This window comes from Maribellus maritimus (genome assembly GCF_022267315.1).
Classification (GTDB): domain Bacteria; phylum Bacteroidota; class Bacteroidia; order Bacteroidales; family Prolixibacteraceae; genus Draconibacterium; species Draconibacterium maritimum.
Genome location: NZ_JAIKLE010000023.1, coordinates 1 through 115,343, shown reverse-complemented (window position 1 = coordinate 115,343; position 115,343 = coordinate 1). Strand labels below are relative to the sequence as shown.

Sequence of the window (115,343 nt, the reverse complement as noted above, 5' to 3'; positions counted from 1 at the left end):
GCCCCCGTTGGCTGGTGAAAATCGGGAAAAACGATGAGGCCCGTGAAGTGATCAGACGGGTGAATCCGGAAGAAGATGCAGATTTACTTATGGCTTCCATAAAAGATTCCCTAAAAGAAGAGGCCGTAAATAAAAGAGTATCGCTAATGAAAAAGCCTTATTTACGGCTTGCAATAATTGGTATTGCTGTAGGGATGTTTAACCAGCTGGCAGGAATCAATGTGATTATGTATTATTCAACCGATATTTTTCGGCAGGCAGGTTTTTCAGGCGAAGCAGCTTTGTTCCAGTCTGTGTTGATTGGTTTGACCAATTTGATATTTACCATTATTGCCATGTCAATTATCGATCGCTTCGGACGTAAATTTTTGCTTTATGTCGGAGCTTCGGGAATGTCAGTTTTTCTGGGTTTGTTCAGCTGGGCGTTTATAACCGATACCAAATCGGGATTTATTCTCTTATCATTGTTAATCGGATACATTGCCTTTTTTGCTTTTTCGCAGGGAGCGGTTATCTGGGTTATTCTTTCAGAAATGTTTCCAAACAGTGTCCGTGCAAAAGGAACTGCAATGGGCTCATTTTCTCACTGGATATTTAACTTTGCAATTGCCTTGGCGTTTCCGGTTGTTTCTTCCATGATTGGAGTTGGCTACGTATTTGTTTTCTTTACTGTTGCGACATTGTTGAGCCTTCTGTTTTACCGCTTTGCATTAATTGAAACCAAAGGTAAATCGCTGGAGGAAATAGAAAAATTGATATTAAAAAAATAGATTTGTTTATTAATGCATTTGTTTCAAATGAGTATAAATTTTTAGTTAAAACAATAATTATGAAAAGATATATTTTATTTACTGTATTTATTGTTGGATTTATTGTCGTACAGGCACAGCAGGCAGAAGAGTTAAACCTTTGTATGGGGCATTATTTTACCCAGCCGGAAGCCCAAACGTTTATTGACCAGTTAAAAAGGCAGTACACTACAAAAGAAGAGTGGTTAAAACGGGCTGAGGTAATCCGTCAGGGAATTCTGGAAGGAGCAGATTTGAGCCCTTTACCGGAGAAAACACCCCTGAAACCCCGGTATTCAAAAGAAAGAAAATACGATGGATATACGGTTCGGAATGTCGCTATTGAAAGTTTGCCCGGTGTTTTTGTAACCGGTAGTTTATATCTTCCGGAGAAAATGGATGGAAAAACAGCGGGTATTCTTTCTCCGCACGGACATTTTGGCGATCGGATGCAGTCGGCGCGGGTTAGCTCCGATATTCAAAACCGCTGTATTTCTTTTGCAAAAATGGGCGCTGTTGTTTTTGTTTACGATATGGTTGGTTATGGAGAAATGGCTGCCTATGGTTGGGAACACAATCACTCCAAAGCATTAAAACAACAAATATGGAACAGCATTCGTGCGCTCGATTTTTTATTGTCGCTGGATAATATCGACCCCGAACGAATTGCGGTGACAGGCGCTTCCGGCGGAGGCACCCAAACATTTATGTTAACAGCCATTGATAAGCGTGTAAAAGTTTCGGCGCCAGTGGTTCAGGTGTCAGCGCATTTTTTTGGAGGTTGTGTGTGCGAAAGCGGAATGCCTGTGCACAAAAGCGACCATCACCAGACCAACAATGTGGAAATAGCTGCATTAACTGCCCCGCGGCCTTTATTACTCGTATCCGATGGAGGCGACTGGACATTAAATACACCCAAAGTTGAGTTTCCGCATATTCAATACATATATAAACTGATGGGCGTTAAAGAACGGGTAGAGAATGTTCATTTTCCGGATGAAGGACATGGTTACCAGTTCTCAAAACGTAAAGCCGTTTATCCCTTTTTAGCAAAATATTTAAACCTTAACCTAAATGCGGTTCTCGACGATAAGGGGGAAATAAGTGAAGAGGGAAATGTAATTGAACCGTACGAAACATTAAAAATATTTACCACCTCCAATCCGCTTCCCGACTATGCCGTGCGCACAAACGATGAGGTGGTTTGGTAGCGTTTAAGGAGAGGCATTATTCAGACACTTTGAGGTCTTCCGGACGCTCAAAGGTCGCAGAATTTTGTATTCTTAACCTCTCTGTTGGATGTTTATTCTTTTATGTTTTTTCATGTTATTTGCTAAACTGCCGGATATGTCCTCTTTTTGCACCCCTCCTTTGGAGGGGCCGAAGGAGGCTTCCCTACAAATAAAAACTCCCACCGAGGCGGGAGTATAGGAATTTTTTCCTTCGGCATATAGCCTTATTGTGATAAGATATAAAATTGAAAAGAGATCCAACAATGAAAGTTACATTCTGGGATGGCGTTAGTTGTGGTTTGATGTAAAATTGAAAAGAGATCCAACCAAACAGGGAAGTCGTAAGTACTTATAGGTATCTGAATGGAAATTTCAATTTACGTTTAAACTTTGCGTTTAAAAGAGGAGTGGAGCATACCGGTGTGCCAATTATTGCTATTTTCACAACGCAAAAAAGGAGGTGTCCTTTTGCCAAAAATTACAAAAATCAAATTATAACCTTTACATGATGAAATTAGCCGTTGTTATTCTCCTGTCGTTTTTATTTTTTGTTTCCTGTTCGCAGCAAACTTCAGTTCCGGAACCTGATTACACAAAATATGTCGATCCCTTTATCGGCGCTGCCGAGTACGGGCACTGTTTTCCGGGGGCCTGTGTGCCTTTCGGATTAATTCAGGTTGGTTCTGAAACCGGAAACGGCGGATGGGAATATTGCAGTGGTTACCAGTCGACCGATTCAACAATTAACGGATTTACACAAGACCGGCTGAACGGAACCGGTTGCCCCGATTTGGGTGACTTGTTGATCTTGCCGTTTAGCGGAGAAAAACCGGAGGTATTTAAAAGTACCATCAACAAAAAAACAGAAACTGCCAGCCCCGGATATTATGCTGTTCAGTTAACCGATTTTGATATTGATGCTGAAATGACCGCTACTCCGCATGTGGCACTGCATCGCTACAAATATCCTGAAGGTAAGACAACCAACCTGCTTGTCGACTTCCAGAGTTCGCAGTGTTCAAGTCAGAATCAATTGCATGCACATGTGCAGGACGCAGAAGTAAATTTCGAAGGAGATAAAATGATTACGGGTTACTCCAATACCAGCGTGTGGTTAAACCGTACTTATTACTATGTTATTGAATTCAATAAACCAATCATAAAAAAGGAGTTGCTTCCCAATCGCTCTGAAAATGAAAAAGCACCTCGTTATGTGCTTGAGTTTGATTTAGGTTCAGATGAGGAACTGATGATAAAAGTGGCTTTGTCGTCAACCGGAGTGGAAGGAGCAAAAGCAAATCTGGCAAAAGAAAAAAGCGACTGGAATTTTGAGACTACGGTAGAAAAAGCGAAACAAAGCTGGAACGAGTTGCTGGCCAGAGTAGATGTTCAGGGCGACAACGATAAAAAAACAATGTTTTATACGTCGATGTATCGTTTGTTTATTCAGCCCAATAACATTGCCGACGTTGATCAGGCCCCGTTTTATTCCACACTTTCGTTGTGGGATACCTATCGTGCAGCACATCCTTTGTATACGATTTTGGCTCCCGGGAAAGTAGATGATTTTGTGCATTCCATGTTGCATCAATACGATAACCAGGGATTTTTACCCATCTGGGCACTTTGGGGAAAGGAAACATTCTGTATGATTGGAAATCACGCTGTGCCCGTAATTGTTGATGCGTATCTGAAAGGATTTAAAGGTTTTGATGCAGAACGTGCGTTCGAAGCGGTAAAAACTTCATTAACAAGCGATCATCAAAAATCTTCATGGGCAGTGTACGATAAATATGGCTATTATCCATTTGATGTGGTTAAGGAAGAATCGGTTTCACGCACAATGGAGTCGGCTTACGACGATTATTGCGCCGCTCAGTTTGCCAAAGTCCTGGGAAAAGAAGATGATTATATGTTTTTTTTAGAACGTTCAAATTACTGGAAAAATCTTATTGATCCGGAAACAAAACTCGCAAGAGGAAAAAATTCTGATGGGAACTGGCGCACACCCTTTAACAGTTTTTCATTGTCGCATGCCGGAACCTCGGGTGGCGATTATACCGAAGGAAATGCATGGCAATACACCTGGCATGTGCAACACGATGTTGACGGTTTAATTGATTTGTTAGGAGGAAAAGAAAATTTTACAACAAAGCTGGATTCTCTCTTTGAGATGGAAGAATCGAGTGAAGGAACCGGTTTTGTTTTGGATGTTACCGGTTTAATCGGGCAATATGCACATGGAAACGAACCCAGTCATCATGTGGCATATTTATACACATTGGCAGGAAAACCGTGGCGTACACAAGAATTGCTGAATGAAATCGTAAAAACAAAATACATCAATAAAATTGACGGACTGTGTGGCAACGACGACTGCGGTCAGATGTCGGCCTGGTATATTTTTACGAATCTCGGTTTTTATCCTTTAAATCCTTGTGGAGGAGAATATATTTTGGGTGCTCCTCAATTACCCAAAGCTGTTGTGAATTTACCCAACGGGAAAACTTTTACAGTGGAAGCAAAGAATTTCTCAGACGAAAATATATATGTGAAATCTGTAGAATTAAACGACAAACCCTACAACAAACTGTCCATTTCTCACGAGGAGGTGATGAATGGCGGAACGTTGATATTTGAAATGGGAAATGTAAAATAAAAACCTAGACCGACTCCTGTTAATCGACAGGAGTTTTTTTTTGAACTATCTTCCTGTTAATTTTTATTATAGACGATATTAACGGGAATATCTTGTCGGATTAGTATGAACTTTTTTGCGCGGCAGCTATTTTTTTTACAGCTTTTTTTCTATGAAAAATTACATTATGTTATTTGCGGTGTGACTCCAGCCCCCTTATTTTTAAATAATTGGTAGTTTTTGAATCTATATTTTGCCTAATCTTGTTTTTTTTGGACGAATCAATATCTTTGCTCACGAACAATTTTGAGATTCTTGGGAAAAGGGAAATCGAATACAGAACTTGTAAGGCTTTTGAAGGAAGGGGATATGATGGCATTTGATGCTATTTATGATACGTATTGTCATAAATTGCACCAGTTTGTATTGACCTATTTGAAGCAGGAAGAAGATGCAGAGGAGATTGTCCAGGAAGTTTTTATAAAGATTTGGAAATCGAGGGATAAAATTAATATCTATTCCTCTTTTGAATCCTTTCTGTTTACAATTGCATATAACGCTACCATGAGTCTGTTGCGTAAACGGGTGAGTGAATCAAAATCGAGGGAATATTTACGGTCCATTCAACAAGTTAATACAGCAGAACCGGTAATCAGTGAAATTCAGTTTAAAGAGCTTGAACATAAAGTACAGTCGTTACTGGAACAGTTAACCCCCCGCCAGAAGGAGATTTATAATTTAAGCAGAGAAGAGGGATTAACACATCACGAAATCGCCATAAAATTAGGTATTTCAGAAAGTACCGTAAATAATCACCTGGTTGCCATTATTAAATTTTTTAAATCTCATATTGATAGTAGTCTGGCTGTCAATGTTTTATTTCTTTGTCTGTTTTTTAGTTAAAAAAAAAGCAATTTTATTTAGTTACCGTTTTTAGTTTGCGCGTAATACTATACACCTGATTGAATTTAAAGTTTAAGATTCATCAGTTTAGTTTAGTTTGTTGAAGTACCTCCCGGATTTAGGGAGGTACAAAACTTAAAATGATTATGAACAAAGATATCCTGATAAAATATTTAAAAAATAGTTGTACCGACGAGGAATTTGAAAAACTTGTTGTGTGGGTTCAGGAGGAAGCTCAGAACAGCGAGGGGAAAAGTTGGGGTATCGAACATTGGGAATCGTTTGAACCCGATTTAAGCAAAGAGGATAAAAAAAAGTACAGTGCCTTGCTTGATAAAATACACCATCAAATAAACCTGGAACACAGAGACCGTAAGCCTGTAAAAATGATTTTTTCTTCAAATATTACAAAATGGTTGAGCCGGGCGGCAGCAATTCTTTTTATCCCTTTACTTGGAGTTGTGTTTTATTTGTTGTCAAACGGTAATTTTAAGACAACAGAGTTTGCTGACCTGGCTGTTGACTCTCTTGAGGTTATTGCACCAATCGGTTCACGGACAGTCGTTCAACTATCCGACGGAACGGAGGTAAATCTTAATTATGGAAGTAAAATAAAGTATCCCCGGAATTTTAACGGAGAGCGCAGAGAAATTGTGTTGTCGGGAGAAGCCTTCTTTGATGTGGCTCATAATAAGGAAAAACCATTTGTTGTAAAAACCGGCCAATTACAGGTGAAGGTACTGGGAACAGAATTTAATATAAATGCATATCCCGATGATGATTTTATTTCAACTACCCTGGTTAAAGGCAAGGTAGCGGTTGAGAAAGTAGTGGGCCGGGAACAAGTTGAACAGATTAAACTAATGAAACCGGGTGAGAATATGACCTATAACAAGAATTCAGAGACAGTTACATCTCATGAAGGAAGTATTGATAAATATATTGCATGGAAGGATGGTAAGCTGATTTTTGACGATGAACCCATTACCAAAGTAGCAGAGAAACTGGGACGGATGTTTAATGTTGAAATTGAAGTAGCAAATGATGTAAAGGATTTATCATATACCGTTACTTTTTTTAACGACCCTCTTTATCTCATTCTTGATTTAATGACGGAAACTACTCCTATAAAATATGAAGTTTTACCAAGAAAGAGACAAGCAGACGGAACCTTCTCAAAACAAAAAATTCGGATAGAGAGGAGATAAAATATTTTTACCATAACCTAATTTAAAAGAAGTATAGCCTATGATATAAACGAAAATAAAGTTACAAAGGATGGTATAAGCAACAAGGAAGTGCGCCAACACTTCCCTGATAGTTAAATAAATTATCCCGGTAGTAAGGAACCGGGCAAATTCTAATCTTAACAATACAAAAGTATGAAAAAAACTTACAGTTTTCTTTGGGAATCTGAAATTCCTGGGGTACAAAGATTATTGAGAGCGATGAAATTAACCTTTTTATTATTACTGGTATCTGTAGTCAGTGTTTTTGCCAGTAAAACGTATTCGCAAACCAAAGTACTGAACCTTGATATGAAGAATAGCACGGTAAAGGAGGTACTTCAAAACATTGAGGCGCAAAGCGAGTTCTATTTTATGTACAGCGAAAAGCTTGTAGATGTAAAACGTGAGGTGTCGGTAGATGTTAAAAACAAGAAAATAGACGAAGTTCTTGATGAACTATTTGAAGGAACAGAAGTGAATTACAAGGTAAAAGACCGTTTCATTCTGTTAACAACACCTGAAGCTTTTGGAAGTGAGTTAACCGTTCAGCAACAGTTAACGATTTCAGGAAGGGTAACAGACACCGATGAACAGCCTCTTCCCGGAGTGAGTGTGCTTGTTAAAGGTACTACCAACGGAACAGTTACCGATATTGATGGTTTCTACACAATTTCCAATTTACCGGAAAATGCAGTGATTCTGTATTCGTTTATTGGGATGAAAAACCAGGAAATTGCGGTAAATGGCCGGTCTGCAATAAATATTGTAATGGAAACAGATGCAATTGGTATTGGCGAAGTGGTTGCTATTGGATATGGTACACAGCGTAAAGCCGATTTAACCGGAGCTGTTGCATCGGTTAAAAGTGATAAACTGGCCGACATCCCATCCACTTCTGTTGCAGATGTAATGAGAGGTCGTGTTGCAGGGGTAAACGTAACAGCAGTAAACGGAAAACCCGGCGCCGGTAGTGATATTAAGATACGTGGTATTACCACCATCAATAATTCAAATCCGTTGATTGTTATTGATGGAGTTCCTGTTGAAGGAGCCGGAATGGAGTCATTGAATCCAAGTGATATTGAAAGTATTGATGTATTAAAAGATGCGTCCTCGGCTGCTATTTATGGTTCTCGCGGTGCTAACGGTGTTATTCTGGTCACTACTAAAAGAGGAAAAGAAGGAAAAGGTATTATAGAATTTAATTCCTATTATGGCTGGCAGACATTAGCTACTGATATAGGGGTAACTAACGCAGAGCAATTTGTTACATTGCAAAATGAAGCAAGGACAAATTCCGGTCTCCCTGTACTCTTCGACCAGAGTCCTTCCGCTTACGGGAAAGGAACAAACTGGGTGGATGAGTTCTTTATTGACGGTGCACCTCAGCAAAATTACAGTCTTAGCTTCAGAGGGGGAAACGAGCATGTAAATTATTTCATTTCAGGGGCTTATTTAGATCAGGAAGGTATTGCACCGAATACAGGTTTCAAAAAATTTAACCTGAGATCGAACATTGATGCTAAAGTTACGGATAAACTGAAGGTTGGGAATAGTATCAGCTTAACCCGTTCAAATGCTTATGGAAAAGCTGACGGTGCATCAACTGTTTTTTTAATGCCGCCTACCGTTCCTGTTTGGGATGAAAATGGAGAGCCTGTTCAGGGAAAACATGCAGGAGAAGGTACAAACCTGGTTCATCCCATAAGAAATCAGGAACTTGATAATATTTTTACCTCACAATACAGGTTACTGGGGAACGTATATGCAGAGTATCAGCTAAACGATGAAATTAAAATAAAAGCCAGTGCCGGAGGTGATTTTATTAATACAAGAGATTTTAAATTTAATGAAGTATTTGAATATGTCGGTTGGGAAAATACGGTTGCATCCCTTTCTGACAGAAGGGAAGAACTTGTAAACTGGAATACGGATGTCCTGGCTTATTATAACAATACGTTTAATGAAGCACATACTTTAAATGCAATGGTCGGATGGACTGTTCAGGAGATTAGCGGTGATTGGTTATCTGGTGCCCGAAATAATTTTGTAAGTAACGGTCCATCTCAACAGGTTTTAAGTGCCGGGTTAAATGATCAGACAAATGGCGGAAATAAAACAGTACAAAGCCTTACTTCATTCCTTGGGCGTGTCAATTACAATTACAAAAACAAATATTTGTTTACTGCCAATTTCAGAGCTGACGGGTCTTCAAAATTCGGTTCCAGCAACAGATGGGGCTATTTCCCTTCATTCTCCGGAGCATGGCGTGTGTCGGAGGAAAGTTTCTTTAATGTTGGAATTATTGATGATTTGAAATTACGCGGAGGCTGGGGAACACTCGGTAATGATAAAATTACAAACTATGCTTATTCATCATTGCTTTCTTTGAGCGATTATTGGTTTGTATTGGGAACAGATGAAACAAGAACAACGGGCGCCGGTGCAACAAAACTGAGCAATTCCGATTTGAAATGGGAGACAACAATCAAAACAAACCTTGGGGTTGATGTCGTTTTATTTGATAATAAATTGACGGTGAATGCGGAAGTTTATAACCATAAAACCAAGGATATGTTATTTGAGCTTCCTATTCCGCAAACAGTAGGGTTGGAACCGGCCGTTACAAATGCTCTGGAAATGAAAACAAGAGGTCTGGAGTTAATTTTGAATTACAACGATAGAATCGGAGAATTGTCATACAATATTGGTTTTAATATTGGTACATCAAAAAATGAGGTTACCGATTTGGGAGGAGAAGAGTATTTTGCAGAAACGTTGGAATGGAACGGACAGTATCGCCATGCTATCGGACACCCTGCGTTCTCTTATTACGGATATAAAATGGAAGGTATATTCCAGTCAGAAGCCGACGTAGCATCATCTCCTGCTCAGGACGGTGCAGTGCCCGGTTCAATCAAATTTAAAGATATTGACGGGGATGGAGAAATAACATCAGAGGATAGAACTTATTTGGGAAGCCCGGTACCTGATTACAATTATGGATTTAACCTGGACATGAAATGGAAAAACTTTGATTTTTCAATGTTCTGGCAAGGGGAAGTAGGAAAGAAACAATATACCCCTGTAATCAGGTGGGGACAATCTTCACTTGACTGGTGGTATGATAACAGATGGCATGGTGAAGGAACCAGTAATTCTGTTCCGGCTATGTTCTGGGGGTCTGCTCCATGGCAAATAATGAGTGATTTCTTACTACAGGATGTAAGCTATTTGCGTTTGAAAAATTTGTCGGTGGGATATACGTTCAAAATTGCAAATGTATGCAAGGTCAGAACCTATATCGCAGGACAAAACCTGCTCACCTTTGCTGAAAGTTATGTGGGTTTAGATCCGGAAATGGCTGGTGTTGCCCAATATAACCACTGGGATTATGAATATCCTTCGGCTAAAATTTATACGCTGGGATTAAACGTAACTTTCTAATTTAAAAATTGCTGAACAATGAAAAAAATATTAGATAAATTATTTATAGGTGTGTTAACCTTGTTTTTAATAAGTGGATGTGAAGATTTTTTGGAAGTTGAACCATATGGTAATGTTACTCCTGAAACTTTTTTTACGAATGAGAGTGAAGCTATTTTGGCTGTAAATTCAGCCTATTCGGCGCAAAGAGCAGCCGTCGGCTGGTGGGCGAGCGGTTTCGACCTTTATGGAGAATGGCAAAGCGATGATTTGGCTCCCATTGGTTGGAGTGACGGAATTTTATTGTATCAGTATGGAAGTACTGGCGATGACCAGGGAGTATCTTCAGGTATTTGGGGAGCAGCTTTTAGAGGAATTGCCCAATGCAACGCAGCTATTGAAGGAATTGAAGGGATGACAGAGGAACAAATAGGCGCAGATATAAAAAACCGCGCTATAAGCGAAGCAAAATTCCTGCGCGGCTGGTGGAATCTGAGATTAGCTCAAATATACGGAAATGCACCGCTTGTATTAAAAACCCCTGAAACAGAAGAAGAAAAATTCCCCTCCAGTGTATCTAAAGAGCGGTTGATTGAAGCTGCTGTTAACGATTTTGAAGATGCAGCCCAATATCTGCCAGCCTCTTATTCAGATAACAATGTAGGACGAATAACCAAAGGATGTGCTCTGGCTCATGAGGCATGGGCAAATATGTACCTCGAAAACTGGAGTGAAGCCCTGACTGCGCTTAACGCCTGTATGGATTTGGAGGTGTATGATTTAGTTGATTATTTGGATATATGCAACGAAAACAGTAAACACAACAAAGAGTCTGTTTTTGAAACAGGTTTTAACAGTAATGCTACAGGTGAGTTAAACTGGAGGCCTTATTATTGTGGTGTGGGAGCCAGTGATCAATTGCATTCTAATCATTCAACCTGGAATCTTATGGCACCATCATTCAGCTTAATAGAAGAGTATGAAGAAGGAGACCCCAGGCTTGATTATACATTTTGGGTAGAAGGTGAAGTTTCACCGGCAACCGGCAATCCCTTTATCCCATTAAATGATCCAAGTCGTCCTTATCAGGAAATTCAAAAAGGTACCGTATATTACCCATCTACATACACTGATCCTTCGGTGAATATTACGTGGATGAGATATGCTGACGTACTTTTAATGACTGCTGAATGTTTAAACGAAACAAACAATACCGTTGACGCCAATCAATATGTGAATATGGTTAGACAAAGACCAGGTGTTGATATGCCACCAATTGATATCTCAGACCAGGCAGAAATGAGGACTGCAATTATCCACGAACGTCGGATTGAGTTTGCAATGGAAGGAAGACGTTCATATGATATCAGAAGATGGGGGATTGAAGAGGAAACATTGGGACAGATGGACGGAACATCTTATTCGGAAAGAAATAAATATTTCCCGGTTCCTGTAAACGAACTTGATGTAAATCCGAATTTGTCAAATGCTCCGGGCTGGTAATATGTATTAAATTTACAATGAAAATAAAATAAGCATCATCCGGTAATTGGATGGTGCTTATTTCTCCTGATATTGATGGAATTTTGACGGGTACACACATTCGATTGCCGCAGGAGGCTTAAGTATTTGATACCTGACAGAGATTCCGGAGATAGTACTCATTCATTATAATTTTTGTTCCCTGATAATTTGTTGTAATTTCCATTTTTGGAAATATTTCATGCATTTTCCGGTTTAAAATTGAAAAATAGTAAAAGCTAAAAATCCTATGGAACAGAATAAAACAACTATTTTCTTATCTATTATTATTGTTCTGACATTTTTATTTTCAGGTTGCACCAAAACGAACAATTACGAAGCTTATTTATTTACCTATTTTACAGGGAATGGACAGGGAGAAGAAGCGATTCGTTTTGCAGTTAGCGAGGACGGTTACCACTACCGGGCATTAAACAACAATCAGCCGGTTCTCAGTACTACCAGTATTAGCTCAACAGGAGGTGTGCGCGATCCGCATATTCTGCGCGGAGAAGATGGCAAAACTTTTTATATGGTAGCTACTGATTTATATGTTACCGACATGGGATGGAGAAATTATGCGATGGTACTTTTAAAATCAGATGATTTAATAAACTGGAAATCAACTGTGGTAAATATTCCTGAATCTTTTCCTGATGAGTTTGGTGATGTATGGCGTGTATGGGCTCCGCAAACTATATACGATGAGGAAACAGGTAAATACATGATATATTTCTCAATGAAACAGGGAGAAAAACCTGATAAAATTTATTATGCCTATGCCAACAATGATTTTACTGCCCTGGAAACAGTTCCGAAACAATTGTTGTATAATCCGACAAACAATGCCTGTATCGATGGTGATATCATAAAAAAGGACGGAAAATTTTATCTTTTCCATAAATCAGAAAGTGGAGATCCCGGGATAAAACTGGCCATTTCTGATGAACTTACTACAGGTTATGAGTATCCAAACCTTGACCGGATTGACAAAGAAAAGGACAATGTAGAAGGTTCTGCTGTTTTTAAACTCAATAATACAAATGAATGGATTCTGATGTATGATGTATACGGAACCGGGAGATATCAGTTCACCAAAAGCACGGATCTACAGAATTTCACTGTAATTGATGAAGATATTTCGATGAACTTTTTGCCCCGGCATGGAACGGTAATGCCCATAACGAATTCCGAGCTGAAAAGATTGATTGGCAAATGGGGAACGTTTGAAGATCCACTCGTTGAAACTACTTCAGAGCAATTAAGAAAGCAAAATGTGGTAATAAACAGTGAGAAAGGGATAATACGGTTTCCTGTAAAAAAAGGAGTAGATTTTTCGGGGTTCGATCCTCTTTTTACTTCCTTTTCTGGTGTTACAGTCAAACCGCTGGGCAAACAGGATTTTTCCGGCGGTCCGGTCAAATATACTATTTCAATAGAAGGAGTGGGAGAGCAAAGTTATAGTGCAACCGTTGCAGAAGACCATAATCCTGTATTAACCGGGTTTTATGCTGATCCCGACATTTTATATTCCAAAAAAACCGGGAAGTATTACCTGTACCCAACAACGGATGGTTTTTATATGTGGGGAGGTTATTATTTTAAAACATTCTCATCAGAAAATTTGGTTGACTGGAAAGATGAAGGAGTAATTCTGAATCTGCGTGAGGACGTAAGTTGGGCCAATCAAAATGCCTGGGCGCCATGCATTATTGAGAAAAAAATAAATGGTGACTATAAATATTTTTTCTATTTCTGCGGGAAACAAAAAATTGGCGTAGCGGTTGCCGATAATCCGGAAGGCCCTTTTGTTGACATTGGTCAGCCATTAATAAACTGGAAACCGAAAGGAATTACAAATGGTCAGGAAATTGATCCTGATGTTTTCACCGATCCTGAAACAGGCAAAAGTTATCTATACTGGGGCAATGGTTATATGGCCGGCGCCGAGTTGAATGATGATATGGTATCCCTTAAAATGGAAACCATGAAGGTGATGACACCCGATGAAACTTTTCGGGAAGGAGTCTATGTAATCTATCGCAACGGAACCTATTATTTTATGTGGTCGGAAGATGACACGCGGAGTCCGAATTACAAGGTACGTTATGCCACATCCGATTCGCCTTTGGGAGATTTAACCATTCCTGAAAATAATATTGTAATCAGAAGAGATGATGCAAAAGAAATTTTAGGTACCGGGCATAATTCGGCTCTGCAAATTCCGGGTAAAGATGAGTGGGTTCTGGTTTATCACCGGTTTACATATCCCAAAGGTAAAAATATGGGATATCTGGCAGGTTTTCATCGTGAGGTTTGTATTGATAAATTAGAATTTGATGAAGACGGAAATATTATTGAAGTAAAACCTACGTTAGAAGGAATTTCAAGGAGTCTCGAATAACTTTGAAATCAGTTTAATGGCCTCTGTAAAATGACCGGTCATAAATAAGGAACAACTAAATTCATTTAGAGAAGAGTTGTTATAAAATTACTGTTTTGTGAAAAATAGGAGAGAATAATTCTGACCGGAAAATGACGTAAGTTTCTAAAGGGGCTGTCCGCCCAACGATATGAGCCACTGTTATGAGTGGGAAAAGGTCGGATTGAATATTTTTTTCAAAGAGTTCTCCAATACCTTAAAAATAGTAACAGACAAAAGTGTGGTTTTAAATTTCACACAGGGATTGTAATGATTCACTGAACTTATTATAAAAATTATAAGGCCAGGTGCTTGTGGTATATCCTTGTATGTGGTTGATAAAATGTGAACTATAAAAATTAAAAATTATGATAAAAGATAAATTCGGAATTATCATTTTGGTTTTGTTGTTTTCGCTATGCAGTTGTACGAAAAACAGTTTGCATATAGAAGGAAAGAATGATTACCAGATTGTTGTTCCGGCAAATGCAAATACAATTGAAAAAAAATCAGCACAGCAACTTCAACATTATTTTTTCGAAATGTCGGCAACAAATCTTCCTGTTGTCGTTGAGGATGATTACAGAGGAGTGAATGGAATATTCATTGGGAAAACAAATTATGCAAAAGCATTGGGAATTAATTTTTCGTTGTTGGAAGAGAATGGATATTTGTATAAACGTGAAGGGAGTAACTTACTTATTGCAGGAGGTTCAGAAAAAGGGGTGTTGTATGGCGTATACGATTTGCTTGAATTTTTAGGATTTAGAAAGTATACTTCTGATTATACTTATATTCCCAAAAAGAATTCGATTACGTTTCCGCCTAAAGATACTACTGTAATACCAAAGATAAAGTACAGAACTACACTGTACCGGGATACAGAGGATCCTGAGTATATGGACTGGCATAAACTTTCAACAAACGAAAGCTGGGGAGCGTTTGTTCATACTATTTTCAGCCTGGTGCCCCCTGATAAATATTTTGCATCACATCCAGAATATTATGCTTTGCGCAACGGGAAGCGCCTGCCTACGCAATTATGCCTGTCCAATCCGGAGGTCGTTGACACATTAATTGCAAATTTGGGGAAAAAGATAAAAGAAAATCCGGAAGCAAAATACTGGTCGGTTAGCCAGGCAGATAATGATAAGTATTGTCTATGTGATAATTGTGTGCAGCTGGACAAGAAATATGGCGGAGATAAAAGTATACATAGCGGCTCTATGATTTATTTTGTAAATCAAGTAGCGAAAGCTTTTCCCGACAAAATTATTTCTACTCTTGCTTATTGGTATACACGTGAAGCCCCCCTGAATATTAAGCCCGAACCCAATGTTAATATTATGCTCTGTAATATTGAAAGTGCGCGACATAAACCAGTATTTGAGACAGACCCGGCATTTGCCAGTGATTTAAAAAATTGGGGGCAAATTGCCAACGACATATTAATCTGGGATTATGATGTTCAATTTGCAAACCTGGTAAGTCCTTTTCCCAACCTGCATACAATAAAGCCCAACCTTAAATTTTTTACGGATAATAATGTGAATGCATTTTTTATGCAGGCAAATGGCCAAACAGGTGGCGAAATGTCGGAGTTAAGGGCCTACTTGATTTGCAAACTTTTATGGAATCCTGATGCTGACGACCAGGCTATTATGAGTGATTTTCTAAACGGTTATTACGGAAAAGCAGCTCCTTATATTCAACAATATATTGATACGATACAATATGCTTTACAAAAAAGCGGTCAGCAACTGGAAATTTTTGGCAGCCCGGAAGAGGCAAAAGATACATACTTGTCAGAAAATAGGATGAACCTGTATAACCAGTTATTTGACAAAGCGGAAAATGCTGTAGCTGAAGATGCTGAATTGCTCCGAAGGGTTCAAATAGCCCGCTTGCCAATTATGTATGCTCGAATTCAAATTAGCAAATCAGAAACAGATACGCCCCGAAGTCTGTTTCAACACGATAACAATGGAAAGGTAGTTGCAACTACTGAAATAAAAACGATTGTAAATCAATTTGTTGAGAGAACAAAGAAACAGGGAGTTAATTTGTTGAGAGAACGAAGTATTTCTCCTGATGAGTATTTGAAATCATATAACAGAATTTTCAGGAAGATAGATGAAAACAACTCTGCATTGTCGGTTAATAAAAAAGTTATTCCGGTAACACAAGCCAGCAGTAAATATAGAAATCCGGAGTGCTTAACAGACGGTATTTTTGGTTCATATGAAAGCTGGCGAGATGTAAGATTTGATAACTGGATTGGTTATGAAGGAGGCCACATGGATTTTATTCTTGATTTGGGCACCATTATGCCACTGAAATCTGTAAATATGGATTTTTACGATGCAAAAGATACCTGGTACCAGATATTTCTGCCCGAATATGTCACATATGCCGTTTCAGCTGATGGTATTAATTACCAAGAAGATGTTAAGATTTTAAATCCGGTCGATCCCAATATACCTGTCAGAGATTCTTTCCCAAGGGAAGTATATGTGCAATCTTTTCAAGCTAACATGAAAGATTGTAAAGCAAGATATATAAAAGTACATGCGCATAGCATCTTGAATTGCCCCACATGGCATGTAAGGTCGGGAGATCCGGTTACAATTTTTTCCGACGAAATAGTGGTAAAGTAATTTTATGATTTTTCTAAAAAGCAAAAACAAATTATATTATGAAAAGAACAGTTTTTATTTTTTTGTTAAGCCTGATTATGACTCAGAATACTTTTTCCCAGAAAAAGATTTGGGACGAATCAGAAACCGGAAAAGAAGAGCGGCTTGAATGGTGGACAGATGCCCGGTTCGGCATGTTTATACATTGGGGATTGTACGCTCAGGCAGCACGTCACGAATGGGTGAAAAGTACCGAACATCTGACAAATGAAGAATACGATAAATATTTTGAAATTTTTAATCCAGACCTGTTTAACCCTTATGAATGGGCCAAAAAAGCAAAAGCAGCAGGCATGAAATACGCGGTGATCACAAGCAAACATCACGAAGGGTTTTGTATGTTTGATTCAGAATATACTGATTACAAAGTTACCAATACACCCTACGGAAAAGATATTATTAAAGAATGGGTAGATGCATTCAGAGCGGAAGGATTGAGAATTGGTTTTTATTATTCTCTTCTCGATTGGCATCATCCGGATTATACCATTGACGTTAGTCATCCGCAAACCCCGGAAAAACAGACAAAAGAAGAATATGCGAAACTAAATAAAAATCGCGATATGGCTGTTTATCGTGAATATCTGAAAAATCAGGTTCGTGAAATTCTTAGCAATTACGGGAAGATTGATATTTTGTGGCTCGATTATTCTTTTCCAATGGAATTTGGAAAAGATCGCGATGACTGGGGCTCTGTTGAGCTGTTAAAAATGGTACGCGAACTTCAGCCGGGAATTATTGTAAACGATCGCCTCGATTTAAAAGAATATGAAGGTGGATGGGATTTTACAGGAGCAGAGCAGTATAAAGTACAAAAATGGCCCGAGATTGATGGGAAAAAAGTGCCGTGGGAAACTTGTCAAACCCTTGCTGATTCATGGGGGTATTACCGTGATGAATATACCTGGAAAGATAACAGACAATTGCTGGGATTGCTGATTGAGTCGGTTAGTAAAGGAGGAAATGTGCTGTTAAATGTAGGACCAACGGCAAGGGGATATATTGATTATCGTGCAAATTCAGCACTGGATAAGGTAGGAGAGTGGATGAAGTACAACAGCCGTTCGATTTATGGCTGTACAGAAGCCCCTGAAGACTTTGATGCTCCTGCAAATACTGTGCTTACATACAATCCAGAAACAAAGCGTCTTTATATTCATCTAATTGATTATCCAACACGACATCTTGTTTTGCATGGGTATAAAGACAAACTAAAGTATGTACAGTTTCTCCATGATGCTTCCGAAATATCTATTTTGGAACCCTCCGGTCATTTTCAACCTAAAACAGAACAAAATGATATAACACTCCTCTTGCCGGTAGTTAAACCTAACGTTGAAATACCGGTAATAGAAGTTTTTCTAAAATAGGATTTTAGTTTTCATTTTTTTACTTCGCACAATTTGATAGATTTTAAAAGTTATAGTGGTTTCTGCCCGCTCTTCACAGAAAAGCGAGGTGGAAACTGCTATTTTAGGCTGTAAATGCAATTCGGCTGCAGAATGAAATTCAGCTTATTAAGCTGAATCAAAATCCAGCCAATCATCAATTCTTTTGCATCCGATTGTCAACTTTTAAACTGATAATTTTAGCTATTTGTAGTTGTCCGTCAGGAGTTAAATGAATCCCGTCGGAAGTAATATTTTTGAAAGTGTCTTTTATTTCAGAATAGATATCTATAAAAACACAATTTTCTTTGCGGGCTGTTTTTTTGAATTTTCTTTGTAAATACTTAATTCTTTTGGCGCCACCTTTGTATTTTGCTATCAGCATTTCGGGAGGGCCGAACGGCGGAGGTGAAACGATAAAAATTTGGGGTCGGTATTGCCTGTAAATACTGTGTTGTTTTATTTTTAAAATCAGTCTTTCCATGTTTAGTGGAACTTGTTTTAAACTATCGGAAAAAACCGCTTTGCAGTCGTTGGTCCCAAGCATTATTAGAATAACATCCATTCCGCCTAACTCAGTATCTCCTTTGTTCAGGTAGGAATTTACATTCCGAAGGCTATTTAATTCCTTTCTGTCTAAATTATCAAAACCAATTGTATTCCCCGAAATGGCTGTGTTTACAATTCTATCGTTTAAACGGATTTTTTTTAACTGCGCCACCCAGCCAAAATTAAACTCACCGTTGGAATCGCCGATGGCAAGTATTTTTAATTGAGAATTTTGAGCAAAAGTAAATGCTCCCCAAAAAACAAGAATACAAAGGGCGAATACTTTTTTCATGCTTAAAAGTGTTGATTCTGAAAGATAAAAGTAGTAAACATTGGCGGGCAAACCTTGATTTTCGCGAAAATGCGCTAAATTTAATCCATTCATTCATTTTACTTATGAAGGAAGTGAAGCCAAATATTGTTGATAGCCATACATCTGTTATCCGATCTTCCAAATTTCGGTTTTATGAGGAACTCAATGATTTTTTACCCAAAGAATGGAAAAAAACAATCTTTTCTTTTTCATTTACAGGAACACCTTCTATAAAAAATGTTGTAGAAACAATTGGAGTTCCTCATGCTGAAATTGATTTGATTCTTGTGAATGGAGAATCGGTTCCATTTGGATTTTTATTAAAAGGCAATGAAAAAGTTTCGGTTTACCCGGCTTTCGAAACATTTGATATTTCTTCTGTGATTCGCCTCCGGCCGGAGCCACTTCGAAAAACGCAATTTGTTATAGATGTGAACCTTGGTAAACTCGCAAGAAAGTTAAGGCTATTAGGTTTCGATTCTGTATTTAGAAATAATTTGGAAGATGATGAAATAGTTGAGATTGCTGTAAATGAGAAACGAATTATTTTAACCCGCGACAAAGGAGTGCTGAAACACAGTAAAGTTACTCATGGGTATTGGCTACGAAACGACAATCCTAAAATTCAGCTAAAAGAAATAATCGAAAGGTTTCAACTTCAAAATCAGTTTCGCCCTTTTTCGCGTTGTTCCAATTGCAACGGTAGCTTGCGGGCGATTCAAAAAGCTGAAGCTACAGGCAGAGTTCCTCAGGATACACTTCAAATATTCGATTCCTTCTGGGAGTGCACAGGATGTAGTAATGTTTACTGGGAAGGTTCACATTTCGAACGTATAAACAAATGGCTGGAAAGATTAAAAGCAAAATAGTTTTTTATTTAGCGTTTTATTTTTTCAAGAAATACAATGGTAAGTTTTTCATTTTCTTTGTGCCTTTTAAATTCTCTGTACCCCAGTTTGTGGTATAAATTCAGATTTTTTACACTTTTGAAACCGGTAAAAAGTTCATAACGGTAACAATCAGAAAATACTGCTTCAATAGCTTTTATCATTTTTCTCCCAATTCCTCTATTTTGAAAATCTTCTTTTACAATTAAGCGGCCAATAAAACAGGTTCCGTTTTCCCTGAATGCACGGACCGATGCCACTGGTTTTCCTCCCAATTCGGCTTTTAAGATAGTTTGCCTGTTAAAGTCTTCTTCAAGTGATTTCAAACTTTGGGTGAGGGGAGGAATGTCGAAATTGGCATAAATTTTTGCTTCGCTTTGGTAGCAGTCATTTTGCAGCTGCAAAATTTGTTTTAAGTCGTCTATTAAAGCTGGTTGAATTTTGATTTCCATAACGAGGCAAAAATATGTTTTACAAAGGTATTAAAGTTGTTTATTTCGCGGTTGCGGATACTCAACTTCGCTAATCTTTCCGTTAACTTCAAACTTGATTTTTGTATAGTGTTTTTTGCCCCGTTGGTTTGTTGGAAACCAAATACGATTATTTAATCCCAGTATTAATAGTCCGTTGTCGTCGCCAATAACGGCAAAATCTTCCCTGGGTTTTTGTTTCTGAAAATAGTCCAGCTTATATTCTTTTATAATTTTTTGCCCTTCAGTATGAACATCGTCAACATTAATTCCAATCTCGCTGATGGATTGAATGTCGGTGTTTTTAAAAGGGTGATTAATCTGGTTGTTTAAATCAAAACGTGCAATACATTCAAGAATATTGTTGTTGTTATCGTGAAAATAGAAAGATTTTGCATTCCAATTGGCGAACTCAAAAATCCTTGCTCCGTCTTCAACTGAGGTGAAAACACCAATGGAATTATCAATGATTTTGAAAGCTTCCTCGTATTTGTTATTCGGAATGTTAAATGTAAAATGATAAACAGGATTGTCGTGATCTGTTTTTTTGAAAATTAATTTTGTACTTCCTGCTTTAAACGACACTTCGCTTGTGTTTTTATCTGCAACTTCAAAACCCAGCAGGTTATGATAAAAGTGTGTTGTTTCTGAAATATTGTTGGTCAAGAGGGTGAGTTCTGTAATATGCATCGTTCTGATTTTAAATTATATATATATGATTTTAAACCTTCCGATTTATTTGGTTTAAAAATCGTAACTAACTCCCTGAGGTAAAGCTTCAGTGGCGATTTTTCTCCATTCTCCTTCAATTTTTATAACAACAATGTTATTGTCTTTATCATAAAAAATTGTTCCGTCTTCGCTGTTTTTTAGTGCTTTATAATTCACATACATGGCACTTTCCTCTGAATTTTTTTCGTCGTCACCTTCGGGGGCTTGCGACCTTATGTTATCATATCCTATTCTTCCCAGTGTTAAAGCATTTGAGAGTTTGAGCGAACCATAAAAAATAGCTTTGTCGCGACTAAATAAAAAAGAATGTTGTTTGACATCGGAGCCAATTCGAAGCCAGTTGTATGCGCTTTCAGAATGGTTGTAGACCGTTCCGTAATAGTACATTTCTGCAACCGGCTTGTCAACCTCAACATGTTTATTAACAAGCATTGTAATTCTGGATTTATCGTCTTTGGCATAGCCTTCAAAAACATGGTATCCCCACCTTTTTTTGCCCCATTCGTTTTCGTTTCCTCTAACCTGGATCATGTAGTTTGTACTTAATATTCCATTTACATTGGTATACATTGGCGTTATGTTTTTGTCGAAACCAAAGTTGTATCCATCATTGGACCACTTATTCCAGGTGGAATCAATGTCTGAACTTAACTCAACTCTGTACTTACCTGAATTTTCAGAACCTTCATAAAGTTGATAATATTTGTTTTTTCCTGCTTCGTTTTCTCCGGTTTGTGCAAACGCTTCAATACCAATGAAGACAGTAATGATTACGCTAAAAATTTTGTTTTTCATAAGTTGAAATTTCATTATTATTAATTTGAATGATTGATTTGTTTTATTTTCGTTTATTCAGGGGAATAACAAATTTTAGTCCCGACCATATTTCGCTAACTGCACATACTTTTATATCGACGAATCCGTTTTTAATTCCGGTTTCACGAACAATGTTTCCGTTAAGGTCGCTTCCGGTTTTTGCCGATTTTTTTGGCCACGAAATCCAAAGCATTCCGTTTTGTGTCAACTCTTTTTTTATTTGGGCTATGCTACTTTCTAACTCCAACTGACTGCGAACAAAAAGATGGATAAAATTTTTTTTAATTTCTGTATCGTTTATTTCTTTGATATCGGTTGGCAGATCAGCAAACAATGAGAAATAATTGTTTGGCGCACTAACAATTTTTATTTTGAATCCATTTTTGATGCCCAGCTTTTTTGCCAATGTTGTTCCTGAGTAGCCTGCAGTTTTCATAAAAGCCTTTTGCTTTAAATTCGATTATTTTGAGAGCTTTTCTAACAAGCAACAAATTACACAAAGGGTTTGTTTTAAAGGTATACAAGTTGAAAATAATTTATCTCGATACTTTATTATTTTTAAAGTATTGGTTCATAAATGATTGTGTTTTGGAAGTGCGCACGGTTATAAAATACGGATTCAATAATTTTTGAGTAGAGTCCAGCTACCGGCTAATTTATGGTTTCTGATTAGCAGTAATTCGCCAAATTGCAGAAAAACAAATTCGCTTTGCTGAGGGCGTAAAAATACAAAGTCATCAATCTCTAAAATGCTTGTTTCTGACGCATTTATCATCGTTTGGTTTGACGAGGCACCAAAAATTTTATTTTGACTAATTTTTGCAGGATAGTAAAAGTCAGCTTTCCAATTGCCTCCGTAAATAAAAAACGACTGTCGCTTGCCGGGATATACAAAATTTAGCAGTGGTTTTAATTTTTCCAAACCAGGTAAATTGGTTCCGCTAAACTTTTTGAGTACAGGTGTGGCTATAAAACAAGCCGGACTGTATGCTTCTAATGATGGGATATCAAATGTAGTTGGCATCACCAAACATGAGCCGGCTGCAATATCGTTTAGAGGTGAAACTATTTTGCTGTGAAAATTGATTGTTGGACTTCCTGCTCCGTTGAATGTTAAAGTTTTGTTCCAAAGTTCCGGAAACTCTTCTTCTACGATTGATTTACACTGCCTATAAAAATTACTGCTTATTTCCAGTGATCTTTTCTTTGAGCGAATAAATGAAGGTATTTTAACAATGTGAGGGTCGTAACCCATAAAACCACTAAACTCTACTTTTTCGGCATGGATTTTCAATAATTCCAATGCTTGTCTTAATTGTTTGAAGTCGCTAAAACCTCCTCTGTGCAGACCAACATCAATTTCAAGGTTTAAACGAAGGCGTTTGCCCAGTCTTTCAGCCAAGGCAATATACTGCAGAATTCGCGATTCGGTGTCTGCCAACCATTGGATTTGTCTGTAAGGATCAAAATTTTTCAATTGTTTGGGGAGATTATCATAATAATATTGCGCTGTTTTTACAGGCATTGGTTTTCCCCACAGGATATCCGCTCTTCTATCCAGTTTCAGAGATAAGTCGGTTAAAAATGGTTGATGAAAGACCATGAGCTTATGGGTATTCATTTTCTTCATCACATAAGAAATCAGTTCAAAGGAAGGTAGCGATTTAACCACTACCCGAAATGTTGTATCGGGGTTTAAGTCTGATTTTAATATTTTTATGTTTTTATCCAGCTTGTCAAGATCAACCAGCAAGCATGGAATCGCTCTTTGGTGATTTTTTAAAGCCGAGTTTATGGTTTTGAAATATTTTTCAGTGTTAGTCATTATCAAAGCTGATTTAAACAATTATGATTTTCTCAACCTAAAATTTTCTTTAGATAAGCATTTGTAAATATTCCGTCCGGATCTTGTTCTTTGCGAATTTTATTAAACCTGGAAAATTCAGGGTAAATATTTTCAGCTGTTTTAGCGTCCAAACGATTTACCTTTCCCCAATGTGGCCGGCCACCATAAGATTTGAAGACAGATTCAATCGCTTCAAAGTATTTTGTATTGTCCTTTTTGTGGTAAACGTGGCAGGCGATGTAAGCAGAATCACGTTTGTAGGCCGGGCTCATAAAAATATCATCTGCTTTGACCCAACGGTTTTCAATTGGAAAATGAATCGGGAAATTTCCGGAATTTACCTTTTTTATTATTTCCTTCATTACATCCCCATAGGCATCGGCCGGAATACTGTATTCCATTTCAGTAAATTTTACCAGTCTCATTGTGGTATAAACCCTGTGACTATAGTTCAATTTGTTGAGTGTTGGAACAGACTGAGCTGCAATTTTAGATACAATTCTATTTTGCGAAGGAAAATATCTGGCATACTCGCAAAGCGCTTTAAAGGAATAATTTTCTATCAATAGTTCCAAAAGGTAATTTATAAAATTATCCTTGTCCGGTTCTCCATCTTGCGCAATATTGGAGGATTTTGTCCAGGTTGTATTTGTGTATGGAAACCAATAATACTCGAAATTACGATTCTCACTTTTTCGTTCTTCTATTGTGGACAATACATCATTAAGCGATTCTTTCCGGTTTTGAAGCAAAAGTTTGTATGCCGGTACACATTGTAATGTCACTTCGGTAATGACTCCCAGAGCGCCCAGTGAAACCTGTGCAGCCCTGAACAATTCAGCGTTTTGTGTTAAAGAACAGTTTATAATTTCACCTTTTCCGTTGATAAATTTTAGTGCAATGACCTGGGTACTTATGGTACCAAAAGAAATTCCTGTGCCATGGGTCCCTGTGCTAATTGTCCCTGCAATGGATTGCTCGTCAATATCACCCAGGTTTTGCATCGCAAGCCCTTCCTTAAACAGAAGCTCTCCCAGTAACTTTAGTTTGGTTCCTGCTTTCACCGTTGCCTTACAGCTGTTTTTATCCACAGAAATCAGACCCTGGTATTTGTCAAGGCTTAATAAAAAATGCGCTGTCTGGCATAATTCTGTAAATGAATGTCCGGAACCGATTACCCTGATTTTTTTTCCTGTATTTCCAGCTTTTAACACCAACTTTTGAATATCCGCTTCAGTTTCAGGATATTCAATTGAATTTGATGTTACAATTACATTACCAGCCCAGTTTTTGATTTTCATTATTTTACAAGTTGATTTATTCTGTTCTATCTGATTAATGTTTGGTATGACTCTCCTGAAATGCCTTTCTTTCCTGCGGAGAGCAAATTCTTTTCCACTCTTTCATCTTCTAATATATCATCCCGTTTGCAGGGGGAATAATTAAGAATTCAAGTGTCTTTACAGGTTTATAACATTTCAAAATGCGTTAACGTTCTGCCAAATGGGATAAAAATTAGCCTGTCCATATAAATTACAAAAAGATACCAGACCTAAGTCAGCCGGATAAAAAATAAATACACAAATTTATTCCCTGAAGAAATTAGCTTATTTTTGAAAAAATTGAACTACAATGAAAAATTTAAAACGTTACTACATCCTAAAAGCGGAGCCTAAGGATGTGTATAATGCGCTTACCAATCAAAAGATGTTGGAAATATGGACAGGCGAAGAAGCTCAAATGGAGCCTGTACCTAACAGTGAGTTTTCTCTTTGGGAAGGAAGCATTTCAGGATTAAACCTTGAGTTTGAAGAAAATAAAAAAATTGTTCAACAGTGGTATTTTGAAGGACAGGAAGAGAAATCGATTGTAACCATTAAATTACATCCTGACAAAAAAGGGACAAGTGCGCAACTGGAACATATAAATATTCCGGATGAGGCATTTGAGAATATTTCTGAAGGCTGGGACGACGACTATTTTGGTGCTTTAAATGAATTGTTTATCTGATTCTGTTCCAATTTTGAAGTAGAATGAAATATACAGCCCATTATTTTATAAATAAATTACAATTGCAAAAACATCCTGAAGGTGGATGGTTTAGAGAAATTTATCGCTCAGAGGAAGTGGCTGAAAAAGTATCTTTACCCGATAGTTTTTCTGGTGAACGAAACTTTTCCACATCCATCTATTATTTGCTTGAGGGAAATGATTTTTCGGCTTTTCACCGCATTAAATCTGACGAGATTTGGCATTTTTACGCCGGGACTTCGGCTGTTGAAATCTGGATGCTCATAAATGGTGAACTCGTTAAACAAAGGGTTGGTAACCAACTTGAAGCGGGGGACGTATTTCAGTTTGTTGTCCCCAAAAATACATGGTTTGCAGCCCGGTTATTGAATGCGGAAGGGTTTGCCCTTGTGGGGTGTACGGTTTCCCCTGGTTTCTACTTTGGAGATTTTGAATTGGCTGATAAAAAACTGGTAACGGAATTTTCCGATCTGGCTGAAGAAATCAGGTTTTTGATCAAACAATAAAAAGTAAAAATGAGTGGCCTGATTACAAATTCAAACCACTCACTATTCTCTTTTTTATCCGGCTATCTCTTGTTGTGCTAACCCAGTTGTTTTATTTCTCACCAGCCTCTTCTTTTGCAGCGTTAATCATATCCTCATTTGCAGTAATGGTAAACTCCACTCTCCGGTTTTGCGCCTTTCCTTCTTTTGTATCGTTTGACGCCCTTGGCTCCGATTCACCCATTCCGACAGATCTTAGGCGAGAATTGACTATCCCATTCGATGTTAAAAAGCTAAGAACCGAAGCCGCTCTTTTTTCCGACAATGTTTGATTATAAGTTTCACTTCCATCGCTGTCGGTATGCCCGATTACCAAAATATCGGTGTCCTGATATTTGTTGAAAATATCAACCAGTTTGTCGAGGTTGGTCTGAGCTGCGTTTGTTAAATCAGAGCTGTTAAATTCAAAACGCACATCGGCATTTTCATCTAATATTAATTGGATTCCTTCCTCACTGCGCACAACTTCTGCTCCCGGCATAACGGTTTCGATTTCTTCTGCCTGTTTATCCATTTGACGACCGATTACCGCTCCGGCTCCACCGCCAACTGCTGCGCCAATCAGTGCTCCTGCAGCTCTGTTGTCTTTTCCGCCTATTAATGCTCCCAACGCAGCACCTGCGGCAACTCCTATTCCAGCTCCTTTCTGTGAACTGTTCGCATTTTGTATGGTTTTACAACCATTCAAAAAAATGCCTGAAATAAAAAGACTGAGAATCAAAATTGTTATATTTTTCATTCGCTTATATTTTAATTTTTTTTGTAATTCCTGTTAATCATTTTATATAAAGTTTTTTTATTACCGATATCATACCCGTGTTATATGTTTAGTATTGGCTTTTGACAAATTGATAATAAATTGTCATCATGTTTCCTTCAAATGAAGCATCCTGTGCCAGAACAAATTCTGTCTCTGATTCTGAGAGTAATTTCAGTTTATAACCTGCGGTTACATCTTTAGGTTTCATACCTTCCGGAATAAATTTCCAGAGAAAGAAAACTTCATCATCATTTTCTTCCATAAACCATTTGATTGAATGCGTTGAATTGTCGCAATTTGCTCCCTCAAAGTTATAAGTTCCGGAATTGTTATTGCTTACAAAACTCCAGCTACTGCCTTCGAAACAATCGGGAGATGCTTGATTAAACAAAGTTTTAATAGAAACAATATTGCCCTTGTCAGTCGTGACTGAAGACAAAGTCCAGTCTCCTTTAAGTCCTTTCTGTGCTGTTCTTACTTGTTTTGTTGTACTGCACGCCACAAATAAAAGAGAAAGACATAGAAAAAATAAGTTTCGTTTCATTCTGTAAATATCTTGATTATTAATTTTTTGCTTTGGTTATTTCGTTAACAAACGGAAGCTACATTGAAATAGCCAAAATACATTTCTGATGACAAAGATATCCGAAATTTATATATGCAGGTAGATAAATTTATTAAAGCATATGATAATTTGACCTTTCTTTCAAAACTGTAAGCGGTCACCGTTCTTGATTTAATTCTTCTTTCAAAATATCACTTACAGCCAGAAAATTTTCTTCCAGCAGTAACATATTTTCTATAAAAAAATTAAAAATATCGGGCCACTGGTTTTGACGGTGCAAATCAACATTTTCCAGCAGGACATATATACGGCAAATTTCCTGCCCGCTGTCTTCCCGCTGATGGTAAAATTCCCAAGTCAATCCTTTTTCAAAACCATTTTCAATGATGGTCTTGTAGCGTTCTAAAATTTCGTAAGCCTGCAAACGTTTGTCTTCGCTACGATGGCCCAGTTCAAGTATAACTTTAGCATCTTTCCGGCCGATTTCAAAACGTAAAGCAACACCCTTTATTTTTGTGCGGTGTAACAACCACTTTTTTTGCTTCCCCTTTAAGCGCGGATGAATCTCACAACGTTTTCCAAATTTTTCCCAGAAATCGAGTCGTAATTTTTTTGCCTCTTCAATCGAATACATATTCAAAATAAATTAAAAAAACGGATGGAAGCCAAACTGATTTTGAGAATCCTGTTGATTTTAACATGAAATTTTGTTTTCTTCGAAAAAAATCGTTTAATATGCAAAAAGGAACCTTTCTTTTTTTATTCAATATTTTAGTTTATTTTTCAGTTGCTCAGCCTGTTGAAGTAAGAGCTGATTACAACGCTGTTGGAGATGTAGATTTTGTGGCGTATAACAACACAAAAGCGCCTCTTTTTGTACACCTTATTTTAGGTGATTTGGAAAATACTTATTACCGCGAAACTTTGCCGATTGTGAAAGAGGTTGAGCCTGGATTTAATGCCCTTTTTACACTTGAACGAAATTTGGGGGGAGAAGGGAGCATTCGGTTTCATCACGAAATAAAATATTATCGATCAAATCCTGTGGCTGATGTTCAGCTTGATTTTTCATACTTAATTCCTTTTGAACCAGGCAAAAAGGTGCAGTCTGTTTTGGTTGAGGATATTAATGGTTTTATGGGGATGAAAGTTCCAAAATCCTGGACCGCAACTGGTTTTAAGGCCAAGTCGGGCGATAAGGTTTTTGCGGCCAGGAATGGAATTATTACTGAAATTTCAAGTGCATCGCGCAATGCAGATGTTGCCGTAAATTATAACGGATGGAAATATGCGGTTACCGTTTTGCAAAACGATGGCACACTGGCCTGCTACCGAAATGTTGCCGTTCCTGAAAAGAAATGGAAAGTAGGTGATAAGATTTTTGCAGGTCAATTGCTTGGGCTAGTTTCCCCGGGGGCGAAAGAACTGATATTTCTGATTTATCACGAAAAGCTACAATCAAACGGCTTAACTTTTATCGTTCCCCAATTTGTTCTTTCTGAAAACAAGACCGATTTAATTCTTTCTGAAAGTGAGTTCACCGTTATTCATCCCATTGAAATCAGGGGCATTGAAATGGATAAAAAGGAAAAAAGAAAGTTTCTGAAGTAAGTTTTGCAGGAATTCAACTATTTTTGGATTTAATATAAACCTGAAGAGTAAACCATGTGTAAACTGAGCCAACTAATTATAATTTTTTTTATTTCGCTTTTTCTGATCAGCAATGTACTGTTTGCCGGTAATTCCAATCCGGAAAGATTACCCAATATTGTTTTTATTTTGGCCGATGATTTGGGGTGGGCTGATTTGCCTTGTTATGGAAATACATTTAATGAAGCTCCGAATATCGACAAACTTGCTGAGGCGGGAATGCGCTTTACCAACGCATATGCAGCTTGTCCGGTTTGTTCTCCAACGCGCGCAAGTATTCAAAGCGGGCAATACCCTGCCAGGGTAGGAGTAATTGATTTTATTACCGGTCACTGGCGCCCATACGAAGAGGTTATTGTTCCCAAAAACCGAACACAGTTTTTGCCTCCCGATATTGTTACGTTGGCTGAATCGGTGCAAAAAGCAGGGTATAAAACCGGATATTTTGGCAAGTGGCATCTGGGATATGAAGAAGAACAGCTTCCCGGAGCACAAGGGTACGAAGAATATCATGTATATACAGGAGGTGGCTTTTATTCACCCAGATTTATTCCGCCTTTACAATCGAAAAATGAAAAACGTTTAAGCGAAGTTTTGACAGATTTGGGTGTTGATTTTATTGAACAAAATCAGCAAAATCCGTTCTTTTTATTTTTGGCGCATTACGATGTTCATGTTCAATTGGATGCGGATAAAGATTTGATTGAGAAATACCTGCAAAAGGATAAAACGGACACTTACCCGGGAAATGCGGTTTATGCTTCGATGATTGAGCATGTGGACAGAAGTGTGGGACGTGTTACACAAAAGTTGTCAGAGTTGGGTTTGGATGATAATACCATTGTAATTTTTTATTCTGATAACGGAGGATTAATTGGCCGTTTTGATCGTATTCCCTTACTTGCAGAGGGAAGTCTTGAAACATATACAAATAGCCCCTTGAAATATGTTGCTACTTCAAATGCACCACTTCGGGCAGAAAAAGGTACGGTTTACGAAGGTGGTATAAGGGAACCGTTGATAGTGAAATGGCCCGGAAAAATTGAATCAGGCGTTGTAAGTGAAGCCATTGTTTCGAGCGTCGATTTTTATCCCACATTTTTGGAATTGGCTGGAATTGAAAAGCCTGAACAAAAGCTGGATGGAGTTTCCCTGCTTTCAGCCTTGCTCAAAAATAAGTTTGATCCTGAACGTGCTGTTTTTTGGCATTACCCCGTTTATCACCATGACGAACCTGCCGGAGCTGTGCGAAAAGGAGACTGGAAGCTGGTACAGAATTTTGTGTCAGGGAAGCTAAGTTTATACAATTTAAAAGCCAATATCAGCGAGTCGATGGATTTATCCGAATTATATCCGGAGAAAACCCAGGAGTTGAAATCTCTTCTGGAGAACTGGCAAGAGACAGTGCATGCTGAATTTCCTGTTCCAAATCCAAATTTCGATAAAGAAAAAAGGTTTGAATGGGGTATTCATCCCGACAGGCAATAAAAAAGCTGCGTAAATAAAAATTAAGCAGCTTCTTTGATTATTTAAAAAAATCTTTTGTTACCAGAGATCTTCCCCATATTCCCAACCAGACCTCACGGGTTCTTTGATATAAACGTCGAGTTCAGGATGATTGGTTACTTTCATGTTTTCAGCGTCGTATTCTATTCGCGTGTTAAATCGTTGCGCCAGAACGCCAATCAAGGCCATTTCTGTTAAATCCGGAGCGTAGTCAAAGTTGGAGCCAGGCATTGGTCCGTTTCCTTTTATAGCATCCAGGAATTCTTTCTGCGGTCCGCCATCAATTCTCGGTATTGTGGGTTCAGGCATTTTGTTTGTCTTCCAGTCTTCCCATTCATCTTTCGACATCATTAGCTGAGCATTGTTGGGTCTTCCGCCTGTCATAATATTTTGTTTTTTACCCAGCATAAACATTCCCGAATCAGGAAGCTCACTCAGGTTCCATTCCGGCCTGATTTCCGGTTTTAGCCCACCTTCGTACCAGGTTAAAGTAACCGGCGGTTTACTTCCACGGGCAGGAAACTCAAATTTTATAATTGATTTATCTGGCAGAAAACCTTGTGGTGCCCCACTGTTAAAGATAGCTTCAGTTGCAGTTGGCATTCCCAGATTAAGCGACCAGAAAGGTGCATCGAGTGTATGACACGCCCAATCGCCCAGTTCACCATTTCCAAAATCATAAAATCCTCTCCACGTTTTTGGCGCGTAAACATGGTTATAAGGTCTCTTTTCTGCACCTCCAATCCAAAGATCCCAATGTAAGCCTTCCGGAATTGGTTCTTCAAGCGGTGGAAATTGAGAAGGTTTGTTAAAATATTTGTCTTCGCCAAACTCAGGTCCGTTGAACCATGCGAGTATTTCAGTTACATCACCGGTTATACCAGCATCGACCCATTCTTTCACTCTTCTTATACCATCAGTTGCATGCCCCTGGTTTCCCATTTGGGTTATCACATTGTATTCATGGGCTGCTTTTTTTAGGGTACGCAACTGCCACACATTGTGCGCCAGAGGCTTTTCCACATAAACATGCTTTCCCAGTTGCATGGCTGCCATCGCCGCTGCAAAGTGCATATGGTCCGGAGTTGAAACCAATACAGCGTCTATTTCAGATGCCATTTCGTCAAACATCTTTCTAAAATCGTTGTACCGTTTTGCATTTGGAAAGGTACTGAACCCTTCGGCTGCGCGGTTTTCGTCCACATCACACAAAGCAACAACATTTTCATTCATACATTCGCTCCAGTTGGCTTTTCCCCGGCCTCCAACGCCAATTACTGCGATATTAATTTTTTGAGAAGGAGAACAGCCGATCATGTTTGGAATAAAAACTGCACCTGTTGTTACTACTGAAGTCGTTTTTAAAAAGCTTCTTCTTGAAAAATTCTTCATAATATATAAGTTGGTTTGTTGTTGCTGCTAAATTATAAATGATTCCCCGAATATTGCAGTATTTTTTTTGAAAATATATTTTTGAAACTATTTTGATATCCAGGCTTCAATTCCTTTGAAGGCATTTCCTTCCCGATCAAACAAACTGCGCCCAAGGTAAGGAGATTTAGATTCTGGTATGTCCAGTCCGTCCGGTTTCCAGTAGTAAACCGCTTTCATTTTAGGGTATTTCTTTAAAATATCGAGCAGTTTTACCATAAAATCATATTGTCCCTGTTCTGTTGGAGGGAAAGGTTGGACGTCCAAAACCCATTCTGCAGGTTTGGGGTAAAATCCATTTGAATAATACGCTGTTTCCACTAAAACCAAATCCTGTTTGTAATTGGCAGATAAAAATTTGAGGTTCTCTTCAAGTTGTTCAAATGTTCCATGCCACCACGGATAGTAACTTAATCCAATAAATTCAAATTCAACTCCCCTCCGGATAATATTTTTGTAAAAAGTATCTGACTCTTTAAGGCTTCCTCCGGTTGCTGCATGAATAAGTATTGGAATATTTTTTCCGTTTTTTGCTTCCTTCGCCCCTTTAATACCTGCTTTTAAGAGTTGTGTAAAAGCATCCCAATTTGCTGAACTGTCATCATTCCATAATTTTCCTGCCGGCCACATCATCCCATTGTTTATTTCGTTTCCTATCTGAATCATATCAGGTAAAACACCCTCCTTATCCATCTTTTCAACCACCATTTTTGTATAACTGTAAACACTGTCAGACAACGTTTGGAGGTTAAGATCTTTCCAGATAGCAGGAACAATCTGATGGCTGGGGTCGGCCCATGTATCCGAGTAATGAAAATTCAACAAGATCTTAAAGCCATAATTTTTTGCCTTTTGTGCCAGTTGTATTGTATATGTTAAATCATTACAAACAGGTCCCCGATGGTTGGGCGAATGAAACAAACGAAGACGAGCCCATGTGTAACCGTTTTCGCGAAAAATCCGGAATCCTTCTTTTTCTTTTCCATTTATTTTATATGTACCACCATAATCTTCCATTTTTTTCATAATTGAAAAATCTCCCCCGATTTCGGGTGTTTGTTTTTTTCTGTCATGCAGAAAATTTGACGTGCTAAATGACGTGAAAAAGAAGAGGGCTAAAAAGATGAATTGAGTCGTTTTCATGCGGAATTTTTCTGAAATATAAAAAAAAGACCGGTTTTTCCGGTCTTTATATTTAAATCTTATTCTCTAGAAATGTCTTGTGAGTGCAGAACGCCACCAACTGTAATACTTTGACTCCAACTCTCTAACCTTCGGAAAAGGGAAATAAAGATATCGTTCTTTTTCCCCTACAAAAAATCCACTTTTTATGGTTCTGTAATTCAGATCTCCCTGCATAAAACGTAATACGGTTTTTGTTAATTTGCTTTTGGTTTCATTCAATTTTACCAAACATTCACGAAGATGATCCGGATTTGGATAAGGTAGATTATCCAACGATGCGTGAGGATCAATGGCCAATTCATTTAAAAGCAATTCAACAAAAAATATTTTGGGAGTAGAAACAGGTTTATTTGTGTCGGTGAGGAAACCAATAAACTCATTTGGGAGGAGTTTGCTGGCTACTCTTGTCGTTATCGGATTAAATTGCTGATAAAGATGAATCTCATCCGATTCAATTTCTTCATAATCCGATGAATAAAGCTCAAGTACTTTGCCGTCGTCAGTAGAGAGGTAGAGATTTTTTAGCGCTGCGAGCGGAGTTCTTTCCAATGCTCTGTATATACTTGCAAATACTGAACGTTTAGGTTCTCCGTTTGGATATGGAATTAATTGTTTGTTGAGGTACTCAAATGGCAAATCCTTCATTTTTTCAGGATTTACTTCAAAGAAAATGTTTTGACCGTGAATACGTTTTTGTGTTCCAACCGACAAGTAATTCCCAAAATCAAACGGTGCAAGATGCGACGCAATCAATGATTCCGGGGTTAAAACTAAATAATAATATTTTTCCATGGCTGCTATTTTATATTAAAGTTACTGAAAAAAAGCATGTTAGTCAATGGGGTTTTTGGTAGAGTTCGGTGATTGATATTCATTTTTTACTTCACAAACTATTTGTTATTTGTCGCCACTACTACCGGTGATAGTTCTGAGTTAGCCATTTTACATCCAATTACACGGGCCATACTGTTGACTGGTTTTGCTGCATTATTATCTGGCGCTGGAATCCGACTGAAATTGTGAGTCAATTTTTGTATCTTTAAAACTAATCAGGAAAACTTAAAAAAATGAACCGAACGGTATTTTTGCTTGGAACTCTCATTTCCATTGCTTTGGTTTCGTGCAAAACAAAAGTTGTAACACTCGAATCCCTACTTGATGAAATGACGGACAAAACTGTTTTAACCCGCTTCCCTGAAGAAAAATACGCGCTAAAACAGTTTAGTAGTTATGACCGGAAATCAGTATCTCCCGATGATAATAACTGGTGGGCCAATGCTGATTATACTCAGTTTATACGAGAAGAGGAAAATAATGGACGCCGTGAGTTTGTTCTGTTTGATGCGGAAGGGCCGGGGGCTGTTGTCCGGTATTGGATGACTTTTGCCGGCGACGGAGCAAGCGCCGGAATACTTAGGATATACATTGATGGTAGCGAGATGCCCGAAGTGGAAGGGAATGTTCTCGAAATTCTAAGTGGCACTCAACTTGCACCCGAACCTTTGGCAGCCTCTGTTTCGCCCGAAACAGAATATGAACGTCGCGGGCACAATTTATACCTGCCAATTCCTTACGCAAAACATTGTAAAATTACCTACGAGTGTGATGCAGTGAGGCTCGAGGATGAACGCTGGAGACCAAGTATTTACTACAACATTTGTTACAGAGTATATGCTCAGGATGTCGATGTAGAAAGTTTTTCAAAGAAAGTGCTGGCGAGGGCAAAAAATAAGATTGAGGGTACAGCACAAAAATTATTGATTCCTGATAGTGTTAAAGGCGAAATGATTAATGACACAAAAATTCTCCAGCCAGGTGATGAGTTTTTACTTGGTGTCAGCGAAGACGGAAAAGCAATTTCAAAGATGACGCTGAAATTGAAGACGGAAGATCTTAATCAGGCTTTACGTTCAACTGTACTCTCAATGTCGTTTGACGGAATACAAAGTGTTTGGACTCCGGTGGGCGACTTTTGGGGAACGGGTTACCAGGTTTATTCTTCAAAAACATGGTATTCCCAGGTGGAAAGTGGCGGAGAAATGGTATCGTTTTGGATAATGCCTTTTCAGAAAAATGCAGAAGTAAGATTTGTAAATTATGGAGAACAGTCGGTAGAAGTTGAGGCCGGAATTACAATTTCTGATTACAATTGGACTCGTGAAAGTATGTATTTTGGGGCGTCGTGGCACGAACTTAACCGGATTCATACAGCAAAGGATTCAATACTTGAAAATCACGAATGGCATTTTGATGTTAATTACATAGATATAAACGGACAAGGTGTTTATGCCGGAGATGCACTTACAATCTTTAATACAGCAGATGCATGGTGGGGTGAGGGGGACGAAAAGATTTTTGTTGATGGAGAAAGTTTTCCCTCCTTTATAGGAACGGGAACAGAGGATTATTATGGCTATGCATGGTGTCGGCCGGAAAAATTTACACATCCGTTTATTGCCCAGCCAACCGGTGCAGGTAATTTTCATTCCGGAATGACAGTGAACATGCGATACCGTGCACTAGATGCTATCCCTTTTAATAAGAAAATAAGCTCAAACATAGAATTGTGGCATTGGGTAAAAACAAGGATTAATTATGCTATGACGGCATATTGGTACGCAAAACCCGGCTTTACAATTAATATTAAGCCCAATATCGAAAGTGTGAAAATACCTGTCGCCTTGAAACGTTCTGATATCTATAAACCGATTGTTGATTCGGAAGGAAAAATAGAGGGTGAAAATCTGGAAATTGTAAATATCACTTCGGGCGAGGTTGGTGCTCAAACAGGAGATTATGGATGGAGTGGAAACAGCCAGCTTTGGTGGAGAAACGCAGAAAAAGGGGCTGAACTAACAACAAAATTTATTGTCAGTGAAACAGCAAAGTATAAAGTAAAAATACAGCTTACAAAGGCCGTTGATTACGGAATTATTCAACTTTATTTAAACGGGGTTGTTTTACACCATAAAATAAATGTTTTTAACCGGGATAAAGTTGTTCCTTTTGAAATAGATTTAGGAATGCATGTTTTAAGTGAAGGAGAAAATATTTTTTCGCTAAAGATTTTAGGAGCTGACAAAAATGCAAAACCTGGAAATATGGCAGGAATCGATTTTATCCGTTTTCAAAAAATATGATTCTTAATTTTAAAAAGTATAATATGAAAAAGATTATTTTTTATTTTTTTACAGCATCTTTCCTTCTGCTGGCAGCAGCACCGCAACTCTGGGCAAATGAAGATGCAAAAAATTCCAAAACAGAAACAGCAGTTTCCGAAATGGCAGAGGTTAACGAAATGGTTAACCGGTTAAACGAAATCAAAAAAATGGATTTTAAAGAGATGACTTCTGTTGAAAAAAAAGAATTAAGAAAAGAGGTACGTTCCATTCGTCGTGACTTGAAAACAATTGCAAAAAGCGATTCAGCTTCCGAGGCTCAAAGTGCCGCTGAAGCAGCCGCTGCTGAGAGAGGAGGGTTTTATATTTCAACAGGGGCTGCCATAATAATTGTATTGTTACTTATTTTACTTTTATAATTTGAAATAATCATTTGCTAAGGCATGGAGCCTGCAAAATAGGATTTCCATGCTTTATTTATCCTAAATTCATATTTTTGGTGATTTTTAGTGCCTTTTGGAAGGTTGCTGCCGTTGCTATTATACGCGGAAATTCACTTTTTTATCGCCTCAACGTATTCAATGATATCGTTAATTTGTTGGAAAAACAACAACAATTTTTGCTTTTTTTTAGTCTATCTTTTACTTGTTTTTAAAAATGATCGGGGATTTACACCGATATGTTTGGAAAAAATCCTGGAAAAATAACAAGGATCGTTGTATCCCAAATTATAAGCTACTTCTTTTATTCTCATTGATCGATTGGTTAGTAATCGAATGGCTTCCTGCATTTTTAGATTGATAAAATAATCGAGCGGCGATGAACCGGTTTTGTTTTTGAATAGTTTTGAATAATGTGATTCAGAAAGATTAACATGAGCTGACATGTCTTTTATTTTTAAATCCTGTTCAATATTTTTTTGCATAAAGAGTATAGACTTATCTACAGGGTCTGAACTTTTAATCCCCTTTACAGCCCTGTAAGTATCCCAATAAAAGAATGATGCCAGCAGGCTGTTCAGGCACAAATTGGCATACTCAATATTATTTTTTGAAAAACCAGATTCAAGTGAAGTGAGAATTTCATTAAAAAGATTGATCCGATCGTTAATACGCGAGTTTATCGAACGATCAATGGAGATCGTTTTAAGAAAATATTGCCTGAATTCCAAGCTGCGTTTGCCTCCAAAGTGCAGCCAGTATATCGACCAGGGATCTTCCTTTGACGCCCAGTAAGAATGTGCTTCATCCGAATTAATTATAAAAAACGTATTAGGATTAAGTTCATAAATATTATCCCTGACATGGATGACTCCGTTTCCGTCGATACAGTATATCAGGATATGTTCTTTAATTCCTTTTTTTCTTTTGCGGAAATGATTCCTTGCATTTGGATAAAACCCAATGTCGCTAATATAGAGTTGCCCAAATAAAGAATTCTTTTTTATAGCCGTTAGTTGTTTCTTCGATAAAACTACACTGCGGTCGCCATAAAAACTATCGGATTTTCCAACATTTGGTTCTTTTACAGAGCTGTTCATTTATTAAACGATATACAGTTAATACTAAATAGAATTGTTATATATTTTGTTCTTTATTTTTACCTGATAGATTTGGTTGTATTAAAAAATGCTACAAATGTGACTTTAATCTTATCTAAACAAAACTACACTTATTGTATTTTAGTGTTGTAAATCAGATACCTATTTGTGAAAATTATTATGAGGCTTCGAAAATAGAAAATAGTTTCAGAATAAAAAAAATGTAAATCACAAATTGGTAAAACTTTAATTAAGCAACAGAATAGTCCAATTTATAGTTTTATTGTCTATTTATCTCACCGCATTTTATTCTGTTCTTTGTAGTGCAATCAAAAATTGTCTATAAATAAACTTTAACTTAGATAATGAAATTTGTATACTCCAATTCTTAAACTAGAATTGGAAAACAGTCCACGCATGACTCAGAATGAGCTTTGGGAATCAGACTTTGTTAATCAGATAACAAGGAGCAGTCATTATGGGCTTTTATTGGTAACAAACTTGAAATTATTTTTGCAACTTTTTAAATTTTTCTAATGAAACCAACATTATTATTTATCCTAATTTTATTTGTCACGATACTATCGTCGTGTTCTTCGAATGATTTATTAAAAATTGATCTTTCCGGTGAATGGCAATTTCGAATGGACCCTAAAGATCAGGGTATAGATGAACACTGGTTTGAAAAAGAACTTTCTGAGACTGTTCTCTTACCCGGTTCAATGGTTGAAAACGGCAAAGGCTACGATATAACACTGGAAACGGAGTGGATAGGTGGAGTGCAAAATCCGGACTGGATCAAGGATCCGAATTATGCTCCTTATGTTGATCAGGATGATATCCGTTTTCCATATTGGCTCCAACCGGAAAAAAAATTCACAGGAGCCGCATGGTACATTAAAAAAGTTACCATTCCTGATACGTGGGAAGGTAAAACAGCGAAGCTGAAGCTGGAGCGTCCACATTGGGAATCTCAAGTTTGGATTAATGGTCAATGGGTAGAAATGCAAAATAGTCTGGCTGTGCCACATGTCTTTGATATTTCCGGCTTTTTTAAAACTGGCGAAAATACAATAGCCATCCGGATCGACAACAGGATAAAAGAAATTGATCCAGGACAAAATTCCCACAGTATTTCGGACCATACTCAATCAAATTGGAATGGGATTGTAGGCAATATTTTGCTGGAAGCTAAGGGAAATATTATTATCGAAAACGTTGAGGTTTTTCCCGATGTAGCTTCAAAAACAACAGAAATAAAGGCTACTGTAAACAATAGAACTACCGAGATACAAAAGGTCGACATAAATGCATTTGCAATCTTGAAAAGTTCTGGCAAAAAGTTGGAAACAGAAGAAGCGGAGTTTACACTTTCGCCTGGGAAAAATATTGTTTCTATGAACTACTTGTTAGGGGATGACGCCCTGCTTTGGGACGAATTTAACCCGAATGTTTACCGGCTTGATTTGGCATTGAAATCGGGAGAAGAAAGCGACCAGGCTTCTGTTGATTTTGGCCTTCGTGAATTCGGAGTTGACGGAACTCGCTTTGCCATTAACGGCCGGCCTGTTTTTTTGCGGGGAACCCTGGAGTGTGCCATTTTTCCTTTAACCGGTTATCCGTCGACTGATACGGATTACTGGAGGAAAATTTATACGGCCGTAAAAGATCACGGGTTGAATCATGTTCGTTTTCACTCGTGGTGTCCGCCGGAAGCTGCCTTCGAAGTTGCCGACGAAATGGGAGTTTATCTGCAAGTGGAATGTTCATCGTGGGCCAATGAAAGCACTCAATTAGGCAGCGGCTTTCCTATCGATCAGTATATTTGGGATGAGAGTAAACGAATTGTTGAAAAATATGGAAATCACCCTTCGTTTGTGATGATGGCTTACGGGAATGAACCGGGTGGTCCGAATCACATAAAATTTTTAACAGATTTTGTAAGTTATTGGAAAGAGGAGGATAATCGTCGGGTTTACACCAGCGCTGCGGGCTGGCCGGCTATAGAAGTCAACCAATATCATGATATTCCACATCCCCGTATTCAGGGTTGGGGAGAAGAACTTAACAGCATTATCAATTCTGAAGCACCCACAACCAGCTATGATTGGTCTGATAAAGTTACCAAAGACGGAACACCAGTTGTAAGTCACGAAATTGGACAGTGGTGTGTCTATCCCAATTTCAAAGAGATCGAAAAATATTCCGGGGTACTAAAACCGAAGAATTTTGAGATTTTTCGCGAAAGTTTGGAAGCTCACCATATGGGGCAACTGGCCGATAGTTTTCTTCTGGCCTCCGGAAAGTTACAGGCGCTTTGTTATAAAGCAGATATTGAGGCGGCTCTACGAACACCCGGATTTGCCGGATTTCAACTTCTCGATTTACACGATTTCCCCGGTCAAGGTACTGCACTGGTGGGGGTACTCGATCCCTTCTGGGAAGAAAAAGGTTATATTTCTCCAGAAGAATACCGCCGATTCTGCAACACAACAGTTCCACTGGCGCGGCTTGAAAAACGTATTTTTAATGAAGGCGAAACAATGACTGCAAAAATAGAAGTTGCTCACTTTGGAGAGCATCTGTTAAACGCGGCAACTCCTTCCTGGCATATTACCCGGGATAGTGAGATCGTTGCAAGAGGAACGTTGGAGCAGCGCGATATTCCTGTCGGTAATGGCATTTTGTTGGGTAAAGTCGTCTATGAATTTCAAAGAGAAAATACGCCGCGTAAACTGACCTTGAAAGTGGAAGTCGGGGGCTATGAAAATTCATGGGATATTTGGGTCTATCCAGAAAATGAGGCAAAGGAGACAGAGACAATTAGAATTGTAGAAAAATTAAATACTTCTACTATTGATTACCTGGAAAATGGAGGGAAAGTCCTGCTTAATCTGGGAAAGGGAAAAGTAACTCACGAGATGGGAGGAGAGGTAGGTGTCGGCTTTTCCAGTATTTTCTGGAATACAGCCTGGACATTAGGACAAAAACCACATACTCTGGGAATCCTCTGTAATCCCGATCATCCGGCACTACATCTGTTTCCAACGGAATATCACTCCAACTGGCAGTGGTGGGATGCCATGAGTCATGCCGACGCAATACAGCTTGATTCATTCCCAACAGAATTGAAACCCATTGTGCAAATTGTCGATGATTGGGTGACCAACCGGAGGCTGGCTTTGCTTTTTGAAGCAAAAGTGGGGAAAGGAAAATTACTTATCTCGGGAATAGACTTGCATTCAGAGTTGGAAACCCGACCAGAAGCACGTCAGCTTCTTTTCAGTTTAAAAAATTATATGTTAGGAGATGATTTTAATCCAACGGTTTCTGTAACCAGCAATAAAATTAATAATATAATAAAGTAACCAGCTGGAAATAAATATAATTGGTGTGACAAGTAAAAGGAGTTCCGATATCCTATTGATATTTTTAGAACTTTATTGGTATATTTTAACGACTTGAAAGAAACTCAACGTAATTGTTTATTTGACTAAATGGGCAGGAAAAGGTGGCTTAAAAAACGCACTGGCGAAGCACGATTTTTAGAATTTTCGGTATCATACGAAGATAATAACGACGGTAGACTGTCATCGAACCCTCCGGCTTCTTCCAGTCTAATTTTCATGATAACAAAGTGGTACTGATAAATGAAAGAAAGATTCCCGGAAACAAAAAACGATTATTAAAAGAATAAAAATAAAAGAATGAATGGGCTCAATGTAAAGTATATATTCACTATCTCAATGGTTTCGGCCATGGGAGGTCTGTTGTTTGGTTACGACTGGGTAGTAATCGGAGGAGCAAAACCCTTTTACGAACAGTTCTTTCATATTAGCAAAAGTCCTTTTTTGCAGGGCTGGGCAATGAGTTGTGCATTACTAGGATGTTTGCTTGGAGCTATAACCTCAGGTGCATTTAGCGACAGGCTGGGAAGAAAAAAGTTGTTGATATTTTCGGCCTTTTTGTTTACACTATCGGCCATTGGAACGGGAGCTACTTCTAACTTTAATTCATTTATTTTTTACAGGATACTCGGTGGAATTGGCATTGGATTAGCTTCCAATTTATCGCCAATGTACATAGCTGAAGTTTCACCAGCATCGATGCGGGGAAAGTTTGTTTCGTTAAATCAGCTAACTATTGTAATTGGCATTCTGTTAGCTCAGATTGCCAATTGGCAAATTGCACAGCCTGTTCCTGCAGGCTCAACCGATGCGGAGATTCTGGCGTCGTGGAATGGACAAATGGCTTGGCGCTGGATGTTTTGGGCAGAGACTTTGCCGGCAGGATTGTTTTTTCTTTTAATGTTTTTTGTGCCGGAAAGTCCGAGGTGGCTGGCAAAGAATGGTAATGCAAACAAGGTACTGAGTATTCTTGGAAAAATTGGAGGTGAAGAATATGCTCAAAAAGAATATCATAGTATTCACAAAAATTTGGCCCATGATGAAGGGAAGGTAAATTTTAAATTTTTAAAAGCACCAGGCATGAGAAAGATACTGATAATAGGTATTGTTATCGCAGCTTTTCAGCAATGGTGCGGAATAAACGTAATATTTAATTATGCACAGGAAGTTTTTGCTGCGGCGGGCTATGGCGTTTCCGATACACTTTTTAATATTGTGGTTACCGGAAGCGTAAACCTGGTTTTTACTTTTGTTGCAATTTATACTGTTGATAAACTGGGACGCAGGGTTTTAATGATAATTGGCTCAGCGGGACTGGCTGGTATTTATGCTTTAATTGGAGCCGGATATTATTTTCATGTTACAGGGTGGCCTTTATTACTGTTAGTTGTGTTGGGCATTGCCTGTTATGCTATGTCTTTGGCACCTGTTACATGGGTCGTTCTTTCCGAAATATTTCCAAATCGTATACGCGGTGCAGCCATGTCTTTTGCAACCGCGTCGCTTTGGATCGCAAGTTTTCTTTTAACATACACTTTCCCAATACTAAATTCTGCTTTTGGTGCCTCTGGCACATTCTGGCTGTATGGTCTTATTTGTGTTGTAGGATTGTTATTTATATATAAACAATTACCAGAAACAAAAGGTAAATCTTTAGAGGAAATCGAAGTAGAAATATTGGAATGAGTGACGAATATGATTTCAATATTTTTTAGGAGAATAAGATGAAGCAAGTAAAAGCATATAAACAAAATCTGGTAATTCCTACTTACGTATTGGGAAAATCAGAAATTAACCCCGTGTTTTTTGAAAAACGAGTATATCAGGGATCTTCGGGCAAAGTGTATCCTGTTCCTTTTATTGATAAGGTTCATGATTATAAGATAGACCAGAATTATGAAGCTGCCATTCTTGAAAACGAATTTGTGAGGCTGGTAATGCTGCCGGAAATTGGTGGCAGAATATTTGAAGCGCAAGACAAAACCAACAACAACTATAACTTTTTTTACCAGCAAAAGGTAATAAAACCAGCCCTGGTTGGTTTAGCCGGTCCATGGATTAGTGGAGGTGTAGAGTTTAACTGGCCGCAACACCACCGCCCGGGAACATATTTGCCTGCCGACGTTTATATTGAAGAAGAAGCCGATGGAGCCAAAACTGTCTGGATGTCGGAATACGACCCAATGTATCGCTTAAAAGGAATGCACGGAATACGTATTCGTCCCGGTAGCGCATTGATTGAACTGCGTGGACGTTTATTTAACCGTACGCCGTTAACACAAACATTTTTATGGTGGACAAATGTAGCTGTGGAGGTACATAAAGACTACCAGAGCTTTTTTCCACCTGATGTACATTATGTAGCCGATCACGCTGTACGTGCCATGAGTAGTTTTCCTTATGCTGAAAACCACTATTATGGTATTCCATATCATGAAAGAGCGGGAAAAAATGATTTACGGATTTACGACAATATTCCGGTACCAACCAGTTATATGGTTTGCGATACCAGATACGATTTTTTTGGAGGGTATGATTTTAAAGCAGAAGGAGGTTTTATTCATGTTGCTAACCGCCACATTTCTCCCGGCAAAAAACAATGGACATGGGGAAGTGAAGCATTTGGCCGTGCATGGGATCGGGAATTAACGGATGAAGGAGGACCTTATTTTGAATTAATGGCGGGGGTTTATACCGATAATCAACCTGATTTTACATATTTACTTCCATATGAAACGAAAACTTTTTCTCAGTACTGGTGGAGTTTTAAAAAACTTGGACCGGTACAAAATGCAAACAAGGATTTAGCTGTAAGACTTGAAATAAAGCAGGGCAATAAATTGGATTTGGGCGTTGCTGCCAGCCGTAAATTTGAAAACCTTCAGTTTATATTGCTTAAAGGAAAAGATAAGAGTGCGTTTGAAAAACAGACAGTTTCGCCTGAAAATCCATGGAAAGATAGTACCATCCGTATTGAAGCCGGTCAGGAAAATTCAATTTCGTTTGTCGTACTTGATGAACAAGGAAAAGAATTAATCGCGTACCATCATCGAGAAATTTCGGGAGAAAGAAACAGAAAACTTGCATTTGAGCCGGAACAACCCAATGAAATTGACAGCGCCAACGAGTTGGAATTAATCGGAGAACACCTGGAGTTGTATCGCCATCCAACACGTTATCCGGAACCGTATTGGCGGGAAGCTATTAAACGTGATCCGAAAAGTTACAGATCATATATTGCATTAGGTAAGGTAGCGCTCAAAAACGGCAAGTTTGCAGAGGCTGAAAAAAAATTTCGGGCTGCTATTGGCATCATGACCACCTATCATCCGAATCCTGCATCGGGTGAAGCGCATTATTTCTGTGGGTTGGCGTGTTCCTTCCAAGATAAAAAAGAAGAAGCATACGGATTGTTTTATAAATCAACGTGGAACTTCGAGTGGCGCTCTGCAGCCTATTATCAATTAGCTACACTTGATTGTTTGAAATCGGATTACGAAACTGCATTGGAACATCTGGAGGCGTCAATAGATACCAATCGCCAGCATAGTAAGGCATACATTTTAAAAGCTGTAATTTTAAAAAATCAGGGAAGTACAGCAGCCGCCCGAAGTATATTGGATAAATTTTTGAAAGTGGATTCGCTCGACCAATGGGCAAAATTTGAATTAGCAACATTAACAGGAGACTACGCCGGTTTTATCCAATCATCACGTAATGATGCACAAACGGTCATCGATATTACTTTTGATTATGCCGAAGCTGGTTTTTATCAGGAAGCAATTGCTATTACTGAGCTGCATCTCAAAAATGAAATTCCTGATTGTGCGGTACCAAATCCAATGGCTAAAGCAACAATAACTGAATTTATTTTAGCATGGTTATACGAATTAAAAGGAGATAACACAAAAGCGATAGAAATCCTGGAAAATACGAAATCGGCTTCTTATGATTATGTTTTTCCATCGCGTACCTACGAACAACTGGTTTTGGAATGGGTGTTGCGCATCGATCCTGAAAATAAGGTGGCTGCTTTTGGATTGGGAAATTATTTTTTCAATTTAAAAAGGCACGAAGACGCTATACATGTGTGGCAACAAGCAGCAGACGCGGATAGTAATTATAGCACTTTGTACCGCAATCTGGGTATTGCTTACTGGAATACTTTTGAAGATGGGAAAAAAGCAAGACAAGCTTTCCTTAAAGCGGTTGAATTGGCTCCAAACGATATGCGTATTCGTTTTGAATTCGACCAGTTACGAAAAAAACTAAATGACGATCCGAAGGACAGACTGGAAAATCTGATGCCCATTAAAGAGCAGATAACAACCCGCGATGATTTTTCGGTAGAATTGGCTGCCTTGTATAATTTTAACGGGGACTACAATTATGCGTTACACTTGTTGGAAAATCGGAATTTTCATCCATGGGAAGGGGGGGAAGGTCTGGTTTTGAGGCAGTTTACCTATGCATGTTTAAGAATGGGGCAACTCGCATTAAAACACAGAGATGCCAAAACTGCTCTTGCATTTTTCCAAAAATCGGTGGACACTCCTGATAATTTGGGTGAAAAATATCACCCGCTGCAAGCTGTAGCACACATTAATTACTGGAAAGGAATGGCATTTAAAACTATTGGAAAAAAAGAGGAAGCCAACGCGTACTTTCTTAAAAGTACAAAAGAGGAAGGTGATTTTATCGACATGGCTGTGAGTGTCTATTCTGAATTGTCATATTACAAGGCGCTTGCACTGGACGAGTTGGGAAAAAAGGACGAAGCCAGGGAATTATTAGCTGATATTTTAAAATTTGGAGAAGCTAAATTAAAAGAGAAAGCAGAGATAGATTATTTTGCTACTTCTTTACCATTGTTGTTGGTATTCGAAGATGATATTCAAAAAAGAAATACCATTGACGCAAAATATTTAATAGCGCTCGCACAAACTGGATTGGGAGATAATAAAAATGCTGTAAAAAATTTACAAGAAGTATTGCTGTTAAATTCAATGCACGTGGGGGCAAAAGATTTGTTAGAAAGTATCTCTGCGGGATTTAGAGATTGATAATTATTACTGGTATTGCTGGACTATTACTAATAAAGGGTATACAAAAAGAAAAATATCCCAATTAACACCACATGGAAACGCCAAAGATTAAAACTGTCGGAAAATTCATTTATTTTTAAAAATTAGAATTTAAAACAATTTTATAAGTTTGCATTACAACCTAACATTTGAGGGGTGCGAAAACTTAATCTGAGCAAGGAAATAACTGAGTTAACCCAAAGTAATGAATCATCGTTGGAAGTATTGTTTAATTATTACTATCCGAGATTATATCATTTTTCCAAATCATTTTTAAAAATTGAAACAGGTATCGACGATATTCTTCAGGAAGTTTTTTTGAAGGTATGGCAAAATCGAAAAAAAATTACTTCGGTTTCTACTTTTAATGCATACATTTTTACTATTACAAAAAACCTGCTTCTAAACGAAATCAGAAGACGCCTTAATGATGAAAAAATAAAAAATAATATACAAAAATACTCAATTGCAGAAGAATACAGGTTTTTTGATGATGTGGAATATAATGACTTGACAGAAAAAATAAAAAACATTGTTGATGAATTACCAGAACGACAAAAAGAGGTTTATAATCTCAGTCGGGAGGAAGGTTTAACTCATAAAGAAATTGCAGATAAACTGGGCATCTCTCCAAAAACAGTTGAATATCACATTACTCAATCGATCAGTTTTTTAAAGAAAAAAATTAAGGAACTTGGGGTTGTAGCTTTACTTTATTTTTATCTTTTTTTATAATTTTTTTATTTCTCACCAGGGATCATCCTTTTTGTTGTGTATTACTAATACGAAAGCACAATAATGAAAAATCTATTTGCTAAATATTTTAATTCTACCTTACGTCCTGATGAATTTCAAAAGATCACAAAATTTATAGGTAATAAAGAAAATGAAAATGCAGTATTTAAAGAAATAAAACCTTTTTGGGAAAAAAGTTTGCAAAAAAACACAGATTTAATTGAGCCCAATAAGCTATTATTTCAAAATATAAATAAAGTTATACGGGTAGAGGAACGTAATTTATTTCAGCGAAAAATAAGGCTCTATTCCTGGGGACTAAGAATTGCTGCTATCTTGGTTTTAGGATTAATTACCAGCACAGTTTTCTTTTCATTAGAAGGTGTTAAAAACCGGGCGAAGCTGAATGAAAATATCCAAACAGTTTCGAGTCCTTACGGAGCAAGAACAAATATTACACTACCCGATGGTTCAATAGTTTGGTTAAATTCCGGGACGACACTTTCATTTCCCTCGGGTTTCGGCAAAATTAGGCCAGTGAAACTTGTGGGAGAAGCATACTTTAAGGTGGCAAAAAGTAACCAACCTTTTATTGTTTCAACTCAATATGGAGAAGTGGAAGTAAAGGGTACTTCATTTAATGTTAAAGCTTTTTCTGATGACAATTCTTTTGTTGTAACTCTGGAAGAAGGAATTGTATCCTTAAAAGGGTATTATACAGAAGATGAAGTTACCCTAAGTCCCGGACAACAGGCTGAACAAACAACTAAGGGCTTTTCCGTTGCAGATGTTGAGCCCAAGTTTTATACCTCATGGAAAGAAGGAAAACTTATCTTTTCAAAAGAACCGTTTCCTTCTTTGATAAAGAAACTGGAACGCTGGTATAATGTAAAAATAGAATATAATGATCCTAAACTTGATCAAATATGGTACACGGGGACTATTGAAATGGAAAGCATAAGCGAAGTAATGGAGATGATTAGTAAAGCCTCTCCGGTAAGTTACAGCTTCAATAATAAAACAAGAGTATTTACTATTAAACCGAAATAAAAAGTAAGTCTAATTTTAATTATTTTATATGAAATAAACGAATTAACCTGTTTTTACTACTCAGGAAAAAAGAAGCAGAAAATGGCACTTTCCGCTTCTCTTTAAAAGTAGTTGATAAATAATTATAGTTACTTATTCAAACCAATTCAAAATTATGGAAAAAAACCGAAGTATCCATAGGGTAAACCTGTGTGTATTCAAAATGTTAAGAATTATGAAACTAACATTTTCGTTGATCTTGATCTCTTTTATCGGAGTGTTTGCGTCGGAAAGTTATTCTCAAACAACCCGTCTGACGCTCTCGTCAGAAAATCTGAGTCTGGAAGACTTTTTAATTAAAATCGAGAATCAGAGCGAATTTCGTTTTTTTTATACGGGTAAAATTGATGTTGATCAACAGATAAGTGGTGATTTTCACAAACGGACAATAACCGAAATCCTGGATGAGATAGCCAAAGAGGTCAGCATTAAGTACGAAGTAATGGGCAGACAGATAATTCTTTCGCCTGCAGACAGGGTGAAGGAATTGACAGCTCAGCAACCAAAGTCAGTTTCCGGAAAAGTTACTGATCCTCAGAAGCAACCTTTACCTGGAGTTACTGTAATTGTAAAGGGAACAACACAAGGTACAGTTACAAATGCGGACGGGGAATACTCATTATCCAATGTTACTGAAAACGTTACGTTACAATTTTCTTTTGTGGGTATGAGTACACAGGAAATAGAAGTGGGAAACCGGAATATTATTAATGTAATAATGGTTGAAGAAGCTATAGGCCTGGAAGAAGTTGTGGCTGTTGGTTACGGAGTTCAGAAAAAAATAAATTTAACAGGAGCGGTAGAATCTGTTAGTAGTGAAAAAATCGATTGGAAACCAGTTGGGCAAACTTCTATGGCGCTTCAAGGAGTTGCACCAGGTGTTACTATTACTCAAAATTCGGGGCAACCAGGCAAAGACGGGGGGACAATTCGTATTCGGGGAATTGGGACATTGGGAACAGCTGGGCAGGACCCGTTAGTTCTAATCGATGGTGTCGAAGGAAAAATTAATACAGTTGACCCCAATGACATCGAGGACATTTCCATATTAAAAGATGCTTCATCTGCAGCAATTTACGGGTCCAGAGCTGCTAATGGAGTAATTATTATTACAACTAAAAGAGCTGAAAATAAGAAAATATCGGTCAATTATAACGGATATGTCGGCTGGCAATCTCCGACTGATTTACCTAAACAAGTTAGCGGGCTAGATCATATGTTATTATTGAATGAAGCAAACACAAATTTAGGGCAAACACCAACGTTCCTTGATAGTTATATTGAAGCATACAAACAAAATGCTCCAAGTGATCTTTATCCAGACACCAACTGGCAAAAGCTAACTTTAACAAATAATGGATTAATTCAGAACCATTCCCTTGATGTTTCCGGAGGCAATGATTTAATAAAGATTCGCGGTTCAGTAATTCATTTCGAGCAAAATGGTTTAATCCCAAATACTGGATACAGCAGAAACTCAGTAAGATTAAATACTGACTTGGTTACTTCAAAAAAATTGAATTTCAAATTCGACCTAAGAGTAAGCGACGAATTGCAGTATGAGCCATCTGTTGGTGTAAATACAGTGTTTTTTCATATGAATGGACGTATACCTGCAAACCAGGAAGGACTTTTATCTGATGGGAGATATGGTCAGGGATGGCTTGGTGCAAATCCAATTTCATATGCAAACGATTCAGGAAAGGCTAACAACCGAATGTTTACAACCATTTTGAACATGCAAGGAGAATGGAAACCCATCGAAGGAATGAATTTGAGTTTTATGTATGCACCAGAATTTTATTATAGTAATTTGAAAGAATTCACACATACCATAAACACATATTATGGCGATGGATCGTTAGCTTATGTAAATCCAAACAAAAGTTCATTATTACAAAGATCAATCCGCACAAAAACAGATAATATTAGAGCTTTGTTAAATTATACAAAAAAAATTAAACACAATAGTTTTGCAATTCTTGCAGGTTTTGAACAGATTGAATACATCTATGAATCGTTCCAGGGATATAGAGAAAATTTTCCTCTGGAAAATTATCAGTTATTAAGTTTAGGTTCGGAAGTAAATCAACAAGCTGATGGTTCGGCCAATGAATATGCATTACGTTCGTATTTTGGTAGGTTTAACTACAATTTTAAAGAAAAGTATTTGTTTGAGGCCAATTTGAGATATGACGGTTCTTCCCGATTTGCTTCTGGTAATAAATACGGTTGGTTCCCTTCTTTTTCTGCCGGATGGCGAATCTCAGAGGAGAATTTTTTAAGTAATTATGAAACTTTAGATAATTTGAAACTTCGTGTATCATGGGGTGAATTGGGAAACCAAAATATAGGGAATTATCCTTTTGCTTCTTCAGTCGATCTAACAAAAGGATATATTTTAGATGAAGTTGCTGTAGCCGGTGCATCTTTGACTGAATTGGGAAATACAGACATATCCTGGGAAACTACCCAAATGTTTGATGTTGGTTTAAATATTGGTATTCTTAATAAATTTGCTGCTACTGCTGATTTTTATGTAAAAAATACTAATAACATTCTGCTTCAATTACCTATTCCTATGACTGTAGGACTCAGTGCACCATACCAGAATGCTGGTAAAGTCCGGAATACAGGATGGGATATTAGTATTTCTCATTTCAATAGGCTGCATGATTTTAAATATGAAGTTAGCTTCACATTATCGGATGTAAAGAATGAAATAATAGACCTTAAAGGAACAGGTCCTTATATTTCATCTAGAACAATAAGAATGGAAGGACAGCCTATTGATGCTTTTTATGGTTATAAAACGGATGGATTGTTTCAAACTCAAGAAGAGGTTTTGGAGCATGCAGTTCAATTTGGTGGATTGGTTGCACCCGGAGATATTAAGTATATCGATCAGCCATCAATTGATAGTGATGGTGATGGAAAACCTGACATGGAGGATGGCGTAATTACTCCGGACGGAGACCGTGTAATTCTAGGTTCTTCAATTCCAAGATATACATACAGTTTGAATCTCAGCGCTTCTTATAAAGGATTTGATTTGAATGCTTTTCTTCAGGGAGTTGGTAAAGCAAACGGTTATTTGGATCACTCAGGAGTTTGGGCTTTTTATGTTGGAAGTACTGCTATGGAAAGGCATTTGGACAGGTGGACACCTCAAAATACTGATGCATCTTACCCAAGACTCACATTCAATTATCCTAATAATGAGCAAGTGTCAGATTACTGGATGCTGGATGCATCTTATCTCAGAATGAAAAATATTCAGATAGGATATTCATTTCCGCAAAAAATACTGGAAAAAACGTTTATGGACAGTTTTCGCTTGTACGTAAGTGGACAGAACTTATTCACTATTGATAATTTTCTGGATGGCTTTGATGTTGAATCTCCTGTTGGTAATAGTGGGTTTTACCCAGTGGTTAAAACTTTCACATTTGGAATTAACGCTAAATTTTAATTATCATGAAAAATAAAATATTCAACTTATTAATAGTTACTTTCCTTATATTAGTTGGCTCTTGTACAGATTATTTAGATAAAACACCTCTTGACGGGCCATCAGATGTATCATTTCTTAAAACTGAAGAGGAGTTGGCTATGGCGATTAATGGTATATATAATAATTTGTGGTTTCATAGTATAAGTGCGTCAGGACAATGGGAATATCTTTTGGATTGTACCACAGATATTAGTTGGGATAGAAACGGGGGTGTTTTTACAGATCTAGGAAATGGAAGCCAAAGCCCAACCGATGAATCATTTGCTACATTATGGGAGCATCTTTATAAAGGGATAGCTAGATGTAATTTTGTGATAGAAAATATTGACCGAATTGAAAATACATCACAGGAAACAATTGAAAATGCAGAAGGACAGGTTCGATTTTTAAGAGCGTATTGGTATCACCAGTTAATATCACTTTGGGGCGATGTACCATTAGTAACTCAAACCTATGGTCTTAACGAGAATAAGGTATCTCGAACCAATAAAGCTGAAATTGTAGATTTTCTGCTATCAGAACTTGATATTGCTTCTCAAAACCTACCTGATAGCTGGGCTAATGAAAATAAAGGACGAGCAACAAAAGGGGCAGCCCTGGCGCTAAAATCCAGAATCGCACTATATGCAGGCAGATATGATATTGCAGCTTCATCTGCTAAACAAGTGATTGATTTGAATATTTATGAGCTTTATCCAGATTATAGGGCGCTATTCCAGTATGAAGGGGAGAGTTGTTCCGAGGTTATATTTGAAATAATGTACCAATATGGTATAGAAGATCACAGGATGTCTTATTCTGTAGGTTCAAGAAATGCAAGATGTACAAGCACTAAAGTTCCTTCACAATCTATGGTTGATTCTTATGAATGTGTTGATGGAATGACCATTGACAAGTCTCCTCTGTATAATCCTGCAAAGCCTTTTGAGAATAGAGATCCTAGGTTAAAACAATCAATTGCTGTACCTGGCGATATTTTTCTTGGATACCAATTTGAAACGCATAAAGATAGTGTTATGTGCTGGAATTATAATGTAACGCCAGCTGTACGGATTTCAAATCAAGATGCTACAAATGCCTATGCTACTTTTACTGGCTACTGTTGGAAAAAAATGGCAGATCCAATTGATTATCCTGACAATAGAAATAATTCATCACTAAATTTTATAATTATTAGGTTAGCTGAAGTATTGTTAAATTACGCTGAAGCAAAAATTGAATTAAACCAAATTGATCAGGATTGTCTTGATGCTATCAATGCAATACGTGATAGGGAAAGTGTAAAAATGCCTCTAATTGTCACCGCAAAGTCTCAAACTGAAATGCGACAGATAATTCGAAGAGAAAGAAAAATAGAACTTGCTTTTGAAGGATTTCGATTACAGGATATTCGTCGTTGGGGAATAGCTGAAAAAGCTATGTCAGGCTCCCTTTACGGTAGACCTCAAAAACCGTATAATTATTCAGATCAAGGAATACCTTTATTTGATAATGACGGTATCCCTGATTATTCTTCTTATGCTGACAAGCTTAGGGTTGTTGAAATAAGATCATTTAATCCTACCCGAGACTATTTATGGCCTATCCCACAAAAGGATATGGACGTGAATGATCAGTTAGTTCAAAATCCTGGATATTAACCCGTTTTGATATTTACAAGGGAATTCATATTTATTTGAATTCCTTTCCCCAAATACTTTATTTGGCATTATTATGTTTAAAATTATAATTATTAAAATATGAAAATTCATTTTATAAATCAATCAGGAATATTAAAAATATTAATCGCGTATTTCTTTATCTCATTCGCGTACTCCTGTAAATCAGAAAATAATGATAAAACATCTAAAAATAAAGTCCAGCATATTAAAGTTTTTTACGAAATCGGCAAGTATGGTGGTTGGCCAGCCAATTGGGGAATTTGGAATTGGGGTGAAGAAATATTAGTTGGATTTACAGAAGCAGACCATGAGGATAAAACAGGCGGTCATACTTTTAACCAAAAAACAGCTATGGCAAAATTTGCTCGAAGTCTTGACGGTGGTCTTTCCTGGAAGGTTGAGGATGCTTATGAACACGGAATTACAGAGGCGACCGTAGAGCATAATATTGGAGATAAATCTAAACCTGCAACAGCTCTTACTGAAAGCATTGATTTTACACATCCTGATTTTGCTTTAACTTTTCGAATGGTTGATATGCTTAGAGGCCCATCTTCATTCTATTATTCTTATGATCGGGGAAAATCCTGGAATGGAGCCTATAACCTTGAAGTTCATTTTCCCGGAAATAATCCTGCAGGCATTGTTACCCGTACTGACTATATTGTTGATGGGAAACATGAATTAACAGCATTTTTAACAGTGGGATTTTACGAATCTACCGAAAACTGGAGACAAATTGCCTGCGTAAGAACAACTGATGGAGGGCTGACCTGGAACTTTCTTTCATGGATAGGTCCTGAAAAAATCAATTCAATTATGCCTTCTTCTATTCGTTTGGATTCCTCTCGGTTATTATCTGTTATAAGAAGAACAAATCCCCCAAGAATGGTGAGTTATTTATCTGAGGACAACGGATATTCATGGAAACAATTAGATGATCCGGTAATTGTTGATTCAAACGGTAATCCTCCCGCATTATTAAAGCTCAAAGACGGTCAATTATGTTTAGTTTATGGAATTCGCAGAAGTGAAACTATGCCTGAAGGGATTGGAATGTACGTCACATTCAGTTCTGACAATGGGTTAACCTGGGACAGCCCTTCTCTTTTAAGAGGGAATGACGGTGCAATATGGGACATTGGTTATCCAAGATCAGTTGAACTTCCTGATGGCAAAATAGTGGCAGTATATTATTATAATAACGCTGATCTTGGTAATAAGTATCGTTATATAGCTACCAGTATTTTTGATCCGGTCCAAAAATAAAATTATCCTTTGATCTATTCATTAAATGATATTTCTAAAAAATTTTACAGGAATATTGTGGCTGCTTTTTGAGATATGTAGCCTCCTTTCTAATGCAACCACAGTCTCTCCAACCCAACGGCCAAATATTATTATAATTATGGCAGATGATCTAGGATATGGGGATCTGAGTGGACAATACGGAGGGAAGTCCAAAACACCTCATATAAATAGCTTGGCTCAAGAAGGAATGTTGTTTACTGATTTTCATACCAATGGTCCTACTTGTTCTCCTACCAGAGCATCATTGCTTACGGGACGCTATCCGCAAAGATTGGGAGTAGAAACTCCGCAAAGTAATGTACTGGATTTACCTCAAAACCAAAATGAGATTACAATTGCAGAATATTTACATAAAGAGGGATATTTTACGGGAATAATTGGCAAATGGCATTTGGGACGTCCACAAAAGGGAAGCCCAACAAAATTTGGATTTGAAAGATTTATTGGTTATTACGGTGGTGATTTAGATTATTTTTCAAAAATAGATCGTTACGGAAGAAAGGATTGGTGGTATAATGAAACTTTACTCGATGAGGAAGGTTATGTGACCCAACTTATTACAAAATATTCTGTTCAGTTTATAAAAGAAAGTAAAAACAAGCCGTTTTTTTTATATGTTTCTCATCTTGCTGTTCATTTCCCATGGCAGGATTCAAAGGATGATAGTTTATGGAAAAGACAGGAGGGTAATCACTACACTCTCGCAAACATGGGGCTCAATAACAAACTCGGGCCACATCTTCCTAATACCATTCCATTTGTATTGGCCGAAATGATTGAAGAATTAGATGAAAGTGTAGGTGAGATCATCAGCGCTCTGCATGAATTTAATCTCGACGACCATACATTGGTTTTTTTTATGTCAGACAACGGTCAATACATCAATTATGGCGAAGAATGGCCCCATGTTGGCTCAAACGGCATTCTTCGAGGACAAAAAGGTAATTTATGGGAAGGAGGGCACCGTGTACCAGCAATTGCTTGGTGGCCCGGAAAAATTTCTTCCATGTCGGTTTCAAATAAAACTGTTATGAGCATGGATATATTGCCAACAGTACTTGATTTACTGAACATATCATTCTCAACGAAAGACTCTCCTAATTTAGTTGATGGAATTAGCATCCTGCCATTGTTACTGGGAAACAAATTGCTAAAGCCCAGATTACTATTTTGGCGAACCCCAAATCAAAAGGCTGTTCGATTTGGCGACTGGAAACTTGTAATAGGTGACCAGGCAGATAAACCTGAGTTGTACAATTTACGAGAAGATATTAGGGAAGCAGATGACATAGCTTCCCTGTTCCCTGAAAAAGTATATCAATTAAAATCGGAGTTAGAGATTTGGGAGAAAAATGTAAATAATAATTAGTTAAACACAAATTCAACAATTTGCAAAAATTACATAGTTGCTAAAGTATAAATTCAAATAGTTTTTTAAGACTGATAATTATGATAGATAATTCTGATAATTCTTTTGATGTAGTAGTTTGCGGAGGAGGCCCGTCAGGGGTGGCCGCTGCTCTATCAGCCTCGCGACATGGGGCCAAAACATTGTTAATTGAGCGTTATGGATTTTGTGGTGGTATGTCTACTGCAGCTTTGGTAAATCCATGGTCGGGACACGAATATACTGATCCGGAAACAAAAAAAGAAGGTTCAATAATTGGGGGTATCTTTAAGGAAGTTGCAACTAAATTATTCGAGCTTGGTGGTTTTGGTTCTGATTTAAGTGCATCGGCGTTCGACGAAGAGCTCTTAAAATACGTTTACGATTCAATGCTTATTGAAGCCGGCGTTAAAGTTCGATTTCATTCTTATATTAAATCCATTGAGAAAGAAGGGGAACATATTTTATCTGTTGAAGTTTTTTCAAAAGGGGGAAGCGAAATGTTTTATGCTAAAAATTTTATTGATTGTACCGGGGATGGAGACCTGGCCTCCCTAGCCAACCTTCCATTCAAAGTTGGCCGCAATGAAGATGGGCTGACACAGGCAATGACAGTAAGTTTTAGAATGGGTAATGTAGATAAAAAGGACATAATTGCCACAGGAAAATTACGCTCTGCCAGAGCTTTAGTGGAACCCTATTTTCAGCGGGACCTTGCCTCAGGAAAATTGCACTATCCTTATCGAAATTTTATTCACTTTTATGATTATCCAAGACCAGGAATTCTTCATTTTAATATGACCAGAATCAACGAGGTTTCAGGATTATTACCTGATGATCTAACTCATGCAGAAATAGAAGGAAGGAGACAAGCTTTTCTTATTGGTAATTGGCTGATTAAAAATATATCCTGGTTTAAAAATGCTTATGTTGAAAAAGTTGCCACGCAGGTTGGAGTTCGGGAAACCAGGCATATCGAAGGTTATTATACAATTAATCAGGACGATATAGTTAATGCAGCCAAATTTAAGGATGGCATTGCGAGGTCCAGATATTTTATTGATATACATAATCCCAAGGGAGCTAAAGATGTTCAACAAATTCCGGGAAAGCTAGGAGAAGTTAAGTCCGGTTTTGCTCCTCCTGAAGGTGATTATTATGAAATACCTTTTCGAAGTTTACTTCCAAAAAAATGTTCAAATCTGGTTGTCGCATGTAGGGCACTATCTGCTACGCACGAATCCTCTGCGGCTATCCGGGTAATGGCAACTATGCACGGAATAGGGGAAGCAGCGGGAATAGCTGCTGCCGAAGCCAGCATACAACAGAAAGACGTTGCACAAATTTCGGGGGAATGGGTGCGCAATCAAATTCCATATATGTCTGAGAAACCTGATTTTGGCATACCCTGGACAAAAAATTAATGCTAACCCAAATATAAATCTTTTAAATCGTATTTATGGATTTACCTTTATTAGACCTAATAGTTATTTTTATATACTTGGTTGGAATAATCATTTTTGGAAGCTGGTTTGTTAGATACAATAAAACCGGTGAAGATTTTATGATTGCCGGAAGTTCAATACCCGGATGGGCGGTTGGGCTTTCTTTTTTTGGCACATATCTAAGTAGTAATACTTTTATAGGAGTTGTTGGAAGGGCCTTTGGAACGAACTGGAATTATTTTACATTTAGCCTTGTGATTCCTTTGGCAGCCTGGATAGGAGTTAAATACTTCATTCCTTTCTATCGAAAAAGCGGTGAAATATCTGCCTATCATCATATCGAAAAACGTTTTGGATCCTGGGCAAGAATATATAGTGTAAGCTGCTATTTGTTATTGCAACTTGCCCGTATTGCTACAATAACTTACGGAATGGCTCTGGCCTTGCATGGTCTCGCAGGTTGGGAAATGTCATATATAATAATTATTTCGGGTATTTCTATTACACTTTATACTATGTTAGGTGGCATGAAAGCAGTTATCTGGACTGATGTAGTTCAATCATTTGTGTTAGTATCTGGCACAATCATTATAATAATTTATATTTTCTATGAGGCCCAGATAAGTCCCCCTGAATTACTTGCCGTTGCCAATGAAAATAGCAAATTCTCATTAGGTTCATTTAAATTATCATTTTCAAAATCAACTTTTTGGGTTGTTTTTTTGTACGGGTTATTTATGAATCTAAAAGCATTTGGATTTGATCAGAATTACGTACAGCGTTATCACGCAGCGAAATCAAATAAAGAAGCAAAAAATTCATTATATTTTGGTTCTTTGCTTTATGTACCTATTTCATTACTTTTCTTCTTTATAGGGTCTATTCTCTTCTCACTCTATCAAACATCTCCTGGTTTAGAGAAAGACTTAAAAGCAAAAACAGCCATGGCAATTGTAAATAGGGAAACATCGGATTTAAGCCCCGAAGACTATTTAATGAGGGTTCAAAAAAAGGAATCAACATTAAAAATTACAGATATCGCCGATCACGCTTTACCCCATTTTATGTCTAAAAAGTTACCCGGCGGGGTTGCCGGATTAATAATTGCAGCAATAATGGCAGCTGCTATGAGCACAATTAGCACTTGTCTAAACAGTTCGGCAACGGTATTATATAGTGATATTTATAAAAAAATCCGAGGCAATATAAGTGAAAAGGAATTAATGTATTTCTTGCGCATAGCTACGTTTATTTGGGGCATATTAGGTTCCATAGCCGCGTTACTTATGATTGGTTCTGAAAGCATTTTAGCTGTTTGGTGGGAGCTTAGCAGTATAGTGGCGGGAGCAATGTTAGGACTTTTCCTTTTAGGATTTGTATCCAAAAAAGTAGATGGACAGGGTGCAGCAATATCAGTATTTTTTGGAATCATTGTTATTGCATGGATTGGATTCTCCTCAAAAGTATCTTTTTTGCCGGATTTCCTAAAAAGCCCCTTCCACACATATATGAGTGTTGTTATCGCCACGATAAGTATGTTTACAGTAGGAATATTAATAAGTCATGTTAAAACCAGACGTAAGATGTATTAAATCTTACAGAAAGAAAAAATATAAAATTATTAAAATGAAGAATACTACAACTCTTCCTCTTCCTTTGAAAGGAATTATCCCCCCATTAGTAACCCCACTAATTAATAACGAAACTCTCGATGTTGAGGGTTTGGAACAATTAATTGAGCATGTAATTTCTGGTGGTGTACATGGTATTTTTATTTTAGGTACTACCGGTGAATTTGCAAGCTTGGGGTATAAATTAAGGCGAGAGTTAATTCAAAAGACTTGTTGCTTTGTAAATAAACGTGTTCCTGTTCTTGCAGGTGTTTCAGATTCAGCTTTTGTAGAGAGTGTAAAACTGGCGCAATTTGCTGAGGAAAAAGGGGTTGATGCTGTTGTTTTAACGCCTCCGTATTATTTTTCATCCGGGCAACCGGAGTTACTTGAATACCTGGAAAGAATTATGAAGAAAATACCTTTACCATTGTTTATCTACAATATGCCCGCTCATACGAAAGTTATGTTTGCGCCTGATACCGTAAAGGCAGCAGCTGACATACCGGGAATAATAGGAATGAAGGATAGTTCAGGTAATTTATCTTATTTTAACCAGATCCGGTATTTAATGAAAGAGGGCCATCCTGATTTTACATTTATGATTGGCCCCGAAGAACTTTTATCTGAATTTATATTAATGGGAGGCCATGGCGGAGTAAATGGCGGAGCAAATCTTTTTCCCCGTCTTTATGTTGATTTATATGAAGCTTCGATAAAACGGGATTTTGACCAGATAGAGAAACTTCGTGAGAAAATATTGAGAATAAGTACCTCTTTATATAATGTAGGCCAATATGGATCAAGTTATCTGAAAGGCCTTAAATGTGCTTTATCCGTAATGGGGATTTGCAACGATTTTATGGCTGAACCATTTCGTCGTTTTAAAGAACCTGAACGGGGAATAGTAAAAGAGATTCTGGAGGAAATCGAAAATTGAATATTAAGATAAAATGGCCGGGAAGAGAAATACTTTTTTTTGTTGCAGAAATAAATTTAGACACTGTTTCACAAAGTGTAGAATTAAAAAATGCCGGGGGTTTAGCTTTTATAGCTGAACCCTTTTTTCAAATATAACCTTGAGTTAATTCAGGACGGCACCTCTATTCCGAACGGGCATTGACTTTTTTTGAAACTGTTTTTATTCTGTTTCTTTGTCGTTCTGATTTATATTTTTCTATCTGAGCAGAGTAGAAACATAAACATCGGGGCTTTATTTCATTTTTGACTGATTGGTGAATTTTTTATTATTCCTGAATTTGCCTTTTTGTAAATTTTTTCTTTGTTGATTTTCATCAAACACCAGGTAAAACTTTGTTCCGTCTTTTATGCTAAGATTTTTGTTTGTGGTGTCTTTTCTTATGCTTAGTTTTTTTTATATTATCAAATAAATGTTGAAAAGTGAATTCGTTTTTATTCCTTCGAGAAATTATACTTTTTCTTAAGTTGCTGCTTTTATCTTAACTTTCATTGCGTACATTACTATTTTTTTGGGAAGGGGTATAGAGTGCACCTCGTTTATTGCTTAAAAGAATTCGGAAAATCTTGCACTTGTATTATTTTTGGAAGAATTGGCTTTCTGCGAGTCTAAAAATGTTTATAATTGCATTTAAAACTGAACCTAAATGAATTCTTTGTCAAGCGAGATAATAACTTTATTAAACCAAAAACAAAAAGCCGCCTTTGAAGTAATTTTTAACTTATATTATCCTCGTTTGGTATGTTTTGCACAAGAATATGTTTCGTTTGAAGTGGCACGAAACCTTGTTCAGGACGCTTTTCTTTCTTTTTGGGAAAAGAATCCTCCAGTTATAAGTGAATCCCAGTTGCAAAGTTATTTATATACTACGGTAAAAAACAGTTGTATTTCACGTTTAAGACATGAGAAGATTAAAAAGAAATTCATTGAGGAGTCTGAGCGTAAGATTCAAAAACAATTGTACATATCGGCTTTGGAAAATTTAGACACTTCAACTATCGCTTTTCAGGAAATTGAAGTGATAATTGAAAGAACACTTGCCGATTTACCCCCTCGCTGTCGTAAAGTATTTATTTTAAGTCGTTTTGAAGGCAAAAAGAATCACGAAGTTGCCGGAGAGTTAAATATTTCGCAAAAGGCAGTAGAAGCTCAAATAACCAAAGCGCTAAAGATATTCAGGATTGCCCTAAAGGATTTTCTTCCTCTTGTTGCGTATCTTTTGGTTGTAAGGTAGATAGCTTTTAACAGTTTTTTTAACACCGCTATTCTGCCATTATAAAAACACAAAAATCTTTTGTTCCGGGATAGGGTGTATGTAATGTGATGCGTTTTACTATATAGATACGGAAAAATGAAGAAAGAAGAAATTATAAAAAATATTATAAAAAGTAAATCTTCACTGCATTCCAATGAGTTTTTATCTTGGGTTCAAAAGTCGGAGGAAAATAGAAAGGAATTTATACGTTATAAAAATCTCTGGGCTTTATTGAGAACGGGCAATGAATTAGATCGTAAATATGTAAATGAAGATTTTATTTTAGTTAAAAAGCGAATGAAAAAAACCGGGACGGGATTTAAAGTCCCGGAATTAATTAGGTATGTTGCCATAATCGTTTTAGCTTTAATTGGGGGATATCTGATACATTCGATACCAAATTCCGGTGAAGTATTCATGAACGAGGTATCTGTTCCCAAGGGGAATCGGAGTTCTATTGTTTTACCGGATGGCAGCAAAGTCTGGTTAACCAATGGCTCAAGACTGATTTATCCTGAAGTTTTTAATGATAAAATAAGAAACGTGAAGCTGGAAGGTGAGGCGTATTTTACCATTTCTCATGATGAATCGAAGCCATTTATTGTTGATATCGGGGGGCAACAGATAAAAGTGCTGGGAACTGAATTCTCTGTCCTGGCCTATCCCGATGATAATATTGTTCAGGTGGACTTGATCACTGGAAAAGTGCAACTTGATGTGTTTGAAGAGATCGGCTCCGATAAATATAAATCGTACCAGTTAAAACCTTCGTATAGTTTAGTATTAGATAAAACATCCGGGAGCTTAAAAAACTACAAGATCCCGGATAGCTTTTACAAATATTGGCAACAAGGGATTTACGAATTTAAAAATGAGCCATTCGTCAGTCTTGCTAAAAAGATCGACCGCATATATGGTATTAAAGTTATTTTTGAAGACAACACTTTAAAGGGATGTACCTTCACAGGAGCTTTCTTTTTAGATTCTAATATTTACACAATTATAGAAACTTTCAGGCGAGCTTCCTCTATACCGTTTGAATATACAATTGACAAGAACCAAATTTATTTAAAACGTGAAAAATAAATAGCTTATGTGAAAACTAAATGAACTAAAAAGAAGAGAAATGCCGCCAGCATTTCCCTTCATTAGCGGAAACATTCCAGTGTTTCCTTTTTAAAAATCAATAAAAAAGCCACTGGCTTAATTATCGAACTTAAACATTTCAAATGTATGAAAAAAATTAAAACCTATAATGGGAATAGGAGAGTTTCCCATTTAACTAAGCTTTTGAGAGTTATGAAAATAACGTGTTTGTTTCTGATGATTGCCCTCGTTCAGGTTTCAGCCTCTACATATTCACAATCTGCAAGGCTAACCTTTAAACTAAAAGATGTGATGCTTTCGGAAGTTTTTGATCAGATCGAAAAAGACACTGAGTTCCGATTTTTCTACGAGTCAGGAGACGTAGATCTCTCCAGAAAAGTAACTATTAATGCAGATGATTCAAAAATTGAAGAAATTCTAAATGGCGTATTTAACGATTTAGATATTTCATATGAAATTTTTGATCGCTATATAATAGTTAAAAAGAAGGGGAATCAGAGTAATTTTGAGAAAAACGTGGTGCTGCTGCAACAAAAAGCAGTTTCAGGGAAGGTAACCGATGCTTCCGGCGCTCCCGTTCCGGGTGTAACTGTGGTTGTTAGCGGAACATCAAATGGTACGGTAACCGGGGCCGATGGACAATATTCATTAATGAACATTCAACCTGAAGACAAATTGATATTTTCTTTTGTTGGAATGAAGACACAAGAAGTTATTGTCGGGACTCAATCAACAATCGATATAACTATGGTGGTCGATGCCATTGGAATTGAAGAAGTAGTTGCCATTGGTTATGGAACAATGAAAAAAAGTGATCTTACCGGTTCAATATCTTCTATCAATAATGAAAAGATTACACAACGCGGAATTACATCTATAGATCAAGGACTTCAGGGGCAGGTGTCGGGTGTACAGATTGTTCAGCCGAACAGTGCTCCCGGGCAAACACCAATTGTTCGAATCAGAGGGATTAATTCAATTCAATACGGAAACGATCCTTTATGGGTTGTTGACGGCTTTCCTTTAAGTTCTGGAATATCATTTATAAATCCTAACGATATAGAATCAATTACCGTTTTGAAAGATGCTTCTGCTACAGCTATTTACGGTGCCAGGGGAGCGAATGGAGTGATATTGGTGACAACCAGAAAAGGGCAGTCTGGCGATACACGAGTGAGCTATCAAGCGTATTACGGAGCTCAAAATATTGCTAAAAAAATTGATCTCATGAATGCAAATGAATGGGCAACCGCTCAGCGTACATTTTGGGACCGTTTCAGAAATGGTTCCTTAATTGGGAGGGCCTTCCCTCAGTCTGAAATTGATCAAATGGGACAAGGGACTGATTGGCAGGATGAAATATTCAGAACGGCGATTATGCAAAGTCATAATGTATCGGTTAGTGGAGGAAATGAAAAAACTACATTTTCAGTTTCAGCTAATTATTTAAACCAGGAAGGAATCGTAATTAATTCAGAATATAGCAGAGGAACTTTTGGAATAAATGTTGAACATAAAGCAAACGAAAAATTTAGCTTTAATGCAAATATTAACGCCAGTTACGAATATAATCGCAGCATAAATACGAATGCCGGTGTGAATAGTGGTGGAGTTATATACAATGCACTCATTGCTGCACCAACTTCGCCGGTTAAGAATGATGACGGAAGTTATTTCAGCCAGCGGGAATACTGGCAGGAAACGGGTATAATGGCAAATATAAATGTACAAAATCCGGTTCAGATGGCATATGAGCAAGCAAGCAATTATAACCGGACACATATTTTAAATAATTTTGCAGGTTCATACGAAATAATAGAGGGGTTAACTGCAAAAGTTGCTTTAGGGGTTGACATACTTTACGGGAGATCAAATTCATATATTCCATCTTATTTTATTTCACAAACTGCTTCAAACGGAAGTGCAAGTGTATCAACATCACAAAGATTTAATTGGGTAAATGAAAATACCCTAACATACACCAAACAATTCAATGAAGTTCATTCTTTTACAGCTTTGGTTGGTTTCACTGCTCAACAGGCAATCGGAGAGACCCTGGCGGCTGGTAGTACTGATTTCTTCTCAGATATTACGCAATATTATGACTTGGGGATTGGAAGTGAACCTACTTTCCCTTCATCCGGATACAACAGATGGTCTATGGCCTCTACCATTGGCCGTATCAACTATGATTATGCAAACAAATATTTAGTAACGGTTTCTGCCAGATATGACGGTTCAAGCCGCTTTGGAGAGAATAATCGTTTTGGCTTTTTCCCATCCGGAGCTTTGGCATGGAGAGTGAATCAGGAGGAGTTTTTGCAGGATGTTGATTGGATGAGTAATTTGAAAGTAAGAGCAAGCTATGGACGAACAGGTAACCAGGATATTCCTTTGTACCAAAACGTTCAGTTGTACAACAAAATTGATTCTTATGTTTTTGGCGAAAGTTCAAGTACCGCTGTTGCTCCGGGAGCATTGGTTAACCCCGATTTGAAATGGGAAACAACAAACCAGTACGATGCCGGTGTGGATTTGGGAATTTTCAACAATTTGTTAAGCTTTACGGCTGACTATTATTACAAGAAAACCAACGACCTTTTATTCCCTGTTTCGGTACCCAGACAGGGCGGGTATGCGACAGTTTTACAAAATATAGGTAGCGTAGAAAATAAAGGTCTTGAACTGGGTTTAAATGTTAATGTAAACAAAGGAAATTTTAGCTGGAACGCTTCAGGAAATATTTCTTTCAACAGAAACAAGGTAATTGCTCTTGCTGATGCCGACCGTTTCTTTGGACCTTCATTTGGCCGAGGATTGGTACAAAAAAATGGTGGAGCAGCAACAGTTATTATGGTTGGAGAGCCAATCGGAGTTTTCTGGGGAAATATATTTGACGGGCTTTGGCAAACAGAAGAAGAATTTCTGGCTGGACATATGTCTGAAAATACGAATGTGGGACCTGGTTTCGAAAATTACCGGGATATTGATGGCAACGGAGTTTTCGAGGAGGGAAAGGATGAAACAATCATCGGTAATCCACATCCTGATTTTGAGTTTGGGATCAATAACTCATTTACTTATAAGAACTTTGATTTGAGTTTCCAGATTAACGGCGTATACGGGAACGATGTATTTAATGCAAACGCCATTGAGTTAACTTCACAGGTAAATGTAAATAACGCCCTCACTGAGTACATTAACGCCTGGGACGGTACAGGGACTTCAAATACAATGTTTAAAAATGATCGTCCTTCTGGAAGATCAGGAACTTTTGTAAATCGTGTATCCACACAATACATCGAAGATGGTTCTTATGTTCGACTTCAAAATTTAACGTTTGGTTACAAGATCCCGGTTAATTTATTTGATCGATTTAGAATATATGTTTCGGCCGACAATCTGGTTACATTAACAAATTATTCCGGCTATAATCCTGAAGTAAGCGTTATGGGGAACACCAGCACAGCAATGGGCATTGATGCAGGTACTTATCCAATTGCAAAAATATTGAGATTTGGGGTTCAAGTTGATTTCTAATTTTTAAAACGTAACAAAATGAAAAAATCATACAATTATTTTAAGAGGTATAATGGAAAATATTTTTTAGTTTTCATTTTCCTTTCGTCTTTATTGCTTTCATGTGAAGAATTTTTAACTGAAACCCCCCGATCTTCTGTTGGAGGAGAAAACTTTTTTAAAACAGCCAAAGATGCTGATGCCAGCATTTCAGCTATTTATTCTTCCATTAAAGGACATTATACGTTTAATGCCTGGTATTATGGCGACATCTCAACAGAAGTGGCTAATAATGGCGAAGGATCTGCGACATTGGACAATGGTGAATATACCGCGGCAGATCCAACTTTTAGAGGATTTTGGACGCAAATGTACAGAACCATTAATTATGCGAACGTCGCGATTAAGAATATTCCCGATATAACAATGGATACCGATCTGAAAGAAAGATATGTGGGGGAAGCTCGTTTTTTGAGAGCCCTTTCATATTTTGAACTTGTTAGAGCATTTGGAGGTGTGCCCAAAATAACAGAACCAACTGTAGATGATACGAATAATCGTTTGCCCAGAGCTTCTGTTGAAGAAATATATAATTTAATATTTGACGATTTGGAATTCTGTGAAACGGTTTTGCCGGACACATATGAAGGGACAAATATTGGTCGTGCAACCAGGGGGGCCAGCAAAGCTTTAATGGCCAAAGCATATTTACAAAAAGGTGACTTTTCAAACGCATTAAGTAAATCAAAGGAAGTTATAAGTTCCGGTACATATGAATTATTAGCTAATCTTAAAGATGTGTTTGATATAACAAAAGAGAACGGAAAAGAACACATATTTTCCATTCAATTTATGGGAGGAACTACCGAGGGGTTAGGAAGCACTTTAAGCAGACAATTTGCTTCAAGGAATGTTGAAATAAATCCAAACGGTAATGGAGAGCCTTCTTATTCTGCAATCGCTGCTGAGAGTCAGTTTTTCAATTCTGTTCCCAACCACTACAGAAAAAGACTGACCATTGTAGACCAATTTCCATCTCCTTATTATCCTGAAATTACAGCAACCGGACCGGCTCAGGCTGGCCCTTGTTGTATGAAATTTTGGGACCCTTTGTATACGACAAGAATAGGGGGCGATGATGCGAATTGGATGGTAATAAGATATGCAGATGTTTTACTAATATTTGCTGAAGCTGAGAATGAAGTGAATGGTCCGACAACGGAGGCATATGAAGCGATAAACAGTATTCGGAAAAGAGCTCGTGATGAGAATCAAAATAACATCGATGAGCAGGAGGAGATTGCTGAGTTACCTGATTTATCCGGATTAAGTCAGGATGAATTTAGACAGGCTGTATGGAAAGAACGTGATATGGAGCTTTGTTTTGAAGGACATCATCGATGGGATCTGATCAGACAAAATAGGTTTGTAGAGGTAGTAAATGCCAGCAGTATAGCGTCAAAAGTTACACAAACAAACAGGCTTTTTCCTATACCGGATCTTGAAATTATGGCGAATGACGTTTTGGAACAGAATCCTGGTTATTAGTGTTTTGTAAAGGTTAGTTGATTGAGTCAGTATATACGATTTAATCAACTGGCCTTTTCTTTTAAGAAAAAGTTTTAAACCTGAAAATTGGCTCTTCTGCCCAAATAATTACAAATTTCGAAAGGAGCTTAAGAATGAATAATATATTCAGCATAAAGTGTTTCGCCGTGTTTTTAATTGCTGTATTTAATATCCATAATTTATACAGTAGCAATGACAAAACAATAAAATTCAGTACTGATGTCTGTGTAATTGGCGCAGGTAGTTCAGGAATTGGTGCTGCTCTGGCTGCTTCCAGAGCGGGTGCCAAAGTTGTTGTAGTGGAGAAACAAGACAAAGTAGGAGGTACCAGTACGCAGGCCTATGTGAACAGTTGGGAGCCGGGGCCCGGATGTTCTTTCTCGCAGGAAATATTTAATCGTTTGTCGGAAATAGAGAATGCAGTTGGAGTTTGTAAGCAAGTTCACGCTTACCAAAGTGACGAGCCTTATGGTATCTTTTTAACGGATGATAAATTGAATTATAGCCATTCATTACGACGCTCTGATCTCAACGTAAACTTGCAATGTTCAAATGTTGTCTTCGATGTCGATAAATTTGATAAAACAGTTCGGCAAATGTTAGGCGAGACCGGGAATTGTCGTTTATTACTTAACACGAAATTCACCAATGCAATAACGGAGAATTCACAGGTAAAAAGTATTGAAGCAATTTCAACTACCGGAGAGAAATATATTATAAATGCAAAAGTATTTATCGATTGTACAGGAGGAGCCTTTTTTTGCAGGGATATTGGTTGCGAAATGATGCTTGGTGAAGAATCCCAATCGCGTTTTGGAGAGCCGTCGGCACCAGAACAGGGAACCCATTCGCTGAATGCATTGTCGTTGTGCTATCAGATAAAACCATCAAAAGGATTAAAAAAAGAAAACCGTGGAACGCCCGACGACTTTAAATATAATGTAGTTGCACATACAACGGGGCCGGTTGGCGAACAACAAAAAATTACTGTCAACCCTCTTGGAATAATTGAAGGCGACCTTTTCCTTAACCGGGAAAGAGATAGTGTTTATTCATATGGATGTAAACAGGTGGATAAACATTGGGCAAAACTTCGTACATACCCACACTTTAAGGATTATGAATTTGATAGTTATGCTCCAATGCTTGGTATCCGGGAAAGCTACAGAACTGTATGTGAATATGTATTGACTCAACATGATTTGCTCGCCGGTCTTTCCGGGCAAAATCACCCTGATATTGTTACAGTAGCAGATCATCCAATGGACATACACGGGAAGACCAGTAACTTAAAGATATTGAAGGAAGCATACGGTGTCCCTTACCGTTGTATGTTGCCGGTTGGTTGGGACAATGTGCTTATTGCATGCCGCGGGGCGGGATTTAGCCATATTGCAGCCTCTAGTTGCCGGTTGTCACGAACAATGATGAGTTTAGGACACGCTGCGGGCTTTGCAGCCTGGCTATGTGTGAATTTGGATAGGCCCGTTTGGAATATTCCTGTAGAAAGAGTCCAGGCAGAAATGAACCTGAAATTGCGCCCCAAAGAAATATTGGATGCCGATCCGTTACCAATAAATCAAACAATCGGTAAAAAAGAATATAGCTTTTTATGCAGTGATAATGGTAATGATTCTATTTATCACATATCCACCACAGGAGAGATTGAATGGAGTTACCCCGCATCCAATTGTCAGGATATCTGGAACCTCCCTAATGGTAATGTTCTTTTTACTTATCATCATGGAAAAAACGGGCGCGGTGGTGTAATGGAGGTAACAAAGCAAAAAAAAGTAATTTTCAACTTTGAAACAGAGGGCGAAATTCATACTTGTCAGCGGCTAAATAACGGGCATACTTTAATTGGGATCAATAAAGATGCTAGCCTCGTGGAAGTTGACAATGAGGGAAATGTAAGAAAAAAAATTCAACTAAAAACAGATAAACGCGGGCACGATGCTATTCGAATGGCACGCCAGCTTAAAAATGATAACTATCTGGTTTGCCAGGAAGGAGACAATCTGGTGGCTGAATACAATAAAAACGGTAAATTATTAAGAACATTCAATTCTCCCGGCAAATGTTTCGAAGCGGTTCGTTTGGATACCGGAAATACCATAATTTGTGATGGTTCAGCATGTTCTGTCAGAGAGTTAGACTCAAAGGGAAATGTAGTTTGGCGAGTGTCCAAAAAAGATTTTCCTGAAATAAAAATGAACTGGCTGGCAGGTATCGATGTCCTGTCCAACGGCAATATTTTGGTCTGTAACTGGCTGGGACACGGGCAATCAGGAAATGGTATTCCTGTATTTGAAATATCAAAAGATAAAAAAATAGCAGTATACTACACCGACAATGTACGTACAAAATCGATATCGAATATCAGTGTAATAAAGGATAAATAATATTCGGTAAGTGCTCATTAATTAATCTAAGTTTTTATGTGGAAAAAATTGACATTTTTTGTGCTGACGCTTTGTGTTTTGTCAGCTAAATCACAATCTGTTGACACCTCTCAGGTTATCTATTTTAACGATTTAAATCAGCTTAAACAACACAAATCCCCTCAATGGTTTAACGATGCCAAATTGGGCATCTTCATCCACTGGGGATTGTATTCTGTTCCTGCTTTTGCTCCAACAAAAGGGACTATAACCGATGTAATGAATAAAGATCCCCGTGATTGGTTTATGAATAATGCTTATGCTGAATGGTACCTTAATACCCTGCGTATAAAAGGTTCCCCAACTTATGAATACCACAAGAATCATTACGGGCTGGATTTTAATTACTATAGATTCTCCGAAACTTTCAATAAGGAACTTGCCGCTTGGAAGCCGGAAGAAATGGCTGAGATTTTTAAAAATACAGGTGCAAGGTATGTGGTGTTAACCTCTAAACATCATGATGGATATACGCTTTGGCCCTCGCGTGTAAACAACAACAACATAACAGAGAAAGCAGAGTCCGTATCACGCGATATTGTTGGAGAATTGACGAAAGCCGTGAGGGATAAAGGTATGAAAATGGGACTTTACTATTCTGGCGGGCTAGACTGGACTTTTAACCGTACTCCTATTTTAGGAATGCGCGATATAAAAGTTTCAATGCCACATTCATTGGAATATGCCAATATAGCGGATGCTCATCTTCGCGAGCTAATCGAAAAGTATCAGCCATCGGTTTTATGGGGCGATATTTATTATCCAGATCAAGGAAATATTTCAGGCATTGTTGCCGACTATTATAACCTTATTCCAGAAGGCGTTATCAACAATCGTTGGGGGGCATCTGGGTTATCTGATTTCAGTACTCCCGAATACAGTAAATTCGAATCGATACAGGAGGATAAATGGGAAAGTTGCCGTGGATTAGGTTATTCTTTTGGTTACAATCAGTTTGAAGAGGATGCCCATACACTGAGTTCTACCGATTTAATTCACCTGTTGATAGATGTGGTCAGTAAAAATGGTAACCTCTTAATCAATGTGGGGCCGAAACCCGATGGGACAATTCCGGCTATTCAGTTAGATCGCCTGAAAGAATTGGGTGAGTGGATGAAAATTAACGGGGAAGCTATTTATGATACAAAAACATGGCAGGTTTACTTCGGGGAAACCGTCTCCGGGAAAGAATACCGCTTTACAAAAAAGGGAGATGAATTGTATCTGATTATGTTCGAAATTCCTGAATATGAGGAAGTATTTAGGAATATAGTTCTTGAAAAAGACACAGAGCTAAGTTTACTCGGAAACCATTTTAATCCAAAATGGAAACAGGATGGAACCAATGTAAAGATCAATTTTTCAGGTGATATTTCAGGGAAACATGCTTATGTTATCAAGTTTTCTCTTTTGCCGGGTTGCGTTATAGAGTAATCAATGATTTGCAGTAGGTTTTAGAAACTACATTAAGTATTCATAATAAATAATAAAAAATGAAACGATTTAAATTTTATACAATTATAGTGGTAAGTCTTTTTTCAGTTGTATCCTGTACTTCTCAGGCACAAAAAAAGGCAGAGTTATTTCTTGATTTACCGGAGTATTGTAATACTCCCGACGGGATGACGCTTGGAGATGACGGGAACATTTTCCTTTCCTGTCCAAATTTTAACAATCCTGCGTTTCCGGGACTGGTTATGAAAATCAATCCCCAAAACGAACTTTCGATTTTTTATGCCACGCCGGCGCACCCTGAAACGAAAATGGCTTGTCCCATGGGGCTCGATTTTGGTCCGGACGGCAACTTATACATTGCCGATAACCAGTATTTCTACGATACCGATCATAAATCACGCTTAATTAGGATTGTTTTCAAAGACGGCAAACCTGTGAAAAGCGAAATAGTTGTTGAAGGAATGAACCTGGCAAACGCTGTGATTTGGAAAGGAAACGACTGTTTTGTAAGCGAAACACGCCTTAATCAGGATGGAGACGAAAGTACCAGTGGAATTTACCGCTTTACACTTGAAGAAATGAATCGGGAACCAGTAAAAATAAAACCGGGGAAAGCGGATAAGCATTTGATTGCTGATTTTAAAACAGCTTTTACAAACCGTGGAGATTGGGCAGGTGCTGATGGTATGACCATTGATTCAGAAGGCAATCTGTATACCGGTAATTTTGGTAACGGAGTGATGTCTAAAATAACATTTAATGGAAACGGAACGGTTAAATCAAACGAGATATTTGTTCAGGATAAAAAAATGACCTGTGTTGATGGTATTTTTTACGACGCCGAAACAAACCTGATTTATGTGGCCGATTCCGAAAAAAATGCCGTTCGCACTGTTACAATGGAAGGCAAGGTAGGTACTTTAAGTGAAAATGACGATACAAATGGGGCAGACGGAGGCATGGACCAGCCTTGTGAAATTCTAATCAGGGGAGATGAAATGATTATTGCCAATTTCGATATGCCTTTTCCAGGCTTGAAAAATTCAGCATTTGATGCTCCCTATACCCTGAGTGTAATAAAGCTGAAATAAGTTTAAAAGAAATCATTATGCAAATAGAATTTGAAGGGAAAGTGGCGCTGGTAACAGGTGCAGCCGGAGCCATAGGCAAAAGTATTGCCAAAGAATTAAAAGAAAGCGGCGCCAGGTTGTTTATTACCGATTTAAAACATGATGCAGTTCAGGCGGTTGCCTCAGAGTTGGAGTGTAAAGGACAGTCAGCTGATGTAACCAGCGAAAAACAGGTTAAAGCCGTTGTAGCAAAGACGTTGCAGGAATATGGAACCATTGATATTTTAGTGAATGTTGCCGGAATTATTGGCACCACTCCGGTGGAGGACATCACCGAAGCTGCCTGGGACCAGATGTTTGCAGTGAACTGCAAAGGGACCTTCTTTTTCACCAAATATGTTGTCCCGGTATTCAAAGAAAAAAAGAAAGGAAAAATCATCAACTTTTCATCCAAATCCGGCAAAACCGGCTCTGCTTTAATGAGTCACTACTGCGCTGCCAAAGGAGCTATTATTTCCTTTACTCAGGCCCTGGCATTTGAACTTGCGTCCTTTCAGATAAATGTTAACTGTCTTTGCCCTGGAATAACTGATAATACAGGAGTTTGGGATACCTGTTCCGAGGGATATATTCGCGATATGAATTTGCCGCGTGAGGATGTAGTAAATAAATTCACCGCTAAGATACCATTAGGCCGCCTGGCATCCGTTAAAGACGTAACATCAGTAGCTGTTTTCCTGGCATCAGAAGGATCTGATTATATGACGGGCCAGGCAATAAATGTTACCGGTGGACGGGAAATGCATTAATTTAAAAATAAGAAAATTATGTATACAAAAGAACAAGTTGCTAAGACAATAGATCATGCTGTACTGAAACCTGAATTTACGGATTCAGATATTAGAGAACATGCAGAAATGTGCAAGGATTACGGAGTTTACAGCATGTGTGTTCGCCCCTGCGATGTAAAATATGCAAAAGAGTTATTGGCCGGAAGTGATGTTAAAGTCTCTTGTGTGCTGAGTTTTCCCCATGGAGCTGATACTTCCGGTGTAAAAGCCTTTCAGGCAGCTCAGGCCATAAAAGAAGGTGTGGACGAAATTGACATGGTTATGAATATCGGTAAATTTTTGTCAGGAGATTATGACTATATTTTGAATGATATAAAAGCAGTGGTTGAAACAGCTCACAAAAAAGGTGTACTGGTGAAAGTGATACAGGAAAGCGGTTATCTTACCCTGGAACAGGTAGCCAAGGCATGTGAGTTATCTTACCAGGCAGGAGCGGATTTTGTAAAAACTTCAACCGGATTTGGAGCAGGTTCAGCCACCCCTGAAATCATTGATGTAATGATAAAAACAGTGGGTGATAAAATGAAAATTAAACCTTCAGGCGGGATTCGCAGTTGGGATACCGCAGTCGGTTACCTGGAGCAGGGAGCCGATCGTTTGGGGGTTGGTTCTACAAAAGCTGTTTTGGAAGGAAGTGTTGCAAACGGTAATTATTAAATCAGTATGAAAGCAGTAAGGTTCTATGCTCCCGGAGATGTGCGGGTTGAAGAAATTCCTGTGCCGGATTGTAACCCTGGAGAAATACGTGTTAAAGTAGATGCCTGTGCCGTTTGTGGATCCGATCTTAAAACTTTTCGGGTTGGAAATCCCAGAATGAAGCCTCCGATAACGATGGGGCATGAGTTTACGGGGATTATTGAGAGAATGCCTGAAAGGATTTCCGGTTTTGAGGAAGGCGATCGTATTGTAATGGCTACCAGCATTAGTTGCGGGAAATGTCTGTATTGTAAAAAAGGCCTGACCAATCTGTGTATAAACCTTGCACCAATGGGGTTTGTATATAACGGGGGCATGGCGGAATATGTAGTTATACCTCAAAAAGCCATCGCAAACGGGCATTTGATAAAAGTTCCCAAAGATATCAAGGCGGAGTACGCTGCACTTGCTGAGCCCCTAAGTTGTGCAGTGAATTCGGTGAGTCAAAGTAATATCCGTAAAGACGATTTTGTGCTGATCATGGGGGCCGGCCCGATGGCCATTCTCAATGCTTTGGCAGCCCGCGAATTTGGCGCTTCAAAAATTTTTATGACCGAATTATCCGAACCGCGGCTTGAACAGGCCCGTTTATTTGATATCGACCGTATCATTAATCCTGCCAATGAAAATCTGAAGGAGATAATAGAGGAAGAGACGGATGGCTGTGGCGCTGATGTAGTCATTGTAGCAGCTCCGGCGGCAGCTCCTCAGGAAGAATCACTGGAGCTGGTCAGGAAACAGGGAACCGTATGTTTGTTTGCCTCACTTCCTAAAGGAAAAAGCAGTTTAAATATCGATAGCCGGTTAATCCATTACAATGAAATCCGCCTTACAGGTAGCAGCGACTCAACGGCTGAACATGTAAAGCGCGCTGTTAATATGCTTTCATCTCCCCGTTTTCCTGCCGGAAAGCTGGTTACGCATATATTAGGACTTAATAATATAAAAGATGCATTTGAACTGATGGAGAGAGGCGAAGCATTGAGGGTTGTGTTAAAGCCATGAATTTATATGCATAAAAACAAATTCTAAAACGAACATGAAATTTTTCACTCAGAAATCACACAAAAAGGATGAATAAATTTTATGTAAGAGCGACGGATGGAGCAGTTCCCTTCGTCAAATTTGAATTTAAAATTTATACAGATGAAATTGAATTTAAAAGATAAAGTTGTGTTGGTAACCGGAGGGAGCAGGGGCATAGGCAAAGCCATTTGTCTGGCATTTGCTGAAGAAGGAGCAAAAGTAGTTGTAAACTATTTGCGAAACAGGGAGTTGGCAGAAGAAACAGTAGCCAAAATAAAAGAGAAATACCAGGTGGGTGCCATCGCAGTTAAAGCGGACATGTCTTGTGAACAGGAAGTTCTGGACATGATAGCATCTGCTGAAAAAGAGCTTGGCACGGTTGATATTCTTGTCAATAATGCTGCCTATTGCCCGTCCGGACCAATAGCGTCTTACACTTCGGAAGAATGGGATAAAACTTTTGCCATTAATATGCGGGGCACCTTTTTGGCCAGTCGTGAATTGATAAAAGAATGGCAGTCCGGAAACAAAAAAGGTGTTGTCGTTAATATTGCCTCCCAGGCTGCTTTTCGCGGTTCAACCAGCGGACATTTGCCTTACGATAGCAGCAAAGGAGCAATGGTCTCATTTACCATTGGGCTGGCTCGCGAAGTTGCAAAACAGGGAATTAGGGTAAACGCAGTCGCTCCCGGTCTGGTGCGTACCGAAATGGTTGCTGAAACCTGGGAAAAGAAAAAAGAAAAGTACCTGGAACGAATACCTCTATACCGGATTGCAGAACCGGAAGAAATTGCCCGGATAGCTGTTTTCCTGGCATCTGATGCAGCCAGTTATATAACCGGAGCAACCATTGATGCCAGTGGTGGGATGATGATGCGTTAATCCGAATAAAATTTTTTATGATATTCAATTCTATTTACATTAAGGTTTGACTGATGATACTTCTTCAGTTATTACAGGTATTTTTTAGTTTTCTGTTCAATTACAAAATGAGATTTTATGAAAGGGTATTTGTTAGGAATAGATAACGGGGGAACGGTTACAAAAGCCGCAGTGTTTGACACCGAAGGAAATGAAGTTGCAGTGGCCACCCGAAAAGTGGAGATTCTGCAGTTATTCCACGGCTGGAATGAACGCGATGCCGAAAAAATGTGGAAAGATACCTGCGAAGTTATCAGAGAAGTTCTAAGCCTTTCTGCGATAAAATCAGAACAGGTACTTGGAGTTGCCTGTACAGGGCATGGAAACGGGTTATACCTCGTTGACGGGAATGGAATGCCGGTACGAAATGCCATTAATTCAACCGATACCAGAGCTCAAAAATATGTTGAAAGCTGGAAAAAATCAGGTATTGATAAATTGGTTTTGCCTTATACAACACAAAGCCTGTGGCCCGGACAACCAAATGCTATTCTGGCATGGCTTAAAGAACATGAGCCGGAATCGTTAAATAAAGCAAAATTTGTATTGATGGCGAAAGATTTTATCCGAATGAAACTGACTGGTGAATTTTTTGCTGAAATTACCGATATGTCAGGGACAAGTCTGATGAGTGTTACTAAAAGGAGTTATGATAATCATATCCTGAGATTATTTGGATTAGAAGAAATGGAAGATGTGTTGCCCCCCCTAATTGATTCTTCCGAACCGGCAGGGAATGTTACGCAAAAAGCAGCGGTTCAAACCGGGCTAAAGGCTGGGACTCCTGTCGCCGGAGGAATGTTTGATATTGACGCATGTGCACTGGCATCAGGTATTGCAGATGAAAACCAGATGTCGCTGGTGGCAGGTACCTGGGGAAATAACCAGTATATTGCAAAGAATCCTCTTATCGACAAGGATTTGTTTATGTCCAGTATATATGCCATCCCCGGATGGTACCTGATGCTGGAAGGTAGCCCTACATCCGCAGGGAATCTTGACTGGTTTATTGATACTTTTCTTCAGGATGAGAAAAAACGACATGGAAGCCGTTTTTTTGAATGGTTAAACAAACAGGTGTGTTCCGTTTCACCTGAATCATCCGGTGTTATCTTTTTACCTTTTCTTTACGGGAATAATACAGGGAAAAATATCCCGGCAACTTTTTACGGACTGGAAGGCAGGCACAAGCGGGCCCATCTAATCAGGGCAGTTTACGAGGGAATTGTATTTTCGCATAGAACACACATTGAACGATTGCTGAATTTTCGTAACCCACCGGATGTTATCCGCTGTACCGGCGGTGCTACTCAAAGTGAGGTTTGGATGCAAATGTTTGCCGATGCGATTGGTATCCCTGTCGAAATTCCGGCAGGAATACAATTGGGTGCCTTAGGAGCGGCCATTGCCGCTGCTGTGTGTACCGGAGTTTATAGAGATTTTAATGAAGGAATTCAAAGTATGGTCAGAATTGAGCACATTTATGAACCCAACATGATAATTCATGAAATCTATCAGGAGAAATTTTATGTTTATCAGAATATAATTCGTAGTTTCCCGCTAAAAAATAATGACTTGCCAACTTAAAGGAACTGGAAAGATGAAATATGTGAATATTTTTTTATTGATAATTTTTATTGCGGGCTGCAAAAAGACGGATAACGCGTTAAAGGAAAAGTCTGTTTATCCTAATATCATTTACATTTTGGCCGATGATTTGGGATATGGCGATGTTTCCTGTTTAAATGAGAATTCGAAATTGCACACACCTGCGATTGATAAACTTGCAAACGAAGGGGTCTTGTTCACGGATGCCCATACCAGTTCAGCAGTTTGTACACCAACCCGCTACGGTATTTTAACCGGAAGATACAATTGGAGGTCTACGCTAAAAAGAAGTGTTTTGTCGGGCTATTCTAAAGCATTGATAGCCGCAGACAGATTAACCGTGGAAGAATTGCTGCAAAAAAATAATTACCATACAGCGTTTATTGGGAAGTGGCACTTGGGCTGGGACTGGAATATCATAAAGTCTGAAGATTGGCAATCAGGGCCACTTGGTTCCGGGAAAGATCCTGAAGTTGACTTTGGCAAGGCCATTAAAAACGGACCCAATGAGAGGGGATTTAGTTACTCTTACGGTTTTTCCGGTTCGTTAGATATGCCACCCTATGTATACGTGGAAAATGGTATGCCTACATCAATCCCGACTGATACCACCGTTTGTGTTGATGACAAAGGTTTCTGGAGAAAAGGATTAACGGGTTCCGATTTCAAACATACTGAGGTATTGTCGCACCTTACCGATAAATCTGTTCAATATATTAATGAACAGGCACAAAACAATCAACCATTCTTTTTATACTTTGCTTTACCTGCACCACATACGCCAATACTTCCTTCAACTGAATTTTTAGGCAAAAGTAATACGAACTTTTACGGCGATTTTGTTTTACAGGTTGATGACGTTGTCAGAAGAATTACTGAGGCGATTGATAAAAGCGGAATCGGCAACAACACTGTTATAATATTTACATCTGATAATGGTTGTTCTCCCAAAGCAAATTTTGCAGAACTTAAGACGGTCGATCACAATCCAAGTTATATATTCAGAGGGCATAAGGCGGATATTTATGAAGGTGGCCACCGAGTACCATTTGTGGTGAAATGGCCGCAAAAAGTAAAGCCTGGCCGCAAGTCAGATGAGATAATCTGTACCACCGATTTAATGGCAACAGTTGCCGATATTGTGGATTTCACTTTGCCTGAAAATGCTGCTGAAGACAGTTACAGCTTTTTGCCCGTTTTAACCGGTGAAAATTATAAAAGCCCGATTCGGGAGGCCATTGTGAATCATTCTATCGATGGAAGATTTGCGATAAGGAAAGGAGACTGGAAACTGGTTTTATGGCCCGGTTCCGGTGGTTGGAGCTTCCCAAAGACAGAAAAGGAACTGAAAGGATTGCCGGAGTACCAGTTGTTTAACTTGAAGGATGATCCTTCAGAAAGAACAAATTTGGTGAATGATTTTCCGGATAAGGTTGAAGAATTAAAAGCTTTGCTAACAGGTTATATTGTTCGTGGAAGAAGCACACCCGGCAAACCACAAAAAAACGATGAAGTTGGCAGCTGGCCACAAATAGGGTGGATCAAGAGCGGGCATTAAAAATTAAGAAGGTTCTTATTTGTAACACTTTTACGCGATTTTTATCAGACGTGTATTTAAAAAATTGTCTGCAAACACAACCGGAATTTGTATATAAGTAGATTCTCCTCGGTTGATACCAAATGATATAAACGGAATTTTGGGAAACACAACTTGCTGTAAAAACGGTATGAGAGATCTACTTTTAGTCTTGAAACTCGTAAATCCAATTATTATTAACTTTGGTTATATCTCTACTCGTCAAAAATCTGGTATAAATAGCATTTGTAAATTGCAGCTGTGAGAAATATAAAAAGTAAAATTAATATCCTGTTGTTTATATATTTGTTAGTGTCTGCTTTATTTCAAGGTTCCTTTTGTCACTGAATGGCTTATCGGTCTTTTAGCTGCTCCTGTTTTAATTTATTTGACAGATACAGACCGGAGGAAATGATGACATTCAAATGTAGTTGACAAAATGATAGGGATATGGGAAATCTTAGATTTCGATATTATAACAAGTTCTATTATTTTTGAAGTAAATGAATGGGAGATGAGTGATTTATTAAAGAAGGTCAATGATATTTCACCCTTATCAGTTGAAGCTTTAGAGGAATTGGTGAAATGTATTCAGACCAAAGTATATGATAAAGGAATTTTAATTCATACAGAGGGGAGAGTTAATAAACAACTGTTTTTTGTTGAATCAGGCCTGGTTAAACATTTTTACTACCACGATGGAAATCAATTTGTACTTAGATTTTTTGAAGAAAACAACTTTTTTATTGCAACCGACAGTTTCTTCAATGACTTGCCAGCCGAATATTCAACACTTGCTCTGGAAGAGACGGTAATCAGCCATTTGGAATATGATGATTTTGAACGTCTTTGTCAGAAATACCATTCGTTTGAAAGTTTTGCACGAAAATTTGTTTCCATAGTTGCCTACACCGCTATTTCAAATCTGAAAGGCCTGCTCTATCTTGATGCCACAGAACGTTACGCAAAATTTATAAAGGAATACGGTCACCTTCAACAGCGTATAAGTCTGGGCGACACAGCCGGTTATTTGGGCATTTCGCAAGTCCAGTTAAGCCGGATCAGATCCAAAAAATAACTTTTTAACATTTGTAAAAAGGATTCTAATCCCGGGACAATACATTTGCATCACAGTCTTTTTATTATTCGATATCGATTGGCTTAAAGACTAGAAAAATCGACTTGTAACAGAGCCAGATCAGCATGCTTTAGTTGGGGTTTTATACCCTGAATGATTCGCTTGTAATCGGCTTATAGAGAAGAAGAAAGAGGAATCAGGAATTAAGTGACTGATTTAGTGTTATTAAACAATTTAAATGAATAACAATGAGCAAAGTATTGTATATTAAAGCCAATGCGAAACCGGAAGGAGAATCAAGGACATTTCGTATTTCAGATAGTTTAATTCATAAGTACATGGAAATACATCCCGAAGATGAAATTACAGTACTTGATTTATATGAAGAGAACCTGCAGTTTTTGCCTAAAGGAAAGTTGCAGGAATTGCGCAACATAACCGGAGAATATGGTAAAGATCATCCTATTTTAAAATATGCCTATCAGTTTCGGGAAGCTGATAAATACATCATCTCTGAACCCATCTGGAATCTTGGAATTCCTGCCATTCTGAAAGCTTACATTGATTATGTTGCAGTGGGGGGCATTACTTTTACTTATACTGAAAACGGGCCGGTCGGAATGTGTCAGAATAAAAAGGCGGTAAATATTATCACCCGCGGAGGAGACTACTCATCAGAACCAATGGAGTCGCTTGAGATGGCTGACAAATACCTTCGTAATATTTTCAGGTTCATGGGAATTACTGACTTCACGACTGTTGCGGCCGATCGTCTTGATGTTATAACAGAAGATGCAGAGCAAATTTTACATTCTGCAATCGAAAAAGCAGAGGAACTGGCACTGGCATTCTAAACCGGACTTTATTGAGAAATACCTCGGTCATTGCATATCAATTTTAAGCACAATTGTCAATTTTGAGAGAATAACTATGAAAAAAAATATTGTTGGAATACTACTTTTTACGGTTGTTATTTTTACTTCGAATTTGGTTAAGGCCCAGCCTGCTGAGGCACCGGCTCAACAATCGGCGCCTATACCTTTGGAAATTTTTCTGGGAACGGATGGCTGGACCTCTCAGTTAATTATTGATAAAAAACTTGCTGCAGGCAGTAAGTTTGGATTTTTCGGTTTGTCGTATTTGAAAGCAGATTACGACAATGCTGAATTTTTAAGAGAATCGATTAACCTGGCATTTCTGAAATACGATTTGTTTAAAGGTGTGAGCCTGCTTTCGGGAGCAGTATTTAATTCACATTGGGGATTCAGGCCGTATGCCGGAGCTCAATATGCTTATCACAGCAAGAATTTTATGGGAGTAATTAATTCAGGTTTTCACCTTACCGAAACTCAAAATTTTGAATCGTTGGCAATCGTTGAGTACCGGCCGCCAATAAAGGGCGCATGGTCGTTATACACACATATTCAGGGAATTTACAGTCAAAATACCGAGATTAGCAAACACGATCGCAGCTTTTTATACAGTCGTTTGGGGCTAAGCTACAAATCGTTTTCATTTGGAGCGGCTTTTAATTACGACTGTTACGGACCTACGAAAATAGAAGATCAGCAATGGGGAATTTTCATAAGCACCGTCCTGAAATAGCGTTTTTGTTGTTCTGTTTAACAATGTTCCAAATTAGCGGAAAACAAGAATGAGAAATACAAAATTGCTTGAGGTTACTTTGTTGCTGGCGAGTATGCTGACTATTTTGGCCAATGCCATTATTGCTCCGTCATTACCGCTGATTAGCAGAACTTTTGAGGACGTAAGAAATGTTGAAATATTGACCAAGTTAATGTTAACACTTCCGGCACTTACCATTGCTCTTGTTGCTCCGTTGGCGGGGCGGCTGTTGGATAAAATCGGAAGAATTAAAGTATTGTATATTTCACTGTTAATTTATCTGCTGGCCGGAACATCAGGTTACTGGCTCGGCAATCTTTTTCCGATTTTGGTGGGACGAGTTGTCTTCGGACTTGGTGTTGCAGGAATCATGACTGTTTCAACCACTTTGATTGGCGATTATTTTACCGGGGCCAAACGCGAGCACTTTATGGGATTACAGGGAGCATTTGTTGCGCTCGGAGGACTCATATTTATTACAGCCGCTGGTGTACTCACTGATATCAACTGGAGACTGGCCTTTTTAATTTACGGCTTTTCAGCGGTTGTTCTGGTTTTGGTACCATTTGCCTTACACGAGCCAAAAATAGCAGTAGAGAAAAACACCGTTAATATGCAAAACGGTACATCTGTTTCTCCCGTTGTTTGGCTGGTTTTTATAAGCGCTTTTATTACTACCGTTAGTTTTTACATGATTCCTGTTCAGCTGCCTTTTTTTCTGCAAAAGCTGGACAGTATTAACGGAAATAAAATGGGACTGGCACTTGGCAGCCTTCCGTTTGCTCAGGCCATTGCTTCTTTCTATTACAAGAGGGTGAAAAAGAAGTTCGATTTTACAAGCATATATAGTTTGGGATTCATTCCAATGGCAATTGGTTTTTTGGTAATCGGACTTAGCCAAACCTACTTGCAAACAATTGCAGGAGTTTTAATCAGCGGTCTCGGCGTAGGTATTTTAATTCCCAACGGAAATTTATGGATGATTAATTTGGTTCCTTTTCAGGTTCGGGGGAAATATGTTGGCTTTTTAACTACGGCTACTTTTTTAGGTATGTTTTTTTCTCCAATAATCATTCAACCCATCCAGAATATGGTTGGTATCAGTGCAAGCTTTATTGTACTGGCAGTTGCATTAGCGATTTTATCCATTGTGTATTTTATTATTCAGAAACGGATAAATAATAACTAATTACAAAATCACTTTTATTTAAGATCAGATAGAGATGAAAAACTTTATAAAACAAGGAATTATCGGTGGTGTAATGGGATTTATAATGAGTTTTATAATGAGCTATTTAATGACACCAGTGCCTGAAACTCTGATGGATCATGCTTTTGGAAACGGAATTAGTGGTGCAATTAGCGGATTTATGGGAGGGTTTATGGGAATAGTCGGCTATTTATTGCTGCAAAAAAGAAACAAAAGTAAAAGCTGATTATTTCAGTTTTTACCTTATCCAATTTTTTTTCAGGTATTTTATTTGCTTTTAACTTTCATTGTTTACCTTTTAAAGTTGGAAAAACATATTGATTAGTGATGTGTTTTTTATGAAAAGAATATCAATAAAATGATGTAGCATGAAAGTTTTAATTATTGGAGCAAACGGAAAAATCGGACGAATCCTTTCAAAAAAGATAAGTGTTTCAGAAAAATACCAAGCCACAGTATTTATTCGAAAAGAGGAACAGCGTGCTTTTTTCAACGAATTGGGAGTTCCGGCCATTGTTAGCAGCTTGGAGAATTCCAAAAAGGAGCTTGGCAAGGTTATAAAAGATTTTGATGCTGTAGTTTTTACAGCAGGTTCCGGCGGTAAAACAGGATACGACAAAACGCTTGAAATAGATTTAGATGGAGCGATAAAAGCCATTAATGCAGCTAAAGAAAATAATATAAAACGTTTTATTATGGTGAGTGCTGCTCATGCAGACGACAGACCATATTGGGAGCGTTCGAGCATTAAACCCTATTACATTGCTAAACACTATGCTGATAAAGAACTCTCTGAAAGCGAATTGGATTATACTATTTTGAGGCCTGTGCGTCTGACCGATGAACCTGAAGCAGGAGAAGTTAGAATTACAAACGATCCGAACCAACTGGAGCGCGAGATACCAAGGGTGGCGGTAGCAGAAACAATTTTGGCAGTTCTGAAAGACAAGGATTCCTATGGAAAAATTTTAGAAATGAGCAGCGGAGAGTTAAGTATTGCAAATGCTTTGCTAAAGGTGTTCGGTAAAAGTTAGAATAAAAACAGCCTTGAAATAACTTGATCTCGTGTTTAAAACAGGGAATTTTCATCAGCAGTATATTTGCATTTACCCTGTTTTACATGATTTTCTTGCGTTCAAGGGTCAGGTTTTTTAGCCATTGGTTTACCACGTATTCATTTTGTTCTATCCACTTTTTAGCACCATTTACAGGATCTTCGCTTATTTTTATCTCGTAAACAAGGCTGTTTAGTTGTTTTTCAGACAACTGCATCCGTTCGAAAAAGCGAACGGCATTCGGATGGCTCTCTTCCAGATTTTTATGTGCAATTGTGTAAATTTTTTCTTTCTGCCCAAAAATATTCTGCACATCATCTAAAAATTTTAAATCGTAGCGCGCAAATATCCAGTGGGGTTCCCATCCGGTTATTACAATTTCTTTTCTTCGCTGAATGGAATCAGCCAGTTGTTCGAGCATTTTTTCCTCTGAAAGTTCAAGTAACGAATTGGGTAAGGAATAGGCTTGAATTGCGGTTTTTGTTTTTTGCATTATACCGGCACCGGCATCAATTCCAACGATCGGTTGGTTATAGTTTTTAAGGTCAGAAATCGAGTTCATACTGCTGTAAGCAGGAACAACAAGACCTGTGCGTGCTTCAGGATAAGTGATTCCAACCATTTCAATTTCATCTCTGTATTCATCGATGTATGTTTTGTGTGTTTCCGGTAACCAGGCATCTGTAAAAATATCGGCTTCACCTTCTGCAACTTCACGGTAAGCTGATTCTACATCCGTTAATTTCAGAATAACCGTGTAATCCATTTTTTCTTCAAGCAGTACATAAGACAGATAAGTGATCGCTATACTTTCCGACCAATCTGTATAGACAATCTCTAGTTTGCGTTCAGCTTCTCTGCTGGTCTCTGTATTACAAGAATTAAAAAGTGTTATCAATAGAATCAAAAAGATTAATCTGATTTTTGAAGAATATCGTATCATTTTCTAACTGTTTTTTTGAAATATTGTTTTTAAAAATCCCATGGATTGTTTCCGATCATTGACGATAAGAACCGGGATATTTTTATCCGAAGCTGCCAGTTTTTCTGATGTGGAATCAATAAGAATATCAGCAAGTTCGGATCTTACAATAGAACCAATTACAATCATATCTGCTCCTGTTGTCAGTGCACATCGGTATAAAATCTGAGCTTCTTCATTTTCTACATCCAGTGAATAAGAAAAGGGAATTTTATCGCTCTCGTGTTTGTAACGTTTCAAAAATTTCTGAAACTCTTTGTTGCTTATTTTTTCAACATATTGCTGTAGTTTTTTGTCGTTTTCAGGCTGGCTTTGAGGGAAGTAAGTCATGGGTAGCTTATGGATATGATGACATGCGACATTTGCGCCGGTTAATTCTTTTATCCGAAAAGCCATTTGTAAAGCCATTTCGCTGGCTTTTGAGAAATCCATTCTTACCAAAAGATTTTCTATTTGCTCGTGAACCGTCTCGCTGACCAATAATACGGAAGAAGGAATGATACCCAAAATTTTCCGGACAATACTGCCATGCCCATCGTACCCGATTTTCTTCCCCATTAGGGTAAGGGTAACGTCGTTTTTTTGAGAATATTTAACAATGCTTTCTACCGGATAACCTTCTCTTACTACAGTATCAATTTGAATCGTAATATCAGGCTGGAACTGATTGTTGATTTTTTCCTGAAGTTCATCCCGAATAATATCGGGAATTGGTTCTTCAAGTTCAGGAAAAGCTTCCAGAATTTCTTTTGGAATATCGTACGGGCTCATGATATGCAGGAATGTTATACGTTCCGGTTTTATTTTATTAACCAAAAAACCGGCATAACGTATGAGGGAATCGTCCATTTCTGTTAAGTCCAGGCAGACCAAAATATGATTTAACTGATACATAGCTATACTTTTAAACGTTTATAGTTTTTCTTTATCTGTTGGTGTTTTAGTTGTGGATTGTATTTTTCCCCGCTTTTGGAGCATTTTGGAAATTGTATCCGCATATTCTTTACGTTCTTTTTCTAGTTTTATCTCCATTAATCCCTCGTGTTCTTCTCGCAATCCTTTTAACAGGCTCCAAACTAAAATCAGTAAAATAATGACAAAGGGTAATCCGGTTGAAATTGCAGCTGTTTGCAATGCTCCGAGCCCTCCGCCAACTAATAATACTGCGGCAACAGCGCCTTCTGTCAATGCCCAAAAAATACGTTGCGGAACCGGTGCGTCCAATTTTCCGCCAGCAGTTAGTGAATCTACTACCAGAGACCCCGAGTCAGATGATGTAATAAAAAAGCTGGTTACCAAAATCACTCCGACAGTAGAAGTTACTGCTGATATCGGAAATTGTTCCAGCAACACATATAATGACGTGGCAATATTATCGGATACGGCTCCGGCTATATCGGCCATTGAGTTTAGTTCCAGGAACATGGCACTGCCACCAAATGTAGAAAGCCATAAAAAAGTAAGCAGGGTAGGAACAATTAGGACTCCCAATACGAATTCTTTTAAGGTTCTTCCTCTGGAGATACGGGCAATAAACATCCCAACAAAAGGTGACCAGCTGACCCACCAGGCCCAGTAAAAAACAGTCCAGTCGTTTTGCCAGTCAGATTGCTGATACGTTTCAGTCCAGGTTGATAATTCAAAGAAGTTTTGAATGTATCCACCAATGTTTTGAATAAAAGAATCCAAAATGAAGAGAGTAGGGCCCACAATGATCATAAAAAGAAGAAATATGGCTCCGATTATGATGTTTATTTCACTTAAGCGTTTAACACCACTGCTCAGACCGGCTACCACTGATGCTGTTGCTGCCAGCGTAATAAGCGTAATAAGAATGACCTGAGAAGTAAGGGTGTCGGGCATGTTAAAAAGGTGTGCTAATCCGGCACTTACTTGTTGCACGCCCATCCCGAGAGACGTAGCTAGACCAAAAAGCGTGGCTACTACCGCCAAAACATTAATGGCTTTTCCCCAGGGACCATAAATTTTGTTTCCCAGTAACGGATAAAAAATGGAACTGATGGTAAGGGGTAGTTTTTTGTTAAAAGTAAAAAAAGCCAGCGACATTCCGACCAGCGCATAAATTCCCCACGCGTGTAATCCCCAATGTAAAAAAGTAACTTCCATCGACAAACGGGCAGCTTCTGTTGTGCGTGGTTCTCCGCCAGGGGGACTTATGAAATGATTAATGGGTTCGCCAACACTCCAAAATAAGATTCCAATTCCCATCCCTGCACTGAAAAGCATAGCAAACCATGCTCCTTTTGAAAATTCAGGCTTGGCTTTACTTCCTCCCAGTTTTATTTTTCCGAATTTGCTAAATGCAATAAAAAGCACAAAAAAGAGGAATACATTGACGCTGACGATAAAAAACCATCCACCATAGTTTGAAATCGATGTTTGAATTGCTGAAAAGATCTTGTTCATCGGTTCACCAACAATTAGGGTGATTGCAATAAAAAGGACGATTAGTATTGCTGCGGGCCAAAATACAGGCCCGTCAACATCGAAATATTTGTTGGTACTAACTAAGTGATCCTCTCCGTCGTGATGTGCTTTTTCATTTTTTGCCATAATCTTTTTTTAATTGATACAAGCTTGATTGTCATTTAGCTTTGCAACTATGTCATAGCCGGCCTTTGGATTTTATGTTTGTAAAGCCCCAATAATCGACCAGTTAAGGTTGTTGTTCGGGCATGCTATATTAAGGGCAGACAGCTATGTCAATAAAATAATACTTTTTTTTGACAGAGCCCAGAATACCATCAGGTAATTCCAATTTTTCGGATTTTTTAATAGTTTGTAAGTCTATTTGTTGAATAAAAGGGTTTTAGGTCTTTGAGGATATTTGTGTCTGTTATGTTCATGAAGCAAAATAAGAGCATTCACTTGTAAATTATATTTGGAATTTAATTTTGACTGAAAGACTCGAAATTGAATTTCGGGGTTTTATAAGAAAGAAACGTATATTGAAAGTTTCATTTTTTGATTCACCAAAGTGGTTGTTTTCGTAGTTTGTTTCACTGCCAGCGTGTCTTTTTGTTTTTAGGTCGATTAACCGATCAATGTTTTTTTGTATCCGTTTTATTTAGTTTAAATTCCTGTATTCGTTGGGCGATATACCTACCTGTTTTTTAAACATGCGAGTAAAATGTTGCGGATGTTTAAATCCTAATTCGTAAGCAATTTCACTGATTGATTTCTGCGAATCATATATCTTTTCTTTGGCCACATCGATCATTTTAAGTTGTATGTGTTCCTGGGCCGATTTCCCCGTTTCTTTTTTCAAAAGATCACCTAAGTAATTTGGAGAGATAAATAGTTTATCGGCACAGTAACGAACAGAAGGTAATCCTGATTCAAGTGGCCGCTCTGAATTGAAATAGTCGTTTATTACTTTCTCAAAACGAACCAAAATATCCTTGTTTGCATGACTGCGAGTGATAAACTGACGTTCGTAAAAGCGTTTGCTGTAATTTAGAAACAGTTCCAGATACGATACAATTAAGGTCTTACTGTGGTTGTCGATAGCATGTTCCAGTTCGTATTGAATATTGGCGAGGCAATCGTTCACTACCGTTCTTTCCCTTGCTGACAGGTGGAGCGCTTCATTCACTTCGTATGAAAAAAAAGTATAATCGTTGATGTTTTTGCCTAATGATGTACCATGTATGAGGTCCGGATGAAAAATTAAGGCTGTACCAAATGGCTGTTGTTTTTCTCCTGTACTTTCTACTCCGTAAACCTGTCCGGGCGAAATAAATATTAAGGTGCCTTCTTCATAATCGTAGTTGTTAATGCCGTAAGTTATATTACCACACTTTATGTCTTTTAAAAAGATGGCATACACATTCATTTGAGCTTTAAAAAAGTGGAAAGGTTCCACCTTCGAAAAGTCAATAATACTTACCAATGGATGTAAAGTCTCCTGCCCAACGAGATTATTATATTCGGTTACCGATTTTATCTTAAAAATGTCATTCATAGTTTATATTTTAAAATAAGTGCAATACAAATTTAAATAACTATTTTTTAGGATATTACCCTCAGTATTCATATTCCGTAATTTGGGTAAGTAATTCGATGATTTGGGTAATAAACCCCTTTGCAATAAATATCAAATTCTATTGCCACCCACCTCCCAATGCGCGATATAGCATAACTATCGAGTTCAGTTGTTGAATATGATCGTTAACATTATTCAGCTGTGCATTTAACAAACTTTGTTGTGCATTTAAAACTTCAGTGTAGGTTGCTGAGCCATAAACCAACAAATTTTTAGTGTATTCAACCGATTTTTTCAGTGCATCTAATTGTTTTTTACGGAGTTCAATTTTTTGTAACGACGCATCGTACATACTAAGAGCGTCGGTTACTTCTGCACCGGCATTCAGTAGGGTGCTTTGAAAATTTAACAGTGTTTCTTGCTGCTGAGCTTTGGCAACTTCCAAACGTGTTTTGTTGGCACGTTGACTAAATATTGGTTGAACCAATCCTCCAACAATGTTAGCTGCAAACGATGATGGATTGAGTAAGTCTCCCAGTTTTAACGATTCTAAACCGGCGCTGGCAGTAAGTGTTACCGACGGGTAAAAATAGGCCTTTGCTCTGTTGGTTATGTGGTAGGCATTAATTACGTTGTATTCAGCCTGCATAACATCAGGGCGATTCTCCAGCAGGTCAGCGGGAACTCCAATTGCCAGCAACTCATGCGCTTTTTGAGTTTTTAGTTTCCCACGTTCTACATTTCCCGGAGTTCTTCCTAAAAGCAGGCATAGCGTATTTTCATTTTCCTTTATTTGCTGTTCGATGTCGGGAATGGTTACTTCGGCTGCATAACGGGATGCTTCACTTTGAACGACTGCTGCCCCCGTTACGTCTCCACTTTCTTTTAAAGCTTTCATGGTTTCAACTACCTCGGCACTGTTTTTTACCGTCGCCTTTGTGATATCTAAACTGGCGTCGAGCGCAAGCAAGTTATAATAAACAGAGGCAATGTTAGCAATTAGTCTGGTCTTCACTGCTTTGTGCGCAGCATCGGTTGCGAGATAACTGGCATAAGCCGCTTTTTTTGCGTTACTTAATTTTCCCCAGAAATCAATTTCCCAGCTACTTTGTATAGCTGCTTGCGAAGCATTATAGTGGCTGGGACCGTTCGGACTAGTCGATTCAGAGTTGTGAACATATGTGTGCCCGGCTTGTGCAGACAATGAAGGGGCAAGTGCTGCCTTGCTTTGATAAAAATTAGATTCGGCAGCAATTATCCGTTGAACAGCTGCTTGAAGATCAAGATTGTTTTTTAATCCTTCTGAAATTAAGCTGTCTAGTATAGAATCGTTGAACAGATCCTGCCAATGTTCGTTTGATAGATTTTTTTTGTCGGTTTGTGCGGTGCCATACAATCCTTCTGTAAACTCAGGACTTCGCTGGTATTGATTTGTGCTGGCACACGACCAAAGTAATACTGTCATTCCAGTAATGACTAGTATATTTTTTATTGAATTCGTTTTCATCTTTTCTTTTTTTAAGGACTTAACCCAAACTGTTCATTTCTGATATATCTTCAATCTCCTTTGGTTTTCTCACTTTCTCTTCCAGAATCTGGAAAACTACAAACATGGCAGGAATAACCAAAATTCCAATCAACGTACCGATAAGCATACCACCAACTGCTCCTGTTCCGATGGAACGGTTGCCATTAGCTCCAACACCGGTACCGATAACCAGTGGAATTAAACCAACGATAAATGCAAAAGAGGTCATCAGAATTGGTCGAAGTCGGGCAGTGGCACCCTCTACCGCTGCCTCAATAATCGACATACCGGATTCTCTTCGCTGGCGGGCGAACTCCACGATTAGAATAGCGTTCTTAGCCAGAAGACCGATTAACATTACTAAAGATATTTGCAGATAGATATTGTTGTCGACACCCAAAATACGCGCGAAAATAAATGAACCTGCAATACCGATTGGCAGTGATATAAGAATCGACAACGGCAGAATATAACTTTCGTACTGAGCAGCCAAAAGGAAGTACACAAAAATCAAACTCAAGATAAATATTATCATTGTTTGGTTTCCTGAATTAATTTCCTCACGAGTAAGTCCTGAGAATTCGTAAGCATAGCCGGTTGGCAAAAGCTCTGTTGCTACTTCCCGCACGGCATCAATCGCGTCTCCTGAACTAAAGCCCGGATTTGGGTTCCCGTTCACCGTAATGGCAGTGTACATATTAAAACGGTTAATTGTTTCTGGGCCATAAACCCTTGTAAGTGTTATGAATTCAGAAATTGGAGCCATTTCTCCATTGGATGTGCGGACTTTGATGTTGTTTAAATCTTCCGGATTTCCACGATATTGTGCTTCAGACTGCACCATTACACGGTATTGTTTACCAAAACGGTTAAAATCAGAGGCATAATATCCACCGATATACCCTTGCATAACAGAAAGAACAGTGCTTACCTCCAATCCTGAACGCATACATCTTGCCGCGTCCACGTCAATACGATATTGAGGAAAACCAGTGTTAAACGCTGTCCGGGCATATTGTATTTCCGGGCGTTGATTTAAAGCGCCGAGGAAATTGTTGGCTACTTTTTCAAAGTCTTGAACGTTACCACCGGTTTTGTCTTCCAACTGTAGTTCAAAACCGCCGGTAACACTAAAACCAGGAACCATAGGTGGTGAAAAAATAATAATACGTGCGCCTTTGATTTGCGAAGTGAGCATGTAAAGCTTTTGTACAATACTGTTTAAGTCTTGCCCTTCCTTTTTTCTTTCGTCAAATGGTTTAAGACCGGCAATTACCATCGCATAAGGTGAGCCTTGTCCTCCCATAAAAGAGAAACCTGTAATCGCTGTTCGAGCATTAATTTCAGGTACAGTTGCCAATATTGCATCGACTTGTTGGGTAACCTCGGCAGTTCTTTCTGCGGATGAAGCGGGAGGCATGGCTATATCTACAAACATTCGGCCGGTATCTTCTGAGGGAACAAAACCAGTAGAGGTTGTTTTCATAAGGTAGGCCAGTAAAGCAACAAAAATTATAATCATTGTTCCGGCCAATAACCGTTTGCTGATGAAAAAATGGGTAATTTTTTTGTATTTCCCGGTCATGGTTTCAAAAGCCGTGTTAAAAGCTGTGTAAAAACGTTTCATAATGCCTTTTTGGCTTTTCACTTCTTCGTTGTGTGGCTTCAGAAATATTGCACATAATGCAGGGCTTAATGTAAGTGCATTAACAGCAGAGAGTACAATTGCTACGGTAAGCGTGATTCCAAATTGTTTGTAAAATACTCCGGTCGTTCCGGTTATAAAAGTTACCGGGATAAATACTGCGGCCATTACAAGCGTAATGGACACAATCGCAGATGAGATTTCATTCATGGCAGAAATGGCCGCTGATTTGGCATTTTTTGCGCCCGAATCGAGCTTGGCGTGGACCGCTTCAACCACAACAATGGCATCATCCACCACAATTCCGATAGCCAGAACCATTGCAAAAAGTGTGAGCAGGTTAATGGTAAATCCAAATAAATTCAGAAAAAAGAAAGTTCCGATAATGGAAACCGGAACGGCAATAGCCGGGATAAGTGTTGCCCTGAAATTCTGCAGAAATACGAATACAACAATGAATACGAGAATAAAAGCCTCAAGCAAAGTGTGTAATACTTTTTCTATGGATGCATCGAGGAATTCGTTGGTATTCATTAATTCTAGATAGTCGACTCCCGGGGGAAAGGATTTGGAAGCTTCTTCCAGTGTATTTTCTACTTCAAGAATCACTTCTCTTGCATTTGAACCAGCAGATTGGAATATAGCCATACTAATACCCGGTTGTCCCTGAGTTTCTGTAATTGCTGTGTTATCAAGCGATCCCAGTTCCACACGAGCGATATCTCCAAGTCTTAAGATATTCCCGTCTTCGTCGGATTTAATAACAATATTTTCGAACTCTTCAGGTTGAGTAAGTTTTCCGCGATAACGGATAACATATTCAAAACTTTGGTTGTTTTCGCTGCCAAAACGTCCGGGAGCAGCCTCAAGATTTTGTGTATTCAATGCGGCAATTACATCGGCAGGAATTAAGTTATAGTTCGACATGATGTCTGGCTTTAACCATATACGCATCGAATAATCTTTCCTTCCAAACACCATCGCTTCACCTACTCCATTAATACGCTGCACTTGTGGCAGTAAATTAATTTTTGAATAGTTCTGCAAGAATGTTTCGTCGTATCTTCCGTCTTTACTGTAAAGTGAAAATACCATTAACATGTTATTCTGACGCTTGGCAGTAAGAACCCCGGCGCGTGTAACTTCGGCGGGTAAAAGTGCATTTGCGCGCGCCACTCTGTTCTGAACATTAACCGCTGCCATATCTGGATCTGTGCCTTGTTTAAAGTAAACCTGAATGGTTGCGGAACCGTTGTTACTTGCTGTTGAACTCATATAAATCATATCTTCAACACCGTTAATCTGTTCTTCAAGTGGAATAACAACACTGTTGAGAACTGTTTGTGCATCGGCTCCTGTGTAATTTGCCGATACTCGTATCGTTGGCGGAGCAATATCAGGGTATTGCTCGATGGGTAAAGTGGTAATTCCCAGTATTCCGAGAATAACCAATATGATTGAAATGACCGTTGATAAAACCGGCCTTTCTATAAATCTCCTAAACATACTTTTGGGTTCTGGATTATTAATTATTTGAAGGTTGACTATTTTGTGCCAGAGCTTGCTGCCCCGCTAATTTGGGTTTAATCTCCATGCCGTCGCGGAGCGAAGTAATTCCTTCTATTACAATTCTATCGCCGGATTTGAGGCCTGAAGTAACAACAAAAACGTCTTTCAAGTCTCCCGCAATTACCTGGATCTCTGTGTTTACAATTTTGTTTTCGCTGTTGGCAACATAAACAAAATGCTTTCCCTGGATTTCGTAACTGGCAGGTTGCGGAACCAATAAAACATTTTTGCGGTATTCAGGTAAACGGATGTTTCCGCTTCCACCAGAGCGTAAGTCGCCCTCCGCATTAGGGAATGATGCACGCATATTTATAGCGCCGGTTTGCGGATCAACGATTCCACTGGCAATTTCAATTTTGCCTTTATCGCTGTGTATCGACTGATCGGGTAAAATGAGGTCAACTTCAGGTAATTTTGCCAGTTTCTCGCGTGTTGTGCTTCCTTCCAGACTTTTAGTCATCTGTAAAAATACTTTTTCGTTTATTGAAAAATAGGCTCGCATATTTGAAGTATTTGAAACAGTCGTCAACGGCGATGTAATTGAACTGTTAACCAAACTTCCAACCCGGTAAGGGAAAGTCCCGATTATTCCGTCTGTAGGACTGGTAATTAACGTATATTCGAGGTTGGCTTTTGCATTTGCTAAATTTGCTTTCGCCTGTGCCAGTTGAGCGTTTGCAGATTGTAAGGCTGTTTTATTGGATTGCAACTGAAATTCGCTTACAATATTTTTCGCTACCAGCGGCTCTGTTTTTTCAAGGTTGATTTGGGCAGTGGCTACCTGCGATTCTGCTACTTTTACCTGGGCTTCAGCTGATCGAACTTGTGCACGGATATCATTGGCATTTAATTGAAAAAGGATTTGACCTTTTTTTACATAGTCGCCTTCATCAACCAAAATTTTTTCGATATAACCGGCTACTCTTGGACGAATTTCAACAGTTTGTTCGCCTTCTAGTGTGGCGGGAAATTCCTGGTAAAGCGTAATGTCTCTCGGAGTAACTTCCTGTACAAGATACTCTCTGATTTGGCTTGCTGTTTGACTATTTTCTTGCTGCTTTTTCGAGCAGGAAAGAAAGATAAATGGTATGGCAATAAGCGCCACGTTTGTGAATTGTCTAATTGTTTTCATGCTTTATTTATAGTTTTTAAATTGTTCAATTGTCATGAAACACATTCCTTAAATCCTGTGTTCATTTGGATCTTTGAAATTACGTTTTCAAAATGCAGTAATTCCTCGTCAGTTACACCTTTTAAAAGCTCTGATGAAACTTCTCTGGAAACTTTTTGTGAGAATTGCAGCAGCGCTTTTCCTTTCTCTGTCAACTTTAGATTTTTTTTGCGTTTATCATTTTTATTTTCTTTTCGTACTAATAATTCCAGGTTTATCAGGGTGTTTACCTGGCGTAAAACAATCGACTTGTCGCGCATAAAATGGTTGGCCAAATCTTGTTGAGTTAGTGTATCATTTTGGTTTAAATAAATCAGTACAGTAAATTGTTCCATGTTTAAGTCGACATTGTTTTCCTTAAACTTTGATAACAACTTAAATTTGACCAATTTCATGGTCTGGCCAAGCAAGTATGTCAACGGTTTATTTGAATACATAACTTTTTATTTTTTTCGAGTTGCAAAAATAAAATGAAATGGTTGCAAAAGTCAACTATATTTTATTTTTATTTCAATTATTTAATAATGCTGTTTAAATGCATTGATAATTAGTGTGTTGTAATATTTATTTAATGTTAACATAAGTCAGGTTCATATCATAACAGTTTATACATGACTTAAGTTTCCGGCTTAATTTATTTAGCCTTATTGTTCACAACGGTATATTTTCTCGTATTAAGTAAATACAAAAAAAGAAGAGATAAACTTATTACAAGCCACCTTTTTGTTCTAAAAGATCCGTTTATCATCAGAGTGAGTTTTATGTACAGAGTCAACCTCATAAATATATCTTGTTTGTTTTGGTAATTTTCATGTCAGGTAGATTCTGAATTCATAATATCGTAAATTACTGTCAGAATTTGATTCTTTTATTAAACCTATTTAAGACACTATTGTCTCATATAATTAATGAGAACAAAATACTTACGGCGAATATCGGAAGACAATCTTTTTGAAAGAGAACAAGTACGAATCTCAGTGGCGCCAGTTCTCCTCTTCTTGCAGTATGAATCTGCTAATTTAAGGCAAATATTTTTACAAGATAATATTGTCAGCCTGGGACCGGTTCTGATTGACCGCTTCCAAATAATCAAGCTATAGGAAAATGAAAAATCCGATCCGGAATAGAAACTCAATTCAAATAATAATTGCCTATTTTCTTATTTATGTGGTTTGGGGGTCCACTTATTATTTTATTGGTTATGTAATGAAAGAGATTCCTCCCTTTTTGCTTGGTGCTATCCGCTTTTCGGCAGCAGGTTTAATATTGCTTACATGGTGTTATTTCAGAGGCGACGATGTATTTAACCAGACGCTGATAAAAAGGTCTGCAGTAAGTGGCTTAATTCTTCTTTTTATCGACATGGCTGTTATCATGTTGGCACAGAGATATGTAACCAGTAGCCTCGTAGCCATCATTGCTTCATCTATTACCATCTGGATTTTGTTGCTGGATTTTCCGATGTGGAAAAAGAACTTTCGAAATCCCTTTACACTGGCGGGTATTATAATTGGATTTCTGGGGGTTTTAATGTTGTATCTTGAACAATATTTGAGCGAAGAAATCGAGGATATTCATAATACGGGAATTTATATTTTGATATTCGGCTGTATATCATGGGCTTTGGGTACGCTTTATACTAAATATTTTTCGGTGCGCGAAGCCACAGATAATTCCTTTGCAGGCTCTGCCTGGCAAATGTTATTTGCATCTGCCATGTTTTGGATTTTCTCCTTCGCCACCGGTGATATAAAAAAGGCAGATGTCGGCGATAATTCTATATCGTCGTGGGCATCGCTTCTGTACTTGATATTTTTTGGTTCCATTCTCGCTTATACAGCCTATATATGGTTGTTAAAAATTCGTCCGGCTGCTGAGGTAGCTACACATGCCTATGTTAATCCGGTAATCGCAATAATTATCGGTGTTTCTTTGGGAAACGAATTAGTAACCAGGATACAAATTGCAGGCCTGGTTCTTATTCTTGTGAGCGTAACGCTAATCAGAATCAGGTTTAAAAAGAAAATGTTAATCAGTAAATAGCACAAAAAAGAGTAGTGGAGCTATTTATTCACCGGGAGCAAAATTTTTCTGCGAAGTCGCGTTTCGTTTCCGTAATATTGGTAGCTAATACCGGAATAGTGGTCATCCTATTAAAATTGTAACCCCGATTTTTGTATCCATAAATTTCGATGAAAACAATTATAGAAATATGGAAACAATAGAAAACAAATTTTATGAAGGGGAGCGGCCACTGTTTGCAAAGAAAGATTTACACCTGGTAAAGGTAGAAATTGGAGTTGGAGAATCAGCACTAAAAGAAGCAAGCAACATAAAAGCTACCGCATGTAAATTTGGAGGGAAATACCCATTCTGGCACAATACAAACAGCATTATTGAGGATTCATTATTTACACCTGGCGGACGTGCTGCCATTTGGTATTGCAAAGACCTTCGTATGGTGAATACCCGGGTAGAAGCCCCTAAAATGTTTCGCGAGATTGATGGATTATACCTTGAAAACGTTGAGCTCACTGATGCACAGGAATGTACATGGTGGTGTAAAAACATCCGGTTTAAAAATGTAAAAGTGAAAAATGGCGATTACATCTTTAAGGATAGCAAAAACATTAATATAAACGAACTGGAGCTTCAGGGAAACTATGGCTTTCAGTATGCCAAAAATGTTGAAATTCACAATTCTCATATTCATTCAAAAGACGCATTTTGGAATACCGAGAATGTAACGGTTTACAATTCGGTTATAGAAGGCGAATATTTGGGATGGCACTCGAAAAACCTGCGCCTGGTAAATTCTATTATTGGTGGAACACAACCTTTGTGTTACGCTCAGAACCTAATTATGGAGAACTGTGAAATGAAAGAGAATGCTGATTTGGCATTTGAATATAGTACTTTAAAAGCTGAAATAAATAGCCCGATTACAAGTGTGAAAAATCCGACAGAAGGTGAAATTTTAGCACAAAGTATAGGTGAGGTTATTTTTGATGAAAACTGTAAAAATCCGGGTGGCTGCAAAATTATAGTTGAAACAGCAGTTAATGTTTAGTGATTATGCAAAACAATTTTGATAAAAAGATAAAACGCAGAGGAAGCAACTCTTACAAATGGGATTCAGACAAAAAGGGTGATGTACTACCGATGTGGGTGGCTGACATGGATTTTAAAACGGCTCAACCGATAATTGATGCGCTTGCAGAAAGAGTCCATCACGGAGTGTTTGGTTATGCTAAAGTGCCAGATGATTATTACAATGCAGTAATCCGTTGGTTTGAACGCAGACATAACTTTAAGGTTGAAAAAGAGTGGATGATTTATACAATTGGTGTAGTTCCGGCCATTTCTGCAACCATTTTAGCACTGACAGAACCGGGAGATAAAGTAATAGTGCAGGAGCCGGTATACAACTGTTTTTTCTCGTCGATTCGGAATAATAAGTGCGAGAGTTTTTCCAACGACCTGATCTGTAAAGATGGAAAATATACCATCGATTTTGAAGATCTGGAACAAAAAGCGTCCGATCCAAAAGCGAAGTTGATACTTTTATGCAATCCGCATAACCCGGCAGGCCGTGTTTGGACAAAAGAAGAATTGGAGCAAGTAGGTGAAATTTGCCTCCGAAATAATGTAATTGTGGTAGCGGATGAGATTCACTGCGATCTGGTTCACCCGGGATATACTCACATTCCATTTGCGTCGTTAGGCCAACAATTTTTGGAAAACTCGGTAACCTGCACCGCCCCCAGTAAAACATTCAACTTAGCCGGCTTGCAGGTGGCCAATATTTTTGCATACGACCCCGAAATTCGAAAAAAAGTGGATAAGGCGATCAATATTAACGAAGTATGCGATATCAGTCCGTTTGCCGTTGAAGGATTGATTGCAGCTTACACGCACGAAGACTCAGAGAAATGGCTGGATGATTTAAGAGCTTACTTGCGGGACAACTACCTTTTGGTAAAAGATTTCTTTACCGAAAACTTTCCTCAATTCCCGATTTTACCACTGGAAGCCACTTATTTGGTATGGATCGACACCTCTGTTTTAGACATTAAATCGGAGAAGCTTACCGAACTTCTGATAGAAAACGGAAAGGTTTGGCTGAACGAAGGAACAGTATACGGCGATGCAGGTGAAGGTTTTATGCGCATGAATATAGCATGTCCGAGAGACGTTTTGCATGAGGGATTGAATAGAATTAAAAAGGCTTTTGATAAAGTCATCGCACAGAATTAATTTTGATTGTTGTGCGGTTTTTCTTCAAACATTTGAATAAAATTTTCAATTGAAAAGAAGTACTTACCTGTTGTCGCTCATTCAAAACGGGCAGACAATGACATTTATGCAGCAGTTGCATTTGGCGGTACTGTTGAGTGTCCCGGCCATTATTGCACAATTTTCATCCATCATCATGCAATACATCGATGCGTCGATGGTTGGAAGTTTAGGCGCAAATGCCTCAGCGTCAATTGGTCTTGTTGTCTCATCAACCTGGTTGTTTTGGGGAATATGTACTACCGTCGCAGCAGGTTTTTCGGTGCATGTTGCCCATCTTATCGGGGCAAAAGACCGGATAGGAGCACGAACGGTATTAAGACAGGCCATTGTGTCTACCCTGTTGTTTAGTTTTGTTTTGGTAGTAATAGGAGCCTTGGTTAGCCAGAAGTTACCTTACTGGCTGGGCGCAGATGCATCCATTGCAGAAGACGCCTCGAAATACTTTCTCATTTTCATATTATCATTACCGGCACTGCAGTTGAATTTCCTGGCAAGCGGCATGCTGCGTAGCAGCGGCAATATGCATATTCCGAGTATTCTAAATGTGATTATGACTGTACTCGATGTAATTTTTAATTTTTTCCTGATATTTCCTTCAAGAGAAATCCACCTGTTAGGAGCAGATATTTTTGTTTCGGGAGCCGGACTAGGAGTTGTTGGCGCTGCCCTGGGAACGGCCATCTCATATTTTGTTACGGCTATTTTATTGTTGTTGTACCTGATTACGAAAGATAAAAATTTACGCCTCACCCAAGAAAATGGGAGCTTTGTACCCAAAAAAGCAGTACTAAAAAAAGCGCTCAAGATTAGTTTACCTATGACGATGGAGCACATAGTTATAATGGGAGCGCAAATCATGTCAACGGTTATTGTTGCTCCGTTAGGTATTGCTGCTATTGCCGCCAACTCGTTTGCGATTACAGCCGAAGGACTGTGTTACATGCCCGGCTATGGGATTGCTGAAGCAGCCACAACATTGGTCGGCCAAAGTATTGGAGCAGGAAGGAAAGAACTAACCAAACGTTTTGCGCACATCACGGTTTTTATGGGAATGGCAGTGATGACTGTTATGGGAGCTATAATGTATTTTGCCGCTCCTTTGATAATGGGCTTTATGACATCCGTCCCAGAGGTTGTATCGTTGGGAGTAATGGCCTTACAAATTGAAGCTTTTGCAGAACCCATGTTTGCAGCGTCAATTGTGGCCTATGGTGTTTTTGTTGGTGCCGGAGACACGTTTATTCCGAGCATTATGAATTTCTCGAGCATGTGGGCCATCCGTCTTACTTTAGCTGCCCTACTGGCTCCGGTATTGGGACTAAAAGGAGTATGGATAGCGATGTGTATTGAATTGTGTTTCCGCGGTGCAATCTTCCTGTTCAGGTTATTTAAAGGGAAATGGCTGAACAAATCATTATAATGAATTTGAAAAAGCCTTTTCAAAAACTCTTCCCCAAAAAACATATTCCGTAATACGGGTAACCGAATCAGTGATAATGGTAAAATACTTTATAGTATTCTATTTAAATTTGTAGCAACCATAAAAAAGTGAAAACGAACAATATAAAGCACATGGAAAACAACAAAATACGAGTAGGATTTATTGGATTAAATCCTGATAGCCACTGGGCAGCAACCGCTCATATTCCAGCATTGAAATTATTGTCTGACAAGTTTGAAGTTATTGGTGTAGCAAACAGTTCACCTGAAAGTGCACAAGCCACTGCGAAAGCGTTGAATCTTAAGTTTGCTTTTGATAATCCATTGGCATTGATTCAATCTCCTGAAGTTGATCTTGTAGTGGTAACCGTGAAAGTTCCTTATCACTTCGAGTTGGTAAAGGCGGCTTTGGGAGCAGGTAAACATGTGTACTGTGAACATCCGTTGGGTAATGGTTTGGAAGAAACGAAAAAGCTCACAGAGTTAGCTGAAAGTAAAGGTGTGGTTGCCGTTGTAGGAACGCAAATGGTAAATGCTCCCGAAGTTCTATACCTTAAAAAACTGATTGAAGACGGGTATGTTGGCAAAGTATTATCAACTACATTAATCGGCTCTGGCTGGAATTGGGCCAATGAAACGGTAAAAGATCTTTATTATTTGTTTGACAATGTCAATGGAGCTAATATGTTAACAATTCCTCTAGGACATACTTTGGCTGGATTAACCAGTGTTTTGGGTGATTTTAAATCGCTAAAGGCTAACATGTTCAGCAATTATACAACTGTAAATCTAGCAGATACGGGTGAAGTAAAACCCAAAACAGCTGAAGACCAGATTTTGGTTATCGGTCAATTGGAAAACGGAGCAGCGGTCTCTGTTCATTATCGTGGAGGACTTTCAAAAGGAATAAATTTACTTTGGGAAATCAATGGAACAGAAGGCGATATCCAGGTTACCGGCGACAACGGACATGGCCAAATGATACAACTTTCAATAAAAGGAGCTAAAAGTTCGGACGAATCACTTCAGCCTTTGACACCTCCGGCTGAGATGTATGAAGGATTACCTGATAATTCCGTAGTAAGAAACGTAGCTCAGATCTATAAACTTTTGGCTGAAGACATTCGGAGCAATACTCGTAAAGCACCAACCTTCCAGAATGCTGTAAAATTGCATGAGTTGTATGATAACATCGAAAAATCAGCCAGGAATAATAACTGAATTATTTTTGATAATAGTCTGTCCGGAACATTGGAATTACTCGAATAAATAAAATTTTTTAATTTTAGTAGAACCAACTGTTATTTAGTGATTTAATTGCCTTGTATTTGCACTATAAATTAAAATTTTCAAAATGAAAAAATATTCAATTTTAATCTCTATTGCTCTAATATTTTTAATGACAATGGCCTGTTCCGGAGAAAACTTAGACAGCTTACTTGATAATACAAATGATAATGAACAAAATACGACTACAATGAATATCAAAATTGGAGATACAATTCTCAAGGTAACACTTGCCGATAATTCTTCTGCAGAAGCGCTTATAAATGCACTGACAGAAGCACCGATAACACTGGAAATGCGGGACTATGGCAATATGGAAAAAGTAGGTTCTCTGGGCAGAAGTTTTCCCAGAAACGATGAATCGATAACCACTGAAGCCGGTGATGTTATATTATACCAGGGAAATGCTTTGGTAATTTATTATGCGCCCAATTCGTGGTCTTTCACAAGACTTGGAAAGATTGAGAATATAACTCAATCTGAACTAAAAAAAGTTCTTGGTGCCGGCAATGTGACTGTCACATTATCATTATCAGAGGACAAATAACTGATTGCCCCATCCTCCATTAATAGAATCAATTATAAAATATTGTTTGTCAACTGATTGATCATAAATTAAATTCCGTAATATGGGTAGCTGTCTCCGTAATTTAGGTCATTTTATTTGGCTTCTTCTATCGATATTTGTAAAGTAATTTTATACCTGTTAAAAAAGACTTGCTTTTATAAGTTCAAAAAAGAAAAGCTATGAGATTCATTAAGATTAACATATTAATATTCGTTATAAGTTTGATAGCCATTCATATTTCGGCTCAGGGAACAAAAATAACCCTAACTGTTAACGGAACAACTGAGCTGACAGCCACTTTAGTGGAAAATTCATCTGCTTCTGCATTAATAGAGTTACTGAAAAACAATTCATTAACGATAGAAATGCGTGACTATGGAAATATGGAAAAAGTAGGCAGCATTGGAACAACGTTACCACGAAATGATGAACAGATTACAACCGAACCCGGAGATATCATATTGTATCAGGGAAATGCATTGGTCATTTATTATGCTCCCAACTCCTGGAATTTTACACGACTTGGAAAAATTGACAATATTAATCAGGAAGATTTAAAAGCGTCATTGGGAGATGGTGATGTAACAGTTACTTTAACTCTGTCCGATACAGTAACAAGTTTAGAGGAGAATAAAACCGGTGAAAACGATTTCCGGGTATATCCAAATCCGGTTGATGACTATTTTGAAGTGAAAGGCGATTTTGAAACCATAACACTTATGAATATGAAAGGCCAAACAATTTATAAAACACAAGAAAACGTTGTTGATATAGGTAGTCTGACATCAGGAATATATTTTTTAAAGATTGAATCACGAAATAGGGAAGCAGTAATCAGAAAGGTTGTTAAACGATCATTCTAACAAGAAATTGCACCTTATAAATGAACAAATTACGCTATATAATGATTTTATAATTAAACAACATTCTGGATATAAGTCACTTAATTAGAGCTTATCAGAAGTATAATCAAAGCAAAGCGAAAAAGCTATAAAAACAATGAAAATAAAAATAACAACTAATGGAAATGTTATCAAGGCTACGCTTAACAATAGCGAAGCAGCCAAAGACTTTGCCTCTTTTCTTCCATTAACTCTTAATTTGGATGATTATGGCCAATCAAGTAAAATTAAACACCTTGACAAACCACTTAAAACCGGTGAATCACCATCAGGTTTCAATCCAAAAGCAGGAGATATAATCTACTTTGCTCCCTGGGGAAACCTCTCCATTTTTTACAAAGATTTTGGTTATGCCAGCGAATTGGTAAAACTTGGGAAAATAGAAGGTGATATAAGCATCCTAAAAACCTCTGAAGAATTGAAAGCTACTATCGAAATTGTTAAATAAATAAAAATAAGGATTATGAAACATTTATCTATTAAAGCCCTTATCGGCATATTGGCTGTTTTATTTTTAAACAGTTATAGTAATGAAAGTAAAGCTCAAAAGGTTGAACATGTTTTTGAGAAAGGCCAACTGGCACCATCAAAATTTTTTACAGGTAATGTTTATGTTACAGGTTTAATAGAGAACGATGATGTATTTACAACTGCAGGCGGTGAAGTTTTTTTTAAAGCCGGCGCCCGCAGTAACTGGCACTCGCATCCTGCCGGTCAAATTCTAATAGTAACAGCCGGCATTGGTTACCATCAAATTAAAGGACAACCCATCGAAGTTATTCACAAAGGTGATGTAGTAAAATGTCCACCGGATGTAGATCACTGGCATGGAGCATCAAAAGATGCCAGCATGAGTCATATCTATATTGTGCCAAATACTGAAAAAGGTATTGTGGAGTGGAAAGATGCAGTAACTGATGAAGAATATTTAAAGCTGAATTAAAACAGAAATGAGCAGGAATATTTTTGATCGCCTCCAGTCGGGAGAAGCAGTGCCGTATACAGACCCACAACATTTTCAAATTAGTGAAGTTGCTGAGTGCACCACCAAGTTGTTGATCGAACTTAATGCAACTGCCGATACTAAAAAAGTTCGTAAGCTTTGGGGCGAAATATCCGGCATTCCGCTTGATTCAAGTTCGATGATTCAGGTACCTGTTTATATCAATATTGGGAAGTTTACCCGAATTGGGAAAAATGTTTACATCAATCATCTGTGCTCTATGCTCGACATGGGAACCATAACAATTGGCGATAATGTATTGATTGGCCCCAAAGTCAATATCTTAAGTGAAGAACATCCGGTAAATCCGAAAGAGCGACAGGCGCTTATAGTTAAGCCGGTTATAATAAAAAATGGCGCGTGGATAGGTGCCGGAGCTACAATTTTGCCAGGTGTTACCGTTGGCGAAAATGCAATAGTTGCCGCTGGAGCTGTTGTTAATAAAAATGTACCGGATAATACGATTGTTGGAGGCATTCCGGCAAAGTTTATTAAAAATATTGACAACCATTAAACAAGTTTGGAGTATAAGAAAAAAATAAAATGATGAACAAAAAACAATTAAACAAAAAACAGTCGAGAAGAGATTTTATTCAAAAATCGGCGATAGCTGGTGTTGGTGCCAGTGTTTTATTTAATAATCCAATAAATGTTTTCGCACAAAACAGCAACTCTGTTGAGGGTGGTGCCGGTCAAAACATAAAATCAAAAGGATATGCTGCCGTCGATACATCAGGGAAACTTCAGCCCTGGGAATTCGAACGTCGACCTGTGGGTGATAATGATATTTTAATTGATACCAAATATGCAAGCATTTGCCATTCGGATATTCACCAGATGAAAGGTCATTGGGGACCGCAACAATACCCTCAGGTTCCGGGGCATGAAATTGTTGGAATTGTGGCTGCAGTTGGTAAAAATGTAACCAAATTTAAAGTGGGCGACCGAGCCGGTGTAGGTTGTATGGTCGACAGTTGTATGGAATGCGACAGCTGTACACATGGCGAAGAGCATTACTGTGAAAATGGTCAAACGCTTTTCACCTATGGTTACCCTGATAAAAAATCGCCTACAGGAATTACCCAGGGTGGTTACTCAACTAGCATTGTTGTACGCGACCATTTTGCCGTTCATATTCCTGATCATATCAGCCTTCAGGAAGCTGCCCCTCTTTTATGTGCCGGAATTACTACCTATTCACCGTTGATGAAAGAAGATTTTAAAATTGGAGATAAAGTGGGGGTTGCCGGTATTGGCGGATTGGGGCACATGGCAGTAAAACTGGCTGTATCAAAAGGTGCCGAAGTGTATGCATTTACTACCTCACCCGATAAAGTTGAGGATATCAAATCGTGGGGTGCAAAAGAAGTTATTGTTGTAGATAATGCTTCTAAAAACATGCAACCTTATAATAAGAAACTGGATTATATGATTTGTACCATTCCTTACCAGTTTAATGCGGCACCATATGTATCGTGTGTAAAACCAAACGGCAACTTTACGTATGTAGGAATGCCTGAAGGATTTCAAATCAACCTCAGCAACATCACATTAGCTGCCACACGGGTTAACTTTAATGCTTCGTTGATTGGTGGAATGCCGGAAACACAGGAAGTGGTTCATTATTGTGCCGACAATGGTATTAAACCGGAAATTCAGATGATTTCTGCCGATGAAATAAACGAAGCATGGGATAAAGTTGTTAATAAAGAAGCACGTTATCGTTATGTGATTGACGCGGCAACATTTTGATATTGAAATAGTTAGAGAAAAAGTAAATTTATTAAACAGACCAAAAAGATATAGTTATGATTTTAAAAGAAAATTTTACGCTGGTAAATGGCGTTGAAATCCCAAAATTAGGATTAGGAACCTGGTTTATTAGTGATAACGATGCCGTACAGGCCGTAATAGATGCTGTTAATCTTGGCTACCGCCATATCGATACAGCCCAGGCTTACCAGAATGAAAACGGAGTTGGAAAAGGACTCAAAGACTGTGGTGTTAAAAGAGAAGAATTGTTTGTAACTACAAAATTGGCAGCGGAAGTAAAATCGTATGACGAAGCTGTTGCATCCATTGATAGTTCGCTTAAAACTTTGGGCCTGGACTACATTGATCTGATGATTATTCACAGCCCAAAGCCCTGGATGGAATTCCATAGCGATGATTCCTATTTTGAGGGAAACCGTGAAACATGGAGAGCACTTGAAGAAGCTTATGAAGCCGGGAAACTTCGCGCCATTGGGGTTTCAAACTTTGAAAAAGCTGACATCGATAACATTCTTGAATCATGTACTGTTAAACCAATGGTCAACCAGATTTTGGCGCACATTAGTAACACGCCCAAAGAACTGATTGAATACTGTAAGAATAATGACATTCTTGTTGAAGCATATTCACCAATCGGACACGGAGAATTAATGAAAAATCAGGAAGTTAAAACTATAGCTGACAAATACGGTGTTTCTGTTCCACAATTAGGTATTCGTTATTGTCTTCAGCTTAACACACTTCCTTTGCCAAAAACGGCAAATCCGGCGCATATGAAAAACAATGCCGAAGTGGATTTTGTAATTTCAGATGATGATATGCATGTTTTGCTAAACATGGAACAAATTGAGGATTACGGTGAGGCAAGCATGTTCCCTGTGTATGGAGGAAAGATGAAATAAATAATAAAATTGTATCATAACAGCCTTTCGGAAATTCGAAAGGCTGTTTTTAATTAATACTAATATGCCACATATTCAGATTAAATTAATAGAGGGTAAAACCGAAGAACAAAAACAAAAGCTAGCAAAAGAATTAGTAAAAGCCGCTCAAAAAGTCATTGGATTAGGCGACGAATCTTACTCCGTGGCGATTGAAGATTTTACCTTCGAAGAATGGAAAAACGATGTTTATCCTAAAGATATTATGGAGAGAAAAGATATACTCTACAAAAAACCCGGTTATAAAATGTAAAAAACAGAAGAATGACAGGAAACATCACTAGTTTAACAATAGAAGAAATTGAACAGATAGCACAAAAGGATGATTTTCATATTGCCCCTTTTCGGGAAGACGGAGAAACCTATGGAACACCTACATGGATATGGGTTGTAATGGTTGATAATCAGCTTTATGTGAGAGCATATAATGGAGTAAATTCCAGATGGTACCAGTCGGCCATAAAACAAAAGGCAGGAAAAATTGAAGCCGCAGGTATGGTAAAAGAGGTTCAGTTTGAACCAGTAACCGGAAATATTAACGAAAAAATTGACGATGCTTATCGTGAGAAATACAGTAATAGTCCATATTTACAATCCATGATAAGTAAAAGGGCAAAAGCAGCAACCGTCAGGGTATACAAGGAAGATAATCGAAATGAATAAGGAGCATCGGCAGGGATTGTTTGCCGTATTTTTTGCCAATACTTTTTTTGGATTAAATATTCCGGTTACAAAAGCGTTAATGGCAGATTGGATGACCCCCATGGGATATACAGCCACCCGGATGATTTTTGGAACCCTTGTTTTTTGGGCGCTTGGAACTTTTTTTAAAAAAGAAAAAGTTGAGAAAAAAGATTTGATAGTCATGTTACTGGGAGGCCTTATTGGCTATCTGGGAACGCAATTCTTATTTTCGCAATCGCTTGAGTACACATCTCCGGTAATTTTTGCTTTGCTAATGGCCTTAACACCGGTAGTTGTATTAATACTTTCTGCCATTTTCCTGCAGGAGGTCATCCCCTTTCAGAAAGTTTTTGGCATAGGGATGAGCATTTCGGGAGCGGCCTTAATTATTCTGTTGGGAGCAAACGGAGAAGCGAACGGTTCAAACAATTTACTGGGTATCTTTTTCGCTCTCTTTTGTGTTTTTGCCTATTCTGTTTACCTGGTAATAACCCGTAAAATTTCAATAAAATACCAACCGGTTACCATTGCAAAATGGATGTTTCTCATATCTGCTGTTGTAGCAATGCCCTTTGGCATTTTCGAATTCCAAAGCCAAAAAATATACACAGTTGAAACAACAGGACTGGCTATTTCTTTACTTGTATTTGCGTTGTTATTTTCTTCAGTGCTGGCATTTTTTCTGATGCCTTATGCCTTGAAAAGACTCGAGGCAAGTACGGTAAGTATTTTTATGAATTGGCAACCCATCGTAGCTTCTATCCTTGGAATTATTGTCGGGCAGGATATGTTGACTTGGGATAAACCACTTGCTTTGTTTCTGGTTTTAGTAGGAGTTTATCTGGTGACGAAGCGAAAATACAGGAAGGTAAAAGAAAAGAACAGAAAATTACTGCTTCTTCCCGGTAATATAAAATTTAGAGTGAGAAAACATAACTGAGAAAATAAAATTCACTCCCGAATTCAGTTTCAATTCAGTCACATTAACCTAAAATTTTTCCGCTCCTCTTAGGTAAAAAGCCTGGACTTTTTGCTGCTTGCATAAAATTCCGACAAATTCTATTTCAAATGTTTTTAGCCAATTTTTTTGCCTGCCATGGGGCCGGGTTTCAGGCTGTGAATTTCTTCAATATGTAACAGGATTACAGCCTTTGGTTTGGGCATCCCTGCCTTAAGCGACATTTCAGCTGATTTATCATAAATCTCGCCGTCAATAATAACTTCCGGAGTTCCAATAAAACGATATCCGTCCATTACATCGCGATTAACAACAGCTGTCGCTATTTTCGATCCGTCCAGAATATTTTGATATGTTGTTCCTCCTACTCCTTCAGAAAAGATCAATGTTTCATCGTTAAAAACACGTGTAGAACGTTTGGGCGCATTGTTGGGTATTCCACCTTTACTAACAGTTGCATGAAAGCATTGATGACTCATTACCATCTCTTTCATTTCTGGTGTTAACTGTGACATAATTATATCCTCCTTTATATATTTATTTAGCTTAAACTATCGGGCTAAATTAGTGGATTTGTTACTAAAATTTTTTTACAAATGTTAAATTCTTTTTTTACAAGCAGGAAAAAAGTATTTGAAAAAAATTACATTCGATTCGCTCTGTTTTTTATTTTATACACGCATCGGTTTCCATTTTCTACGATGTACTCAACTCTCTCCATTTCGTATTCCGAACCAACCAATTTTCTAAAGTTGTGTAACTCCGAGCGACAGAATCCTTGGCACTCTGTAGCTGCCGCACAAATGGGACAATGGTTCTCAATTAAATAATATGCATTATCTTCCTTTTTCCATTCAGCCATATAACCTTCCTCTGAGCGCATTTTGCTCAAAATATTCAGCTTTTGTTCAAGCGTTTCTGAACCTTTCATCTCTTTCTCATAGCGGTTGTACACAGTTTCTTCTCTATCGCTGATAAGTAGATCCAGTGCATTATCTCCCAATAGCTTTTTCACCGATCTTAACAATTGAACCGTGACATCAGCATGCGTGTCCGGAAATCGGGATAAGCCTTTGTCTGTAAGTGAGTAGTATGTTGACGGACGACCAACACCTTCACTCTTTTCCGTTGCTTTTACAAGATTTGCATTAGAGAGGTTAAGCAAATGTTTTCTTGCTCCCTCTTTGGTAACGCCAAGTTCTTCCGAAATAAGAAGCGCTGTTGCTTCACCCCGCATCTTTAGTAACATTAAAATACGTTCTGACGAATTTTTTTTCATTTTATTTAACAACATTTAGTTGTTTTATTGGTTCGGTGTAAAGATAGTGAAATATGTTTTGAAATGCAATTTAAGAGTTGTGTATGGGGGTTTGTCAATGAATCATAGATAAAATCAATTTAATATTTAGCAACTTTTTGGTTGTTTTATTATTTCATTTTGTAATTTTGCTACCAGTTAATAACAATAAAAAATATACATAATGAGCAAATTTAATTTACCGGCTCTTCCGTATGCAACAGATGCCTTGGAGCCACATTTTGACAATGAAACAATGACAATTCACCATCAACGTCACCATCAGGCGTATGTAAATAACCTGAACAATGCTGTTGAAGGAAGTGAAGCAGAAAACAAAAGTCTGGAAGAAATAATCAAAGAAGTAAGTAAATACAGTAAAGCAGTTCGTAACAACGGTGGGGGACACTACAATCACTCACTCTTTTGGGAAATCTTGTCACCAACTCCTCAGGCAAATCCTGCTGGAAAACTGGCAGAACAAATTAGTGAAGCTTTTGGCGATGTAGACAACCTGAAAGCTGAAATTAAAAAAGCAGGTTTAGGACAGTTTGGTTCTGGTTGGGCATGGCTTTACGTAAAAGCTGACGGTTCTGTAGCAGTTACCGCAACTCCAAACCAGGACAATCCGTTAATGGATGTTGAGTCAACAGACAAAGGCTACCCAATTTTGGGAGTTGATGTTTGGGAACACGCCTACTACCTTAAATATCAAAACAAAAGAGCAGATTATCTTGATGCATTCTGGTCAGTTCTTGACTGGGCTTCAGTAGAGAAAAAATACGAAGAAGCATTGTCGAAAATCTGAAAAAACTGGTTTGTTGGTAACATTAAAAGGAAAAATCAACTTTACAATAGTACAAAAATTGGCCTTGCTAAAATTACGCAGGGCCTGTTTTTCCCTGATTTCCAATTCGAAAAATAGAAAACGACAACAGCAAGCCCAGTGCAAAACTTTAACCAAATCCATAATCAGAAAAAATGAAAGCCTTAGTATTTAACGGAGCCATGGAAAGAAAGCCTCAATCAACACCTGTATTACTTTCCACCTATTTATCCAACAAATTGCAGGAGTTAGGGATTGAAAACAACATTTTCAATTTAGCTGATGCCGGAATTCCTTTGTTTGATACAGTAGTTACAAAAATTCCACTTTCGGTAGAGTTAATGAATCAACAATTTCTGGAAGCTGATGTACATTTTTGGCTGGCTCCTTTATATCACGGTAGTATTCCCGGGGCAATGAAAAATTGTCTAGACTGGCTTGAGTTGAGTTCAAAAGCTCCCCAGCCCTATCTCACCGACAAAAATATAGGCATGATTTGCTGGGCAGATGGTATTCAGGCCATGCAGGGAATTAATACGATGGATGCTATTGCAAAAGCATTAAGAGCCTGGCCTGTTCCGTTTAGTGCTCCATTGGTTAGAAGTACGCTTTTTGATGCTAAAAATCCAACTGAAATTACAGCCGCCAATAAAGAGAAGCTAAACCTTTTAGTCAACTTGGCTACCAGCAGAAAAGTTGAGTTACGCGAAATTCATGCACCGGTTGCAGGATAAGTAATCATCATTGATCAGCACATTTCTGTTCATTTCCCAAACTTTTTGTTTAGATCAATATCGCACTCTGTGAAAAATTGTCAGTTAGACTTTTTAAGCAATCCATCACAAAATATAAAGCTATATTCCAGTAATTTATAGCTGTTTTCTATTTTATATACCCCAATTCCCGTTTTTTATACAACATTCCGTAATCGAGGTATTTCTAACCGTTATTTTGGTAATTTTATTAGACTGCTAATAATGACATTTGCATTGTGAAACTTTCATAAATGTTTGAAGTTGAACAATTCTAAAAAACAAAGTGATGGACAGAATAGAACTAAGCAAAAAAAAGTTTGAAGAATTATTTGGACAACACACTGGTCCGCTGGCAGAAACTGATCCGGATTTGCAGGAAATGCTAAACCGTTTCATTTTCGGCGAAGTCTTCTATCAGGGCGATTTAAGCGACAAATTGCGTGAGTTAATTACGATAGTTGTACTAACAACCAATCAAACGCTCGAGCAATTGCAGGCACATGTTTTTGCGGCTTTAAATATTGGAGTGTCGCCGGTTGAAATTAAAGAAGCCATATACCAATGTGCACCATATTTAGGTTTTCCAAAAACACTAAATGCCATTAATAGAACCAACGAGGTTTTTAAGGCAGCTAATATTTCGCTACCGGTTGAAGGCCAAAAAACAGTGACAGAAAAGACCCGTTTTGATGATGGTTTGAAAGTGCAAAAAAGCATCTTCGGCGAGATAATCGACAAAATGCACGAAATGGCTCCCAAAAACCAGAAGCATATTCAAAACTACTTATCTGCATTTTGTTTTGGCGATATTTATACCCGCGGAACACTGGATTTAAAAAACCGCGAACTACTCACCCTTTGTATTTTAAGTGCACTGGGAGGTTGCGAAAGTCAGGTGAAATCGCACGTAAACGGCAATCTAAGCGTTGGAAACGATAAAAACACCATGCTTACAGCGGTAACACAATGCTTACCTTACATGGGTTTTCCAAGAACATTAAATGCGTTGGCTTGCATTAATGAAGTAATACAAGAAAACAAATGAGCCCTAAATCCCCTAAAGGGGACTTGCCTTGTTCCCCTTCAGGGGCCTAAAATAAAGGCAATGTTTAATTAGACAACATTAGAATAAAAACATTAAATAATAGGAGGATTTCAAAATGAGTGAATTTAAACAACCATTTCCATTAGGACAGAAAAACGATGCATATGCAGAATACTTTACAGGCCAAAGCTATCTGGCAGTATTAACCTTGGAAGGAGTTCCTTCATTCAACGTTACATTTGAACCGGGATGCCGCAACAACTGGCACGTACACAATGGCGGTGGACAAATTTTGTTTTGCACTGCCGGAACAGGATGGTACCAGGAAGAAGGCAAGCCTGCCCAAAAATTGAATCCGGGCGATACAGTGAATATCCCAGCCGGAGTAAATCACTGGCACGGAGCAGCAAAAGACAGTTGGTTTGCACACATCGCATTGTCAATCCCGGTTGAGGGATCGACCACAGAATGGAACGGCCCGGTTACCGACGAAGAATACAACAAACTAGACTAAGCAACAAACAGAGTACAATTTAGAAAACAGAAACAATTAAGTAATTAGTCATGAAAAAACTATTTGCAATGGCACTGCTGTCAGTCGTTGTACTGTCGCAGGCATATTCAAAAAACAAAGAAACAAACAACAAAACAGAGATGAAACAGACAGAAGAGCATTACACTTTTGAATTAAGTGATAAGGTTACCCGAGAAAAAGTAACTTTCAAAAACCGTTATGGAATCACCCTTGCAGGTGACTTGTATTTACCGAAAGACAGAGGAACAGAACGACTACCTGCATTGGCAATCAGTGGTCCTTACGGAGCCGTAAAAGAGCAATCATCAGGGGTATACGCCAACCAATTCACACAGCGCGGTTTTGCTGTGGTAGCTTTCGATCCTTCTTATACAGGAGAGAGTGGTGGCGAGCCTCGTAATGTGGCATCACCTGATATTAATACTGAAGATTTTAGCGCAGCTATCGATTTCCTCGGAATTCAGCCCTTTGTTGATCGTGAGAAAGTTGGAATTATGGGTATTTGTGGTTTCGGTGGTATGGGCTTAAACGCTGCAGCTGTTGACAAGCGTGTAAAAGCAATTGCAGTTGCCAGTATGTACGACATGTCGCGCGTAACTGCTCGTGGTTATTTTGATAGCATGACTCCGGAGCAACGTTCACAAATGCTGGAACAATTGGGCGAACAACGCTGGAAAGATGTTGAGAACGGAGAACCAGCATACGGAGCTGCCGGATTACCAGAGGCTGATCAGTTAACCGGTGAAGAACCAGAATTTGTACAAGGTTACGTTAACTACTACAAAACAGAGCGCGGATTCCACCCACGTTCGATTAACTCAAATGATTCATGGACTGCAACCAACTCATTATCATTTATGAACATGCCCTTGCTTACGTACATCAACGAAATTTCACCTCGTCCGGTGTTGATTATCGCCGGGGAAAATGCACACTCGCGTTACTTTAGCGAAGATGCATACAAAGCAGCAAACGAGCCAAAAGAACTGATGATTATACCGGGTGCCGTTCATACCGATTTATATGACAAAGTAGATGTCATTCCTTTCGAAAAGCTGGAATTATTCTTCAAAGAAAATCTGAAATAAAGATTTGTAAACGGCATATAAACATAGTGTTAAAGAGGCTGTCCTCTAAAAATGTAAATTGGACAGCCTTTTTTTAACCCCTTGCGAATGAGTATCTTGAAAGGCAAAGGAGTAGTAACTTTCATGTATTATAATTAGAATGTGGTTTTGTCATTGCCTGAATAGTATATGTTCTCGAGGGAAGATTGCCGGTGTGCTGAGCGGATATTGAAGAAGCAATAACATCAGATACGCAGAAGAAAGGTGAAGGTAAACTCCAGAAAAGTATTGACTTCAACTTTTTTAGAAAAAGAAAAACGGGCTGTATTCTTTAAAAACAGAAAAGTAATTGCCAGGTCAAAAAATTTAATGGATGACCTTTGCGTGAAGAATGACATAAAGAAAGAAGCAAGAGGAAGATAGAAGTAAATCACAATTTTAACAGTTTGAAGCAAATTGCCAAACAAAATTTTAAGTAAAAAAGGTATTTTCGACACTGTTTCACAAAGTGTGTAAATTAAAAATACCGAGGGTTTAGCTATTTATAGCTGGACCCTTTTTTCAAATATGACTAAGAACTGATTTA

General features: G+C 38.2%; 92 protein-coding genes (1 of these 92 running past the window's edge). 68 read left to right on the top strand and 24 right to left on the bottom strand.

The window, feature by feature from the left end:
- The 10 genes from K5G00_RS19260 to K5G00_RS19215 all read left to right on the top strand — a co-directional run.
- Positions 1–770, top strand: partial view of a sugar porter family MFS transporter gene (locus K5G00_RS19260; RefSeq protein ID WP_238767829.1) — the 3' portion only. Its footprint begins 556 nt before the window's first position; only the last 770 of its 1,326 coding nucleotides appear in the window; the start codon falls outside the window, past its left edge; it ends in the stop codon at positions 768–770.
- A gap of 59 nt (positions 771–829) precedes the next feature.
- Positions 830–1,999, top strand: a complete 1,170-nt coding sequence (locus K5G00_RS19255) for an alpha/beta hydrolase family protein (RefSeq protein ID WP_238767828.1) — start codon at positions 830–832, stop codon at positions 1,997–1,999.
- 526 nt (positions 2,000–2,525) lie between these two features.
- Complete coding sequence (locus tag K5G00_RS19250; protein ID WP_238767826.1) at positions 2,526–4,679, top strand: GH92 family glycosyl hydrolase; 2,154 nt, start codon at positions 2,526–2,528, stop codon at positions 4,677–4,679.
- 285 nt (positions 4,680–4,964) lie between these two features.
- The gene (locus K5G00_RS19245; protein ID WP_317235556.1) at positions 4,965–5,561 is read left to right on the top strand and encodes an RNA polymerase sigma factor; all 597 of its coding nucleotides are present in this window, start codon (positions 4,965–4,967) and stop codon (positions 5,559–5,561) included.
- Between the two features lie 146 nt (positions 5,562–5,707).
- Complete coding sequence (locus K5G00_RS19240) at positions 5,708–6,769, top strand: FecR family protein (RefSeq protein WP_238767822.1); 1,062 nt, start codon at positions 5,708–5,710, stop codon at positions 6,767–6,769.
- A 174-nt stretch (positions 6,770–6,943) separates the two neighbouring features.
- Complete coding sequence (locus tag K5G00_RS19235; protein ID WP_238767821.1) at positions 6,944–10,237, top strand: TonB-dependent receptor; 3,294 nt, start codon at positions 6,944–6,946, stop codon at positions 10,235–10,237.
- Positions 10,238–10,255: 18 nt separating this feature from the next.
- Positions 10,256–11,719: a RagB/SusD family nutrient uptake outer membrane protein gene (locus tag K5G00_RS19230; protein ID WP_238767820.1), complete on the top strand. Its 1,464-nt coding sequence runs from the start codon at positions 10,256–10,258 to the stop codon at positions 11,717–11,719.
- A 268-nt stretch (positions 11,720–11,987) separates the two neighbouring features.
- Positions 11,988–14,141: a family 43 glycosylhydrolase gene (locus K5G00_RS19225; RefSeq protein WP_238767819.1), complete on the top strand. Its 2,154-nt coding sequence runs from the start codon at positions 11,988–11,990 to the stop codon at positions 14,139–14,141.
- 386 nt (positions 14,142–14,527) lie between these two features.
- The gene (locus K5G00_RS19220) at positions 14,528–16,816 is read left to right on the top strand and encodes a DUF4838 domain-containing protein (RefSeq protein ID WP_238767818.1); all 2,289 of its coding nucleotides are present in this window, start codon (positions 14,528–14,530) and stop codon (positions 16,814–16,816) included.
- Between the two features lie 38 nt (positions 16,817–16,854).
- A complete protein-coding gene (locus K5G00_RS19215) occupies positions 16,855–18,225 on the top strand; it encodes an alpha-L-fucosidase (RefSeq protein ID WP_238767817.1) in 1,371 nt (456 codons plus the stop codon).
- Between the two features lie 175 nt (positions 18,226–18,400).
- On the opposite strand, the gene K5G00_RS19210 is transcribed toward K5G00_RS19215, so the two are convergent.
- The gene (locus K5G00_RS19210) at positions 18,401–19,084 is read right to left on the bottom strand and encodes an SGNH/GDSL hydrolase family protein (RefSeq protein ID WP_238767816.1); all 684 of its coding nucleotides are present in this window, start codon (positions 19,082–19,084) and stop codon (positions 18,401–18,403) included.
- Positions 19,085–19,092: 8 nt separating this feature from the next.
- Between K5G00_RS19210 and K5G00_RS19205 the strand changes: the two genes are divergently transcribed.
- Entirely contained in the window at positions 19,093–19,974 is an 882-nt protein-coding gene (locus tag K5G00_RS19205) for a Mut7-C ubiquitin/RNAse domain-containing protein (protein ID WP_238767815.1), read from the top strand.
- 8 nt (positions 19,975–19,982) lie between these two features.
- Here the strand turns inward: K5G00_RS19205 and K5G00_RS19200 are convergent, their stop codons facing one another.
- The 6 genes from K5G00_RS19200 to K5G00_RS19175 all read right to left on the bottom strand — a co-directional run bounded on the left by K5G00_RS19200 (position 19,983) and on the right by K5G00_RS19175 (position 25,157).
- A complete protein-coding gene (locus K5G00_RS19200; protein ID WP_238767814.1) occupies positions 19,983–20,444 on the bottom strand; it encodes a GNAT family N-acetyltransferase in 462 nt (153 codons plus the stop codon).
- Positions 20,445–20,474: 30 nt separating this feature from the next.
- A complete protein-coding gene (locus tag K5G00_RS19195; protein ID WP_238767813.1) occupies positions 20,475–21,152 on the bottom strand; it encodes a VOC family protein in 678 nt (225 codons plus the stop codon).
- A 54-nt stretch (positions 21,153–21,206) separates the two neighbouring features.
- Positions 21,207–21,989, bottom strand: coding sequence for a hypothetical protein (locus K5G00_RS19190; RefSeq protein WP_238767812.1), 783 nt, complete (start codon positions 21,987–21,989; stop codon positions 21,207–21,209).
- Positions 21,990–22,032: 43 nt separating this feature from the next.
- A complete protein-coding gene (locus K5G00_RS19185; RefSeq protein WP_238767811.1) occupies positions 22,033–22,446 on the bottom strand; it encodes a hypothetical protein in 414 nt (137 codons plus the stop codon).
- A gap of 183 nt (positions 22,447–22,629) precedes the next feature.
- Positions 22,630–23,835: an alanine racemase gene (locus tag K5G00_RS19180; protein ID WP_238767810.1), complete on the bottom strand. Its 1,206-nt coding sequence runs from the start codon at positions 23,833–23,835 to the stop codon at positions 22,630–22,632.
- Between the two features lie 32 nt (positions 23,836–23,867).
- A complete protein-coding gene (locus K5G00_RS19175; protein ID WP_238767809.1) occupies positions 23,868–25,157 on the bottom strand; it encodes a D-arabinono-1,4-lactone oxidase in 1,290 nt (429 codons plus the stop codon).
- A gap of 331 nt (positions 25,158–25,488) precedes the next feature.
- Between K5G00_RS19175 and K5G00_RS19170 the strand changes: the two genes are divergently transcribed.
- A complete protein-coding gene (locus K5G00_RS19170) occupies positions 25,489–25,866 on the top strand; it encodes an SRPBCC domain-containing protein (protein ID WP_238767808.1) in 378 nt (125 codons plus the stop codon).
- A gap of 23 nt (positions 25,867–25,889) precedes the next feature.
- Positions 25,890–26,393, top strand: coding sequence for a cupin domain-containing protein (locus tag K5G00_RS19165; RefSeq protein WP_238767807.1), 504 nt, complete (start codon positions 25,890–25,892; stop codon positions 26,391–26,393).
- A gap of 91 nt (positions 26,394–26,484) precedes the next feature.
- On the opposite strand, the gene K5G00_RS19160 is transcribed toward K5G00_RS19165, so the two are convergent.
- The 3 genes from K5G00_RS19160 to K5G00_RS19150 all read right to left on the bottom strand — a co-directional run bounded on the left by K5G00_RS19160 (position 26,485) and on the right by K5G00_RS19150 (position 28,391).
- A complete protein-coding gene (locus K5G00_RS19160) occupies positions 26,485–27,171 on the bottom strand; it encodes an OmpA family protein (protein ID WP_238767806.1) in 687 nt (228 codons plus the stop codon).
- 88 nt (positions 27,172–27,259) lie between these two features.
- Positions 27,260–27,736 (bottom strand): lipocalin family protein, encoded by a 477-nt coding sequence (locus K5G00_RS19155; protein WP_238767805.1) that lies wholly within the window; start codon positions 27,734–27,736, stop codon positions 27,260–27,262.
- 178 nt (positions 27,737–27,914) lie between these two features.
- Positions 27,915–28,391 carry a DUF4268 domain-containing protein gene (locus tag K5G00_RS19150; protein WP_238767804.1) on the bottom strand — a complete coding sequence of 159 codons (477 nt, stop codon included), beginning with the start codon at positions 28,389–28,391 and terminating at the stop codon, positions 27,915–27,917.
- Positions 28,392–28,492: 101 nt separating this feature from the next.
- Here K5G00_RS19150 and K5G00_RS19145 point away from each other — a divergent pair, with 101 nt between their 5' ends.
- Positions 28,493–29,368: a M23 family metallopeptidase gene (locus K5G00_RS19145; RefSeq protein ID WP_238767803.1), complete on the top strand. Its 876-nt coding sequence runs from the start codon at positions 28,493–28,495 to the stop codon at positions 29,366–29,368.
- Positions 29,369–29,422: 54 nt separating this feature from the next.
- Complete coding sequence (locus K5G00_RS19140) at positions 29,423–30,895, top strand: sulfatase (RefSeq protein ID WP_238767802.1); 1,473 nt, start codon at positions 29,423–29,425, stop codon at positions 30,893–30,895.
- A gap of 57 nt (positions 30,896–30,952) precedes the next feature.
- Here the strand turns inward: K5G00_RS19140 and K5G00_RS19135 are convergent, their stop codons facing one another.
- The 3 genes from K5G00_RS19135 to K5G00_RS19125 form a co-directional block, all read right to left on the bottom strand.
- On the bottom strand, positions 30,953–32,305 hold the full coding sequence (locus K5G00_RS19135) for a Gfo/Idh/MocA family protein (protein ID WP_238767801.1): 1,353 nt from the start codon (positions 32,303–32,305) through the stop codon (positions 30,953–30,955).
- Between the two features lie 87 nt (positions 32,306–32,392).
- Positions 32,393–33,487, bottom strand: a complete 1,095-nt coding sequence (locus tag K5G00_RS19130; protein ID WP_238767800.1) for a glycoside hydrolase family 53 protein — start codon at positions 33,485–33,487, stop codon at positions 32,393–32,395.
- A gap of 66 nt (positions 33,488–33,553) precedes the next feature.
- On the bottom strand, positions 33,554–34,321 hold the full coding sequence (locus K5G00_RS19125) for a hypothetical protein (protein ID WP_238767799.1): 768 nt from the start codon (positions 34,319–34,321) through the stop codon (positions 33,554–33,556).
- A 275-nt stretch (positions 34,322–34,596) separates the two neighbouring features.
- Here K5G00_RS19125 and K5G00_RS19120 point away from each other — a divergent pair, with 275 nt between their 5' ends.
- Positions 34,597–36,669, top strand: a complete 2,073-nt coding sequence (locus tag K5G00_RS19120; protein ID WP_238767798.1) for a glycoside hydrolase family 172 protein — start codon at positions 34,597–34,599, stop codon at positions 36,667–36,669.
- A 23-nt stretch (positions 36,670–36,692) separates the two neighbouring features.
- Positions 36,693–37,067 (top strand): hypothetical protein, encoded by a 375-nt coding sequence (locus K5G00_RS19115; protein WP_238767797.1) that lies wholly within the window; start codon positions 36,693–36,695, stop codon positions 37,065–37,067.
- A gap of 215 nt (positions 37,068–37,282) precedes the next feature.
- Here K5G00_RS19115 and K5G00_RS19110 read toward each other — a convergent pair whose 3' ends face one another.
- The gene (locus K5G00_RS19110) at positions 37,283–38,188 is read right to left on the bottom strand and encodes an AraC family transcriptional regulator (RefSeq protein ID WP_238767796.1); all 906 of its coding nucleotides are present in this window, start codon (positions 38,186–38,188) and stop codon (positions 37,283–37,285) included.
- 536 nt (positions 38,189–38,724) lie between these two features.
- On the opposite strand from K5G00_RS19110, the gene K5G00_RS19105 reads away from it, so the two are divergent.
- The 31 genes from K5G00_RS19105 (at position 38,725) to K5G00_RS18955 (ending at position 84,455) form a co-directional block, all read left to right on the top strand.
- Entirely contained in the window at positions 38,725–41,556 is a 2,832-nt protein-coding gene (locus K5G00_RS19105; RefSeq protein ID WP_238767795.1) for a sugar-binding domain-containing protein, read from the top strand.
- A gap of 339 nt (positions 41,557–41,895) precedes the next feature.
- Positions 41,896–43,281, top strand: coding sequence for a sugar porter family MFS transporter (locus tag K5G00_RS19100; protein ID WP_238767794.1), 1,386 nt, complete (start codon positions 41,896–41,898; stop codon positions 43,279–43,281).
- Positions 43,282–43,319: 38 nt separating this feature from the next.
- A complete protein-coding gene (locus K5G00_RS19095) occupies positions 43,320–46,658 on the top strand; it encodes a DUF5107 domain-containing protein (RefSeq protein ID WP_238767793.1) in 3,339 nt (1,112 codons plus the stop codon).
- A gap of 177 nt (positions 46,659–46,835) precedes the next feature.
- On the top strand, positions 46,836–47,414 hold the full coding sequence (locus tag K5G00_RS19090; RefSeq protein WP_238767792.1) for an RNA polymerase sigma-70 factor: 579 nt from the start codon (positions 46,836–46,838) through the stop codon (positions 47,412–47,414).
- Between the two features lie 63 nt (positions 47,415–47,477).
- Entirely contained in the window at positions 47,478–48,464 is a 987-nt protein-coding gene (locus K5G00_RS19085; RefSeq protein ID WP_238767791.1) for a FecR family protein, read from the top strand.
- A gap of 214 nt (positions 48,465–48,678) precedes the next feature.
- The gene (locus K5G00_RS19080; protein ID WP_238767790.1) at positions 48,679–51,975 is read left to right on the top strand and encodes a SusC/RagA family TonB-linked outer membrane protein; all 3,297 of its coding nucleotides are present in this window, start codon (positions 48,679–48,681) and stop codon (positions 51,973–51,975) included.
- Between the two features lie 5 nt (positions 51,976–51,980).
- Positions 51,981–53,657 (top strand): RagB/SusD family nutrient uptake outer membrane protein, encoded by a 1,677-nt coding sequence (locus K5G00_RS19075; RefSeq protein WP_238767789.1) that lies wholly within the window; start codon positions 51,981–51,983, stop codon positions 53,655–53,657.
- A 99-nt stretch (positions 53,658–53,756) separates the two neighbouring features.
- Positions 53,757–54,947: a sialidase family protein gene (locus tag K5G00_RS19070; RefSeq protein WP_238767788.1), complete on the top strand. Its 1,191-nt coding sequence runs from the start codon at positions 53,757–53,759 to the stop codon at positions 54,945–54,947.
- A gap of 25 nt (positions 54,948–54,972) precedes the next feature.
- Positions 54,973–56,358, top strand: a complete 1,386-nt coding sequence (locus K5G00_RS19065; protein ID WP_262921391.1) for a sulfatase-like hydrolase/transferase — start codon at positions 54,973–54,975, stop codon at positions 56,356–56,358.
- 80 nt (positions 56,359–56,438) lie between these two features.
- Positions 56,439–57,800 carry an FAD-dependent oxidoreductase gene (locus tag K5G00_RS19060; protein WP_238767786.1) on the top strand — a complete coding sequence of 454 codons (1,362 nt, stop codon included), beginning with the start codon at positions 56,439–56,441 and terminating at the stop codon, positions 57,798–57,800.
- A 35-nt stretch (positions 57,801–57,835) separates the two neighbouring features.
- Entirely contained in the window at positions 57,836–59,413 is a 1,578-nt protein-coding gene (locus K5G00_RS19055; protein WP_238767785.1) for a sodium:solute symporter, read from the top strand.
- 34 nt (positions 59,414–59,447) lie between these two features.
- Entirely contained in the window at positions 59,448–60,371 is a 924-nt protein-coding gene (locus K5G00_RS19050) for a dihydrodipicolinate synthase family protein (RefSeq protein ID WP_238767784.1), read from the top strand.
- 685 nt (positions 60,372–61,056) lie between these two features.
- Positions 61,057–61,644, top strand: coding sequence for an RNA polymerase sigma-70 factor (locus K5G00_RS19045; protein WP_238767783.1), 588 nt, complete (start codon positions 61,057–61,059; stop codon positions 61,642–61,644).
- 117 nt (positions 61,645–61,761) lie between these two features.
- Positions 61,762–62,751, top strand: coding sequence for a FecR family protein (locus tag K5G00_RS19040; RefSeq protein WP_238767782.1), 990 nt, complete (start codon positions 61,762–61,764; stop codon positions 62,749–62,751).
- A 213-nt stretch (positions 62,752–62,964) separates the two neighbouring features.
- Complete coding sequence (locus K5G00_RS19035; RefSeq protein ID WP_238767781.1) at positions 62,965–66,312, top strand: TonB-dependent receptor; 3,348 nt, start codon at positions 62,965–62,967, stop codon at positions 66,310–66,312.
- Between the two features lie 18 nt (positions 66,313–66,330).
- Entirely contained in the window at positions 66,331–67,839 is a 1,509-nt protein-coding gene (locus tag K5G00_RS19030) for a RagB/SusD family nutrient uptake outer membrane protein (protein ID WP_238767780.1), read from the top strand.
- A 134-nt stretch (positions 67,840–67,973) separates the two neighbouring features.
- Positions 67,974–70,265 carry an FAD-dependent oxidoreductase gene (locus K5G00_RS19025; RefSeq protein ID WP_238767779.1) on the top strand — a complete coding sequence of 764 codons (2,292 nt, stop codon included), beginning with the start codon at positions 67,974–67,976 and terminating at the stop codon, positions 70,263–70,265.
- Positions 70,266–70,301: 36 nt separating this feature from the next.
- Positions 70,302–71,738 (top strand): alpha-L-fucosidase, encoded by a 1,437-nt coding sequence (locus tag K5G00_RS19020; RefSeq protein WP_238767778.1) that lies wholly within the window; start codon positions 70,302–70,304, stop codon positions 71,736–71,738.
- 59 nt (positions 71,739–71,797) lie between these two features.
- Complete coding sequence (locus K5G00_RS19015; RefSeq protein ID WP_238767777.1) at positions 71,798–72,850, top strand: NHL repeat-containing protein; 1,053 nt, start codon at positions 71,798–71,800, stop codon at positions 72,848–72,850.
- Between the two features lie 17 nt (positions 72,851–72,867).
- Positions 72,868–73,638, top strand: a complete 771-nt coding sequence (locus K5G00_RS19010) for an SDR family NAD(P)-dependent oxidoreductase (RefSeq protein WP_238767776.1) — start codon at positions 72,868–72,870, stop codon at positions 73,636–73,638.
- An 18-nt stretch (positions 73,639–73,656) separates the two neighbouring features.
- The gene (deoC, locus tag K5G00_RS19005; protein WP_238767775.1) at positions 73,657–74,337 is read left to right on the top strand and encodes a deoxyribose-phosphate aldolase; all 681 of its coding nucleotides are present in this window, start codon (positions 73,657–73,659) and stop codon (positions 74,335–74,337) included.
- Between the two features lie 6 nt (positions 74,338–74,343).
- Positions 74,344–75,381: an alcohol dehydrogenase catalytic domain-containing protein gene (locus K5G00_RS19000; RefSeq protein ID WP_238767774.1), complete on the top strand. Its 1,038-nt coding sequence runs from the start codon at positions 74,344–74,346 to the stop codon at positions 75,379–75,381.
- Between the two features lie 141 nt (positions 75,382–75,522).
- A complete protein-coding gene (locus K5G00_RS18995) occupies positions 75,523–76,284 on the top strand; it encodes an SDR family NAD(P)-dependent oxidoreductase (protein ID WP_238767773.1) in 762 nt (253 codons plus the stop codon).
- 117 nt (positions 76,285–76,401) lie between these two features.
- Positions 76,402–77,910 (top strand): FGGY-family carbohydrate kinase, encoded by a 1,509-nt coding sequence (locus K5G00_RS18990; protein ID WP_238767772.1) that lies wholly within the window; start codon positions 76,402–76,404, stop codon positions 77,908–77,910.
- The gene (locus K5G00_RS18985; RefSeq protein ID WP_238767771.1) at positions 77,894–79,489 is read left to right on the top strand and encodes a sulfatase family protein; all 1,596 of its coding nucleotides are present in this window, start codon (positions 77,894–77,896) and stop codon (positions 79,487–79,489) included. The genes K5G00_RS18990 and K5G00_RS18985 overlap by 17 nt, the downstream gene beginning before the upstream one ends.
- Positions 79,490–79,946: 457 nt before the next feature.
- Positions 79,947–80,585, top strand: coding sequence for a Crp/Fnr family transcriptional regulator (locus K5G00_RS18980; protein WP_238767770.1), 639 nt, complete (start codon positions 79,947–79,949; stop codon positions 80,583–80,585).
- A 248-nt stretch (positions 80,586–80,833) separates the two neighbouring features.
- Entirely contained in the window at positions 80,834–81,439 is a 606-nt protein-coding gene (locus K5G00_RS18975) for an FMN-dependent NADH-azoreductase (RefSeq protein ID WP_238767769.1), read from the top strand.
- A gap of 76 nt (positions 81,440–81,515) precedes the next feature.
- Positions 81,516–82,190, top strand: coding sequence for a hypothetical protein (locus K5G00_RS18970; RefSeq protein WP_238767768.1), 675 nt, complete (start codon positions 81,516–81,518; stop codon positions 82,188–82,190).
- 49 nt (positions 82,191–82,239) lie between these two features.
- The gene (locus tag K5G00_RS18965) at positions 82,240–83,400 is read left to right on the top strand and encodes an MFS transporter (RefSeq protein ID WP_238767767.1); all 1,161 of its coding nucleotides are present in this window, start codon (positions 82,240–82,242) and stop codon (positions 83,398–83,400) included.
- A gap of 34 nt (positions 83,401–83,434) precedes the next feature.
- Positions 83,435–83,647, top strand: a complete 213-nt coding sequence (locus tag K5G00_RS18960; RefSeq protein ID WP_238767766.1) for a hypothetical protein — start codon at positions 83,435–83,437, stop codon at positions 83,645–83,647.
- 142 nt (positions 83,648–83,789) lie between these two features.
- Positions 83,790–84,455, top strand: coding sequence for an NAD(P)-binding oxidoreductase (locus K5G00_RS18955; RefSeq protein WP_238767765.1), 666 nt, complete (start codon positions 83,790–83,792; stop codon positions 84,453–84,455).
- Positions 84,456–84,537: 82 nt separating this feature from the next.
- Here K5G00_RS18955 and K5G00_RS18950 read toward each other — a convergent pair whose 3' ends face one another.
- The 8 genes from K5G00_RS18950 to K5G00_RS18915 all read right to left on the bottom strand — a co-directional run bounded on the left by K5G00_RS18950 (position 84,538) and on the right by K5G00_RS18915 (position 95,814).
- A complete protein-coding gene (locus K5G00_RS18950; protein ID WP_238767764.1) occupies positions 84,538–85,419 on the bottom strand; it encodes a glycine betaine ABC transporter substrate-binding protein in 882 nt (293 codons plus the stop codon).
- A gap of 3 nt (positions 85,420–85,422) precedes the next feature.
- Positions 85,423–86,352: a universal stress protein gene (locus tag K5G00_RS18945; protein ID WP_238767763.1), complete on the bottom strand. Its 930-nt coding sequence runs from the start codon at positions 86,350–86,352 to the stop codon at positions 85,423–85,425.
- Positions 86,353–86,370: 18 nt separating this feature from the next.
- Positions 86,371–88,032 (bottom strand): BCCT family transporter, encoded by a 1,662-nt coding sequence (locus K5G00_RS18940; RefSeq protein WP_238767762.1) that lies wholly within the window; start codon positions 88,030–88,032, stop codon positions 86,371–86,373.
- Positions 88,033–88,546: 514 nt separating this feature from the next.
- On the bottom strand, positions 88,547–89,443 hold the full coding sequence (locus K5G00_RS18935; protein ID WP_238767761.1) for a helix-turn-helix domain-containing protein: 897 nt from the start codon (positions 89,441–89,443) through the stop codon (positions 88,547–88,549).
- A 139-nt stretch (positions 89,444–89,582) separates the two neighbouring features.
- On the bottom strand, positions 89,583–90,971 hold the full coding sequence (locus tag K5G00_RS18930; RefSeq protein ID WP_238767760.1) for an efflux transporter outer membrane subunit: 1,389 nt from the start codon (positions 90,969–90,971) through the stop codon (positions 89,583–89,585).
- Between the two features lie 19 nt (positions 90,972–90,990).
- Positions 90,991–94,143 (bottom strand): efflux RND transporter permease subunit, encoded by a 3,153-nt coding sequence (locus K5G00_RS18925; protein ID WP_238767759.1) that lies wholly within the window; start codon positions 94,141–94,143, stop codon positions 90,991–90,993.
- A gap of 19 nt (positions 94,144–94,162) precedes the next feature.
- Positions 94,163–95,338: an efflux RND transporter periplasmic adaptor subunit gene (locus K5G00_RS18920; RefSeq protein ID WP_238767758.1), complete on the bottom strand. Its 1,176-nt coding sequence runs from the start codon at positions 95,336–95,338 to the stop codon at positions 94,163–94,165.
- A gap of 32 nt (positions 95,339–95,370) precedes the next feature.
- Positions 95,371–95,814 (bottom strand): MarR family winged helix-turn-helix transcriptional regulator, encoded by a 444-nt coding sequence (locus tag K5G00_RS18915; RefSeq protein ID WP_238767757.1) that lies wholly within the window; start codon positions 95,812–95,814, stop codon positions 95,371–95,373.
- Positions 95,815–96,481: 667 nt separating this feature from the next.
- Between K5G00_RS18915 and K5G00_RS18910 the strand changes: the two genes are divergently transcribed.
- The 15 genes from K5G00_RS18910 (at position 96,482) to K5G00_RS18840 (ending at position 109,214) form a co-directional block, all read left to right on the top strand.
- A complete protein-coding gene (locus K5G00_RS18910; protein WP_238767756.1) occupies positions 96,482–97,420 on the top strand; it encodes an EamA family transporter in 939 nt (312 codons plus the stop codon).
- 169 nt (positions 97,421–97,589) lie between these two features.
- On the top strand, positions 97,590–98,447 hold the full coding sequence (locus tag K5G00_RS18905; RefSeq protein WP_238767755.1) for a DUF3737 family protein: 858 nt from the start codon (positions 97,590–97,592) through the stop codon (positions 98,445–98,447).
- Between the two features lie 5 nt (positions 98,448–98,452).
- Entirely contained in the window at positions 98,453–99,634 is a 1,182-nt protein-coding gene (locus tag K5G00_RS18900; RefSeq protein ID WP_238767754.1) for a MalY/PatB family protein, read from the top strand.
- Between the two features lie 49 nt (positions 99,635–99,683).
- A complete protein-coding gene (locus K5G00_RS18895) occupies positions 99,684–101,096 on the top strand; it encodes an MATE family efflux transporter (RefSeq protein ID WP_238767753.1) in 1,413 nt (470 codons plus the stop codon).
- 128 nt (positions 101,097–101,224) lie between these two features.
- Complete coding sequence (locus K5G00_RS18890) at positions 101,225–102,337, top strand: Gfo/Idh/MocA family protein (RefSeq protein WP_238767752.1); 1,113 nt, start codon at positions 101,225–101,227, stop codon at positions 102,335–102,337.
- A gap of 133 nt (positions 102,338–102,470) precedes the next feature.
- On the top strand, positions 102,471–102,950 hold the full coding sequence (locus K5G00_RS18885) for a cyclophilin-like fold protein (RefSeq protein WP_238767751.1): 480 nt from the start codon (positions 102,471–102,473) through the stop codon (positions 102,948–102,950).
- 200 nt (positions 102,951–103,150) lie between these two features.
- On the top strand, positions 103,151–103,834 hold the full coding sequence (locus tag K5G00_RS18880) for a cyclophilin-like fold protein (RefSeq protein ID WP_238767750.1): 684 nt from the start codon (positions 103,151–103,153) through the stop codon (positions 103,832–103,834).
- Positions 103,835–103,970: 136 nt separating this feature from the next.
- A complete protein-coding gene (locus K5G00_RS18875; protein ID WP_238767749.1) occupies positions 103,971–104,321 on the top strand; it encodes a cyclophilin-like fold protein in 351 nt (116 codons plus the stop codon).
- A 15-nt stretch (positions 104,322–104,336) separates the two neighbouring features.
- Positions 104,337–104,816, top strand: coding sequence for a (R)-mandelonitrile lyase (locus K5G00_RS18870; RefSeq protein WP_238767748.1), 480 nt, complete (start codon positions 104,337–104,339; stop codon positions 104,814–104,816).
- Positions 104,817–104,823: 7 nt separating this feature from the next.
- On the top strand, positions 104,824–105,390 hold the full coding sequence (locus K5G00_RS18865; protein ID WP_238767747.1) for a DapH/DapD/GlmU-related protein: 567 nt from the start codon (positions 104,824–104,826) through the stop codon (positions 105,388–105,390).
- Positions 105,391–105,419: 29 nt separating this feature from the next.
- Positions 105,420–106,628, top strand: a complete 1,209-nt coding sequence (locus tag K5G00_RS18860; protein ID WP_238767746.1) for an NAD(P)-dependent alcohol dehydrogenase — start codon at positions 105,420–105,422, stop codon at positions 106,626–106,628.
- A 56-nt stretch (positions 106,629–106,684) separates the two neighbouring features.
- Positions 106,685–107,551, top strand: a complete 867-nt coding sequence (locus K5G00_RS18855; protein ID WP_238767745.1) for an aldo/keto reductase — start codon at positions 106,685–106,687, stop codon at positions 107,549–107,551.
- A gap of 64 nt (positions 107,552–107,615) precedes the next feature.
- Complete coding sequence (locus K5G00_RS18850; RefSeq protein WP_238767744.1) at positions 107,616–107,843, top strand: tautomerase family protein; 228 nt, start codon at positions 107,616–107,618, stop codon at positions 107,841–107,843.
- 11 nt (positions 107,844–107,854) lie between these two features.
- Positions 107,855–108,253, top strand: a complete 399-nt coding sequence (locus K5G00_RS18845) for a DUF2255 family protein (RefSeq protein WP_238767743.1) — start codon at positions 107,855–107,857, stop codon at positions 108,251–108,253.
- Positions 108,246–109,214, top strand: coding sequence for a DMT family transporter (locus tag K5G00_RS18840; protein WP_238767742.1), 969 nt, complete (start codon positions 108,246–108,248; stop codon positions 109,212–109,214). The genes K5G00_RS18845 and K5G00_RS18840 overlap by 8 nt, the downstream gene beginning before the upstream one ends.
- A gap of 134 nt (positions 109,215–109,348) precedes the next feature.
- Here K5G00_RS18840 and K5G00_RS18835 read toward each other — a convergent pair whose 3' ends face one another.
- Together K5G00_RS18835 and K5G00_RS18830 are read right to left on the bottom strand one after the other, a co-directional pair.
- The gene (locus tag K5G00_RS18835; RefSeq protein WP_262921396.1) at positions 109,349–109,726 is read right to left on the bottom strand and encodes a pyridoxamine 5'-phosphate oxidase family protein; all 378 of its coding nucleotides are present in this window, start codon (positions 109,724–109,726) and stop codon (positions 109,349–109,351) included.
- Positions 109,727–109,875: 149 nt separating this feature from the next.
- Positions 109,876–110,511: a helix-turn-helix transcriptional regulator gene (locus K5G00_RS18830; RefSeq protein WP_238767740.1), complete on the bottom strand. Its 636-nt coding sequence runs from the start codon at positions 110,509–110,511 to the stop codon at positions 109,876–109,878.
- A 202-nt stretch (positions 110,512–110,713) separates the two neighbouring features.
- Between K5G00_RS18830 and K5G00_RS18825 the strand changes: the two genes are divergently transcribed.
- From K5G00_RS18825 to K5G00_RS18805, 5 genes are all read left to right on the top strand, one after another.
- Positions 110,714–111,337 carry a superoxide dismutase gene (locus tag K5G00_RS18825; protein WP_238767739.1) on the top strand — a complete coding sequence of 208 codons (624 nt, stop codon included), beginning with the start codon at positions 110,714–110,716 and terminating at the stop codon, positions 111,335–111,337.
- Positions 111,338–111,510: 173 nt separating this feature from the next.
- Positions 111,511–112,089 carry an NADPH-dependent FMN reductase gene (locus tag K5G00_RS18820; RefSeq protein ID WP_238767738.1) on the top strand — a complete coding sequence of 193 codons (579 nt, stop codon included), beginning with the start codon at positions 111,511–111,513 and terminating at the stop codon, positions 112,087–112,089.
- 307 nt (positions 112,090–112,396) lie between these two features.
- The gene (locus K5G00_RS18815) at positions 112,397–113,155 is read left to right on the top strand and encodes a carboxymuconolactone decarboxylase family protein (RefSeq protein ID WP_238767737.1); all 759 of its coding nucleotides are present in this window, start codon (positions 112,397–112,399) and stop codon (positions 113,153–113,155) included.
- A 115-nt stretch (positions 113,156–113,270) separates the two neighbouring features.
- A complete protein-coding gene (locus K5G00_RS18810) occupies positions 113,271–113,669 on the top strand; it encodes a cupin domain-containing protein (RefSeq protein WP_238767736.1) in 399 nt (132 codons plus the stop codon).
- Positions 113,670–113,719: 50 nt separating this feature from the next.
- Positions 113,720–114,778 (top strand): alpha/beta hydrolase, encoded by a 1,059-nt coding sequence (locus K5G00_RS18805; protein ID WP_238767735.1) that lies wholly within the window; start codon positions 113,720–113,722, stop codon positions 114,776–114,778.
- The last annotated feature ends 565 nt before the right edge of the window (positions 114,779–115,343 follow it).

Bases quoted from the DNA above. Each gene is read 5' to 3' on its own strand.
- K5G00_RS19255 (WP_238767828.1), top strand. From the start codon at position 830: ATGAAAAGATATATTTTATTTACTGTATTTATTGTTGGATTTATTGTC.
- K5G00_RS19250 (WP_238767826.1), top strand. From the start codon at position 2,526: ATGATGAAATTAGCCGTTGTTATTCTCCTGTCGTTTTTATTTTTTGTT.
- K5G00_RS19240 (WP_238767822.1), top strand. From the start codon at position 5,708: ATGAACAAAGATATCCTGATAAAATATTTAAAAAATAGTTGTACCGAC.
- K5G00_RS19235 (WP_238767821.1), top strand. From the start codon at position 6,944: ATGAAAAAAACTTACAGTTTTCTTTGGGAATCTGAAATTCCTGGGGTA.
- K5G00_RS19230 (WP_238767820.1), top strand. From the start codon at position 10,256: ATGAAAAAAATATTAGATAAATTATTTATAGGTGTGTTAACCTTGTTT.
- K5G00_RS19225 (WP_238767819.1), top strand. From the start codon at position 11,988: ATGGAACAGAATAAAACAACTATTTTCTTATCTATTATTATTGTTCTG.
- K5G00_RS19220 (WP_238767818.1), top strand. From the start codon at position 14,528: ATGATAAAAGATAAATTCGGAATTATCATTTTGGTTTTGTTGTTTTCG.
- K5G00_RS19215 (WP_238767817.1), top strand. From the start codon at position 16,855: ATGAAAAGAACAGTTTTTATTTTTTTGTTAAGCCTGATTATGACTCAG.
- K5G00_RS19210 (WP_238767816.1), bottom strand. From the start codon at position 19,084: ATGAAAAAAGTATTCGCCCTTTGTATTCTTGTTTTTTGGGGAGCATTT.
- K5G00_RS19200 (WP_238767814.1), bottom strand. From the start codon at position 20,444: ATGGAAATCAAAATTCAACCAGCTTTAATAGACGACTTAAAACAAATT.
- K5G00_RS19195 (WP_238767813.1), bottom strand. From the start codon at position 21,152: ATGCATATTACAGAACTCACCCTCTTGACCAACAATATTTCAGAAACA.
- K5G00_RS19190 (WP_238767812.1), bottom strand. From the start codon at position 21,989: ATGAAAAACAAAATTTTTAGCGTAATCATTACTGTCTTCATTGGTATT.
- K5G00_RS19185 (WP_238767811.1), bottom strand. From the start codon at position 22,446: ATGAAAACTGCAGGCTACTCAGGAACAACATTGGCAAAAAAGCTGGGC.
- K5G00_RS19180 (WP_238767810.1), bottom strand. From the start codon at position 23,835: ATGACTAACACTGAAAAATATTTCAAAACCATAAACTCGGCTTTAAAA.
- K5G00_RS19175 (WP_238767809.1), bottom strand. From the start codon at position 25,157: ATGAAAATCAAAAACTGGGCTGGTAATGTAATTGTAACATCAAATTCA.
- K5G00_RS19170 (WP_238767808.1), top strand. From the start codon at position 25,489: ATGAAAAATTTAAAACGTTACTACATCCTAAAAGCGGAGCCTAAGGAT.
- K5G00_RS19165 (WP_238767807.1), top strand. From the start codon at position 25,890: ATGAAATATACAGCCCATTATTTTATAAATAAATTACAATTGCAAAAA.
- K5G00_RS19160 (WP_238767806.1), bottom strand. From the start codon at position 27,171: ATGAAAAATATAACAATTTTGATTCTCAGTCTTTTTATTTCAGGCATT.
- K5G00_RS19155 (WP_238767805.1), bottom strand. From the start codon at position 27,736: ATGAAACGAAACTTATTTTTTCTATGTCTTTCTCTTTTATTTGTGGCG.
- K5G00_RS19150 (WP_238767804.1), bottom strand. From the start codon at position 28,391: ATGTATTCGATTGAAGAGGCAAAAAAATTACGACTCGATTTCTGGGAA.
- K5G00_RS19145 (WP_238767803.1), top strand. From the start codon at position 28,493: ATGCAAAAAGGAACCTTTCTTTTTTTATTCAATATTTTAGTTTATTTT.
- K5G00_RS19140 (WP_238767802.1), top strand. From the start codon at position 29,423: ATGTGTAAACTGAGCCAACTAATTATAATTTTTTTTATTTCGCTTTTT.
- K5G00_RS19135 (WP_238767801.1), bottom strand. From the start codon at position 32,305: ATGAAGAATTTTTCAAGAAGAAGCTTTTTAAAAACGACTTCAGTAGTA.
- K5G00_RS19130 (WP_238767800.1), bottom strand. From the start codon at position 33,487: ATGAAAACGACTCAATTCATCTTTTTAGCCCTCTTCTTTTTCACGTCA.
- K5G00_RS19125 (WP_238767799.1), bottom strand. From the start codon at position 34,321: ATGGAAAAATATTATTATTTAGTTTTAACCCCGGAATCATTGATTGCG.
- K5G00_RS19120 (WP_238767798.1), top strand. From the start codon at position 34,597: ATGAACCGAACGGTATTTTTGCTTGGAACTCTCATTTCCATTGCTTTG.
- K5G00_RS19115 (WP_238767797.1), top strand. From the start codon at position 36,693: ATGAAAAAGATTATTTTTTATTTTTTTACAGCATCTTTCCTTCTGCTG.
- K5G00_RS19110 (WP_238767796.1), bottom strand. From the start codon at position 38,188: ATGAACAGCTCTGTAAAAGAACCAAATGTTGGAAAATCCGATAGTTTT.
- K5G00_RS19105 (WP_238767795.1), top strand. From the start codon at position 38,725: ATGAAACCAACATTATTATTTATCCTAATTTTATTTGTCACGATACTA.
- K5G00_RS19100 (WP_238767794.1), top strand. From the start codon at position 41,896: ATGAATGGGCTCAATGTAAAGTATATATTCACTATCTCAATGGTTTCG.
- K5G00_RS19095 (WP_238767793.1), top strand. From the start codon at position 43,320: ATGAAGCAAGTAAAAGCATATAAACAAAATCTGGTAATTCCTACTTAC.
- K5G00_RS19085 (WP_238767791.1), top strand. From the start codon at position 47,478: ATGAAAAATCTATTTGCTAAATATTTTAATTCTACCTTACGTCCTGAT.
- K5G00_RS19080 (WP_238767790.1), top strand. From the start codon at position 48,679: ATGAAACTAACATTTTCGTTGATCTTGATCTCTTTTATCGGAGTGTTT.
- K5G00_RS19075 (WP_238767789.1), top strand. From the start codon at position 51,981: ATGAAAAATAAAATATTCAACTTATTAATAGTTACTTTCCTTATATTA.
- K5G00_RS19070 (WP_238767788.1), top strand. From the start codon at position 53,757: ATGAAAATTCATTTTATAAATCAATCAGGAATATTAAAAATATTAATC.
- K5G00_RS19065 (WP_262921391.1), top strand. From the start codon at position 54,973: ATGATATTTCTAAAAAATTTTACAGGAATATTGTGGCTGCTTTTTGAG.
- K5G00_RS19060 (WP_238767786.1), top strand. From the start codon at position 56,439: ATGATAGATAATTCTGATAATTCTTTTGATGTAGTAGTTTGCGGAGGA.
- K5G00_RS19055 (WP_238767785.1), top strand. From the start codon at position 57,836: ATGGATTTACCTTTATTAGACCTAATAGTTATTTTTATATACTTGGTT.
- K5G00_RS19050 (WP_238767784.1), top strand. From the start codon at position 59,448: ATGAAGAATACTACAACTCTTCCTCTTCCTTTGAAAGGAATTATCCCC.
- K5G00_RS19045 (WP_238767783.1), top strand. From the start codon at position 61,057: ATGAATTCTTTGTCAAGCGAGATAATAACTTTATTAAACCAAAAACAA.
- K5G00_RS19040 (WP_238767782.1), top strand. From the start codon at position 61,762: ATGAAGAAAGAAGAAATTATAAAAAATATTATAAAAAGTAAATCTTCA.
- K5G00_RS19035 (WP_238767781.1), top strand. From the start codon at position 62,965: ATGAAAATAACGTGTTTGTTTCTGATGATTGCCCTCGTTCAGGTTTCA.
- K5G00_RS19030 (WP_238767780.1), top strand. From the start codon at position 66,331: ATGAAAAAATCATACAATTATTTTAAGAGGTATAATGGAAAATATTTT.
- K5G00_RS19025 (WP_238767779.1), top strand. From the start codon at position 67,974: ATGAATAATATATTCAGCATAAAGTGTTTCGCCGTGTTTTTAATTGCT.
- K5G00_RS19020 (WP_238767778.1), top strand. From the start codon at position 70,302: ATGTGGAAAAAATTGACATTTTTTGTGCTGACGCTTTGTGTTTTGTCA.
- K5G00_RS19015 (WP_238767777.1), top strand. From the start codon at position 71,798: ATGAAACGATTTAAATTTTATACAATTATAGTGGTAAGTCTTTTTTCA.
- K5G00_RS19010 (WP_238767776.1), top strand. From the start codon at position 72,868: ATGCAAATAGAATTTGAAGGGAAAGTGGCGCTGGTAACAGGTGCAGCC.
- deoC (WP_238767775.1), top strand. From the start codon at position 73,657: ATGTATACAAAAGAACAAGTTGCTAAGACAATAGATCATGCTGTACTG.
- K5G00_RS19000 (WP_238767774.1), top strand. From the start codon at position 74,344: ATGAAAGCAGTAAGGTTCTATGCTCCCGGAGATGTGCGGGTTGAAGAA.
- K5G00_RS18995 (WP_238767773.1), top strand. From the start codon at position 75,523: ATGAAATTGAATTTAAAAGATAAAGTTGTGTTGGTAACCGGAGGGAGC.
- K5G00_RS18990 (WP_238767772.1), top strand. From the start codon at position 76,402: ATGAAAGGGTATTTGTTAGGAATAGATAACGGGGGAACGGTTACAAAA.
- K5G00_RS18985 (WP_238767771.1), top strand. From the start codon at position 77,894: ATGACTTGCCAACTTAAAGGAACTGGAAAGATGAAATATGTGAATATT.
- K5G00_RS18980 (WP_238767770.1), top strand. From the start codon at position 79,947: ATGATAGGGATATGGGAAATCTTAGATTTCGATATTATAACAAGTTCT.
- K5G00_RS18975 (WP_238767769.1), top strand. From the start codon at position 80,834: ATGAGCAAAGTATTGTATATTAAAGCCAATGCGAAACCGGAAGGAGAA.
- K5G00_RS18970 (WP_238767768.1), top strand. From the start codon at position 81,516: ATGAAAAAAAATATTGTTGGAATACTACTTTTTACGGTTGTTATTTTT.
- K5G00_RS18965 (WP_238767767.1), top strand. From the start codon at position 82,240: ATGAGAAATACAAAATTGCTTGAGGTTACTTTGTTGCTGGCGAGTATG.
- K5G00_RS18960 (WP_238767766.1), top strand. From the start codon at position 83,435: ATGAAAAACTTTATAAAACAAGGAATTATCGGTGGTGTAATGGGATTT.
- K5G00_RS18955 (WP_238767765.1), top strand. From the start codon at position 83,790: ATGAAAGTTTTAATTATTGGAGCAAACGGAAAAATCGGACGAATCCTT.
- K5G00_RS18950 (WP_238767764.1), bottom strand. From the start codon at position 85,419: ATGATACGATATTCTTCAAAAATCAGATTAATCTTTTTGATTCTATTG.
- K5G00_RS18945 (WP_238767763.1), bottom strand. From the start codon at position 86,352: ATGTATCAGTTAAATCATATTTTGGTCTGCCTGGACTTAACAGAAATG.
- K5G00_RS18940 (WP_238767762.1), bottom strand. From the start codon at position 88,032: ATGGCAAAAAATGAAAAAGCACATCACGACGGAGAGGATCACTTAGTT.
- K5G00_RS18935 (WP_238767761.1), bottom strand. From the start codon at position 89,443: ATGAATGACATTTTTAAGATAAAATCGGTAACCGAATATAATAATCTC.
- K5G00_RS18930 (WP_238767760.1), bottom strand. From the start codon at position 90,971: ATGAAAACGAATTCAATAAAAAATATACTAGTCATTACTGGAATGACA.
- K5G00_RS18925 (WP_238767759.1), bottom strand. From the start codon at position 94,143: ATGTTTAGGAGATTTATAGAAAGGCCGGTTTTATCAACGGTCATTTCA.
- K5G00_RS18920 (WP_238767758.1), bottom strand. From the start codon at position 95,338: ATGAAAACAATTAGACAATTCACAAACGTGGCGCTTATTGCCATACCA.
- K5G00_RS18915 (WP_238767757.1), bottom strand. From the start codon at position 95,814: ATGTATTCAAATAAACCGTTGACATACTTGCTTGGCCAGACCATGAAA.
- K5G00_RS18910 (WP_238767756.1), top strand. From the start codon at position 96,482: ATGAAAAATCCGATCCGGAATAGAAACTCAATTCAAATAATAATTGCC.
- K5G00_RS18905 (WP_238767755.1), top strand. From the start codon at position 97,590: ATGGAAACAATAGAAAACAAATTTTATGAAGGGGAGCGGCCACTGTTT.
- K5G00_RS18900 (WP_238767754.1), top strand. From the start codon at position 98,453: ATGCAAAACAATTTTGATAAAAAGATAAAACGCAGAGGAAGCAACTCT.
- K5G00_RS18885 (WP_238767751.1), top strand. From the start codon at position 102,471: ATGAAAAAATATTCAATTTTAATCTCTATTGCTCTAATATTTTTAATG.
- K5G00_RS18880 (WP_238767750.1), top strand. From the start codon at position 103,151: ATGAGATTCATTAAGATTAACATATTAATATTCGTTATAAGTTTGATA.
- K5G00_RS18875 (WP_238767749.1), top strand. From the start codon at position 103,971: ATGAAAATAAAAATAACAACTAATGGAAATGTTATCAAGGCTACGCTT.
- K5G00_RS18870 (WP_238767748.1), top strand. From the start codon at position 104,337: ATGAAACATTTATCTATTAAAGCCCTTATCGGCATATTGGCTGTTTTA.
- K5G00_RS18865 (WP_238767747.1), top strand. From the start codon at position 104,824: ATGAGCAGGAATATTTTTGATCGCCTCCAGTCGGGAGAAGCAGTGCCG.
- K5G00_RS18860 (WP_238767746.1), top strand. From the start codon at position 105,420: ATGATGAACAAAAAACAATTAAACAAAAAACAGTCGAGAAGAGATTTT.
- K5G00_RS18855 (WP_238767745.1), top strand. From the start codon at position 106,685: ATGATTTTAAAAGAAAATTTTACGCTGGTAAATGGCGTTGAAATCCCA.
- K5G00_RS18850 (WP_238767744.1), top strand. From the start codon at position 107,616: ATGCCACATATTCAGATTAAATTAATAGAGGGTAAAACCGAAGAACAA.
- K5G00_RS18845 (WP_238767743.1), top strand. From the start codon at position 107,855: ATGACAGGAAACATCACTAGTTTAACAATAGAAGAAATTGAACAGATA.
- K5G00_RS18840 (WP_238767742.1), top strand. From the start codon at position 108,246: ATGAATAAGGAGCATCGGCAGGGATTGTTTGCCGTATTTTTTGCCAAT.
- K5G00_RS18835 (WP_262921396.1), bottom strand. From the start codon at position 109,726: ATGAAAGAGATGGTAATGAGTCATCAATGCTTTCATGCAACTGTTAGT.
- K5G00_RS18830 (WP_238767740.1), bottom strand. From the start codon at position 110,511: ATGAAAAAAAATTCGTCAGAACGTATTTTAATGTTACTAAAGATGCGG.
- K5G00_RS18825 (WP_238767739.1), top strand. From the start codon at position 110,714: ATGAGCAAATTTAATTTACCGGCTCTTCCGTATGCAACAGATGCCTTG.
- K5G00_RS18820 (WP_238767738.1), top strand. From the start codon at position 111,511: ATGAAAGCCTTAGTATTTAACGGAGCCATGGAAAGAAAGCCTCAATCA.
- K5G00_RS18815 (WP_238767737.1), top strand. From the start codon at position 112,397: ATGGACAGAATAGAACTAAGCAAAAAAAAGTTTGAAGAATTATTTGGA.
- K5G00_RS18810 (WP_238767736.1), top strand. From the start codon at position 113,271: ATGAGTGAATTTAAACAACCATTTCCATTAGGACAGAAAAACGATGCA.
- K5G00_RS18805 (WP_238767735.1), top strand. From the start codon at position 113,720: ATGAAAAAACTATTTGCAATGGCACTGCTGTCAGTCGTTGTACTGTCG.